The 115,343-nt window shown below is 43.8% G+C and carries 104 protein-coding genes, 1 tRNA gene and 2 pseudogenes (1 of these 107 running past the window's edge); 54 read left to right on the plus strand and 53 right to left on the minus strand.

Features of this window, described 5'->3' with window-relative positions:
* The coding region (locus BLR43_RS04855; protein ID WP_093069238.1) for an IS630 transposase-related protein at positions 1–282 on the minus strand (282 nt) is incomplete at its 3' end.
* A gap of 148 nt (positions 283–430) precedes the next feature.
* Here BLR43_RS04855 and rph point away from each other — a divergent pair.
* The 3 genes from rph to BLR43_RS04870 all read left to right on the plus strand — a co-directional run bounded on the left by rph (position 431) and on the right by BLR43_RS04870 (position 2,788).
* Positions 431–1,147 carry a ribonuclease PH gene (gene rph / locus BLR43_RS04860; RefSeq protein WP_093069240.1) on the plus strand — a complete coding sequence of 239 codons (717 nt, stop codon included), beginning with the start codon at positions 431–433 and terminating at the stop codon, positions 1,145–1,147.
* A gap of 119 nt (positions 1,148–1,266) precedes the next feature.
* A complete protein-coding gene (locus BLR43_RS04865; protein WP_093069242.1) occupies positions 1,267–1,758 on the plus strand; it encodes a hypothetical protein in 492 nt (163 codons plus the stop codon).
* Between the two features lie 265 nt (positions 1,759–2,023).
* Positions 2,024–2,788 carry a hypothetical protein gene (locus BLR43_RS04870; protein ID WP_071002946.1) on the plus strand — a complete coding sequence of 255 codons (765 nt, stop codon included), beginning with the start codon at positions 2,024–2,026 and terminating at the stop codon, positions 2,786–2,788.
* Positions 2,789–2,902: 114 nt separating this feature from the next.
* Here the strand turns inward: BLR43_RS04870 and hemJ are convergent, their stop codons facing one another.
* The 6 genes from hemJ to serB all read right to left on the minus strand — a co-directional run bounded on the left by hemJ (position 2,903) and on the right by serB (position 8,509).
* Positions 2,903–3,337: a protoporphyrinogen oxidase HemJ gene (hemJ, locus tag BLR43_RS04875; RefSeq protein ID WP_071002947.1), complete on the minus strand. Its 435-nt coding sequence runs from the start codon at positions 3,335–3,337 to the stop codon at positions 2,903–2,905.
* A gap of 75 nt (positions 3,338–3,412) precedes the next feature.
* On the minus strand, positions 3,413–4,525 hold the full coding sequence (gene bioB, locus BLR43_RS04880; protein ID WP_093069243.1) for a biotin synthase BioB: 1,113 nt from the start codon (positions 4,523–4,525) through the stop codon (positions 3,413–3,415).
* A 256-nt stretch (positions 4,526–4,781) separates the two neighbouring features.
* Entirely contained in the window at positions 4,782–5,288 is a 507-nt protein-coding gene (locus BLR43_RS04885; protein WP_093069244.1) for an SCP2 sterol-binding domain-containing protein, read from the minus strand.
* A gap of 188 nt (positions 5,289–5,476) precedes the next feature.
* Positions 5,477–5,869, minus strand: a complete 393-nt coding sequence (gene aciT, locus BLR43_RS04890; protein WP_227674118.1) for an AciT family ciprofloxacin tolerance protein — start codon at positions 5,867–5,869, stop codon at positions 5,477–5,479.
* 283 nt (positions 5,870–6,152) lie between these two features.
* Positions 6,153–7,160, minus strand: a complete 1,008-nt coding sequence (locus tag BLR43_RS04895) for a DUF368 domain-containing protein (protein WP_093069245.1) — start codon at positions 7,158–7,160, stop codon at positions 6,153–6,155.
* Positions 7,161–7,318: 158 nt separating this feature from the next.
* The gene (gene serB / locus BLR43_RS04900; RefSeq protein ID WP_093069246.1) at positions 7,319–8,509 is read right to left on the minus strand and encodes a phosphoserine phosphatase SerB; all 1,191 of its coding nucleotides are present in this window, start codon (positions 8,507–8,509) and stop codon (positions 7,319–7,321) included.
* Positions 8,510–8,987: 478 nt separating this feature from the next.
* Here serB and BLR43_RS04905 point away from each other — a divergent pair, with 478 nt between their 5' ends.
* The 6 genes from BLR43_RS04905 to BLR43_RS04930 all read left to right on the plus strand — a co-directional run bounded on the left by BLR43_RS04905 (position 8,988) and on the right by BLR43_RS04930 (position 14,077).
* Entirely contained in the window at positions 8,988–10,454 is a 1,467-nt protein-coding gene (locus tag BLR43_RS04905) for a hypothetical protein (RefSeq protein ID WP_093069247.1), read from the plus strand.
* A 185-nt stretch (positions 10,455–10,639) separates the two neighbouring features.
* Positions 10,640–10,876, plus strand: coding sequence for a PA3496 family putative envelope integrity protein (locus tag BLR43_RS04910; RefSeq protein ID WP_057761656.1), 237 nt, complete (start codon positions 10,640–10,642; stop codon positions 10,874–10,876).
* 248 nt (positions 10,877–11,124) lie between these two features.
* Positions 11,125–11,682 (plus strand): UPF0149 family protein, encoded by a 558-nt coding sequence (locus tag BLR43_RS04915; RefSeq protein WP_093069248.1) that lies wholly within the window; start codon positions 11,125–11,127, stop codon positions 11,680–11,682.
* Between the two features lie 109 nt (positions 11,683–11,791).
* A complete protein-coding gene (locus BLR43_RS04920) occupies positions 11,792–12,229 on the plus strand; it encodes a YbjQ family protein (RefSeq protein WP_093069252.1) in 438 nt (145 codons plus the stop codon).
* Between the two features lie 78 nt (positions 12,230–12,307).
* Entirely contained in the window at positions 12,308–12,841 is a 534-nt protein-coding gene (locus BLR43_RS04925) for a YbjQ family protein (protein WP_071002955.1), read from the plus strand.
* Between the two features lie 312 nt (positions 12,842–13,153).
* Entirely contained in the window at positions 13,154–14,077 is a 924-nt protein-coding gene (locus tag BLR43_RS04930) for a bile acid:sodium symporter family protein (protein ID WP_093069254.1), read from the plus strand.
* 166 nt (positions 14,078–14,243) lie between these two features.
* Here the strand turns inward: BLR43_RS04930 and BLR43_RS04935 are convergent, their stop codons facing one another.
* The gene (locus BLR43_RS04935) at positions 14,244–15,044 is read right to left on the minus strand and encodes a formate/nitrite transporter family protein (protein WP_227674151.1); all 801 of its coding nucleotides are present in this window, start codon (positions 15,042–15,044) and stop codon (positions 14,244–14,246) included.
* Positions 15,045–15,073: 29 nt separating this feature from the next.
* A complete protein-coding gene (locus BLR43_RS13840) occupies positions 15,074–15,394 on the minus strand; it encodes a hypothetical protein (RefSeq protein WP_227674120.1) in 321 nt (106 codons plus the stop codon).
* Between the two features lie 290 nt (positions 15,395–15,684).
* On the opposite strand from BLR43_RS13840, the gene BLR43_RS04940 reads away from it, so the two are divergent.
* The 3 genes from BLR43_RS04940 to BLR43_RS04950 all read left to right on the plus strand — a co-directional run bounded on the left by BLR43_RS04940 (position 15,685) and on the right by BLR43_RS04950 (position 20,671).
* The gene (locus BLR43_RS04940; RefSeq protein ID WP_093069257.1) at positions 15,685–18,618 is read left to right on the plus strand and encodes a valine--tRNA ligase; all 2,934 of its coding nucleotides are present in this window, start codon (positions 15,685–15,687) and stop codon (positions 18,616–18,618) included.
* Between the two features lie 105 nt (positions 18,619–18,723).
* On the plus strand, positions 18,724–20,100 hold the full coding sequence (locus BLR43_RS04945; protein ID WP_093069260.1) for an AAA family ATPase: 1,377 nt from the start codon (positions 18,724–18,726) through the stop codon (positions 20,098–20,100).
* Complete coding sequence (locus BLR43_RS04950; protein ID WP_093069262.1) at positions 20,093–20,671, plus strand: SET domain-containing protein; 579 nt, start codon at positions 20,093–20,095, stop codon at positions 20,669–20,671. Before BLR43_RS04945 ends, BLR43_RS04950 begins: the two co-directional genes overlap by 8 nt.
* 261 nt (positions 20,672–20,932) lie before the next feature.
* Here BLR43_RS04950 and BLR43_RS04955 read toward each other — a convergent pair whose 3' ends face one another.
* Positions 20,933–21,829, minus strand: coding sequence for an ABC transporter substrate-binding protein (locus tag BLR43_RS04955; RefSeq protein ID WP_093069264.1), 897 nt, complete (start codon positions 21,827–21,829; stop codon positions 20,933–20,935).
* Positions 21,830–22,656: 827 nt separating this feature from the next.
* Between BLR43_RS04955 and BLR43_RS04960 the strand changes: the two genes are divergently transcribed.
* Entirely contained in the window at positions 22,657–23,082 is a 426-nt protein-coding gene (locus BLR43_RS04960; protein ID WP_093069265.1) for a YbaN family protein, read from the plus strand.
* 235 nt (positions 23,083–23,317) lie between these two features.
* Positions 23,318–23,527, plus strand: coding sequence for a transcription antiterminator/RNA stability regulator CspE (gene cspE / locus BLR43_RS04965; protein ID WP_025644841.1), 210 nt, complete (start codon positions 23,318–23,320; stop codon positions 23,525–23,527).
* A gap of 318 nt (positions 23,528–23,845) precedes the next feature.
* Here the strand turns inward: cspE and BLR43_RS04970 are convergent, their stop codons facing one another.
* A complete protein-coding gene (locus BLR43_RS04970; RefSeq protein ID WP_093069266.1) occupies positions 23,846–24,970 on the minus strand; it encodes a YeiH family protein in 1,125 nt (374 codons plus the stop codon).
* A gap of 222 nt (positions 24,971–25,192) precedes the next feature.
* Between BLR43_RS04970 and BLR43_RS04975 the strand changes: the two genes are divergently transcribed.
* Entirely contained in the window at positions 25,193–26,128 is a 936-nt protein-coding gene (locus tag BLR43_RS04975) for a LysR substrate-binding domain-containing protein (protein WP_093069267.1), read from the plus strand.
* A gap of 99 nt (positions 26,129–26,227) precedes the next feature.
* Here BLR43_RS04975 and BLR43_RS04980 read toward each other — a convergent pair whose 3' ends face one another.
* Positions 26,228–26,689: a universal stress protein gene (locus BLR43_RS04980; protein ID WP_058025444.1), complete on the minus strand. Its 462-nt coding sequence runs from the start codon at positions 26,687–26,689 to the stop codon at positions 26,228–26,230.
* A 174-nt stretch (positions 26,690–26,863) separates the two neighbouring features.
* A complete protein-coding gene (locus BLR43_RS04985; RefSeq protein ID WP_093069268.1) occupies positions 26,864–27,325 on the minus strand; it encodes a universal stress protein in 462 nt (153 codons plus the stop codon).
* Between the two features lie 431 nt (positions 27,326–27,756).
* Here BLR43_RS04985 and BLR43_RS04990 point away from each other — a divergent pair, with 431 nt between their 5' ends.
* A complete protein-coding gene (locus tag BLR43_RS04990; protein ID WP_093069271.1) occupies positions 27,757–30,834 on the plus strand; it encodes an insulinase family protein in 3,078 nt (1,025 codons plus the stop codon).
* 81 nt (positions 30,835–30,915) lie between these two features.
* Here BLR43_RS04990 and BLR43_RS04995 read toward each other — a convergent pair whose 3' ends face one another.
* From BLR43_RS04995 to BLR43_RS05005, 3 genes are all read right to left on the minus strand, one after another.
* Positions 30,916–31,479, minus strand: a complete 564-nt coding sequence (locus tag BLR43_RS04995; RefSeq protein ID WP_093069273.1) for an NUDIX hydrolase — start codon at positions 31,477–31,479, stop codon at positions 30,916–30,918.
* Positions 31,480–31,746: 267 nt separating this feature from the next.
* Positions 31,747–33,030, minus strand: coding sequence for an AGE family epimerase/isomerase (locus BLR43_RS05000; RefSeq protein WP_227674122.1), 1,284 nt, complete (start codon positions 33,028–33,030; stop codon positions 31,747–31,749).
* The gene (locus tag BLR43_RS05005) at positions 33,023–33,838 is read right to left on the minus strand and encodes an SDR family oxidoreductase (RefSeq protein WP_093069274.1); all 816 of its coding nucleotides are present in this window, start codon (positions 33,836–33,838) and stop codon (positions 33,023–33,025) included. The genes BLR43_RS05000 and BLR43_RS05005 overlap by 8 nt, the downstream gene beginning before the upstream one ends.
* A gap of 765 nt (positions 33,839–34,603) precedes the next feature.
* On the opposite strand from BLR43_RS05005, the gene BLR43_RS05010 reads away from it, so the two are divergent.
* A complete protein-coding gene (locus BLR43_RS05010; RefSeq protein ID WP_071002967.1) occupies positions 34,604–35,338 on the plus strand; it encodes an NUDIX hydrolase in 735 nt (244 codons plus the stop codon).
* 10 nt (positions 35,339–35,348) lie between these two features.
* Here the strand turns inward: BLR43_RS05010 and BLR43_RS05015 are convergent, their stop codons facing one another.
* Together BLR43_RS05015 and nhaA are read right to left on the minus strand one after the other, a co-directional pair.
* Entirely contained in the window at positions 35,349–36,701 is a 1,353-nt protein-coding gene (locus tag BLR43_RS05015) for an oxygenase MpaB family protein (protein WP_093069275.1), read from the minus strand.
* A gap of 377 nt (positions 36,702–37,078) precedes the next feature.
* Positions 37,079–38,281: a Na+/H+ antiporter NhaA gene (nhaA, locus tag BLR43_RS05020; RefSeq protein ID WP_093069276.1), complete on the minus strand. Its 1,203-nt coding sequence runs from the start codon at positions 38,279–38,281 to the stop codon at positions 37,079–37,081.
* A gap of 499 nt (positions 38,282–38,780) precedes the next feature.
* Between nhaA and BLR43_RS05025 the strand changes: the two genes are divergently transcribed.
* Positions 38,781–39,536, plus strand: coding sequence for a TSUP family transporter (locus tag BLR43_RS05025; RefSeq protein WP_093069277.1), 756 nt, complete (start codon positions 38,781–38,783; stop codon positions 39,534–39,536).
* Positions 39,537–39,627: 91 nt separating this feature from the next.
* Here BLR43_RS05025 and BLR43_RS05030 read toward each other — a convergent pair whose 3' ends face one another.
* The 3 genes from BLR43_RS05030 to radC all read right to left on the minus strand — a co-directional run bounded on the left by BLR43_RS05030 (position 39,628) and on the right by radC (position 45,449).
* Positions 39,628–41,004: a dicarboxylate/amino acid:cation symporter gene (locus BLR43_RS05030; RefSeq protein ID WP_093069278.1), complete on the minus strand. Its 1,377-nt coding sequence runs from the start codon at positions 41,002–41,004 to the stop codon at positions 39,628–39,630.
* Positions 41,005–41,496: 492 nt separating this feature from the next.
* Positions 41,497–44,403: an acyl-CoA dehydrogenase gene (locus BLR43_RS05035; protein WP_093069279.1), complete on the minus strand. Its 2,907-nt coding sequence runs from the start codon at positions 44,401–44,403 to the stop codon at positions 41,497–41,499.
* Between the two features lie 362 nt (positions 44,404–44,765).
* Positions 44,766–45,449: a RadC family protein gene (gene radC, locus BLR43_RS05040; RefSeq protein ID WP_093069282.1), complete on the minus strand. Its 684-nt coding sequence runs from the start codon at positions 45,447–45,449 to the stop codon at positions 44,766–44,768.
* Positions 45,450–45,577: 128 nt separating this feature from the next.
* Between radC and coaBC the strand changes: the two genes are divergently transcribed.
* Both coaBC and BLR43_RS05050 read left to right on the plus strand, forming a co-directional pair.
* A complete protein-coding gene (gene coaBC / locus BLR43_RS05045) occupies positions 45,578–46,972 on the plus strand; it encodes a bifunctional phosphopantothenoylcysteine decarboxylase/phosphopantothenate--cysteine ligase CoaBC (RefSeq protein WP_093069285.1) in 1,395 nt (464 codons plus the stop codon).
* Between the two features lie 42 nt (positions 46,973–47,014).
* Entirely contained in the window at positions 47,015–47,797 is a 783-nt protein-coding gene (locus BLR43_RS05050; RefSeq protein WP_093069288.1) for a sulfite exporter TauE/SafE family protein, read from the plus strand.
* A 155-nt stretch (positions 47,798–47,952) separates the two neighbouring features.
* Here BLR43_RS05050 and BLR43_RS05055 read toward each other — a convergent pair whose 3' ends face one another.
* The 4 genes from BLR43_RS05055 to BLR43_RS05070 all read right to left on the minus strand — a co-directional run bounded on the left by BLR43_RS05055 (position 47,953) and on the right by BLR43_RS05070 (position 51,156).
* Positions 47,953–48,159 carry a DUF2905 domain-containing protein gene (locus tag BLR43_RS05055; RefSeq protein WP_071002974.1) on the minus strand — a complete coding sequence of 69 codons (207 nt, stop codon included), beginning with the start codon at positions 48,157–48,159 and terminating at the stop codon, positions 47,953–47,955.
* 56 nt (positions 48,160–48,215) lie between these two features.
* Positions 48,216–49,133: a histone deacetylase family protein gene (locus BLR43_RS05060; RefSeq protein ID WP_071002975.1), complete on the minus strand. Its 918-nt coding sequence runs from the start codon at positions 49,131–49,133 to the stop codon at positions 48,216–48,218.
* Between the two features lie 109 nt (positions 49,134–49,242).
* Positions 49,243–50,016 (minus strand): type III secretion system chaperone family protein, encoded by a 774-nt coding sequence (locus BLR43_RS05065; protein WP_093069291.1) that lies wholly within the window; start codon positions 50,014–50,016, stop codon positions 49,243–49,245.
* A 30-nt stretch (positions 50,017–50,046) separates the two neighbouring features.
* Entirely contained in the window at positions 50,047–51,156 is a 1,110-nt protein-coding gene (locus BLR43_RS05070) for a hypothetical protein (RefSeq protein ID WP_227674123.1), read from the minus strand.
* 162 nt (positions 51,157–51,318) lie between these two features.
* On the opposite strand from BLR43_RS05070, the gene ccmA reads away from it, so the two are divergent.
* The 5 genes from ccmA (at position 51,319) to ccmE (ending at position 54,729) form a co-directional block, all read left to right on the plus strand.
* Positions 51,319–51,948 carry a heme ABC exporter ATP-binding protein CcmA gene (gene ccmA, locus BLR43_RS05075; protein WP_093069294.1) on the plus strand — a complete coding sequence of 210 codons (630 nt, stop codon included), beginning with the start codon at positions 51,319–51,321 and terminating at the stop codon, positions 51,946–51,948.
* Positions 51,949–52,083: 135 nt separating this feature from the next.
* The gene (locus BLR43_RS05080; protein WP_093069425.1) at positions 52,084–52,740 is read left to right on the plus strand and encodes a heme exporter protein CcmB; all 657 of its coding nucleotides are present in this window, start codon (positions 52,084–52,086) and stop codon (positions 52,738–52,740) included.
* A 230-nt stretch (positions 52,741–52,970) separates the two neighbouring features.
* Positions 52,971–53,759: a heme ABC transporter permease gene (locus BLR43_RS05085; protein WP_093069296.1), complete on the plus strand. Its 789-nt coding sequence runs from the start codon at positions 52,971–52,973 to the stop codon at positions 53,757–53,759.
* Between the two features lie 16 nt (positions 53,760–53,775).
* The gene (ccmD, locus tag BLR43_RS05090; protein ID WP_058025464.1) at positions 53,776–53,997 is read left to right on the plus strand and encodes a heme exporter protein CcmD; all 222 of its coding nucleotides are present in this window, start codon (positions 53,776–53,778) and stop codon (positions 53,995–53,997) included.
* Between the two features lie 231 nt (positions 53,998–54,228).
* Positions 54,229–54,729: a cytochrome c maturation protein CcmE gene (gene ccmE / locus BLR43_RS05095; RefSeq protein ID WP_071002979.1), complete on the plus strand. Its 501-nt coding sequence runs from the start codon at positions 54,229–54,231 to the stop codon at positions 54,727–54,729.
* Positions 54,730–54,811: 82 nt separating this feature from the next.
* On the opposite strand, the gene BLR43_RS05100 is transcribed toward ccmE, so the two are convergent.
* The 7 genes from BLR43_RS05100 to BLR43_RS05130 all read right to left on the minus strand — a co-directional run bounded on the left by BLR43_RS05100 (position 54,812) and on the right by BLR43_RS05130 (position 63,427).
* Positions 54,812–55,660 carry an aldo/keto reductase gene (locus tag BLR43_RS05100; RefSeq protein ID WP_093069299.1) on the minus strand — a complete coding sequence of 283 codons (849 nt, stop codon included), beginning with the start codon at positions 55,658–55,660 and terminating at the stop codon, positions 54,812–54,814.
* 463 nt (positions 55,661–56,123) lie between these two features.
* Positions 56,124–57,104 carry a MetQ/NlpA family ABC transporter substrate-binding protein gene (locus BLR43_RS05105; RefSeq protein WP_093069302.1) on the minus strand — a complete coding sequence of 327 codons (981 nt, stop codon included), beginning with the start codon at positions 57,102–57,104 and terminating at the stop codon, positions 56,124–56,126.
* 169 nt (positions 57,105–57,273) lie between these two features.
* A complete protein-coding gene (locus BLR43_RS05110; RefSeq protein ID WP_071002982.1) occupies positions 57,274–57,960 on the minus strand; it encodes a methionine ABC transporter permease in 687 nt (228 codons plus the stop codon).
* 19 nt (positions 57,961–57,979) lie between these two features.
* Positions 57,980–58,750 carry a methionine ABC transporter ATP-binding protein gene (locus BLR43_RS05115; RefSeq protein WP_167669385.1) on the minus strand — a complete coding sequence of 257 codons (771 nt, stop codon included), beginning with the start codon at positions 58,748–58,750 and terminating at the stop codon, positions 57,980–57,982.
* Positions 58,751–59,004: 254 nt separating this feature from the next.
* Positions 59,005–61,056: a sensor histidine kinase gene (locus BLR43_RS05120; RefSeq protein WP_093069304.1), complete on the minus strand. Its 2,052-nt coding sequence runs from the start codon at positions 61,054–61,056 to the stop codon at positions 59,005–59,007.
* Between the two features lie 76 nt (positions 61,057–61,132).
* Complete coding sequence (locus BLR43_RS05125) at positions 61,133–61,855, minus strand: response regulator transcription factor (RefSeq protein WP_058025471.1); 723 nt, start codon at positions 61,853–61,855, stop codon at positions 61,133–61,135.
* Positions 61,856–62,170: 315 nt separating this feature from the next.
* On the minus strand, positions 62,171–63,427 hold the full coding sequence (locus tag BLR43_RS05130) for an efflux RND transporter periplasmic adaptor subunit (protein WP_071002985.1): 1,257 nt from the start codon (positions 63,425–63,427) through the stop codon (positions 62,171–62,173).
* Between the two features lie 679 nt (positions 63,428–64,106).
* Between BLR43_RS05130 and pilG the strand changes: the two genes are divergently transcribed.
* The 9 genes and pseudogenes from pilG to BLR43_RS05175 all read left to right on the plus strand — a co-directional run bounded on the left by pilG (position 64,107) and on the right by BLR43_RS05175 (position 77,310).
* Entirely contained in the window at positions 64,107–64,484 is a 378-nt protein-coding gene (pilG, locus tag BLR43_RS05135) for a twitching motility response regulator PilG (RefSeq protein ID WP_057761576.1), read from the plus strand.
* A 183-nt stretch (positions 64,485–64,667) separates the two neighbouring features.
* Positions 64,668–65,030, plus strand: a complete 363-nt coding sequence (locus BLR43_RS05140; RefSeq protein WP_071002986.1) for a response regulator — start codon at positions 64,668–64,670, stop codon at positions 65,028–65,030.
* A gap of 3 nt (positions 65,031–65,033) precedes the next feature.
* Positions 65,034–65,564, plus strand: coding sequence for a chemotaxis protein CheW (locus tag BLR43_RS05145; protein WP_071002987.1), 531 nt, complete (start codon positions 65,034–65,036; stop codon positions 65,562–65,564).
* Between the two features lie 516 nt (positions 65,565–66,080).
* Positions 66,081–67,154 (plus strand): annotated as a pseudogene (locus tag BLR43_RS05150) (methyl-accepting chemotaxis protein); the annotation flags it as partial.
* 109 nt (positions 67,155–67,263) lie between these two features.
* Positions 67,264–68,199, plus strand: coding sequence for a CheR family methyltransferase (locus BLR43_RS05155; protein ID WP_071002989.1), 936 nt, complete (start codon positions 67,264–67,266; stop codon positions 68,197–68,199).
* 30 nt (positions 68,200–68,229) lie between these two features.
* Positions 68,230–75,141, plus strand: a complete 6,912-nt coding sequence (locus BLR43_RS05160) for an Hpt domain-containing protein (RefSeq protein ID WP_093069306.1) — start codon at positions 68,230–68,232, stop codon at positions 75,139–75,141.
* On the plus strand, positions 75,131–76,132 hold the full coding sequence (locus BLR43_RS05165; RefSeq protein WP_093069309.1) for a chemotaxis protein CheB: 1,002 nt from the start codon (positions 75,131–75,133) through the stop codon (positions 76,130–76,132). The genes BLR43_RS05160 and BLR43_RS05165 overlap by 11 nt, the downstream gene beginning before the upstream one ends.
* Positions 76,133–76,149: 17 nt before the next feature.
* Positions 76,150–76,647, plus strand: coding sequence for a hypothetical protein (locus tag BLR43_RS05170; protein WP_058025479.1), 498 nt, complete (start codon positions 76,150–76,152; stop codon positions 76,645–76,647).
* Positions 76,648–76,788: 141 nt separating this feature from the next.
* On the plus strand, positions 76,789–77,310 hold the full coding sequence (locus BLR43_RS05175) for a cytochrome b (RefSeq protein ID WP_071002992.1): 522 nt from the start codon (positions 76,789–76,791) through the stop codon (positions 77,308–77,310).
* A 143-nt stretch (positions 77,311–77,453) separates the two neighbouring features.
* Here BLR43_RS05175 and minE read toward each other — a convergent pair whose 3' ends face one another.
* The 5 genes from minE to BLR43_RS05200 form a co-directional block, all read right to left on the minus strand.
* The gene (gene minE, locus BLR43_RS05180) at positions 77,454–77,744 is read right to left on the minus strand and encodes a cell division topological specificity factor MinE (RefSeq protein WP_071003763.1); all 291 of its coding nucleotides are present in this window, start codon (positions 77,742–77,744) and stop codon (positions 77,454–77,456) included.
* Between the two features lie 2 nt (positions 77,745–77,746).
* Positions 77,747–78,559 carry a septum site-determining protein MinD gene (minD, locus tag BLR43_RS05185; RefSeq protein ID WP_071002993.1) on the minus strand — a complete coding sequence of 271 codons (813 nt, stop codon included), beginning with the start codon at positions 78,557–78,559 and terminating at the stop codon, positions 77,747–77,749.
* Positions 78,560–78,973: 414 nt separating this feature from the next.
* The gene (gene minC, locus BLR43_RS05190) at positions 78,974–79,801 is read right to left on the minus strand and encodes a septum site-determining protein MinC (RefSeq protein WP_071002994.1); all 828 of its coding nucleotides are present in this window, start codon (positions 79,799–79,801) and stop codon (positions 78,974–78,976) included.
* 76 nt (positions 79,802–79,877) lie between these two features.
* Positions 79,878–80,969 (minus strand): hypothetical protein, encoded by a 1,092-nt coding sequence (locus BLR43_RS05195; RefSeq protein WP_227517143.1) that lies wholly within the window; start codon positions 80,967–80,969, stop codon positions 79,878–79,880.
* A gap of 342 nt (positions 80,970–81,311) precedes the next feature.
* Positions 81,312–82,277, minus strand: a complete 966-nt coding sequence (locus BLR43_RS05200) for an acyltransferase (protein WP_093069311.1) — start codon at positions 82,275–82,277, stop codon at positions 81,312–81,314.
* A 449-nt stretch (positions 82,278–82,726) separates the two neighbouring features.
* Between BLR43_RS05200 and BLR43_RS05205 the strand changes: the two genes are divergently transcribed.
* From BLR43_RS05205 to BLR43_RS05235, 7 genes are all read left to right on the plus strand, one after another.
* On the plus strand, positions 82,727–83,383 hold the full coding sequence (locus BLR43_RS05205) for a YiaD family glycine zipper/OmpA-like lipoprotein (RefSeq protein WP_093069313.1): 657 nt from the start codon (positions 82,727–82,729) through the stop codon (positions 83,381–83,383).
* Between the two features lie 430 nt (positions 83,384–83,813).
* Positions 83,814–85,271 carry an imelysin family protein gene (locus BLR43_RS05210; RefSeq protein ID WP_093069315.1) on the plus strand — a complete coding sequence of 486 codons (1,458 nt, stop codon included), beginning with the start codon at positions 83,814–83,816 and terminating at the stop codon, positions 85,269–85,271.
* Positions 85,272–85,497: 226 nt separating this feature from the next.
* Complete coding sequence (locus BLR43_RS05215; protein WP_227674125.1) at positions 85,498–87,147, plus strand: di-heme oxidoreductase family protein; 1,650 nt, start codon at positions 85,498–85,500, stop codon at positions 87,145–87,147.
* Positions 87,148–87,230: 83 nt separating this feature from the next.
* A complete protein-coding gene (locus BLR43_RS05220) occupies positions 87,231–88,382 on the plus strand; it encodes an imelysin family protein (protein ID WP_093069320.1) in 1,152 nt (383 codons plus the stop codon).
* A 3-nt stretch (positions 88,383–88,385) separates the two neighbouring features.
* Positions 88,386–89,921 (plus strand): DUF1513 domain-containing protein, encoded by a 1,536-nt coding sequence (locus tag BLR43_RS05225; RefSeq protein ID WP_093069322.1) that lies wholly within the window; start codon positions 88,386–88,388, stop codon positions 89,919–89,921.
* A 49-nt stretch (positions 89,922–89,970) separates the two neighbouring features.
* Complete coding sequence (locus BLR43_RS05230; protein ID WP_227674127.1) at positions 89,971–90,618, plus strand: M48 family metallopeptidase; 648 nt, start codon at positions 89,971–89,973, stop codon at positions 90,616–90,618.
* A gap of 193 nt (positions 90,619–90,811) precedes the next feature.
* A complete protein-coding gene (locus tag BLR43_RS05235; RefSeq protein ID WP_093069325.1) occupies positions 90,812–91,414 on the plus strand; it encodes a methyltransferase domain-containing protein in 603 nt (200 codons plus the stop codon).
* Here BLR43_RS05235 and BLR43_RS05240 read toward each other — a convergent pair.
* Together BLR43_RS05240 and BLR43_RS05245 are read right to left on the minus strand one after the other, a co-directional pair.
* Positions 91,392–92,063, minus strand: coding sequence for an HD domain-containing protein (locus BLR43_RS05240; RefSeq protein ID WP_093069328.1), 672 nt, complete (start codon positions 92,061–92,063; stop codon positions 91,392–91,394). The genes BLR43_RS05235 and BLR43_RS05240 overlap by 23 nt on opposite strands.
* 23 nt (positions 92,064–92,086) lie before the next feature.
* The gene (locus BLR43_RS05245) at positions 92,087–92,995 is read right to left on the minus strand and encodes a hydrogen peroxide-inducible genes activator (RefSeq protein ID WP_058025493.1); all 909 of its coding nucleotides are present in this window, start codon (positions 92,993–92,995) and stop codon (positions 92,087–92,089) included.
* A gap of 266 nt (positions 92,996–93,261) precedes the next feature.
* On the opposite strand from BLR43_RS05245, the gene ahpC reads away from it, so the two are divergent.
* Complete coding sequence (ahpC, locus tag BLR43_RS05250) at positions 93,262–93,828, plus strand: alkyl hydroperoxide reductase subunit C (protein WP_058025494.1); 567 nt, start codon at positions 93,262–93,264, stop codon at positions 93,826–93,828.
* A gap of 416 nt (positions 93,829–94,244) precedes the next feature.
* Here the strand turns inward: ahpC and BLR43_RS05255 are convergent, their stop codons facing one another.
* Positions 94,245–94,493: an HP1242/YdcH family protein gene (locus BLR43_RS05255; protein ID WP_093069331.1), complete on the minus strand. Its 249-nt coding sequence runs from the start codon at positions 94,491–94,493 to the stop codon at positions 94,245–94,247.
* Positions 94,494–94,869: 376 nt separating this feature from the next.
* Here BLR43_RS05255 and ahpF point away from each other — a divergent pair, with 376 nt between their 5' ends.
* Together ahpF and BLR43_RS05265 are read left to right on the plus strand one after the other, a co-directional pair.
* Positions 94,870–96,447 (plus strand): alkyl hydroperoxide reductase subunit F, encoded by a 1,578-nt coding sequence (ahpF, locus tag BLR43_RS05260; RefSeq protein WP_093069333.1) that lies wholly within the window; start codon positions 94,870–94,872, stop codon positions 96,445–96,447.
* Positions 96,448–96,711: 264 nt separating this feature from the next.
* Positions 96,712–98,160: an alanine/glycine:cation symporter family protein gene (locus BLR43_RS05265; protein ID WP_093069335.1), complete on the plus strand. Its 1,449-nt coding sequence runs from the start codon at positions 96,712–96,714 to the stop codon at positions 98,158–98,160.
* 73 nt (positions 98,161–98,233) lie between these two features.
* On the opposite strand, the gene BLR43_RS05270 is transcribed toward BLR43_RS05265, so the two are convergent.
* The 5 genes from BLR43_RS05270 to BLR43_RS05290 all read right to left on the minus strand — a co-directional run bounded on the left by BLR43_RS05270 (position 98,234) and on the right by BLR43_RS05290 (position 102,313).
* Complete coding sequence (locus BLR43_RS05270; RefSeq protein ID WP_093069338.1) at positions 98,234–98,983, minus strand: glutathione S-transferase family protein; 750 nt, start codon at positions 98,981–98,983, stop codon at positions 98,234–98,236.
* Positions 98,984–99,165: 182 nt separating this feature from the next.
* Positions 99,166–99,498, minus strand: a complete 333-nt coding sequence (locus tag BLR43_RS05275) for a protein tyrosine phosphatase family protein (RefSeq protein ID WP_071003008.1) — start codon at positions 99,496–99,498, stop codon at positions 99,166–99,168.
* Between the two features lie 73 nt (positions 99,499–99,571).
* The gene (locus tag BLR43_RS05280; RefSeq protein ID WP_093069340.1) at positions 99,572–99,898 is read right to left on the minus strand and encodes a protein tyrosine phosphatase family protein; all 327 of its coding nucleotides are present in this window, start codon (positions 99,896–99,898) and stop codon (positions 99,572–99,574) included.
* Positions 99,899–100,123: 225 nt separating this feature from the next.
* A complete protein-coding gene (locus BLR43_RS05285) occupies positions 100,124–101,833 on the minus strand; it encodes a SulP family inorganic anion transporter (protein ID WP_093069343.1) in 1,710 nt (569 codons plus the stop codon).
* A gap of 54 nt (positions 101,834–101,887) precedes the next feature.
* The gene (locus tag BLR43_RS05290) at positions 101,888–102,313 is read right to left on the minus strand and encodes an ArsR/SmtB family transcription factor (protein ID WP_228724536.1); all 426 of its coding nucleotides are present in this window, start codon (positions 102,311–102,313) and stop codon (positions 101,888–101,890) included.
* A 238-nt stretch (positions 102,314–102,551) separates the two neighbouring features.
* On the opposite strand from BLR43_RS05290, the gene BLR43_RS05295 reads away from it, so the two are divergent.
* The gene (locus tag BLR43_RS05295; protein ID WP_071003011.1) at positions 102,552–103,424 is read left to right on the plus strand and encodes an MBL fold metallo-hydrolase; all 873 of its coding nucleotides are present in this window, start codon (positions 102,552–102,554) and stop codon (positions 103,422–103,424) included.
* Positions 103,425–103,563: 139 nt separating this feature from the next.
* Positions 103,564–104,001, plus strand: a complete 438-nt coding sequence (gene trxC, locus BLR43_RS05300; protein WP_071003012.1) for a thioredoxin TrxC — start codon at positions 103,564–103,566, stop codon at positions 103,999–104,001.
* Positions 104,002–104,140: 139 nt separating this feature from the next.
* Here the strand turns inward: trxC and BLR43_RS05305 are convergent, their stop codons facing one another.
* The 4 genes from BLR43_RS05305 to BLR43_RS05320 form a co-directional block, all read right to left on the minus strand.
* Entirely contained in the window at positions 104,141–104,542 is a 402-nt protein-coding gene (locus BLR43_RS05305; protein ID WP_071003013.1) for a hypothetical protein, read from the minus strand.
* A gap of 185 nt (positions 104,543–104,727) precedes the next feature.
* On the minus strand, positions 104,728–105,087 hold the full coding sequence (locus BLR43_RS05310; protein ID WP_093069345.1) for a SirB2 family protein: 360 nt from the start codon (positions 105,085–105,087) through the stop codon (positions 104,728–104,730).
* A gap of 60 nt (positions 105,088–105,147) precedes the next feature.
* Positions 105,148–105,468 (minus strand): BolA family protein, encoded by a 321-nt coding sequence (locus BLR43_RS05315; protein ID WP_093069348.1) that lies wholly within the window; start codon positions 105,466–105,468, stop codon positions 105,148–105,150.
* A 228-nt stretch (positions 105,469–105,696) separates the two neighbouring features.
* Positions 105,697–106,509, minus strand: coding sequence for a M48 family metallopeptidase (locus BLR43_RS05320; RefSeq protein ID WP_093069350.1), 813 nt, complete (start codon positions 106,507–106,509; stop codon positions 105,697–105,699).
* Positions 106,510–107,076: 567 nt separating this feature from the next.
* Here BLR43_RS05320 and BLR43_RS05325 point away from each other — a divergent pair.
* Positions 107,077–107,151: transfer RNA gene (locus BLR43_RS05325), tRNA-Gly, on the plus strand.
* Between the two features lie 241 nt (positions 107,152–107,392).
* On the opposite strand, the gene BLR43_RS05330 is transcribed toward BLR43_RS05325, so the two are convergent.
* The 3 genes and pseudogenes from BLR43_RS05330 to BLR43_RS14015 all read right to left on the minus strand — a co-directional run.
* A complete protein-coding gene (locus tag BLR43_RS05330; protein ID WP_093069352.1) occupies positions 107,393–107,776 on the minus strand; it encodes an integrase core domain-containing protein in 384 nt (127 codons plus the stop codon).
* A 132-nt stretch (positions 107,777–107,908) separates the two neighbouring features.
* Entirely contained in the window at positions 107,909–108,226 is a 318-nt protein-coding gene (locus tag BLR43_RS05335) for an IS3 family transposase (protein WP_093069354.1), read from the minus strand.
* 142 nt (positions 108,227–108,368) lie between these two features.
* Positions 108,369–108,453, minus strand: a pseudogene (locus BLR43_RS14015) (transposase); the annotation flags it as partial.
* Between the two features lie 619 nt (positions 108,454–109,072).
* Here BLR43_RS14015 and BLR43_RS05340 point away from each other — a divergent pair.
* The 4 genes from BLR43_RS05340 to BLR43_RS05355 all read left to right on the plus strand — a co-directional run bounded on the left by BLR43_RS05340 (position 109,073) and on the right by BLR43_RS05355 (position 111,441).
* Entirely contained in the window at positions 109,073–109,432 is a 360-nt protein-coding gene (locus BLR43_RS05340) for a hypothetical protein (protein ID WP_071003016.1), read from the plus strand.
* 329 nt (positions 109,433–109,761) lie between these two features.
* Entirely contained in the window at positions 109,762–110,490 is a 729-nt protein-coding gene (locus tag BLR43_RS05345) for a BLUF domain-containing protein (RefSeq protein WP_093069357.1), read from the plus strand.
* Positions 110,491–110,494: 4 nt separating this feature from the next.
* Positions 110,495–111,028, plus strand: coding sequence for a GTP-binding protein (locus BLR43_RS05350; RefSeq protein WP_071003018.1), 534 nt, complete (start codon positions 110,495–110,497; stop codon positions 111,026–111,028).
* Positions 111,029–111,036: 8 nt separating this feature from the next.
* Positions 111,037–111,441: a roadblock/LC7 domain-containing protein gene (locus tag BLR43_RS05355; RefSeq protein ID WP_143007412.1), complete on the plus strand. Its 405-nt coding sequence runs from the start codon at positions 111,037–111,039 to the stop codon at positions 111,439–111,441.
* A gap of 362 nt (positions 111,442–111,803) precedes the next feature.
* On the opposite strand, the gene BLR43_RS05360 is transcribed toward BLR43_RS05355, so the two are convergent.
* A complete protein-coding gene (locus tag BLR43_RS05360; RefSeq protein WP_093069359.1) occupies positions 111,804–112,709 on the minus strand; it encodes a LysR family transcriptional regulator in 906 nt (301 codons plus the stop codon).
* A 159-nt stretch (positions 112,710–112,868) separates the two neighbouring features.
* Between BLR43_RS05360 and BLR43_RS05365 the strand changes: the two genes are divergently transcribed.
* The 3 genes from BLR43_RS05365 to BLR43_RS05375 form a co-directional block, all read left to right on the plus strand.
* Positions 112,869–113,582 (plus strand): pirin family protein, encoded by a 714-nt coding sequence (locus tag BLR43_RS05365; RefSeq protein WP_093069362.1) that lies wholly within the window; start codon positions 112,869–112,871, stop codon positions 113,580–113,582.
* Between the two features lie 67 nt (positions 113,583–113,649).
* Positions 113,650–114,588 (plus strand): pirin family protein, encoded by a 939-nt coding sequence (locus BLR43_RS05370; protein WP_093069364.1) that lies wholly within the window; start codon positions 113,650–113,652, stop codon positions 114,586–114,588.
* A gap of 208 nt (positions 114,589–114,796) precedes the next feature.
* Positions 114,797–115,343: the 5' portion of a nitroreductase family protein gene (locus BLR43_RS05375; protein WP_071003022.1), read on the plus strand. Its footprint extends 65 nt past the window's final position; 547 of the gene's 612 nt are visible here — the first part of the coding sequence; it begins with the start codon at positions 114,797–114,799; the stop codon falls past the right edge of the window.

Raw genomic sequence — 115,343 nt, forward strand, 5'->3', positions numbered from 1 at the left:
GCCTAGGCGCTTTAGGGCATGATGAATGCCTGTTTTACTACAGTTTAGACGACGAGCTCGCTCATACTGGTAATCATCGGGATACTCTTTGACATCATTAAGTAGCACATCATCTGGTATTTTATAGGGCTTGGTTTGCCTGGTTGTTTTACTATGAACACGCCGCTTCCAGTTCTGTATGGTGGTTGGGCTCAGATTATAAGACTCAGCCGCCTCGGCAAAGGTCATACCCTCGTCTAAGCTTTTTAGTACCTGTTTGCGAAAATCTAGTGAGTAAGTCATGGTCTTTATAATAACAATTGGATTTGATAATTAATTTATAACACTTTTAGGTGGAATTGACTATACCAGATACCTGTCGGTCTGCTTATTAGCCACTGATAGCGTACTTTTATGACACTGCTTTTATAATATTGTACTAGGAATTTTTATGCGTATTGACAATCGTGAACTTGACCAACTTCGTTCTATCAGCTTTGAGCGCCACTATACTAAGCATGCTGAAGGGTCAGTATTGGTCAGTTTTGGCGATACCAAAGTGCTATGTACGGCCAGTGTCGAATCTGGTGTACCGCGCTGGCTCAAAGGTAAAGGTAAAGGTTGGATAACCGCCGAATACGGTATGCTGCCACGCGCAACCAATACTCGCAATCAACGCGAAGCGGCTCGCGGCAAGCAGTCAGGCCGTACGCAGGAAATCCAGCGTCTGATCGGTCGTAGCTTGCGCGCCATGATTGATTTAAGTAAGCTTGGTGAAAACACCATCTATCTTGATTGTGATGTATTGCAAGCGGATGGCGGTACTCGTACGGCCAGTATCACTGGTGCGGCAGTTGCACTGATCGATGCGTTAGAAACTATCCAAAAGAGCAAAAAACTCAAAGCTGATCCGCTGATTGGATTGGTTGCTGCGGTTTCTGTTGGTATGAAAGGTGGTGAAGCTTATCTGGATCTGAACTACGAAGAAGACTCTAGCTGTGATACCGACCTAAACGTTGTTATGACTCAAAAAGGTGAGTTTATTGAGCTTCAAGGTACGGCTGAAGAAAAGCCGTTCACTCGCGCTCAAGCAGACGCTATGCTGTCATTGGCTGAAACAGGCATTGCTGAATTGATTAAAATGCAGCAGACTGCACTTGGTTGGTAGTCTGGTATTTAGATAAAACTTGCTGTCTTTATTTTTAGTTTTGATAACTGCCTGTTGGTTTCTGATAGGCAGTTTTTTCATAAAAAACACTTTTTACATTTCGCAATAGGTAACAATGCATGCTCAAGCTGACTGATGATGGCGCCAAAATCACCTTACAGGGTCAGCCGAATAATGCTGACAACGGTATGTTTTGGTTTGGATCTGCATTACTGATAGGGGCGGTGGCAGTTGCTATGGCAATGAGCTTATTGTCTGAGCGATTGGCTATCGGTGCGCTGGCACTGCTTATCGTCGGTAGTTTTATTTTTAACAAAAAACGTCAGCAGCATAAAAAAGCCATGAGTGGCATGATTAGTAGCGGTACATTATGGGTGCGAGCGGATGAGTTGGTACATGACAATCTAGGCAAACGTGAACACATTCATTTGACTGACGACGATAAAGTTGTGCTTATCGGTGATGGGCTGCAGATTGTCGATAGCAGTGAGGCACGCAAGTATCATATTACTGGTTTTGAGAGTGCCCAAGAGGCGAAAGTGACTAAAGCCATATTAGAAGGGCAAGCACTGACAAAACGCCACGTAAATATTAAAATGAGTAGTGATTAGTATTTTTACGCCTCAGTCGCTTGATTCATTAAAAGTCACTCCAGTCTCTATCCTATCTAACACCACCGCGCTTTGTCTTCTTTGACCCTTCTGAACGCTCTTCTTTATTATGACCATTCGTCATGATTTTTATACCGTCTATCGCCAATCTAAGGTGAATAGTTCTTGCAGATGCCTGTCTAAATGGTTTATAAGTAAGATTACAAAATTCAATCTTCACTATTATCCATACTGTCATTGATACTTTTTTGATCAGGAGTTAGTCATGTCGCGTTTGCCTATGTCGTCAGTCGCAGCATCGTGCAGTTTATTATTATTTACTTGTAGCATACAAGCCCATGCAGATAGTATGAGTGCCCTTATCGCTCAAAAGTCCGTCCAGTCTGACTCTAGTGCGCGCTATATGTCTTCTTATCCAGCAGTTCCCTCCGTCAAAGTCAGTACACAATCTACTATTCAACGCGCGCGCTCACCATCATATAGCAATGATAGCATGAGCAGTTATGGCAATCAGCCAGCGTTAAGTACTACTTACCGTTATCCTGAAATGCAGCGTCAGGCACCTACGGTGTTGCCAGCATTTTTATCAGGGAGTTATGACAATGTCGATAGCGAGTATTTACCGCTATTGAGTAGTGCGGAGACGCAAAGCAGTATGGCTGCCCGCGAAGTGGTCAGCACGGCACGTAAAATGGCACTGAATGAGCGGACGATTATCAAAGGCGGCTGCTGGGATTATTTGAATGCGGTGTTTAATCGAGCGGGAGTTTCGCGTAATACCATTCATAAAGGCACGTATGCGCAAGGCCCTTATGCCAATAGTAGCGACATTGAGACAGGTGACTGGCTTTACTATATCAATCATGGCTACAATGGCATTGAGCACAGTGGACTGTTCGTCGGTTGGGTCGATGAGCGTGCTAAGCAAGCATTGATATTAAGCTATGCTGGTGAAAACCGCCGTGAGCCGGCGCGTTATCGTGTTTATGATTTGAGCAATGTCTATCAAATCATGCGCCCTAGTGTTTGATCTATAATATTTGGTAGACAGTCCAAAAAACAAATAAAAAAGCGTCCGCCACTTCCATAAGTGACGGACGCTTTTTATTGGTAGGTCATCAGTTATAAGCATTTCGACTGGATTTTAGAATGGTTTAACGACCACTAAAATGACAATAATCACCAAGGCAAAAACAGGTACCTCATTAAACCAGCGCCAAAACTTATGGGATTTATAATGAGGGTTATCAATCAGTTTTTTGCGATAAAAGCCGCAAGCGCCATGATAGCCTGATAGCAACACGACGAGCAGTAGTTTGACGTGTAGCCAGCCTTGGGTTTTATAAACATCCCAGCCCAGTCCTAACATCCATAGACCGAATATCCATGTCGCTATCATCGAGGGCGTCATAATACCGCGATACAGCTTGCGCTCCATAATAGTAAAGCGCTCTTGGCTAATGCTATCGTCACTCATCGCATGATAGACAAACAGACGCGGCAAATAAAATATCGCTGCAAACCAGCAGACCACCGAGATGATGTGTGCAGCTTTAATCCAGTTAAAATAATCTGCCATTACTTAATCTCTTATTATCAGCCGTGTAATATCAGGCTTGTTTTCATACATTGTTGTTAGCCGCACACAGCCAAACTAATCGGCCAATACCATCTGCGATTGATGACCGCTCATCGCATCCATCACAGGCAACACTTTGGGCGATCTTGGTGCGGCAAACTGCTTGGTGAGACCAAGCTCACGCATGAGTCTGTCGTCGCCTGATTGACTGGCATTACCCGTCGTCAGTAACTTGTCGCCATAAAAGAAGGAGTTAGCACCCGCCATAAATGCCAAGGCTTGCTCTGAATCTGATAAGCTTTCACGGCCAGCAGACAAACGCACATAACTAGTCGGGCAGCAAATACGTGCCACGGCAATGGTACGAATCCACTCTAGCACTGATAACTGGCCTTCTGCCAATACTTTATCGCCAATCGGTGTGCCTTTAATCGGGACTAGCAGGTTAACAGGAATCGACTCAGGGGCTTTCGGCATTTTTAGGAGCTCATGCACCCAATCAATACGGTCATCCCGGCTCTCACCCATACCAACGATGTTACCACTACAAACATTGATACCAGAGTTGCGTACGTTTTCGATGGTATCTAAGCGCACATCATAGCTACGCGTGCTGACGACTTGCTCGTAATAGCTGCGCGAGGTATCTAGGTTATGATTGTAATAATCCAGTCCTGCATCCGCGAGTTGCGCCGCTTGATTGGTATCGAGCATACCTAACGTCATGCAAGTCTCAAGTCCTAACGCTTTCACTTCTTTGATGAGCTCGACCACATAAGGCATGTCTTTGGCGCTTGGGTGTTTCCATGCAGCACCCATACAGAAGCGAGATGAACCGGTTGCCTTGGCGCGTTTGGCCGCGGCGATGACTTTATCCACTTCTATGCGTTTTTCTGCCTGCAGTTTCGTCGTATCGCGATGATGACCTGATTGTGAGCAATAGCCACAATCCTCAGGACAGTTACCCGTCTTAATAGACAGTAGCGTACTGATTTGTATTTCGTTGGCGACAAAGTGCTCTCTATGAATGGTCTGGGCTTTTAACAACAAGTCCATCAAAGGCAAATCAAACAACTGAGCGATGTCGTCACGACTGTATGTGTGAGCGGCTTTGTGAGTATCAGGTTGGCTGAGTAGGTCAGTTGTGCTATCGGCGTTTGGTTCAGAGATGCTAAGCAGTCCTGCCATAAGGTAAATCCTTTTATAAAATTAAATGGTATCAGGTAATATCAATGTATGTGTCTATTGTCATTTATAAGGTAATAAAAAAGGTTGCCGTATAGTATACCGCAACCTTTTTAGAAAATCAGAACACTGCTAGAGAGCATGTATAATTGTCACAATAGCGCACATAAATAGCAACTATCTAGTTGATCCTATTTCAGCCATTTTACCAGTGAATATCATGCAATGCATTACTCATTTATAGGAAAGGATCAGCTATTTACTTGCCCAATTTATGCTTAGCAAAACCCACCCAGTGCTCAGCAAACTTCTGTGCTTTATACGCATAAGGCTTGGCTTTTTGGAGGTAAGGTTTACACTCTTCTGGAACAGCTGGCACGATATGCTTAGCAAGTTTGTTGAACCACATCATTAGGCTATAGTCACCCTCGATGCTTAGATTGCCTTCTTGCACGGCAGTCATAAATGCAGGCAAGCTACCTTTGGTCAATAGCTTGACGCCCGTCATAGAATCTTTGAAAGTAATGGTCAAATCTGCTGCTTTTGCATGACCACTTTGTTGACTAAATTGTCCATTATCAAAGCGAAAAGAACGCGCGATATCAGATTCGGTGCTGGCAAACTCAATCGTGACACTACGATCAGCAAAGAGTGCTTTGACGTCTTCGTTGTCGCTATCAGCGAGCATAGACAGACGATAGCCAACCACTGCTAGCAGCGCATCTAATGGGTCAGATTTGATATCTAATACAGGAATAGTAAACATAGTGGAACTCCTAAAGGTAGGGCATAAGAATAAAGCGTACTTTATACCAGTTTTTATGATAAACATATAACTAGATTATAACCTACTGAGTGATTTCAACTCTTTAGGAGTTAAGTAGAAAGCGTTAAGTATCTTGTAACATTAAATATCACTGTTATGGGTAGGGTATTCGTATCAGTATGGCAGTATCAATGAAAGCGTGGCTTATAATCATCATCGTAAACAGGCGTATGTTCGACATAGCGAGCCGCTTCTAACTCGCGTTGCCGACTGACTGCATGACTCACATCCTCGTAGCGTAGTGCTCGGTATAGTACCCAGCCGGCCAAAGGTAACCAGCTGATTCCCATCGCGATGACGTAACGGTGCCATTCCGAAAGCGCAGACAGCATCGGACGACCTACCAAGATATTCTGTATCATCTCAACAGCCAACCAGTAGACCATACCACCAAGTAGATATAACAACAGCCAACGCTGCGATGATAGAGCGAGCGCCACGATCATACCTGCCAGTAAGCTATAGCCTAGCCATGCTGAGCTGCTCCACATCTCTACGCCAATAAAAGAAAAAATAGTCATTGCCATCATTCATCTCGCTATTCATAAGGTGAACTCCAATGAGACTATTATGGAAGGTTGCTGAGCAAAGCTAAAGAGGCGCTAGGCGACTTTGCGACAACCGTTGACGTTTGATTTTTTAGATTAAGGTTGCTTTTTTTTGGATAGCTTGTACGATTTTTAATCGTTAGCTGGTAGGCTAAGCGCCGCAAAAAAGGGCGCTTATATTGGGGAGGGTAGGAGTCGTTGTAATGGTTCAAACAGAGGCTTTTTAATCAAATATTTACACAGGGAGGATCAACAGTTAAGCCTTATTGGTTCGTCTGCCCCACCAAGATAGTAACGACACCAAAATAGCACCGAGTAGCATAAGACCAACTGTGGTCAGCCAGTGGGGACCAGTAGGATACTGCCATGGCATAACGTTATTGATCGCCTCGCTGTTAAGAGCGCCTAATACATCTACTTTCCACGGCCATACCTTGACCAAAGAGCCGGCAATAAAACCGGTCAGCAATGCCAAGGTGGCTTGATAGTAGCGGGCTAATAACCATTTTAGAGCACGGGTAAATAATAACAATCCAGTTGCCATGCCCGCCATCACAGTTAATAGTACCGTAAAGTTAAGAGTATGCACGGCTTCCAATACCGTGTCATAAGCCCCTAGCAACAACAATATAAAAGACCCTGAGACCCCAGGCAATATCATGGCGCAAATCGCAATCGCGCCTGCAAAAAATAAGTATGGTAAGCTAGGTGTCGCCGCGAGTAATGGCAGACTACTAATGACCACAGCAGCAATGAGTCCGGCAGCAAACAGTGCCACACGTCCTATATTCCAGCGCTTAATCTCACTTAATAAGATAAATACCGTTGCGACCACCAATCCAAAAAAGAATGACCAAATAAGCAGTGGTTGATTGTCTAGCAAATATTTGATGATACCAGCCAAGGTAACAAAACTCGTCGCAATACCAAGTATCAAACACAATAAGAATGTCGCATCAACCTGTCGCCAAATCGCAATCAGTCCTTTGATTCCGCCGTTTTGTCGAAATATCTGCCAAAGGTTGGGGCCAATGCTACCGAGTGCATTAATCAGGCGCTCATAAATCCCTGCAATCAATGCAATAGTGCCACCAGAGACACCAGGAACGATATCAGCAGCACCCATCGCCATGCCTTTGACATAAACCCCTAGCAGCTCTTTTGGGTTATTCGTATGCACAGGGACAGAGACAGGGACCGTGCTTGCGTCTAATGGCTCTGCTACTGACGGCTGGTTTGGCCGTGGGGATTGTGGTGCCGTCATGAACAGTCCTTTATTATCTGAGAATAAATGTTATCTAAAAATAAATATCTGGCGTTATTACAACGAAACGTATTTAAAAATTAAAGCAACATCATTTAAAGCTGGCTTAATGAGACAGACATCAATCCCGTTTATCGGAAATCTAAGGGATGATGCGCTTATTTAGTAGAGGCAAATGCTGGATAACCAAGCGCATATAATGTCCCCTCAAGTCCTGTCACATTGATCGCGGCATCAGCACGTGCTTGCACGATGGGCTTGGCATGATAAGCCACTCCTAAATCGGCAAGCGCCATCATCGGCAAGTCATTAGCCCCATCACCGACACAGACCACTTGCGACATCTCCATACCTAAGCGCTCAGCCGTATGTTCGACTATAGCGGCTTTTTTGGCACCATTGACAATAGGAAGCTGCACCTGGCCGGTAACTTCTCCCTCGTCGATGTCTAAGACATTGGCATGGACCTCATCAATCCCTAATTGCTCAGCGATATAGCGGGCAAAGTAAGTAAAGCCACCAGACACCAGTACCGTATGGTAGCCCAAGGCTTTTAACGCACTGATGGTGGTACGGGCACCGACCGATAACGTCAAGCGGTTGCAAATATCATCAAGCACATCGGTAGAGATACCTTTTAATAAGGCCACGCGCTGAGCAAATGATTCATCAAAGTCAATTTCACCACGCATCGCCGCCTCAGTAATGGCTTCAACTTGCTCACCAATACCAGCCGTTTTTGCCAGCTCTACAATGACCTCTTGTTCAATCAACGTCGAATCCATGTCAAAACAGGCAAGCTTGTGAGTACGTAGCATATGACCGACCGATAGGATGTGACAATCGACGATGTCTAGATTGCCTGTACTATCCGCACTGCGTGTGCGGTTGTATTCTTCAGACAAGTCATGGCGCAGACGAGTGGTCAGCTGATCGTCAATGATGTGAGCGGCGGCGGTCTTTTTGCCAGGGTGCATCAGCGTATCGGTCACAGGTACCAACAAATAGCGGTATACTTGAGCATTGGTAAAGGGTAGACGCTGTGCATCGGCTGCCGTTGGCTCTGTATCAGAGACCGTAATATTAACAAAGCTCGCCTCAGTATCCTCAGCGACCGTCACCAAATGCCAACTTGGCTGCTCATCGACCCAAGACTGAACATATTGATGAATGTCCATCGCTGATACTTGAGTAGGCAGCACGACAATGAGCGCAAAAACAGGCAGCGACTGTAGCGCATCAAAATCTCGCAGATTGGTATCATCAGGTAATAATTCTGCAATAGAGTCGACGGCTTGTTGCCATGCTTTGCTGTCTTTTGGTAACGAATAAGATGTATTTTTTGGCATGGCTCAATTGTCCCTTGTATGCTCATATAAGATTGGGAATAATAACAGTTTTACTGAGCAGCGCCTATAGATGACATGCAAAGTATCATGGGTGTTCAAAAATGCTTATCAGCGCCTAAAATCTGCTGAAATGCAACAAAGTTATTATGATAAATTTATAAATCGACTAACGCTATAAGACTTATTATGGTGATATAGTAGATGACTTAAACTGACCCCTTGGTAACGATGCTGTGGCAAAAATAGCAGCGATAATCATGAGGCAGCGCGCGATAGTATCATCGTTCAAATTTAGCTCAATAAATAAGTGTCATTTTACATAGTAGCATTTTATATGATGACTGATTTCAATGAAATACTATCGATTTTCCATGAATATCGATCAATATTCGCGCATTACAATTGTTCAAAAATTAGCCAAAAAATGAGCAATAGACTCGTTTTTTAATTTCTTTTCTCCAAAAAAGTTTAACATATCATGACGTATTTAGCGCCGCGGCAAGGGTTGTTTGCCATTATTCTTCTGGTTAGTTTTTGTTTGCAGACGTTGTTATTGGTCATCAGTACCGATCAACAGCTGAGCAAAAGTCGTGCGTTAAAAGGCGAGCAAATGGTCGCCCAGCTGATTGATGAAGCAAGGTTGTCTTTAGAAAACAAAGACCGTGTCAGTCTCAGTGTGATTGCTAACCGCTATACCAGCGAGCAGGACGTAACAAGAATACTGATTAAAGACAATAAAGACGATATTTTGGTGCCTGTGGGCAACGCGCCGATGCAGCAAGGCGATACGATTCGCCAAATCGCCACCAACGGCGATGCAGTGATTGGTAGCGTTGCACTGACGTTAAAAGACGTTAGTAAAGGTGAAATCATCGCGATGCAGTGGCCGTTTGTGATTGGCACTATGTTGCTGCATTTATTACTGTGGTTAATCTATGGCTATCTTGCTCGTCCGACCAAAGAGCAAATCAGTGCGCTGAGCCGTAATATTCAGGACTTGTATCGCGAGCAGTACAATCAGGGCGATCAGCGCGGCTACAGCCGTGACCTTGAGCGCGGCACAGGCGGCAGTCTAGCTGATGGTACTCCAAGCGATAGTCAAATGGCTGGTTTGGCTGCCAAGAGCGAGACAGCTGGCAATGCAGCACAGGCGCGTCCGTTCAATGTACATAACGAAGTCAATGAGTACCTAAGAACACAGCAAAACCAAAGCAGCAGCGATGAAACTGGCAGTCTAACAGCTACGTCTGAAGGCGATATTGAAGACAAGGTTGTTAGCACCGCAAAGCGTCATAGTTCGCAATCTGGTGGTCAAACGTCTAAATTGTCTGCCACGCGTTCAGTCGATAGCGTGAGAGTACAAATCCTCTTTCATGATGAATTCAATATGCTTGAGCGCCTCGCACCGGCGCAGCGCCTGCCTTATCTAGCCCTATGTACGCAGCTGCTCAATCAAGCCGTGACCGAACTACTCAAACAGCCATTACTACTGGGTGTCAGTGCGACCAATGAGGCACACTTTGAGGACGATGGTGCAAGCGTGGTGCTAAAAGCGGACAACAGCCATGCCAAAGTAGCACTGGCTGGGGTCATGCTTGCCAAGCTGTACTTGATGCTCAACAAAATCATTCATGACAAGCATATCGAGCTGTCGCGCTTTGCACTACCAGCAAAAGCAGGCGTGAGCGATGACGCACAGTCAGAGCCCATGACCCATCTACTACAGAGCATCGGTAAAAAAGAGCAACTGCTGATATTGCTGCCAGCTGCTGGTCTCAAACAAATCAGTAACCATGTACAGGTCCATAGTATCATGCGCCCAACCACTGTCTACGAGCGCGAGTGTGCGATATTCGATGGCGGGAACGACGCGATGATTCAGCGTTTGGCTGATGTTCGTAATGCCGTGCTCATGATTGAAGACGAAGATGAGTCAGCGACATAGCAGTATTAACATGGGTCATTTATACTACAATTGTCCATTATATAACTGGTATCATAGTCTTGGTACTCAGGCTGAAATGTGACATATTAAGAAAAAGGATTGACAACTTTCAATAGAGACTTTATAAGGCATATATATATTGATGTATATTTAATACCCTTGCCTAAAAATGATAGGAGTTTGTCATGAGTGACGCTGATATTGACGACGATTTTGATGATGATTTTGTCGACGATGATGACGCAAAGATGGTTGAAGAAGCTGAGACAAGTGTACGTACGCGTTTAAGTAGTCTTGAGAAGCGTCGACTGATCGATAATTTGCTAGAAGAGAAGCGTTTGGCTAAAGAATTAAAAGATGATCTAGATGATATAGACAATTTTGATGAAGATGGTGATGATTGGGATGACGACGATTTTTAATTCATTGGCATCATTGTCTAAGCTGACTAAAGTCCTCTAATGATTGACCATCATCCAATCAGTCATATAGGTTGCCAGATGTTTATTACTTTTTATAAACGTGTGTAACCCGCTCTATTGAATGATATTTATGTTGTAAAGGCTGCTTGTTTTTCACTATTCAAGCAGCCTTTGTTTTAAAACCCTTTTGCCTTTAACCGATCGATCACTGTGATTGACGTTGGCTATCTCCCAAGGACTGTTAAGCCATGAATAACCAATTAAGTTTTGATGAACTGCTCGATTATTTAGACAACCAAGAGAGCCAGTTCGTGCTCGATAGTGTCGCTGCGCATGGTTTTTTGACAGCGACGGTCATTGGTCGCCCACTCCCTAACTGGATGGACGCGCTTTTTGAGGGTCATGTGAGTGAGATTCCAGAAAACGTCATCGATGGTATCAAGCGCTGGCGCGACTCGATCATGGCTGAGCTAAAAAACGAGACACCGATTGAGCTGCCATTTGGTGAAGATGCTGGTGACGAAGAAGTGGCGGTTGATTTTTCAGATGAGTCAGATATCGTGGCTTGGTCGATTGGTTTTGTCGATGCTATGTATGGCGATGAAGCAAGTGATTGGTTTGAAGACGAAGAGACAGCAGAAGACGTGGCTGTGTTGACCTTACCAATGATTGTATTAAGCGGCATTGATGATGAAGATCCAGAGCTAGAAGCAATGCGTCGCGATGAAGATAAGATGGTACAAATGGCCAATAGCATCGAAGGCAATTTGACCGAGCTGTTTTTGTTGTTTCATACCAATGACTAGTCATTCTAAAAGACAGTATGACTAATCGTACTGTCTTTTATTGGTGCTGCGTTAAGTCGCTCTGGTCATTCTTTTAGATACTTTAATAAGTTACCGATAAGGTCTTACTATGGCTGTGCAACTCTCCAATCTTGAACACCTACCCAATTATCAGATTACCGAACGCTTAGATGTGGTGTACGGCAGTACAGTGCGCTCAAAGCATGTGGGCAAAGACTTGTTTGCTGGGCTAAAAAACATCGTTGGCGGCGAGCTGACCGCTTATACCGAGCTGTTAGAAGAGTCACGCCAAGAAGCGATCGATCGTATGGTGGTCAAGGCAGAAGCGCTTGGTGCCGATGCTATCGTCGGCTTGCGTTTCTCTACCTCTAGTATCGCACAAGGGGCTTCTGAGCTGTTTGTTTATGGGACAGCGGTCAAAGCGGTACCAGTATCGCAGCAGCTCCAGAACTCAACAAGCGATAATCACTATCCGTCCGGTCAAACACCCAACCCTCAAGTCCAGACTGCGCCAGAGGATTTACCGCGTTTTAATCCTTTTGGTTGATCTTAGCGCTTTAAAAGCTGTAGCACTGAAAACCACAATGCTAAAAACCGTAATGATTTTTATAATGAGAAACGTCCCATGAATGACTCACTCACGCAAGTGCTTATCAATTATGGGCCGTTTATCTTTTTATTCGCCGCTGGTTGGTTTTTTGGGTCGCGTCACGAGCGTCAGCATTTGGCACAGCTAACGGTAGCAGAGCAGGCGCTAGGGGATATTACGGTTTCAAGCGAGCGTTTCTACCGTCCTGAGCTGGCTGTCGGTAGTGAGGGCGCGCTAGTTCTTGGCAGCGTCGTTATTGCTCAAGATTACTTTAAGATGATTATTGCTCGCGTGCTTAGTCTCTTTGGCAAAAACCTAACCACCTATGAGACCCTACTTGATCGCGCGCGCCGTGAGGCAATCGTCCGTATGCGTACACAAGCGAAAGCCAAAGGCTACACTCATATTTATGGTGTACGTCTAGAAGTCACTAACATAAACCAATTGGGCAGTATGGTAGAAGCCATTGCTTATGGCACGGCGGTCATCAGTACTGATCACACACCTATCGTTTCTGCTACACACACATCGCCTGCACGTGTACCTTCTGCACTTCCTAGCATCTCTTAATACCTCGTAGCACTGCTATTTAGATTCTCCTCTGTGGTTGTCGCAGCACAAAACCCAACGCTGACTGACCAGTAGTCAGAAAAATCAAATACATACACTTTTACAACGATATACTGACTTTCAATGTTTCGACATTTTTTGGGTGTATGTCAGTAGTGATGATTCCAAAAAGTGTTGTGTACAAAGTGTCGTATAAAAACGCTGACAATGTCGGTGCCTTTTACCCAAGATATCAGCAGGATTGGCTGATTGAGCATCATAACGTTGTCATAAACCTGCCCGTGTAAGGGTTATATCTACAAGGATGTAGTTATGGAAGGTGTGGAGTTAGTTACGTTTGTCAATTCAAAAGTCATTCCCATTAGTATTTTTTTGATTATGATGGGAATGGGGTTGTCCTTAGTTACCAATGACTTTAAAAGAGTCGTCAAATATCCCAAAGCAGTCGCAATCGGACTGACCAATCAGCTACTATTCTTACCATTGGTCGGTTTTGCCTTGGCAACTTTCATGTCACTCGAGCCTGAGTATGCCGTTGGCGTTATGCTGCTAGTACTGTGTCCTGGTGGCACGACATCTAACTTATTTACTTATTTGGCAAAAGGGGATGTCGCGCTTTCGGTCACGATGACGGCGATCGCCAGTGTTATCACCGTCTTTACCATTCCTATCGTGCTGAGTTTTTCGCTCGTGTACTTCATGGGTGCTGGTAGTGAGTTTCAGTTGCCAGTCGCCAAGACCATGATCAGCTTGATTACTCTGACGATACTGCCAGTTAGTATTGGTATGCTCATCAAACGCTATGCGGCAAGCTTCGCCGATAAGGCACAGGTGATGGTGTCTCGTTTTGGTGTGATATTTTTGAGCTTCTTGGTAATTTTCTTAGGATATGTGCAAAGAGATATTTTGGTCGAGGCCTTAGTTGCCACTGGCCCTGTGTCGCTTATATTGAACGTATCGACGATGGCGCTTGGTTATTACACCAGTAAATGGTTCGGTCTAAATCCTGCGCAGAGAAGATCCATCACGATGGAAGTGGGTCTACAAAACAGTACGCTGTCGATGTTTATGGCATTGACGCTGCTCGCTAACTATAAGATGTCGTTGACTCCAGCTATTTATACGCTAATCATGTTCTTAACCGCAGGTATCATGGTCAGAGTATTTACCGCGCAACACAATAAAGCGAATAGAGTAGACAGAGAAAATAGCGTATTGGCTGCAAGAAGAATGTAGTTTAATCAGAATGTAAGCCGCAGTGCATTGCTAAGTACGCAGTGCACGACCCAATAAAATAAGCCCACAATATACTTTTTATGATGAGAGTTATTGTGGGCTGTTATATTTATCATGGTTTCTTAAAGTGTGTGGGTTGATTCAATACGGATAGCATCGCTCAACGCTAAAATCTGCGCCTATCTACTTCTGCTCGTGCCTCAGCGGCCTGCTCTTTGACCCTTTCAATTTCAAACAAGAATGTGCGGTTTTTGAGTACCGCGACAAATACCACGCCGCCGACCGTATTGCCCACCAAGACCACGACTAAAAATATCAAATAGTGCCATAGGCTGACCGTATTGCCATACAGCAATGCTGAAAACACTTCAATATTGCCAACGATACTGTGATGCAGACCCAAAAACCCGATACTACCAGTGATAATGGAAACCAAAACAATACGGCTAAGGGTATCGCGTGCAGATGTGACTAGCCATGCCGCCACGCCCATCATCCAACCTGCCAGTACCGCACTACCAAAGATGACCCACCACTCAAACCCTAAGATATGCTCAGCGTAAGCATCGATAGCATGGTCGGTAAACAGATGCATATGCAGCCCCAAACCAATTATTAAAGCGGCAAACAAACAGCCACCGACGATGTTACCAGCGATAACGATGCCCCATAGACGCAGCAGCTTATGCAGTGGTTCAATCTTGTTTAGCACAGGTAGACTGAGTAGGGAGGTCTGCTCAGTGAATAATAACGACTGACCAATCACCACGATAATAAAGCCGATCGGATAGAGCAGGGAGGACAGTACCATCGCATAGCGACTCGGCAGCACATCATTAAGTAAGGCAAACGCCGATAAAATCACAAAAAAGCTGATACCAATCTCAAGCCCAGCTGTAAAGGCGCTGGTAAACAGCGAGCCAAGCGAGCGCTCAAAGGTTTCTTTGGCATGGATGACTTGCTCCACCAAAATACTGGCATAGCTTTTCGCTTGGCTTAAATTATCGTCACTGGCAACTTTTTAATGGTTTCTTTGTCTTCGTCGCTGATTTCTTCTGGCAGGTCATCATTGTCTAAATCTTCGGTGGCTTTTATATGATCATCTGCGTGGCTATGCGTATGAATATCTATATCGTTGTTTTCAGGAGTGTGACTGTGCTGTAGCGTATGACTGTGCGCCATATTGTCTTTTTTATGAGGATCGCTTACATCATCATCCTGAGATGAATGACTGGTGGTACTCACGCGCGCGCTATCTGGTAGGATATCCTGAGCATCCTGACGACGGCTTTGGTTAGGTCTGTTATTTTGGGACAAGGGTGATTCACTGTTGGTCGGCTGGTATATGGATAGAGCTGATACAACGCTATCGATGCTATTTTAGCGTATGACTGTGGTAGGTTCTGTTGAGTGTTTAACCAATTGCGGTTATTAATTGTTCGATAACGGCATGAAAAATGACCTTCAGGCTTTATAAATTGCCTTACCATCTAACAAAATCTGCCTATCTGCGTTAAAATCACTCTATTCATTATTTTCCTAATTTTTATATTCTCTTTAATTCAATTAACTTTGATCACATTCAATCAATAAAAGATAATGCCATTATGAGTAACCATAACCTAACTGCCTCTATTCAAGCGGCACTCAATCAATTAGAAAACGCCTATAACCCTGCACAAGTCGAGGCAGGTATGTATCAAGGCTGGGAAGAAAGCGGCTATTTTGCCCCAACATTTGATAAAGATGAATCGTTCTCTATCGCGCTGCCACCGCCAAATGTCACGGGCTCGCTGCATATGGGTCATGGGTTTAACAATGCAATCATGGATGCGCTCACACGTTATCACCGTATGAATGGCGACAACACGCTGTGGCAACCAGGTACGGATCATGCCGGTATTGCAACCCAAATGGTCGTTGAGCGTCGCTTGGAGGCGCAAGGCATCCGCCGCCGTGATATGACACGTGAAGATTTCATCGATAAAGTGTGGGAATGGAAAGAAGAGTCGGGCGGCAGTATCACTAGCCAAATTCGTCGTTTGGGTAGCTCGGTTGACTGGTCGCGTGAGCGCTTTACCATGGATGATGGTCTGTCTAACGCGGTAAAAGAAGTATTCGTACGCCTGTTTGATGATGGTCTTATCTATCGTGGTAAGCGTTTGGTCAACTGGGATCCAAAATTCCAAACTGCGCTGTCTGATCTTGAAGTAGAAAACCATGATGAAAAAGGCAGCTTGTGGCATTTCCGCTACCATTTCACTGATAAAGACCTAACCACTCAAGATGGCAAAAACTATCTGGTCGTCGCCACCACCCGTCCTGAGACACTCCTTGGTGATACGGCGGTCGCCGTCAATCCTAGCGATGAGCGTTATGCACATTTGGTCGGCAAAACCATTACTTTGCCAATCACGGGTCGTGTCGTGCCTATCGTCGCTGATGACTATGTCGAGAGTGACTTTGGGACGGGCTGTGTCAAAATCACCCCAGCGCATGATTTTAACGATTATGAGCTAGGGCGTCGTCATAGCTTGCCACTCATCAATATTCTCGATGAGCGCGCCAATATTTTGCCAGCGATGGAAGTCTATCCTGATTTGCAGACACGTGAGCCAGAGCTAGAGACTACGCCTAGCGAGTACGCCGGACTTGAGCGTTTTGCCGCGCGTAAGTTCTTGGTTGAGCAAGCAGGCGATCAGGGCTGGCTAGAAGACATTGAGGACTACGCACTCAAAGCCCCGCGTGCTGAGCGTGGCGGTACGATCGTTGAGCCATGGTTGACCGATCAGTGGTATGTTGCGGTCAAAGAGCTTGCCAAGCCTGCGATTGAAGCGGTAGAAGACGGCAGCATTGAGTTCGTCCCTGCCCAGTACAAAAACATGTATATGGCATGGATGACTGACCTGCAGGACTGGTGTATCAGCCGTCAGCTGTGGTGGGGTCACCGCATCCCAGCGTGGTACGACGATGCGGCAGGTGAGGTGTATGTCGCACGTAGCGAGGCGGAGGTTCGCACTAAGTACAATCTCAGCGATGATGTGGCATTGCGCCAAGAAGATGACGTCCTCGATACGTGGTTTAGCTCAGGTCTCTGGACCTTTAGTACACTAGGCTGGGCTGATCCGGCTGCGGATAAAAAGGTGCTAGAAACCTTCCACCCAACTAGCGTCTTGGTCACGGGCTTTGATATTATTTTCTTCTGGGTCGCGCGCATGATTATGCTGACCATGCATTTTGTCAAAAACGAAGACGGCACGCCGCAAGTGCCGTTTAAGACCGTCTATGTGCATGGTCTCGTCCGTGATGGCAACGGTCAAAAAATGTCAAAATCAAAAGGTAACGTCTTAGATCCGATCGATCTAATCGACGGTATCGATTTAGAAGCGCTGGTCGAAAAACGCACCAGCAATATGATGAATCCAAAAGACGCGGCTAAGATTGAAAAACAAACACGTAAAGAGTTCCCAGAGGGTATCCCAGCCTACGGTACCGATGCGCTGCGCTTTACCTTTACCTCATTAGCCAGTACCGGTCGCGATATCAACTTTGATCTGAAACGCGTTGAGGGCTATCGTAACTTCTGTAATAAAATCTGGAACGCCAGCCGTTTTGTCCTAATGAACTGTGTCGATGGTGACAGCAATGCCAAGCCTATCGACCAAACGGCGAACCCTGACGTATGGGAACTACCAGAAAAATGGATCATGAGTCGTCTGAACTCTAGTATCAAAGACATTCATCAGCATTTCGCCCAGTATCGTCTCGATATGGTCAGCCAAGATATCTATGAGTTTATCTGGAACGAGTACTGTGATTGGTACGTGGAGCTTGCCAAAGCCAGCCTAAATGATGACTCGGTGACGGATGCGCGTAAAGCGCAAATCCGCTACGTGCTGCTGCATGTGCTCGAGACGGCGCTGCGCTTTAGCCATCCGATCATGCCGTATCTGACCGAAGAGATTTGGCAGACTGTCGCGCCACTGCTGAGCCGTAAAGATACCGACAGCATCGTTGTCGCAGCTTATCCTCAAGCTGATAATGCGCAGATCAGTGAGCAGGTGGAGGCGGACATGGCATGGCTACAAGAGCTGATCGCCAGTATCCGCAATATTCGCGGTGAGATGAAGCTGGGTAACGCCGTACGCCTACCAGTATTGCTACAAAATATCGCAGATGAGGAAGAAGCGCGTCTATCACGTATCAAAAACCAGTTTAAAGCACTGGCCAAAGTCGAGAGCTTAGAGATCGTCAAAGAAGATGATGAGGTGCCATTGTCATCATCAAGTATGGTCGGTCAGCTACGCGTGCTGGTACCGATGAAAGGACTGATCGATCCAACGGCTGAGCTGGCACGTCTGGACAAAGCGCATGAAAAGCTACAAAAGCAAGCCGACGGTATCTCGCGTAAGCTGAGCAATGAAGGATTTGTCAGTAAAGCGCCAGCGCAAGTGGTTGATGCTGAAAAAGCGAAACTGGCTGAGCTAGAAGGGCAGCTTAAAACGATGACAGCGCAGATGGAGCAACTGAAGGCGTTGTAAAAAGTAGAATGCTTACTAAATTCTGAGAATAAAAGTCCATACTTACTTTAAGTACTATGGACTTAGTTACCACAGTAAATAGAAATTCTAAACAAGTAGAATATTATGAGATTTGATTTTAAGAATTTTGGCTATATTGATGATGGATCCATAGAGCTTTCAGACCTAACTATACTTTGCGGTCCCAATAGTTCTGGCAAGACTTACACTAGCTATAGTATTTATGGTTTTCTAAAGTATTTTAGGAATTTGACAGAATTTTCTGTGTCGGATGATCTACTTGATAAACTGAGAGAGGATGGTGGCTTAGATATAGATCTAAAAGACTATACTAAAGAAACTAAATATTATATAAAAAAAGCCTCAGAGAAATTTAGCAATACTCTGAATGATTATTTTAGTGTTCCTGAAGACGTGTTTGCACAATCGGAAATTAATTTTTCTATTGATGATCTTAAGATTGATTTAAGTAGAGAATTCAATAGAATCGCTAAGTTCGGTAATTCTAGAAGCCTAATATTTGATAAACCTCCTTCTGAAAGTTGTTTATCGATCGTACTTGAAACTACTGACGTAAAAGTTAGCAAACTGCCCAAAAGGATTTTAAGTCAAATAATAAGTGATGCAATAGCAGACTGCCTTCTAGAAAGCGCTCTTGTTAAACCTTTCGTGGTTACTTCAGAAAGAACTGGAATAGCTTTATTTTATAAGGAGTTAGATGTTAATAAAAATAGAATAATTGAGCACCTCACAGAAAGCGATGATTTAGATCCATTTCTGTTACTTGAGAGTATGCGCTCTAGATACGCTAAACCTATACAGGATAATATTAATGTTATTCGTGATTATGAAAACATCAATAAACAGAAAAGTTTCATTAAAAAGGACAAGAAATATAAGTATGTAACGGATGCATTGCAAGACTTACTTGGTGGTAGTTTTAAATCTATAGACAAACAAGTTGTTTATCAGCCTAAAAAGGTTAGAAATAGAGATAAGGTTAGCGTGCCAGTATATATAGCATCTTCCTCTATAAAATCATTGTTTTTGATAGATCTATACATTAACTATCTTGCTAAAGAGAAAGGATTATTAATTATTGATGAACCTGAATTAAACTTGCATCCAGATAATCAACGCAAGATGGCAGGGCTTCTAGCTAGGTTAATTAACGCTGGTATTAAAGTAATGGTCACAACTCATAGCGATTATTTAATACGAGAAATTAATAATAGAATAATGCTTAGTAATGAAATTCCTGATAAGAAAGAAATAATGTCTAAACAAAAATCTCCTAAGCTGGTCAAAGAAGATATATTGAAGCCTGAACAAGTTAAAGCATACACTATGAGCGATCATACTATAAAGGAAATTGATGTCGATAAATATGGTATTAAATTAGATATTTTCGACTCAATTATAGACTCATCCAACAACCTATCAGATGAAATATTTTTTTCCTTAGAGAATAGTAATGATTAGTACTCTTGAAGAAATAATAGATCCCAATTCTCGTGTAGATATTATTGGAGAACATTCAAATTATCTAATACTAAAAGAAAAAAGTAAAGAAAGTAAGATATCAAAGCTAGTTATAAAAAATATACCCAGTAATTGCTTTGCTTTTACGTTAGACTGTGCTGATAAAGTTAAGGGTAAGTCTTATTCTCAGCTATCTTCATATTTAAATGATTCTAATGATAAAGGTATCAATAAGAGCTGTGACTTAGTAATTATGTATTTTAAAGAAGATATGAAATTAGTTGAAGTTGATTTAATTGATTTAAAGTCTGATAAAATAAAGCCCCAGAGATGTGAAAGCCAGTTAAATAACTCTGAGTTATTTATTAGGTATTTATTAGATATAATTAGATTCCACTATTCTATAGATTTAACACCCAAGGTAAGAAAAACAATTATATTTACTGGAAGACCTAAAAAAGTACCTGTATATCGAGGTGGTGAGAAATATACTAAACCTTTAGTTTATTTGCCGTTAACTGAAAAAAATGGAAAGGCAGAAGTTTATTACAAAAAAATTGCAAGCTGTTAAGTTTTTTTTGATTAACATTATTATCTGCATAATGGGTTAATTCTAGAAATATTGTAAATATACTTTTTTCAAAATGTAATATAATTGGAAATTACAATTCCAAACTATTTTTATATTCAATAATAATTAAAATACCCATGTATATAATATACAACTAGCATTTCGAGTTAATTTCCTAGATAAGTTTGAACTATAAAAAACCGCCACAGTAAATACGATGACGGTTTTTTATAGTTCAAAATATATTCACTTCTAAAATGTCTACAACGCCCAAAGCGATTTATACTGCTCATCACTCAATGTCACGATATCGATTTCGGCTAGCATCTCGCGTAGGGCTTGCCATTTATTTGCATCAGGTGTGATTGGTGTGATCAATCTGCTAAGCGTATTATCAATAATCGCATCCATCAGCGTATCCGCCTCAGTTTTACTATAGTTGTAATACATATGGTGGGCAGTCTCTGGATCATTTTTACACAGTTCCGTCATCTGATTGGTAACTTGGATAAAGGTATCTATCGCGTCTTTCTTCGCACTATAGATCTCATCCGTCGTGAGGATTTCTAACGCCGAAAAATTCGGATAAGGGGACAGGTGCTGATCGATAAACGTAAAGTCCAACCCTTCATGAATCGCCTCAACCCCTTCAAAGTTATAAAAGCACAGCCATGCACCATCGAGACTTGGGTCTTCTTGCAGGTTTTTTATATGGTAAAAGTCTTTTTGTACAAAGCTCACATTGTCACGGCTGATAGTGAAGCCATTTTTTTTGGCATAGCGCGCTAATATCTCAAAGCCAATACGATTGGTTTTTTCTTCAGCAGCAGGGGTGCAAATGCGAATCGGTTGATTGTTTTTGAGCTTATCCATACTGGACTGCTGCATCAATATGCCGCCATCGGTCTCAAAAAAACAGCCAAGCGCACGCAGATTCGGCGCGTAATGCTCAAACAGATGAATCGGCTCATTCACATGCAGATCGATACTTTGGTTTTGCAATTCAGCAAAGCCATCATAGTGGTCATCAGGCTCGATAATAGTGATATCTAGCCCTGCCTGCTCATATGCGCCTGTGGTCATACCCGCGATAAAGGGCAGGTGATCAGGGTTTAAGAACCATTCGAGGGTAAGGGTCAATTTGGTGGTCGGCTGCATGGTTGTTTCCTTATTAATGATAGAAAACAATCAGACTGATGCTGTTTAAACAAAACAAAAAAGGCAAAACAAGAAAGGCAAAATCTCAACATGTAAGGCGCTATCAGATCAGCGCGTCAGGTAGAGATTTCTCTTATTTATAGACTGCTTAGGGTCTGTCATGCTTGTTTCCTACGTCAGTGCTAACTGCTTCAGGTTCACGGGTGTGTCTCAGCGATGGTTTTAACAATCGTTACAAGGTTAAAAGCAAAGCACCCCGACAAGGTTAAGTGGTGCTGCATTATTTTTGATCAGTACTGCTAATGGCTATTATCGATAGCTACTGCATCATCATATAGTGAAACCATTATAAAAATGGTATAGCAAGATTAAACGCTATTTTTCGCAGCCTCTGGAGACGCAGTCACAGCAAGCAAGAAAAGTAGCATTTAATCGAGCGCGTTTCCTATGCTGCATCAATTTTATTGAGGTTCTACTATAGACGACTTGTAAGCGGCGATGCAAGCGTACAAGGAATGACAATGAAAGGTGATGACTGACGCTCGTTAACCGCCCTTTATAACAGTTCACATTTGTGTTGGCTTTTTATAAGCGCTTTCAATCTTATAAGCGCTTCAATCGACGTGTTAATAGAAGAGCGCAGTATTTGTCATTGGTACTTACCCAATCACTAACCAACGATACTGATCGATAGCAAAAAGCTTGTATAAATGGACTTGTACAATTTTTGGTGATATTGCATGCTTGGTTATTCATACAAGTAGCTATGTAAATACTTTTGATGGCTACCAAAATCATTCACCGCACCGTCCATCGACATCACTTATATGACCCATAATAAAAAAGCGTTTTATCATAGGCCTAAGACCAACCAATCTAGAAGTCCAATGATACGCTGGACTTTTGTGACGCTTGGTTGGGTGTTTTTTGTCTTAGGGATTATCGGTATTTTATTGCCCGTCATGCCGACTGCGCCTTTTATACTACTTGCAGCAGGCTGCTGGGCGCGTAGCTCTAAGCGCTTTCATTTTTGGCTGATCAATCACAAATACTTTGGCAAATACGTCCGTGATTGGGAAGAAAATCATGCCGTGCCGCTTTATGCTAAGTGGCTTGCGACCATCATGATGGCGATATCGACTGCCATGTTGTTTTATCGTCTGCCCGCGGATATGACATGGGTGGCATGGCTGGTAGCACTGGTCTGCAGCGGGGTTGCCGTCTATTTGTTTCGTCTGCCAAATGCCAAATAAAGTCGCCAATATATAGGGCAATAGTTAAGTCCAGTTACATAAAACCTGAGATAAGGCTTGCGATACTAGGATGTTCCCCCTATAATACATCCAAGCTTAAGAGCAGTTCTGCACCAAATCATTACCTCGTAGTATTAGTTATAATCCTTCGTTTTAATATTTATCGTTCAGTAGCTATTTGCAAGCGTTATCGGTCTATTAGACCACAAATAAATTAAATATCAGGGTTATGACTATGTCAGACGTTCAAAAAGGTACAGTTAAGTGGTTCAACGAAGCTAAAGGTTTTGGTTTCATCGCTCCAGAAAACGGCGCAGACGTTTTCGCTCATTACAGCGAAATCTCAGGCTCAGGTTTCAAAACTTTGGCTGAAGGCCAAGAAGTTGAGTTCACTGTAACTCAAGGCCAAAAAGGCCCACAAGCACATAATATCGTTGCTATCTAATTTTTATTAGAGCAAGATGATCAAAAAACGAGCTTTCGGGTTCGTTTTTTTTTCGTCTATGATTTGGTATTAAATGAAACGACAGATATAAAAAAGCCTCCGACTATATGGATGGTTAGAGGCATTTTTGTACTGGGTACTGAGGTATAGTCAATCCTAAATAAAACAGATACATTATATATCAAGGTGGAACTGGTCTAAATTTTCCTTGCGTGCTGTGCCTACGCTGCTCGATGCTGCGAAAAATTTATCCCAGTCCCACTGTATCGTTTTTATACTGAATTCACTATAAGTGAATAAGCGTGAGCAATTGACTTATTATATAAAGCTAATACCGATATTGATCAGACCACCGCCCAGTATTAACCAGCCAAACATCACCGCTCCTAAAAACAAAGGTTTAGCGCCCGCTTGCTTAATCGCGCTTAGATGAGTAGTCAAACCTAGCGCAAACATCGCCATCGTCAGCATCACATCATCTAACATCACCATACTTTGCTCGATACTTTTAGACATTGGTATCCAAGTATGCAATAAGACAATAGCGATAAAAATAAACGCAAACCATGGCACTTTGACTTGCTTGACGCGGGTCATAAATGACGCTGCCTCGTTTTTACTGTCCTCATCGTCTATAACGGCATTATCTACGGGGCGATCTTTGGTTAGCGCAAATGAGAGCATAAGTAAGAAAGGCGCGAGCATCATAACGCGTATCATTTTGGTCACGACAGCGGTATCGCCAATCTCAGTATTGATTGCATTGCCTGCGACCACGACTTGCGCCACCTCATGTACGGTTGAGCCCGTGTACACGCCATACTGCTCGGCACTGAGCCAAGGCCGTAACCAACCAAGCTGATATAAAAAAGGGTAGAGCAGCATCGCAATAGTACCAAATACCACGACCGTTGCCACAGCGATGGTGACTTTGTGGGCTTGCGCGTTGACCACTGGCTCTGCGGCGATGACGGCAGCAGCACCGCAAATACTTGCGCCTGAGCCAATCAAAATCACCGTTTCTTTATCGACTTTTAACCATCTAGTACCTAGCCAATAGGTCAGTAGAAAGGTCGACGTCAATACGAGTGCATCGGTCATAATCGCTGGCATACCAACGCTCGCAACTTGCGTCATAGTCAGCTTAAATCCATAAAACATAATCGCGAGGCGTAAAATCTGACCCTTAGCAAAGCAAACACCGCCGTTTAGACGCTCAGTGAACTTGGGATAAATGGTATTACCCAATATCATACCCAGCAAGATGGCGAGCGTTAAAGAGGATAAGCCAACGATACGCCCGTTTGACCACATATTCAAACTCGTGTTTAACCATAAGCAAAACAAACCACCGATCAGTACCACAGCCAAACCAGCCAAGTGGCGTTGGCTTGGAATGTATTTACTCACTGAGCGACTGACTGATTTGGCTAGTGTATGCATAAGAGGCATATCCTATTACTGATATTAAAATAAGCATAAGCTTATGAGTAGACAGTATAAGCTGACTATATTTATAATAAAAACAGATTAATAAGATATAAACTATCGATATTTTAGGTTAGTGTTTACGGTAGAAATAGATATACCGCGCATGAGTAGCAAAAAAAGACATGTATAGCGAATAAGACAGGCTAAAAAATGACATAAGGCATCATCAATAACATGAAAAAATCTGTACAGACATTGCCAAAGATTACACTTAAGCAGCTCGCTGTTTTTGTCAGTATTTACCAGACAGGTAGCACCAGCCGTGCCAGTGAAGAGATGCATTTATCACAGTCGGCAGTCAGCAGTGCGCTGACAGAGCTTGAGTCTAGATTACAGATGCCATTGTTTGAGCGCGTCGGTCGCAGGCTTAATCAGCATCCCAATGCCCATCCTATTTATATACAGGCACAGGCTATCTTGGGGCAATCGCTCACGCTTGAACATTATCACCAATATCAGGCGGGGCAGATACATATCGGGGCGAGTACCACGATTGGCAATTACGTGCTGCCATCATTGCTTGGTAAGTTATATGAGGCGCTACCAGATGCCAATGTCGATATGTATATTGCCAATACTCAGGAGGTGGTGAGTGAGGTTGAGCAGCTCAATATCGATATTGCTTTAGTAGAAGGGATGCCGCGTCCGATAGACATGAAAGCCATTGAGCAGCGCGAATGGCGAACGGATACGCTGATGATATTTGCCAAACGTGATAGTAAATGGTTAAAGAACGTCGCTACCTATAGCCAAGATGAGGGCTGCTATCAGCTGACTATTAATCAGCTAGCACAGTTGCCGCTACTCGTACGTGAGGCAGGGTCGGGCACACGGCAGATTATCGATGAGCAGTTGCTAAAGTATCTACCTAATGCAGAAGTGGTAAAGGCCATACACCAATCAGAAGCCATCAAACATATGGTGAGTGCAGACATTGGTCTTGGCTGCCTATCACAGCACGTGATTGAGTCAGAGCTTGCAACAGATAAGCTGGTGCAAGTAAGCGTTGCAGGAATCGATCTATCGCGGACATGGTGGCTGGTCTGGCACAAAGCCCGTCATCAAAGCCCCATTTGGCAGACGTTTATAGATATTCTCCAACAAGATTAACTGAGGTAATGTCAAAACATGAGGAATAAAAAAGCGCCGTATCAATCATGATAGGGCGCTTTTTGTTAACTGATAATTCCATATAGCCAAAGCAAATTACTACGTCGAAACCGGTTTATCAAGCCTTACTACAAAGCTGTCGCAAGGTACGTTAGGCAAGATATTATCTGCTGTCGCGCCACTGATCCATGCGGCAATACCAGTGCGCTTATGGCGACCGATGACCAACAGATCGACGTCGTGTTTATGACAGTAGCTGACAATACCTTCACTGCTAGAGATAGCGGTAGTGACTTCTGACGTTGCCGCATTGAGCTGGTTGCGTTCAAGGAATTGCGCCAGTTTTGCCCGTGCTTCTTGGCAGCGTTCATCGTCAATTTCATCATATAGACTTGACGCAGGCACCAGCTCGTAGCCGAAGCCCACCATGGTATCTTTGACAATATGTAGTACAGACAACTTAGAACCGGGACGGTTTTCAACGATGCGCTTGGCCTTTTGCGCGACGATATCCGCATCAGAGAGTAAGTCGGTGACCAGTAAAATATGTTCGTAACTCATAACGTCTTCCTCATGTCAGATAGTATTTACTATAGCACTACTATAGAGCGCTGTTAAGTAATGCTTGTCTATCTTTGTGACATAGACTTTGATATAGAACAACACCCGAGTGCAGCGCTAACAAATAACAGGTTAACTCGAATACAGGTTAACTCGAATGTTGAGCTAGACCCCTTATTCTGATACTGGTTCATCAAGCTTGACGACTAGGCTGTCGCAAGGGACGTTTGGCAAGATACTATCGGCAGTTGCACCGACTAACAAAGCAGCGATACCGTGACGTTCATGACGCCCAATAATGAGTAAGTCGACCTTTTTTTCATGACAGTAGTCAACAATACCTTTACTGTTAGAAATGGCAGCTGTCACCTCAGAGTTGACTGCTTCTAGCTCGTTGCACTCCAGAAACTGCGCCAGCTTAGCACGCGCTTTTTGCCATTTTTCATTATGGACATCGCCTGATAGGCTAGAGGAAGGTACTAATTCATACCCAAAGCGCACCATATCGTCTTCCACAATATGCAGGACAGACAGTCTGGCCTTAGGAGAGCCTGCGAGTATACGTTTGGTTTTTAGAGCAACCTTGTCTGCATCGGATAATAAGTCAGTAACCAGTAAAACGTGTTGGTAGCTCATGAGGTGCTCCTATTGGTAGTGAACTTCATGGTAGCAGTGCAAACGGTCTCTGTTAAGCGATATGACCATCATTTGAATGTGGCTTTTGTTGGAATTATTTTGGGCTGTTTGAAAGAGTGGCGAGCACTTCACGATATATTATTGCCCATGTGCTGACTTGACTTATCAACGATCAAACCCCACTAATAGCGCTAAGCCAATTCTTTTTTAGCCAATATAGCCAATATAGCCAATATAAATACCTGCATAATTGAGTTCAAAAGCCAGTATTGGGTTTTAGCGTTCAGTTTTTTCAGAAGTTGTAAGTCAAAATGTTTTAATAGCCATTTTTACGACTGATATTTTACGACTGATAGTTCAATAATTTTTACCACTCTATTTACCCTGATAGTCAGGACACACGATACGCATTGTAAGCGATAAGGATAACTATGACTGATACCCCATTTACTGCTGATCTCACGTTGCATCCAGCATTTGAGCTGATTGAGCATCGCCATATTGAGGCGCTATCGATGGATGTGCTGATCAGTCAGCATGTGAAGACAGGCGCGATGCACTATCATTTAGCGCACCCAAGCGATGAAAATGCGTTTTTAGTAGGTTTTCGTACTCAGCCGATGGACTCAAAAGGCGAGGCGCATATTTTGGAGCACGTCGCATTGTGTGGCTCTAAGAAATTCCCAGTACGTGACCCATTCTTTTCAATGATCAAACGCTCATTAAACACGTTTATGAATGCGATGACCGCAGCCGATTGGACGGCGTATCCGTATGCCACGCAAAACAAAAACGACTATTTTAATTTGCTTGCTGTGTACCTTGATGCGTCGTTTTTTCCCAATATCCACCCGCTCGATTTTGCGCAAGAAGGCATCCGCGTAGAGCTGGACGAAAACGACAAGCCCCAGTTTAAAGGTATCGTCTTTAACGAGATGAAGGGCGCGATGAGTGGCGAGATTGATCAGCTTTATCATACGGTTGCGCATCATCTATTCCCAACGACGACTTATCACTACAATTCAGGTGGCGATCCTGCTCAGATTCCTGACTTAACGCATACTGAGCTGACAGCTTTTCATGAGAGTCACTATCACCCATCGAATAGTGTCATCATGAGTTTTGGTAATATTCCTGTTGCTGAGACGCAAGCGAAAATACACGAAGATGCTTTGATTCAATTCGAAGCAGGTAAAAAACACGTATCGCGTCCAGAGCAGCGTTTGTCTGCACCTATTAGTGCAGTTGACACGTACACTGCTGATGAAGCCGGTCCAGATCAGACCCATCACGTGGTCGCTTGGTTGTTGCCGTCGATCACTGATCCTAAGCAGCGTTTGGCGCTGCGTTTGCTCGAAGGCGTACTGATTGAGCATTCAGGCTCGCCACTACGTGCTTATTTGGACAGCCATCCACTGGGCAAAGCGCCAAGTCCGCTATTAGGGCTGGATGACAGTCATTATGAAATGGTCTTTTATACGGGTCTGCGCGGCTCTAACCCAGAGCATGCCGAAGCGGTCGAGCAGGGCATCATTGATCTGCTGACTGAGGTGGCAAGCGCGCCAGTCGACGACGAAACGATCGAGACCATTCTGCATCAGATTGAAATTGATCAGCGTCACATCGGCGGTGATAGCATTCCTTATGGTCTAAACCTGATGTTAGAAGGCTTTAGTACTGCCATTCATGATGGTAACCCTATCGATGTGTGGGAAGTGGATGAGCACCTACAGTGGTTGCGCGAGCAAGTGGTCGATCCGCAGTGGCTACCGAACTTAATCAAAACGCATCTGCTGGACAATCAGCACCGTGTGCGCGTGACCATGACGCCAGATAGCGAAAAATCAGCGCGCCTTGCTGCAGCAGAGCAAGTGCGTTTAGATACCATCGCGATGGACTTGAGCGCTGATGATAAAGATATCTTGCACAAGCAAGCATTAGATCTGGCCGCACGCCAAGCCGCGCCTGATGATTTGAGCTTATTGCCAAAGGTAGGTCTAGAAGACGTACCAACAGATATTAGCTTTAAAGAAGGCGTGCAAAAACAAGTACGTTTAAGCGGACAAGACAGTACGCTATTTGAATATGAAGCGGGCACCAATGGTATCTATTACTATCAAGTCATTGTGCCGTTGACTGAGGCAATTGGTAACAGCAGCGTCGCTGATCTGCCAGTCAATGATGTGATTAATCATCCATTGTTGCCTATCTATCTGAGCTTGCTGTCTGAGCTGGGCACAGACTCGCTCAGCGCCCATGAGATGCAGGCCAAGCAAGCCGCGCATTCTTCGGGTGTGACCGCGCGTATCAGCCAGCGTACCCACGTGGATGATAGTCAATCGATTAGCAGCTATTTTGTCGTGGCAACGCGCGCGCTCAACCGCAAACCTGAAGCGATTGATTTGCTCAAAGAAGTGATGGAACACAGCATCTTTACTGAGCATGATCGCATCAAAGAAATCTTGCAACAGCGTCAAGCCAGCTGGCAATCTAATTTGGCAGGTTCTGGTCACTCATATGCAATGCAAACAGCCAGTCGCGGTATGAGTCGTCAAGCGCAGCTAGAATATGTGCGCAGCGGTTTACCAGCACTAAACGCACTAAAAGCGTTCTTGGGTCATGCCAGTACTGATGATGCACAGTGGGATCAATTAGCGACCAGTTTGATGGACTTGCATCAACGTTTGATCAGCTTACCTAAGCATGCCATCATCATTTGTGAAGCCGAGCAAACCGAGCGCTTAAGCGACTTAATTGTCGAGAGCTGGAAAGACAGTCAAGCGCCAGTGCTTGCTGCGCAATTGGGTGCCTCTGATGCGACTATCGAAGACACTATCCCAAGTGAGTTTGCCGAGCTGCACCTTGCGGCAGCGTTAAATGGCGAGACAGACACCATCAAGGCACGAGAGAGCAGTAGCGCGCTCGATGCCGAGGACTTGGCATGGCTGGTACCGACCAACGTCTATCATAATGCCAGCGCTTATCGTGTGCCAGCGGCCGATCATCCTGATACCGCTGCTTTGATGGTATTAGCGCCGTATCTGCGCAATGGCTACTTGCACAGCGCCATTCGTGAGCGCGGCGGTGCCTATGGCGGCGGTGCGGGCTATGACGCCAATGCATGTGCGTTTAAATTCTTTAGTTACCGCGATCCGCAGTGCGCTGAAACCTTTGAGCATTTTGAGGCCAGTATCGAGTGGATCTTAAACGAGCCGCAAACCGATGAGCAATTAGAAGAAGCCATTTTGGGTATTATATCCGGTATGGATAAACCGGGCTCGCCTGCAGGAGAAGCGATTAAGGCGTGCTTTGCCAACTTGCATCATCGCGGTGCTGACTGGCAACGTAAAATGCGCGCCGCTATCCTAGCCGTGACTATCGATGACTTGCAGCGTGTTGCCAAGCAATATCTGCAAGGTCAAAACCATGTACGTGCCGTGTTAGCACCTTATGATAAAGAAGAGACGATGAAAGGTCTTGGTTTTGAAATATGGAGAATTAAGAGCTAAGACAATTAGGTTTGTTCTTTATTAAAAGTTAAATATAAAAAGCCAAGCATGATGCTTGGCTTTTTTGTATGTAGTATTTGCTTAGTACCGTTTGATACTCAAATCTTTGCCGATTTTGTCTTGATGGATCGGGAATTCTGACAACTCGTTATACTGCTTACGATCAGAAAAATAGTTTTTTAAGGTAAGGCGAATGGCCTCAAAGGCGAGCTTATCCCATGGAATATCTTCTTCACTAAATAGCGCACAATCAAGGCTTTCTGAGCCAATACCGTACGCACCATCTTTTAGATCGGCGAGATAAATAGAGTAGATCTGCCCAATATCTGGTAGGTCATAAATGCAGTATAGATGCGGATTCAGTACGATGGCATCAGCTTCTTCGTAGCTCTCGCGTGCGGCGCCTTCAGCCATGGTTTCGCCGTTTTCCATAAAACCTGCAGGTATCGTCCATAGCCCATATTGCGGCTCGATCGCTCGGCGGCACAGTAGGACTCTGTCTTCGTGTACGACTAGCGAACCACAGATAACCTTTGGGTTTTCGTAGTGGATATAGTGACAATTGGGGCACACCAAGCGCGGCATATTATCTGTAGGTGGGATTTTTCGTTCTGCTTTATGACCGCATTGGAGACAATAGCTCATACCAACTACCTTTATTAGTAAATATTGTATGTCCACTTATCTTAAAAGTTTTTTTGCCGTTCTGATGTTTGCTTTTGTATACAGCAGCGATAGTGACAAATACTTTTGAGGATATCCTTTTACTTTTAACGAAAAAGTTATTTTATTTAATTTTTATGATTACAACGAAAACGCTCTGACAGCGCATTTTAATTGCCATCAAAGCGTTCTTATATTATCGAGTATATCCTACATAGGAATTAGGTCATAAAAATTAGATCATAGCAATTAGGTTTTTATTTTGAGCATTTGTGTGCGTAGTCCACCAGCTACCGACGCAGAGATAGGAATCAATGGCGTCACCGTGGCTTGAAAGTCATGATAAAGATCTTCGCGCGTCGGATATATGACCGTACTTAAGTTGCCATCTGCATCTACCTCATGACGCCAGCCGCCGTGCTCAAGATCAATCAAAGTACTGGCAATATAATCCCAAGCTAAGCGGTAGTAATACTCAAAGCGCGGATCACCCGTACGGCGCGATAGCATCAGTGCGGTATTAGCCATTTCCGCCTGTACCCAGTAAGGACGGTTTGGTATTGAAATCTCATCATCCCAGCCAATGGTATAAACCATGCCGGGCTGACCGTCAGGTGCCCAGCCACGATCGATAGCGCTATCAAATAATGCGATGGCATCAGGTAGCAGCCAATCAGGTATGTCATAATCATGCGCGATACAAGCAGACTCAACCTTGAGCAGCAGTCCTGCCCATTCTGCAAAGTGACCAGGTGTGAGTCCCCAGGGACGCAGGTCATCAGAAGGCTCATTCGCATCGTAGTCGGGCAACAGATTCCACTCACTATCAAAATGTTCAGGTAGGCGACCATCGTAAGTACTAGGCATATCATGACCGAAGCGCTTGGCTAAGTGTAGTGCGCGGTCTAGCCAGCGCGTTTCACCCGTGGCATCTGCCAGTGCTAAGCAGGCTTCGGTCGTATGCATGTTGCAATTGGCGCCGCGATAATCTTCGGGATCAGACCAATCAGCGGCAAAAGAAGGTAGCATTGATTGCTCATCTTCTAACCAAAAATGCTGATCAATGATTGTTATTGCAGCCTCCATCAACTCTGCACCGCGCGGGCGACCAGCAATGCTAGCAGACGCGCCAGCAAGCGCGACAAACGCATGCAGATAGGCGTTTTTGCGTGATGGGTTTTCATGAGTTGAGGAAGCATCACTGAACCAACCGCCATGTACCGAGTCGCGCAATGGGCCATCAAGTAACGCATCTAGGCCATGGTCAGCAAGTGTTGCTGCACCTGGTATACCCATTAGTGCCGCTAGCGCATAGCAATGCACCATCCTCGCAGTGATGATGCTCTTTGCTGTGTCATCTACCATGCTCCCATCGTGACCCAAAGTAGCAAACCCTGATGGCACGCGCGCTTTGGCATAATGATCAAGTAGACGCTGTCCTTCAGCGAGCAACCAACGACGATGAGTACTGCTATCTGCCCAACAGACAGATAGCAAGTCAGAGGAGTCAGGAGAATCCATGATATCAGCCATTGGTAATCATCCCGCCATTGATATGTAGCGTCTGCCCAGTCACAAAGCTACTGTCTTGGCAAGCAAGAAATACATAGGCAGCGCCCATCTCGCGTGGCTGACCCATACGCCCCATTGGTGAGGACATCGATTCTAAAATATCTTTATCAAAGTCTTTAAATACCAATTGAATCTCGCTCACCACAGGACCTGGTGCTACTTGATTGACGCGAATACCGCGACTAAGTAGTTGTTGCGATAACGCGCGGGTGTAGCCAACGATAGCGCCTTTGGTTGCGGTGTACGGCACCAATACATCATTGCCGACATACGCATTAACAGATGTCGTATTAATGATGCTATCGCCTTCTTTCATATGCTCAAGGGCGGCGCGGGTTGCATAAAACATTCCTGCCATATTGACATCGAAATGCTGTTGCCAGTCTTTATCACTGACTTCAGACAAATCATGATACGGCTTTTGCATACCAGCGTTATTGACTAGCACATCAATGCCGCCCCATTGTGCCACGACCGCTTCGACTGCCTCTTTGCAACTACTGCTATCTGCCGTATCACCCTGCAGTACCAGCGCGTCTGTGCCTTCTGCTTCAATACCTTTACGCGTCTCATTTGCGCTCTCTTCATCAGAGTGATAAAGGATGGCAACTTTGGCGCCTTCACGTGCCATATGAAAAGCCACTGCGCGACCGATACCACTGTCTCCGCCAGTGATTAAAACGCGCTTATCAGCCAGTTTTCCTGAGCCTTTATAGTTATCATTGATATATTCAGCAGGTGGCATCATGTTGTCGATTTGGTCTGTCATAATCTGTATCCTTTGTTCTTTTGAGGTATTGTTTATTGTTATTACAGCAATCCTATGACGTTGGCCTCAGTATTTTTATAATGCTATTTTAGGATGTCCGCCTCATAGTCTTGCTAGCAGTTATCATAATACCCAAATGCATTTTTTGAAATATTACTCGGTTAATGTTTGGTAATTTAAAGCTGCAGTTATGATACTTATTATCATTGATAAGTACCAAGCAAAAAGGATATTGAGAAAATCTTAATTAATAAAACGATCACCGTTTGAGACAGACGGTATGAGATATTGAGTGATTTAGAAAGGTGTAAAGACGCGGCAAAAAAATAGACATTTAGTTGAAAGGCTCACTTGGATAGAGGCTCAGTCTATATAACAAAGCTTATACACAAGCGGTAAGCCGTTTTATATTTATCATAGTGACCACATATATAGTGAAACCATTATAAAAATGGTATAGCAAGATTAAACGCTATTTTTCGCAGCCTCTGGAGACGCAGTCACAGCAAGCAAGAAAAGTAGCATTTAATCGAGCGCGTTTCCTATGCTGCATCAATTTTATTGAGGTTCTACTGTATGTATAGCAGTCAGCTGATGCATCAATAAATCGCACTTTGTCGAAAATAACGTAAATATGAGATACATCTACAAAAGCGATAATCTGATTAATAAAAAAGGCTGCCATACTAGCGACAGGTTACACTGTTATGCTGGCACCGGTATTTTCATGAGTAATATGAAAATGACCACTCATAGGATTTGATAATGACCGTACCCGAAAATATTGATTTTTTTAATAAGTTTAGCGTCGCTGTCCCAAGCTTTATTCGTCATCCCACACTCAGAAAACTGGCCGAGCGAGTACAACACGAGACATTGAATGCGCTCACGAGTCCAGCGATGTACGAGAGTGGCAACACCTCACAAAGTACGCGTATTTTGGACAGCTTGTATCAGACACCGATTGCCGATGCCTCAATATTGGTGGCAATTACCAATGAGCGTCGACCCAAGCTTTTATTGACGCGCCGAGCCGCTCATATGAACAGCCATGCAGGAGAGGTCTCCTGTGCAGGCGGCAAACATGAGATAGGTGATGGCAACAACGTCGTGACCGCATTACGTGAAGCTTGTGAAGAGACGGCGCTGCCACCTAATAAAGTGCAATTACTGGGACAACTACCGATCCAAACGTCCAAAAGCGGTATGAGTGTACGTCCCATTGTCGCGCTCATCGCCCCAGGTCTGGTATTAGTTCCTGAAGTGGGAGAGATATCGCGTATCTTTTGGGCGGATTTAGAGTCGTTAGTCAACCAGCCAACGGTGGAGTATGCGGTAGAATATAAAATGCAAGAACAAACCGCGACCATACTGACGCCGAGTTGGCAAGTGGATGGTGAGACGGTGTGGGGACTGACAGGGCGCGTCATTGCCAGTTTGCTAGAAACTGGGTTTGATCGTCAGCTAGAATGGTATTACCGCGTAGAAAACAAACGCTGATAGATATCATCTACTTATAATAATCATCGTTCTTTTTAAGCCACCAATTCATATTGTCTTGGCGCTTGGCACGAAATGCTTCTAATTTTTGGGCAACCGTTGCATTGTGCTGCCGCGCAGTATCAAGCGCAAAAAGAATCGGCACTGAAGACAATACGCCAAAGCGTATTTTTGATTTTGGTAAAGCTAAGCCGTCACCAATGTCATCACCGACTAAGGTGCGTGTCACACTGGCATTGACCATCTCCACAAAGCGTCCACGTCGATTGTCTTCGCCCATCAACTGACGCGGTAGATCATGCAAGGCTTTTGCCAGTGGCTGCCCCGTCTTAAAGTCTAGCTGCTGTATTGATAAGTAGGTATACAGCCATTCCCAGCTAGCCGCTTCATCTTTTGGCAGACGCTCTAAATCAACGCCCATCCAGTAGCTGGCAAGATTCCATAAGTGCAAAATACCTTCCGCTTCCTCAGGGCTAATACGGGCGCCGAGCAGGCGTAGGCCACGCATAATTAACAACGAGAACTGTAAATGGGTGGCAATCATATCGGTTTGGTTAATCGGCACGCCCCAATAATCGGTATTCCAGCTACCATCAGGGTTATGATGTTGCTCGGCGTTTGGTATCACGCCTGTAGCAGCATTGCCCTTACCTTTGAGCAAGTTTTGCCGTACCAATGTATGAATCTGACGTACTTTGATGGATTGTCGCCAGCCCTCAGAGCCAATCGCCAATACTTGATCGATAGGTTGAGAGTGATTGCGCATGCCCATATCTGATTGTGGATGCTCAGACACCGCCAAGATATAGGCATAGGTACGCATGAGCCGTGGTAGCGCATCGTGCATCAACGCGCCCGTCTGAATGAGTGGTAGTGATAGGGCTGGGATGCTATAACCTGCCATCAGCGCGACATTACGCAGTAGCCAAATGAGCATCAGTGGATAGCGTCGATAGGCGACCGCACCGATTTGAGCGAGTTTGGGATCGAACCAATCAGGATGACTGCTAAATTGCTCGGTTAGTGCATTAAATGAGGCGTTGGTTGCGAGATCGCTATTTAGGTCTAGACCATCGCCGCTGCTGATAATCTGTTGTAGGGGCTTTGCAAAGCGGATATTGTTAGCGGCCAAATCATCTGCGAGTGGATCGCCAATATCGTAGCCGGCGACTATCTCCTCTAGTAGCGCAGGCGAGATAGCAAAGTCTTTTGGTAGTAGATATCGCTTAATCCGCTTTAACACTTGCAAATCACTATGGTCATCGATAGCAGTCGTACGCCCATGACGCAAATACAACGCTGTTGATGGATGCTGCGTCTTATTGGTGGGAATATTTGCAGTATTGCTGATTTTCTTATCCATATGATCAAACACCTTTATAAGTCAGCTATAAAACAACATTCGTATCGTAAGAGCGATCCATAACCATCACTTATAAGCGTTAATTGATGGACTCAATGACTCTCGTTGTCTTTGTATCGTACTGATACGAGATTTTAGGTCACATATTTCATCAGATAAGAACGGCAGTCTTACACGCGCGTCTTTCGCCCTAACGATACGGCAGGCACGATGTATTGGATATTCTCGTCTGCCGACATGACAATTATTGCTAATGCTACAGCGGGTTCATTAACAATAATCAACCTTGGCTGAATACACATTTTTCATTAAAAGTTTTTGCAGATAATAAAAAGCGACTTATAAGCTAATAGGCTCATAAGTCACTCGTTTTGCTATTAATGAGAGCGAGTCAAATCGACTGATGTGCCGCTGACATTATCTTTCAAGCTCACTTTGAGCATGATGTAACCTGCGATACCAGAAATGATAGAACCCATGATGATACCCAAGCGCTCATCAAACATAGTGGTGTCGCCAGCGAACGCCAAGCTACCAATGAATAAGCTCATGGTAAAACCAACACCGCACAATAGCGCTGCGCCGTAGATTTGCTTATAGTTCATACCTTTTGGCATGGTTGAGATACCAAGCTTAAAGATTAACCAGCACATAATCATGACGCCCAACTGCTTACCGATAAACAGACCTGCGGCAATACCTAGTGGTACTGAATGGAATAATTCAGCAAGACCTGCGCCTTCGAGTGAGATACCCGAGTTGGCAAAAGCGAATATTGGCAAAATACCAAAGGCGACGGTGTTATGTAGGTCATGCTCTAGCTCTTCAAGCGGAGAGTGCTCAGGATCAGTGCGGTCAAACATAGGAATAAATAGTGCTAAGACCACACCGGCCAATGTTGCATGGATACCCGATTTGAGCACTGCAATCCACATGATAATACCAATAAGTAGATAAGGCGTGATGCTAGTGACGTTACGACGATTAAGAAGGTACAAGAATGGCAGACATAGGCCAGCCAAAGCTAACGACTCTAGTGACAACTCACTGGTATAAAACAGAGCGATAATCAAAATCGCACCGATATCATCAAAAATAGCTATAGAGACCAAAAAGACTTTTAGAGAGTTGGGTACACGGTTGCCAAGAAGGCTCAAAATACCAAGCGCAAAAGCAATATCTGTTGCCGCAGGAATGGCCCAACCTTTCCAAAACTCAGGCTCATTGTAGTTAAAGAGTAGATAAACAATCGCAGGCATGATCATACCGCCCAGTGCTGCACCAGCTGGTAGGATAATCTGCTTGACGTTAGACAACTCACCAATCAATACTTCACGCTTGAGCTCAAGCCCGACCAAGAAAAAGAAAACGGCCATTAGACCATCATTGATCCAGTGGTGAGCATCTTTGGCAATGGCAAACTCACCAATTTGAATGGCAACTGGTGCGTGAATAAAACCTTCGTACCAAACATTAAGAGGGGAGTTGGCAATGATCATTGCAGCAACGGCAGCCAGTGCTAAGACGATACCGCCTGCTGCCTCAAATTCAAAAAATGCCTTAATCCTTCGTATTGCCATATTATCCTCATCTCCTAAGTACAATTTACTAAATAATCTCAAATATCCACGCTATTATTCATGACGATATAGCAAGCAGACAAAAACAGTTTCTCACACTCTTATTAATATAGACAATAAAATACGCTGAAATAACGCCATTAGCCCATTATATCGTCTCAATGATAGTGACATTATAAAGGCGCTGCGATGAGCAAAATAGTTGTAAGTCGTTAAATCTTTTTAACAAATTGTCCGTTATATGAGAGATTTGGAACGCTATTGGCTAAATCTAGCAGACTTTGTGACGTTTTTGGCTTTTTTTGCGGTTTTATATCTATAATGATCGACGCATTATGACGTTATCTCATGTCTTAAGAAGTTTTCAGGGAATTTATCGTCTCATCACTACTACTATCAACAATAGCTATTACCAACGATAGTAGTGTCATTAGTAAGTTTTTAGCCTAGTATCTGAGGCTTTCTTTTCTTTTATCACCATATTTTGTAGGTCAGTATTATGGACTTAACCTTCTCACTAGAGATTATTTTGATGCTTGCGGCTGTCGCAGCATTGGCAGGATTTATTGATGCGATTGCTGGCGGCGGCGGTCTGTTGACCATACCTGCCATGCTACTGGCCAATATCCCTCCAGTGCTCACGCTTGGCACCAATAAGCTACAAGCGGCGTCAGGTGCATTGGCTGCGTCTGTTACCATGATAAAAAAGGGCGTCGTCAAACCGCAGCGTATTAAAGTGGCTATTATTGCCGCGTTTATCGGTTCTGTCTTGGGTACCATTGCGGTGCAGATGTCACCACCTGATTTGCTTGAAAAACTGATCCCTTTTTTGATTGCCGCTATCGGTATTTATACCTTATTTGCCCCTAGGCTTGGTGAGGTAGAGGCCGCTCCCCGCATATCAGAGGGTAAGTGGCAAAAAGGGGTGGCCCCGTTGATTGGTTTTTATGATGGGTATATTGGACCCGGCACAGGGATGTTTTTTGCGCTGGGTAATGTGGCACTACGTGGTCGTCAGATTATTGAAGCGACAGGCACCGCAAAAGTGTTGAACCTATCGACCAATATCGGCTCACTGATATTTTTTATTTTGGGTGGCAATGTGTTGTGGAAAGTGGGATTGGCAATGATGGTTGGACAAACCATCGGTGCCTATTTTGGTTCACATATGGTCGTCAAGGGCGGTAGTAAGCTGATTCGTCCGATGATTGTGCTGGTGTGTTTGGCAATGTTGACCAAATACGTTTTTGGCTAAATGAGAGTAACCAAATACGTTATCCAACAAAAAACCTCAGCCAATGTGACTGAGGTTTTTTGTTTTATGAATGTCTATCTAGCAGAGATGATTAGTGGCGACGATCAACGTCATCGTACTCACTACCCATGATGCCATCATTCATGACTTTAGAGAATTCACGCTCGTTTTCTTCATCGATGTGACCATCGAACACGTCTTTAGCACCAGCGTTAGGATCGTTGTATAGCGCCAGATCCATTTTACCTTCTGATTTTGCTACGATAGTTGTCACGGCAGCATCACCGCCCACGTTGACAGCCGTACGTAACATATCAAGGATACGGTCCACACCCAAGATCAAGCCAATACCTTCGATTGGCAAGCCAACTTGCGCAAATACCATCGATAGCATGATCAAGCCGACACCAGGGACACCAGCCGTACCGATAGAGGCCAGTACTGACATCAAGATAACGGTTAGATATTCTGTCACGCCCAAATCAATCCCATAAATATTGGCAATAAAGATGGTCGCTGTCCCTTGCATGATGGCTGTACCATCCATGTTGATGGTGGCACCAAAAGGAACGGTAAACGAAGCAACTGAGTTATTCACACCCATACGCTTAGTAACGGTACGCAAGGTAATCGGAATAGTTGCGTTTGAGCTTGACGTACTAAACGCAAAGATTTGTACTTCGCGCATTTTTGCCAAAAAGGTCTTGATAGATAGACCTGAAGAGACTTTTAGTACAATCATCATAGTAACGAAGAAATGGAAGACCAAAGACCCAACCAATACTGCCATATAGCTTAGCAGTGACAAAATTAACTCAAAGCCTAGCTCAGACATCGCCTTGGCTAACAGTGCAAATACACCATAAGGGGCTAGGTTCATAATGATGGTCACCATCTTCAAGATGACTTCATTGATAAGCTCTAGACTCTGAACCAAGCCTTTGGCAGGTTTACCCACCATCAAAATACTGATACCGATTAGAATGGCAAAGAAAATAATCGATAGCATGTCGCCATTTGCCATCGCACTGATGGGATTTGAGGGGATAATGTTTGAGAATACATCAAGCAGTGGCGGCGCTGATGCAGCTTCAAACGTGGCTTCGGATTCGATATTCATGCCTTTACCGATACCAAATAGCACACCCAATCCAATCGCCGTTGCAATAGCAAGCGCGGTTGTCATCATATAGATCATAAATGTTTTGGTACCAATACGTCCTAGCAGACGGATATCACCAATGCCACACACACCGCAAATCAGTGAGATAAGTACTAAAGGTACGACCAACATTTTTAGCGAGTTAACAAATAGCTTGCCGATAATAGCAAAGACACCATTTGTGATATAAGTATTAACGAAGCTGCCTTCGCCATTCAATCCTGAGTAGTTTAAAAATAGACCCAGTATGATACCGAGCACCATGGCAACGATAATCTTGCCTGTCAGTCCCATATTTTTCCACATATCCATATCCTTTGTGTGCATAACAGCGCTATAGTCAGTGTCACCCAAATCTATGTGACCGTGTTTGCCAATCTAACTATAATGCGTGTTATGACTATTAAGTTCTTGTGATTGTCGCTTGATGTCACATTTTCGAGGACAATATAAAAGAATAGTTAAGGGCACTGCAAGATTTTTTTATCATTTTATTCCAAGAGAACAATCCCTGTCACAACTATGTGCCCATAAAATAGTGATTATTTATTGTAAACGGTTTGTTTCTGATATGAAACAATATATTCATGAAAGAGTTTTTAGGGTAAATGGATATATCAAACTATTGATATTAAGCCAGTGTTATCACTTTGATGTCATAAAATACGTTTACATTTTGGCAACTCCAAAAAAAAACCAAACTGTCGCGTGTGGACAGTCTGGCTTTTGAAGTTTTATATTTATCGTCATGAATAATCACGATACTCATGAGTTTACGCGTTTGAATTGACCTTTTAGTTATACCTTATCATCTTCTTCACGTTCGCGCGGCAGATGCGTCTGATCATCTAAGGTTTGGAGGTGTTTGTCACTTGCGCTTTCGTCGACCTCATCAGGTGGAGCAATGCGGCGACTGTGGTTGTTACTCATACGCTCATTGAGGTGAGACTCTGCATCACGGTAGCGATGATCAAGCGCTTCGGCTTCAGGATTTGATTTCTCAAAATTCGCCTGTGACTTGATTTCTTTCACAGTATCTTGCTCACTGACCATTTCTACATCACCATCGCTCTCATAGCCGTGATTAGGATTGGCATCACCAGTCTGTGGTTCTGTATTTGTCGTATCATTTAACTCATGCGTGACTGGCATCTCACTGTCAGTCGATACGCTACTTTTGTTTTTTACTTCTTTTTTTAGCGCTGCATAATTTGTTAGTTGATTGACAGCATTTTCGAGCGTATGTGGATTATCGCGCTCTTGAGCTTCTGATAGATGCTTATCAAATACATCGGTCAATAATGAATCAAAGCGCATGGCATTGTATTGAATCAGCACTTCTGCCTCTTCTTCAGTGATGCTATCGTTTTGGCTCGCATGTACCACATGGTCTTCGAAGGTTAGGCCTTCAAAGCTGTCCTGATGTTCTGCCTTTTTAAACTTCTGCCACAGTGGTTCGATCTCAACCAAGGTCTGATAAGCATGCTCCATACGGCCTGTCACATCATCTGGGTCGGTATTGTAGTACACCATGGTTTTGAGATAATCGCGGAATGGGTTGGCAGAAAAATCATCCATAAAGGTATCACCCAGCTGACGTTTTAGCTCATCGCTTGCTGGCGTAAAGATACGGCCACTTGGAAAAGTCACAAAGCTCACCACATTGGCGGCCATACGATTAGGGAAGTTGGCAAAGAAAGACACAAAAGCTTCTTGAATCGTATATAAGCTGTTTTGGAGTGCAACTTTGGCATGTAAACGCTCAGCTTCGGATTTACTACCATGCTCATAAAATTGCAAAATAGCCGTCGCGATAAATAAGTGGCTATGAATATCCGCTAAGCGACCAGACAGCATCTCTTTACGTTTGAGATCCCCTGCTAACAGTCCTAACGCCATATCTGCAGTTAGGGCAAAGCTTGCGCTTAGGCGGTTGATATGCTTGTAATAAGGACGAGTAAAGGCATCAGCAAAACGTGGCGCATTATCACTACCACCGACGTAACCTGCGATAAAGGCTTTTGCACCGCGATTAAAGGTATAGCCTAAATGCTTGAAGAACAGCGTATCGAACTTTTGGGTTGCCGCTTTTTTATCCTCACTCTGTAGCAGTTGCAGCTCATCGAATAGATAAGGATGACAACGCATCGCGCCTTGACCAAAAATCATCAGCGAGCGGGTCAAAATATTGGCACCCTCAACAGTGATAGATACAGGAATTGCTTGATAAGGTATCGCTAAGAAGTTACGTGGGCCCATCTGTACGGCACGACCACCAACGACATCCATACCATCATTGACCACACTACGCATGGTTTCGGTCGCATAATATTTTGCCATTGCAGTCATGACTGATGGCGTACCGCCTTGGTTTAACCCGCAAGTTACCAAATGACGGAACGCTTCTAACATATAAGTGTTACTTGCCATGCGACTGGTGGCGTCCTGTACACCTTCAAATTTACCGACTGATATTTTGAACTGTTCGCGAACTTTTGCAAATGCACCGACAGACAGATAGGTCATTTCACTGGCTGAGGTCGATAGAGCAGGCAAGGAGATACCACGACCCACGCCCAAGCACTCCATCAGCATACGCCAACCGCGACCAGCGTTTTCGACACCACCGATGATGTAATCTAAGGGGATAAAGACATCTTTGCCATCGACCGTACCATTCATAAATGGCGAGCCGATTGGGTTGTGACGTGGGCCCGTGACCACCCCTTCATGATTGGCAGGGATCAGTGCACAGGTGATACCATAATCGGTTTTGTTGGGATCTCCAAGCAGCCCTTCAGGATCATGCATCTTAAAAGCCAAACCCACGACAGTAGCGATAGGTGCTAATGTAATCCAGCGTTTGGAGAAGTTCATACGCAGACCAAGTACCTGCTCGCCCTCATGCGTGCCATAACAGACGACGCCTGTATCAGGGATCGCACCTGCATCAGAGCCTGCCTCAGGTCCAGTCAAACCAAAGCAAGGTACTTCATCACCTTTGGCGAGACCCGGTAGCCAGCGCTGTTTTTGCTCGTCCGTGCCATAGTGCATTAGTAGCTCACCAGGACCGAGCGAATTGGGTACCATACAGGTCACTGCCGCAGTCGGTGAGCGCGACGCGATTTTACTCATCACGCGGCTTTGCGCATAAGAGCTAAATTCTAGACCACCAAACTCTTTTGGAATAATTAAACCTAAAAAGCCATTACTTTTGATAAATTGCCACGCTTCAGGTGAAAGCTCTTTATCTTTGTGCTGGATTTGCCATTCATCGAGCATAGCGCATAGCGTTTCTACTTCGTTATCAATGAAGCTTTGCTCTTCCTCTGAGAGCTTTGGATAAGGGTAATTGGCAAAAGCCTCCCAATTTGGCGCTCCCATAAACAGCTCTTTTTCCCACCAACTGGTACCAGCATCCAGTGCTTCACGCTCCGTATCACTCATACTAGGCATTGCACCACCCAAAGCCTTATAGACAGGTTTGGTAATGAGTGATTGGCGCAGTGGAGTGATGAGTAAAACCAAACAAAGCAGCGCGATGGGCACCCCTAAGAGGAGCGACCATGGACTGATAATGGCAGTAACAATGACGGTGATCAAGGCAACAATACTGCCCGTGACTCGTGATAAGGACAGCAAAAAGATGGCCAAGACCACAGCTAATTGAATGATGACTGCCAAAATAAACAAGCCAATTGCCATGACTATCTCCTGTGGGATACTAAATAAAAAGTGTGAAATATAAGAAAATAAAAAGATATGAACCGTTATGATTATTGTTGTGTCTTATAACAAACAGTTCTATCCATATAATAGTTGGCAGCATAAGTAACCTTGGTGCTGCTAGCAGACTCTTATACTGTATACGGCTAAAACAAAAGCGTACTGCGTCAGCTGCCATAGAACAAGCTACTAATATGAAACAGATGTTGATGACTATCAATAGCCAAAGTGCTACGCTGTGTCGATAATATGTATCAGGTATCATACCCAATAGATTCTAATGAGTAGGGTTTGCCAAGTAGCTCAAATTTGCTGACCAGTTGAGTGGTCAGTGTCATGAACTAACCAAAAGGTATCAGATTGCTTTCGGCATAAGATAAGGTATCGTTACGTCCAACGATGATATGATCGACCAGTGAGATATCTAGTAGGTCACACGCTTTTTTTAGCTCATAGGTCAGTAGATTGTCAGCAGCTGAGGGCTTGGCATCGGTATGAGGATGGTTATGCGCAATGATGAGCTGGCTAGCCGCATGGCTTAGTGCGTGCCGGAGTACATGCTTGATACAGACGGAACACGATGAGATGCCACCTGTGAACAGTATCTCAAAGTTTAACAGGTTCAACGCATTGTCCAGACAGAGGACAGCAAATACTTCACGATGCTCACCGCGTAACTGGGTGCTGATATAATCTTTGACCACTTGCGAGCGCCCAAGTGCTTGCCCCGTTTTTAGCTTACTATCCAGATAACGTGTGCCCATCTCAAGCGATGCCAATATCTGAGCGTACTTGGCGGGACCGATCCCATGACAAGCAAGAACGGTTTTTTGCGGTGCGGCAAGCAGCTCAGCTAGGCTGCCAAACTGATCGATCAAATGACGCGCGAGCTCAATCGCTGACTGTGACTGCGTACCCGTACGTAAAAATATGGCCAGTATCTCCGCATCAGATAAGTGAGCGGCACCGAATTTCAATAATCTTTCGCGTGGTCTGTCATCCTCATGCCAGTCTTTAATCGCCATTGCCACTCCTTAAGAATAAATTGCTAATTGTTATCTGAGGTAAATACGGAAAATTTTACCCAATTTATCTCATAGTTGTTACTATAAGCGCAATTTTATCTTTTCACTTTTTTATTGATGCTACGCTTATGTCCAATATTGTGCTTGCTATTACTGGCGGTATCGCCGCTTATAAATCTGCTATATTTGCCCGCTTGTTGATTAAGGCAGGCTTTGATGTGCGCGTCATTATGACGATAGGCGCACAAGCATTTATCACACCGCTGACTCTGCAAGCGTTGACGGGTAACGAGGTGCATGTCTCATTACTCGATGAGCAGGCAGAAGCGGGGATGGGGCACATTGAGCTGGCTAAATGGGCGGACTTAATTGTCATTGCCCCTGCGTCCGCCAATACGCTCGCACGTCTGGCTATGGGAATGGCTGATGATTTGTTGACCACAGTGTGCCTTGCCACAACCGCACCAGTCATTATCGCTCCTGCCATGAATCAGCAGATGTGGGCGCATCCTGCGGTAAATCTGAATGTACAAACCCTACGTGATATGAACTATCAGATTATCCAGCCAGCCAGCGGTGAACAAGCGTGTGGTGACGTGGGCGCAGGGCGGCTGCCTGAGCCTGAGCAGTTGTTAGCTGAGGTACTCTTGTTCAAAGCAATGAACACGACGCCGCAATTATTAGCAGGCAAAAGAGTGGTCATTACCGCAGGACCTACAGTAGAAGCAATTGATCCTGTGCGCTATTTGTCCAATCATTCTTCAGGAAAAATGGGCTTTGCGTTGGCACGAGCTTGCGTGGCGGCTGGCGCAGAGGTGATCCTAATCGCTGGTGGTAAAGTGGCATTGCCCACGCCACTTAATGTCACACGAATTGATGTGCTGTCTGCCAAAGATATGCTGATCGCTGCCCAGCAATGTGTGGATGGTACGCATAGCGAGCTTCAATTGGATCTTGAAGATGAGCATGACCATTCTCATGAGCACGCACATGAACACGCACATGAACATAGTCATTCTCACACCCATGACCATCATGGCGATTGTGGTTGCGGTGATGAGCATGAACTACCGCAGGCTTATACTGAACACCAATTCGTAAAGGCAGATATCTTTATCGCGACCGCCGCAGTAGCAGATTATCGTACTGAAGAAGCCGCACCGCAAAAAATTAAAAAGACACAAGATGCTATGAATCTCAGCTTGGTTAAAAACCCTGATATTTTAGCGACGATTTCTCTTGCTCATCCAGAACTGTTTGTCGTTGGTTTTGCCGCAGAAACACAGGATGTCGAGCGTTATGCGCGTGGTAAGCTAGCTGCAAAAGCGCTAGATATGATTGCCTGTAACGATGTCTCACGGGCAGATATTGGTTTTGCTAGTGACGATAATGCCATGCAGGTATTTTTCTCTGAGCGCTATGAGCGTGATGCGATAACGTTAGACAAAGCCAGCAAAGACAAGATCGCTGAGCAGTTAGCCAGTATTATTGGTGAAACAATCGCTCAATGTCAAAACAGCTAGTGGTATAAATATAGGCGCTGAGCCTCAAATGGTATAAACAATATGACTAATATAGCTGGTGACGATAGCACTCAGATGCTAGTGCTGACGCTCATTTTTGCGCTGGCATCGCTGCTACACGGTATTAGCGGACTTGGTGCGACGCTCGTCACGACTACCGCGCTTGCTAGCATGTACCCATTGCCATATGCCATTGTATTGGTGATTTTCCCCTCGCTAGTGGTTAATATCATGACTTGGCTAGCAGGTGGTGAGCGCAGTGTTTGGCAAAACTTCATTTATTATGGCAGACGCTATTGGCTGTTGGCGCTTACCAGCTTGCTAGGCAGTATTCTAGGTGCGAAGCTACTGCTATGGGTCGATAGCGCTTATATCCTTTTATTGTTGGCGGCGGTCATTGGTTTTTATGTCACCAGTAGCGTGCTGGGCAAACAAATCCGCTTAGCAGATACGAAGCCCATGTTGATTGCTGTTGGTTTTGGTGCAGGCGTCATTGGCGGCTCGACCAATGCGATGTCGACCATACTGATGATGTATCTGCTCTCTGCCAGTGATGATAAAAACACCATCGCCAAAGTCGGCAACATGTGTTATTTCTTAGGCAAAGTGGCACAAATTATCGTGTTGCGTGAGCCTATCATGGCATTGAGTAGCGATGAGTGGCAGCTGATTGCCTTGCTCAGTGTGATATCTATTGTTACGCTTTTAGTCGGAATTCGTCTACGTCGTTATTTGCCACAAGCGCGTTTTCGTCAGCTTATTTTATTGATTCTAGTCGTGCTTGGAATACGCGTGGGCTGGCAAGGCGTGATGGCGTTTTTGTAGTATGGTCAGTAATAAACAGAATCAAACCATCAACTATTACAGGCTACTGGTATAAATCTTGCTTACGTGCTGCTATCGTTCGATGCGGCACAAACAACCTCCCAGTAGCACTGACTCGGTTTAAAGTAAGTTGACTATAGGGAGTGTTTTTCAGGTTAACGATTGAATAAATTTAACACGATGGTCGCGATAACACTGATAACTACCATAGTGACCACTGGAAAATAAACCCGTGTATTGCCTGAGGTGTGTTTGATATCGCCTGGCAGATTGCCGAACCACGAAAAGGCATTGGGAAAAACCAGCCAAATGACCCCGACAACCACTAACACGATGCCAATTACAATCAGTATTTTTGCCATATAAGCCTCGCTAATCTTATTTTACTCTTTTGTCTCCACCATACATGCGCTGAACCTTAACCAGCTATTTCACCAAAATACAGCTGCTGTGCCACTCGAAAGGTATTGCAGTGCGCCTCGACCACATCTTCAATATTTTCAGAATAACCCCCACCCATGACGATAGCAACTGGAATGCTAGCGGCTTTTGCTTGCTCAAGCACATATTCATCACGAGCTTTGCAGCCTGCTTGCGTTAAGCCAAGTTTACCCAGTTTATCGGTCGCCAGTACATCAACTGCAGACTGATAAAAAATCATATCTGGTGCAACTTCAGTAATCAAGCATGGTAGGGTGTCTTTTAATAACCTAAGATAGGTCGCATCGTCTGTATTATTATCGAGCTCAATGTCTAGGTCAGAGACTTGTTTGCGAAACGGGTAGTTCTTAGCGCCATGCATGCTAAAGACAAAAACGCGTGGCTCATCCGCCATGATGCTGGCATTGCCATTGCCTTGATGGACATCCAAATCCACAATCAAAATTTTCTTCGCTTGTCCGCGATTTAATAATAAATTGCTGGCGATACAGACATCGTTAAACACACAAAACCCCTCGCCATGATCGGCAAATGCATGATGGGTGCCGCCCGCGACATTCATCGCCACACCGTATTGCTGAGCATATAGCGCGCACTCATAAGTTGCATGGGCGATATAGCGACCGCGCTCCACCAACTGCGGTGTCATCTCAAACCCAATTGCTCGTGCCGCCTTTCGCGGTAACGTTTGGGTTTTGAGCTGATACCAGTACTCTGCTGTATGAGTGGTCAAAATCTCCTCTTCGCTTAAGCAGGCAGGGGCAAAGAAGTTATCTTGACTGACCGTGCCCTCACTCAATAAGCGCTCCGGAATCAAGATGTATTTTTGCATGGGGAAGCGGTGCTTTTCGGGCACAGAGTAGCGAAAGACGTCAGAGTAGGCAATTTTTAGCATAAGAATTCTAGCTTAATATTGATGGTTTTTTGGATATGCAAATAGATAGATGAGCGACCGCTAAGTGCAGCCTCATTGCGTAAACTATATGAGTGAATAAACTGACGCATTACTGAACAAACTGCGTCGGTAAAAAGAATGTGCGTGCATCTGATTGCTGGCGCAGCTCTGTCAGTAATGTCTGCATATCTTCAGCAGGGTTCTGATTATTAATCAAGTCGCCAAATAGCTCGCTTGCAACCGTGGCCATCGCAACGACGCTTTGTAGTGAGTGCTCAATGATCTCAGTATCGATACCAACCGCTTCGACATCGATCGCATTTTTGTAGCGTATTTCTCCATCATTGACATCCATCTCTAGGTTGCCAATCAGCATGTCATAGTTAATTTGAGTGATGAGTAGTAGGGCAGCGCTCTGATGACTCTCTGGTATCAAAAATGGCAAAATGCCATAGATTGCTAACAGTTTATTTTTTTCCTGAACACGAAACAGGTAACCACAGTCTATTTTTTTATGACGCATTCTTAGGGATAAATGATGCGATTGCTGGCTGTCGCCGGTTTTGGGGCGATAGTGCGTATAGTGCCATTGCTTATCATTGAAGTATTGCTTTAGACAGTCAACAATGGGCGTGTCACTATGATTTTGTGTCTCTGAACTTGGGTTGTCAGTTTTGAGGTGAGACGCATTTGCTTGCGCTTTCTCGTTGCTTTGAATAGTATCATCTTTGGGTGCAGTTTTAGAGGCAGTATTATCAATATCGCTGTCAGCAAGTGATGACTGTACTGGCTCGCTTATACCATCGATTACTGGCTGCGGGGCAGAAGCCGTCAATAATCGTTTGATTTTTTGCCATAAGCTGAGTTTATTGGGTTGACTCATAATAGTATGCTAACAAATAAAAGTTATAAATTAATCGTGATTGAGAGCCAAACCTTCTTTAATAGTAGGCTGTGCATAGAATGCTTCTAGCATGTCACGAATATGAGCCGTTAACCAAGGCGTTTCAATGGCGTCGTATACGATAGGTAATAGAGCGCTGCTACATTGCGCCATAGCCTCTTCATTGATATGCAAACTCGCCGCAATGGTCGCTATCGTGTCGGATTGATGATTGGCATACCAAGTATCAATACTCGCTGATACCAAACTGTGTAGATAGGGTGACAGTCGCAGGCGGTTGTAGCTTTGCTGGATACCCGCTTCGATATGGTCGATACTGCTGTTATTAGGCTCATCGCTTAAGTAAGTTTGTAGCTCACTGATTGGTTGGTCTTTGATACGATCCCAGCCCATGACCATCAGACGCGCCACTTCTTGATTTGACAAATGCGCTTGTGCATTGGCTTCAGCTTTGCGCGTCAAGTCTTTGATATTGCGATGCAAGTACGTTTGTAGTTTTTCATCGAGGTTTCTATTGGTCGCTTTCTCAAACGAGCTGCGCCCAAGCTTCATCAGTTTACCAACACCGCCCGCTTTATCAAGCGTGGTCTCCATAAAATCATTGATAGCGTGATAGAGCGTTTGGGTCAATAGATCCGCAAAGGTTTCGTTACCCACCAGCGTATGAATGAGGACGTTACGCTGCTGCTCATGGCTACCAATATAGTTAGCAAGGGTCTGAATTTGGGTGTCATCGACCAGCTCAGACAAAGGCACGTTGTCATTGACTGGATGATAGATAATGGTATGCAAAATGTCACGAATATCTTTGCGCATTACATCAGTCATTGGCTGATTTAACAGCCAGTCTTTCATTAAATGCTGTAAATGGTCACAGGTGATGTAGTTGCTTAAGGGCTGAGCACCAAACCAGCGCCAAGCTTCCATCGATAAAGGCTCGGCCTGCTTGTGCAACCACTGCTGCATAAAATCAACTTGCGCGTCAATCAAGCTGTCTATCGTCAAGCGGCTGGTTAATGGTGCTTTTGACAAGTTGGTGTCTACATTGACACTGTTAGTCTCCGCATCTGGCATTTGATTTTGGCTATCTTGTGAAGTCTGCATAGGTTTTGAAGTCATATTTTGAGGTCGTATTTTTTTGAGTTCGTACTTTTTGAAGTAAGAGTAATCGACAATTTGTTATACTGTGTGTTTGTGGTGAGCATAGGGTATTATGCCACGAACATTACCTTTGTTTGTGATGAATATTGACTGCTGCTTGATAAATAACCAGAGGTTTTGATGACGGTTTTGGGTACGCCTGTACTAACGCTTGATGAGATGACGGTTCAGCGCGGCGAGACACCGCTCTGTGAAGGGGTGACGCTGCACTTGTCAGCGGGTAGTATTTGTCATCTGATTGGCGCAAATGGAACTGGAAAAACCACGTTGCTTATGCAGCTGGCAGGATTATTACCGGTTTTAACAGGTGAGATTTCTTATCAAGGTCTATCAGGTCTACCTATTCAACCGTTATATGTTTCGCACCAGCTTGGTATTCATCCAAATCTAACCGTAGCACAAAACCTGACATTTTTATTAAACTTATATGGCATCACGCCTAGCGCTACTGATATTGACGATGCACTCACTTGGGTTGGGCTACAAGGGTTTGAAACGATCAGCTCGAGTCATCTATCCGCTGGTCAGACACGGCGCATCACGCTGGCAAGATTGTATTTATTGACGCCAGCTATCACACCGCTGTGGTTACTTGATGAGCCGTTTACCGCGCTAGATGTCGATATGGTGGCACGTATGGAAGCACGGTTATGCGACTTTGCGCAGGCTGGCGGCTCGATACTCATGACCAGTCATCAGGCAGTAGGTGTCGCCAATCAAATGCTCGATTTGTCAGATTACATGGTCTAAATGTGACTGCTATCAGTACCATCAGTATCGGTAAAAGGATAAATAATGACAGACAGTCCAATGCAAGTGAGCACAACCATAACCGCGAATAAAAAATCAAATGTTATTGTCACAACGCCGCGCAGTATTGGGTTTATGCAGTTGTGGCGCCGTGAATGGCAAGTCAAGCAGCAAGGAGCGGTACAATGGTTGTACCCATTGGTACTGTTTTTAGTGATTATCACCTTGTTTCCACTAGCGGTCGGTAGTGAGCCTGCGCTTTTGCAGCGTCTTGGCGTATCAGCCGTGTGGATTGCTGCATTGCTGTCCTTGGTGATGGGTGTTGATGGCTTGTTCAAGCCTGCGCTTGATAATGGTACGCTTGCGCAATTGGTCGTCGCCAACGCATCACTACCGTTATGGGTATTGATTAGACTGGTCATTCATTGGATTTTTAGCAGTGGTATTGTGGCATTGCTTAGTCTGCTTGCTGTGCCGCTATTTCAGCTGAGTTGGTTTGAAGCGTGGATATTGATGGCGTCTATCGTGACAGGCAGTCCGATGCTTTTGATGCTATCCGCAGTCGCCAGTAGTTTAACGCTGTCATTGAAGAATGGCGCGGTGCTAGTGCCTTTAATTGCTTTGCCGATGCAGCTGCCTGTATTAATTTTTGCTACAGGCGCGGTTGATTTATTTGCGACTGGTTTAAATGGTTTACCCATCTTGGCGCTATTGCTGGCAGGAAGTATTATATCCGTCCTAGTGATGCCATGGGTCATTGCGCTGACCCTAAAAATGTCATGGCTCAATTGATCAATACATTTGCCAGATATTAAAAAACCCAGTCGTCTAAATCCAGTTATCTAAACGCCATGTATTAACATCGTGTTGAAAACGGGCAATTTTGCTATAATAGTCAATTGAATACGTAAATAGCTCTTTGTAGATTCTATCCAGTGTTTAACGCCAGCAGGTGAGCTGATAGTGTGCTTTTGTAGGCCACATCGGTCATGACCAGTAAGCTGTGTAATAGGTTTATTCCCATGCCCAACCTGAATAACGTCTCGTCTCCTAGCCTATGGCAGCGCATTTGGCAGGGCTTCTTGACCACCGTAGGCACCAAGCAGTTCTTTCAGATTTTTAGTCCTTGGGTCAAGTGGCTCGCGATATTAGCCAGTATATGTTTGCTCATTGGAAGTATTTGGGGGCTTGCTTTTGCACCGCCTGATTATTTGCAGGGCAATAGCTACCGTATTATTTTTATCCATGTTCCAGCAGCCAGTCTTGCTATCTCTATCTATTTCTCCCTTGCCGTCTTGGGGGTGATTTATTTGGTGTGGAAGATTAAGACAGCCAGTCTGGTCGCGCAGGCACTTGCTCCGATGGGGTTTTTGCTTTGTGTGATCAGTTTGCTCACAGGGTCTATTTGGGCCAAGCCAACATGGGGGACCTACTGGGTATGGGATGCGCGTCTTACTTCAATGCTGATATTAGCGTTTCTGTATGCAGGGGTGATGGCGCTGTTTGCTGCTTTTGAGCACACGGCCAATCGTGGCAAAGCGGCTGCTATTTTATCTATTGTTGGTGCGGTGAATCTACCGATTATCAAGTACTCCGTAGAATGGTGGAATACCTTACATCAAGGGGCCACTTTTAGTCTGACCGAAGCACCGAAGATGTCAGCTGACATGTGGATGCCACTGTTGCTCATGATTATCGGTAGTTATTTGTTGGTTGCGACCATGGCGATTTATCGTACCAATACGCTGATCTTACATCGTGACCAAGGCAAAGCGTGGGTCAAAGAATACATTCGTGCTCAACACAAATAACGGCTAGGAACCTACTATGCAGCCTTACTTTTATAGCATATCTGAGTTTGTCGCCATGGGTAAGCATGGGGTCTTTGTATGGTCATGTTGGGCGATTACCATCGGTGTGATGCTGGCCTTTATTATTTATAGTCGCAGACAAAGACAAGCGCTTATCAAGCAGCTGACGATTCAACAAGCGCGTCAGGCACAGCGCACGACCAAAAAATCCACACCGATCACCAAGCAATCTGACTGAGAAAATATATGAATATCAGGGTTTTAGCGTAAGAAACTATATGCTTTTATTGACAAAAATATGACCTCGCGAGTAGCTATAGGGCTTATTGATTTGTCCGAAAAATGCTATCATATAGCTATTATATCGGGAGGGCTGGTTGACTTATAGATCTCGCCATTTTCCCTCAAATATTGTCTATTTGATAATTTTATCGTTTATAAAGTAGCGACTCATCAATGAGGTAGTGGTATGAATGCAGTTCGTCGGAAAAAGCTGATGTGGGTGATGTTTACGCTGGCAGGTGCAGCTGTAGCAGTCATATTGGTTATTTATGCTATCGGGCAGCAAACCGACTATTATTTTGATGCGACCGCTATCGCTCAAGGTGAGGCGCCTCAAGACAAGCGTATTCGTGCTGGTGGTATGGTGGTTGCAGGTAGTGTGCAGCGTGCAGCAGACAATCCATTGAATGTTGAGTTTGCGATTACTGACTTTCAATCAACCGTACCTGTGACTTATCAAGGTATTTTGCCAGACTTATTTGCCGAAAACTCAGGTGTGGTAGCCACCGGTAAAATGCAAGGCGATACCTTTGTCGCTGGTGAAGTATTGGCAAAGCATGACGAAAACTATATGCCACCAGAAGTCGCTAAATCCATGAAAGAAAACAATCGTAGCGGGGCAGTGCCTTCTTCTGAACAATATAATCCTGCCGAAAGAATCCATGAAACGGAAACGTTACAACAGTAATTATCATAAGTATCAACCATATATAAAAAAGGCCACCGATTATCGGTGGCCTTTTTTTGAGCTGAGACTATTCAATCAATGATTAGTCATCCCATTCAGGGCTATAATCAGGATGCTCAATCTTGCGACCATTCGAGCTTGCTAAGCTGCCAATTTTCTCTAACTCTTCTGCACTTAGCTCGACGCCTACTGCATCTAAATTGCCTTGCAGGTGATCAGGGTTAGACGTTTTTGGGATGGCAACGCGGTGTTTGTCTGATAAGATCCATGCCAATGAGATTTGTGCTGGCGTGACGTTGTGCTTATCTGCAATCTCTTTGATGATATCGTTATCGAATACATCGCCACGTGCCAGTGGTGAGTAGGCTTCAAGCAAAATATGATGATTGTTCAAAAATGCCTGCAAGGTATCTTGCTTGATAAACGGATGGAATTCTACTTGGTTTACGACAATAGGTACATCCGCATATTTTTTGGCTTCGATGATGTGATCAATATTAAAATTAGACACACCGATATGGCGGGTCAACCCTTGCTTTTGCAGCTCACACAAGGCAGGGATGGTCTCAGATAATGGTACACGATCATCTGGCCAATGCAGTAGTAACAAATCAACGTACTCTACATCCAAATCTTTTAGAGACTTTTTAGCTGCAGCTTTGAGCTTTTCTGGCTCAAATTTCATGTCATCTGGAAAAATTTTGGTCGTCAAAAAGAATTTATCGCGCGCCACGCCGGATTGCTTGATACCTTCACCCACTTCTTTTTCGTTGCCATAAGCTTGGGCAGTATCGATATGCTCGTAGCCCATTTCTAGGGCTTTTTTAACCACGTCTACGCAGTCTTGACCAGTTGATTGCCAAGTACCCAGTCCTAAAACGGGAATATTTGCTTGTCCTGCGGTACGAATATTATAGTTTTTAGTCCTCATATTTTTATCCTTATAGTCAATCCACTAAAAAAGCGTTACAGCGTTAACCTCGCTTGAAGTATGACGTATACATCTGCACTCGGTTGCCTTGTACCACTCTTAAATTGGATCAACTATATTTTATTTATAATTTATAGTATGTCTTGAGTTAAAAATGATTTTAAACAAAACATTTAATACAGTTGATGTTAGTAGGAAAACTTAGCAGTTGTTTAGCTCATCTAATAATCAAGTTTGTCTACTATAAGAAAAACTAGAGCAAAGTGGAAGAGCGTGTGACGCATCCCTACAAAGGACAAACAGGCTGTAACGTGAACTCGATAACCTGTTAGGATGATAGAAAGCTTAAAAAGAGGTAAGATCAGCAAAACGAAAACATTAAAAAACGCCCACCACGGTTAAGTGATGAGCGCCTATAATCATTGAGGTACCCGTATGGCTGGGCACTGATGATGTTAGTGTCTTACTGAGCCGCGGCTTCTGTTTCTACCGTTTCAGTACTGTCAGTTTTAGCTGCGGTATCAGTGCTTGCACTAGTGTCAGAACCCCAGATTTTTGGGTACTTGTAGCCAGGGAAGGTTTCATGCGCGTACTTTTTGAAAGCCTCTGAGTTATAGGCGTTGGTGACATCTTCAACCCATTTCTTACCAGTATCAGCAGATTTGATCGCTGACCAGTTCACATAAGCAAAGCTTGGCTCTTGGAACAATGCTTCGGTCAGCTTGATGCCAGAGTCAGTTGCATAGTTACCGTTGATTACTGCAAAGTCAACTTCATCACGCGCGCGTGGTAATTGAGCCGCTTCTAGCTCAACGATATCGATATCGTATTTGCTGTTGTCAGCGATGTCAGCTTTTGATGCAGTCAATGGGTCGATACCGTCTTTTAGTTTAATCCAGCCAAGATCGTCCATCATGACCAACGCACGAGCAAAGTTACTTGGATCGTTCGGTGCAGAAACACTCATGCCTTTGAATGCTTCATCTAGGCTAGACTTTTTGCCTGAGTAGATACCAAGTGGTGCGGTTGGTACTTGGAATACTTCAACGAGATCAAGGTTGTTCTCTTTTTTGAAGGTGTCAAGATATGGCTTGTGCTGGAAGATGTTGATGTCCAAGTCGCCTTCTGCCAAGGCAAGGTTGGGACGAACATAATCAGTAAATGCAACTAACTCAACCTCATAACCCTGAGCTTCAAGTGTGCCTTTTACTTGGTTACGAACCATATCAGCAAAATCACCTTCAGTCGTACCGATAACAATTTTGGTGTGTTCAGGATCGATGTCACTAGTACTCGCAGTCGTTTCTGCAGTGGCACCTTCGGTAACAGGCTCTTGGTTCGCTTCTGGCGCTGATGAGTTGCTGCAACCAACTAAGACCAAACCTGATACGCCAACCGCGGCAAATGCGGTGGCTAACTGACGGCTGATATCTGTTAGTTTCATAATATGTCCTTAATAATGAATAAAATTGAGTGAAACATTTATCGTCTGAACATTAAAAAAGCAACATTATAAATAGTAATGCTGCTTTTTTGTGAGAGCTGAGATAAGGGTTGAGTGTTGCCAAAAATAAACCTAGTCGCTCGTAATGTCAAGTATTCTCTAAAGCGGTTTAACGTTTGTCTAAACGATTGGCGAGCCAGTTGCCAGACGCTTGAATCGATATCACCATCACTGACAACACCAGCACGATAAAAATCATCACCTCGGTCTGATAGCGATAATAGCCATAACGGATGGCCAAATCACCCAAACCACCACCGCCGATCATACCAGCCGCTGCTGAGTAAGAGAGTAAGCTGATACAAAGAATAGTGACCGAGAGTACCAATCCTGAGCGCGCTTCATTGAGCAGTACTTTGATGATTGTAAAAGGTCTGGCGCCCATCGATTCAGTTGCTTCAATAATACCGCGCGGTACTTCACGCAAATTTTGCTCAACCAAACGCGCAAAATAAAACGAACCTGCAATCGCAAGGACGAGAGAGGCGGCGATAGGACCGATACCAGTACCGACGATAGCTTTGGTAAACGGACTCATCGCAATCATCAAAATCACAAAAGGGAAGGCGCGCATAAAGTTGGTAATGGCGCCAAGTACGCCATACAGTGTTTTGTTTTGCAAAAATTGTCGGTCACTAGACAAAAACAAGAATACGCCAAATAGCCCGCCGATAAGAATAGCGACCGTGGTTGAAATACCAAGCATGATAAACGTATCAACAAACGCACTCATAATCTCTTTGCGTAGGGCAAGCAGCTTGTCTATAGAGGCGGATAATTCAGTACCAGTTAACATATTTATTTCTCCTGCCTCATTAGTCCTCAATGACTAAACCTTTGCCAATCGGGGTAGTTGCCTGAATCAGACCATCTCGTACATCTGCCACTTCTAATAGCTGACCTTGATGCAATAATGCTGCGCGATCACAGAGTCTGCGAATGACGCTCATCTCATGGGTTACGATGACGATGGTCACACCAAGTTGCTCATTGATATCGCACAAACAAGTCAGCAAACTGCGAGTCGTTGCAGGGTCAAGCGCACTGGTTGGCTCATCGGCCAGCAACACTTTTGGACTCGGGGCAATCGCGCGGGCAATACCGACACGTTGCTTTTGACCGCCGGATAGCTGCGCAGGATAATGTCCAGCGCGATCAGTTAAATCGACAATCTCAAGACATTCCATAACGCGTTTATGAATATCGCGGCTAGGATAGCCTGACACTTTTAAATTAAATGCTACGTTGTCAAAAACCGTTTGATTAGACATGAGATTGAACTGCTGAAAAATCATACCGATATTATGACGAGCAATACGCAGTTCACTGGCAGATAGCGTGGTCAAGTCAGTACCGTCTATCACCACTTGGCCTGAATCTGGGCGCTCAAGCATGTTAATCAAGCGCAACAAGGTCGATTTACCTGCGCCTGAATAGCCCATTAGACCAAAAATCTCGCCTTGTTTGATAGACAGAGAGGTTGGCTCAACAGCAGTAAACCAATGTGGTTTGCCGTCTTTGTCTTTGATTGATCGGTCGCTTAAAAACCTTTTGGTCACATCGTTTAAGACAATCATGTCATTCATGGAGGGCTCAAAATTCAATAAATTTTTTAATGGTCATCGTGTGTCGTTATGCTTCTATTACTAGATAAGAAGCCCATCAAAACGACAATAGTCAATAACCGTATAATAAGGGGCGGTAATATAGCATATTATCAGTCACTTTGGATATGCACATCCGTGACTGACTTATGATGAATAGCTATTAAGGAAGGAATGTTTGAGGGGTATCAGTGGGAGTAATATCAACAAAGTAACGTATTTTCAAATATAGCTGACTACTCATGCTGATTGTAATGAGGGTTATGTTCAACGGGTATGGCGACTAAAAAGCGAGTATGACCGTTTACCGTATCAGTAGTGATCCGCCCTTGATGCGCGGTGACAATCTGAGAAACCAAAGAAAGCCCCAACCCTGACCCTTTATTCTTTTGCTGTAACCGTACGAAGGGACTAAACACTTCTTCGCGTTTCTCTTCAGGAATACCTGTGCCTTCATCAATCACCGCTAGCACCGCATATTTTGGTAGGGGACGTACAGGCTCAGTTTTTGCCTTTTTGAGATGCTTAGCAAATAAGCCTTCTTTGCGCGGTGTGGCTGCGGCTTCGTTATTATTTTGGGTGTTGGCTTTAGCACTGTTTTTCGCTTTATCTTTGCTGCCATTTTTGTGGATAGTTGTATCAGTTGCTACTTTGTCAGTTTTTCTATTGCTATCGTTTTCAAGAGCATGCGCACGATTGTCAATTTTTTCGTCTGTAGATTCGATAAGATTATCGTGTACGCCTTTATTAGAGTCTAAAGTGTCTGTAGAATCAGGAACGGCCTTCCAAATCACTTTATCTAAATCGGTGCTAGCAATATGAGCATTAGGTTTTACAGAGCTTGGGGTGTTTTTAATAAGGTTAAGAGCTGTATTTACATCTTCATCGACTGTTAGATTTTCGCCATTCTTGTAGATTGGCGGTGCTGGCAAGACAGCTATTGGCTCGACTGAATCAATTTTGTCTTTATTGCTCAGAGTAGAGTCGGCATTTTCGAGTGAAGCAGACTCCTGCTCATCACTATTGGTATCAAGCGACCCTTCATAAGAGTCAAAATCCAACAAGCTATTATAATCGGTGAAACTGCTAGAGAGCACGGTCTGCAATAGGTAATCAGGAACAGTGCCAGCATCTTCGATAGTCTGCACGCCGTACAGTAACACGGTAACGGGCGGCTTGCCATGAAGCATGGCATTGGTCAGTAGATTGCGAATGAGATGAGTCAACATTGATGATTGACCATCAATCATGATGTGCTCACCAATCAACGTGGCTTCAGGATAGTGCTGACGTTCTTGATTGACCAAATCGTATAAATCCAAGTTTTCAATTTGCTGCAAGGCATGACCTGCGTCTAGACGGCTGACCAACAATATACTTTCGACCAAATCATTGAGACCTGACAGATCGCGAGTGATGGCATGAGCGCGTTTATCAAACTTGGCTTTGGTGTCAGATGGTAGCGCACCAGCCAACATATCCATCATTTCAATCTGCAAGCGAATGCGCGTGATAGGCGTACGCAGCTCGTGAGAAGCATGCGCCAATAATAAATTGTTGGCATCAACGAGGTGCTCAATCTTTTGCGCTGCTTGGTTGAACCCACGCGCCAATGAGGCAATTTCGTCATTACCACGCGCGTTCACTCGAACCGTAAAATCCCCATCCCCTAACTGAGCCATCTGCTGACTTAACTGATCAATACGCCATGTCATGGTACGGGCAATCAGCCACAGAACACCTGCCATAATAATGAGCAGCAACAACGTACCTGTAAACAGATTCAGCGCTGCAGAAAGCACGGGCTTTTTAGGAGGTAAACGTGACTCATACAGCAGAGTATAGCCAGTGCTGCTATAGACTTGAGCCTGCTTAGTAGGGGATGTATCTGCAAACGAAGGAAAAACACGTGAAAATAAAGATGGCGTAGGTGGTAGCTCTAGCGGCAAATCGCTATTATCGGTTTGCATGAGCAACCGACCTTCGCTGTCGTACAAGCCCATTTTGGCCTGTAGTGACTCATCAAAAATATCAAAGCTTTTTTTGACAACAGCTAGCATAAATCGTGATTGTAGGCGATTGTCCTTACTGATAGAGATATTTAACTCATGCAGAAAGGGATCAATTTGACCCAAAATTTGCGTGGCCAATATTTCTGAGCGGATTCCTGCGTCCTTGTCACGCACCAGTTGGGTCAATAGCACCATAGCAACTGCAAATAAAGTAAGTGCCAGCATAACGCTGGCAAATAGTTTGACAAATACGGAACGAAAACCCAATTGCTGCATTAAACAATCTCTGTTATTGGACACTAATATCGACTGAGCTTAATATGCTCTCTATCGATTAATCCGTCTTTTATGATCAAACCTGATCAGTGGCAAATTGATAACCAACGCCGCGCACCGTGATAATGCGTTTTGGTTGACGTGGGTTGTCTTCGATCAAAGCACGCAGACGTGAAATATGCACATCAATGGCACGATCGATGTTGTCTGAGCTGTCGTCGTTTGGCATTGCCTGCCAAAGCTGCTCGCGATTTAGCACTTTGCCAGAATGGGTAGCAAAATAGTGTAGTAATTGGAACTGATGTGTCGTTAAACGTACAGGCTCATCATCGATAGTAACTTCGTGACTGTCAGGGAACACACTCAAACGACCAAAAGTTAAGCTATCTGACTGGCTATCTGCTTGGTTTGGCTGCTCGTGACGACGGATAACAGCACGGATACGGGCAAGAAGCTCACGCGGCTCGAAAGGCTTTGCGATATAGTCATCAGCACCCATCTCCAAACCTAACACGCGATCAGTTGTATCCCCTTTTGCGGTCAGCATAATAATAGGCACTTTATTGGTCATATTATTCTTGTTGCCACGAATTTTTTGACATACTTGCATACCATCCATGTCAGGCAGCATCAAATCAAGTACGACCAAATCGATATCACGCTCTTTGGTATCTAATAGATCAAGGCCTTCTTGACCCAAACCTGCATGATGGACGTCATAGTAATTCATGGTCAAATAATCACTGATCAGCTCTGCTAAATCTGGATCATCTTCAATCAATAAAATCTGCTTGCTCATGGGATATCCTCTAATTGTTCTTATAATTTGCCAAAGGTCTAATGTGTGCTAGTCGCTTAACTATGCTAGTCGCTTAACTATGATAGAAGTATCAGTAGTTTTTACATTCTATGCCATTAAACCTCTGAGCCTCTAAGTTTTCAGGTGTTTTAGAGTACTGAACTATCATGATGATAAAAATACGTAGTGATAAAAATAGTCCTAAATACTCGGATAGTGCTATATATAGTACGACTATATTGCCTAATGATGCTGTTACAAAACAAGATAGGCTTTGTTAATGTTTCTACCAAATGTAACTGTCAGCGTGAATGGCTATGACACGATGACTTTTTTGCCTTCAGAGTCAATAGGTAAGTCAGCCAAGCAAATTAAACTATCGTTACTCACACCAGCAATCAAATATTGTTGCGTGGTCGGATCATACTCAACAACCTCAATAGGCTGGCGTGTCAAACGCTGGTCTTGGCCAATAATCCAGACATTGGCAGTCAACGGTTTAAGCGGCATATATGGCGGTTTTTGTAACTCTGTTAAGTCAACATCATGCAAGGCGCGCTTAGGCACGATAGTACCTACGTCTATTTGTCCATAATTGACTCGCCCCGTGACCTTCATTTCTGGTTGTAGCTTGTCACGGCTGGCTTCATTGTCAATGACGTTAACATACACCAACAGTTTTTTTGGCTGGCTGGTAGGCACAAGCTTACTGACCTGACCTGTAAACTTGTCAGTGATACCTTCGGTCGTAAAATTGACAGTCTGACCAACTGAAAGCTGAGGCTCCGCTTGAATGGGTAGTGTCGCCGCAAAGTGCAATTTGGTCTCGTCACTAATTTCTAATAGGGGCGTGCGCGCCGCCATTTTTTCACCAGTTGTGGCATATAGGTTTTCTACACGACCTGAAAAGCTAGCAGCTATCGTCACCAAATTATATTGTGGGTTCGGTTTTTTAGTAGCAGCTTTTATACCATTACCATCGGTGTTGTCACTATTATCTGTGACAAGGTTTGCTGCTGACGACTCTTTTTTATCATTGTTAGTATTATTTACATTAGCATCATTATCAACAGATAAAGCCTTAGTAGAGCTAGAGTCAGAATTGTCGTCGATACTTGGTGTACTCTCTGGTTTCTTATTATTGGTAGTGCTTGTCACTATCTCTTCTTTAGAAGAGTTGGCTTCTGTAGATGTGTCTGATTTTACGGTAGGATCACTCACCGCCGCCAAACGCCTGACAACTAGTAAAGGCGTACCTTTTTCTACCCATTGACCTTCGCTAACGAACGTTTTTTCTATATTGACGGGATGTACTGCAACAAATTTGGTTTGTTTGATAGGCTCGATGCTACCTTGCAGCCCTAGACTTGGCTGATAACGGGAAGACTTTATACTGAGTATGTGTTCTGGTGTGATCGTGACACTATCACTGGTAATGACAACGGGGGAGTCTGCCGTTGCCGTGTTTTCGGGAGCGACTGATTCATTCTCAGATGGTGAGGGTTGACAAGCAGCAAGCAATAAAACGCTGAGCAAGTAGAGGCTTTTTTTGGAATGTTTAAAGGCTGTCATAGCAGTCACCGTTATAGTCGTCGTTTCATTATATAGTGAATAGATACGCGGTGGAACAATTGCGCCACACTTACTAATCTTAGATAGCGTAAGCGTTTGTCATAAGAAAATAGATGAGGTTGCCGACTTATTAAATAAGAACAGCGGTTTATGATACTCATTAGTTAGAACATTAATTCGCTAATGACTGGAAAAGCATCAATAACTGTGCTAAAACAAACATAACGAAATACTGTGATACATTTTTATCACAAAAGAAAATTATTCAGCAATGTGGTTATTGATTCTATATAATGCAGGGATATCATAAAGTTGGTTGCCTCGTTGTTTAAATGACGTTGTCACTGACAGTAAATGAGTTCAAAAACTTTTGAGTGTTTTAAGAGATAATACGACTTTGCTTGATGGTTATAGAAGTAAAATATTAGGCCTAAAAAGCTAAAAATCGCACTCAATTTTATGAGCTTATTACGAGCAAAGTGCGTATAGTAACTCATGTTGACGCTGTGTTTGATGGGCAGACACTGATAAAAGGTATTCACTGTCATAAAAGGTCTAATGAAGTCTCAGTCTTTTGTATTGGTCTCATATTGACTGATATCATGACTTAAGATGAGTGTTAGAGCTTTATATAGACAGAGAGCGTTACGAATAAATAGTCGTTCATAGGATAATGATAATGGAAAATAATTTTGAAGGTTTGAAAGTAATGGTGATTGATGATTCAAAAACCATTCGCCGTACCGCAGAAACCTTGCTACAAAAAGCGGGTTGTGAAGTCGTAACCGCTATAGATGGCTTCGATGCCTTAGCAAAAATTGTTGATAACAACCCAGATATTATTTTTGTCGACATCATGATGCCGCGCTTAGATGGCTATCAGACTTGTGCACTCATAAAAAATAACCCTGATTATGCTAATAAACCCGTGATTATGTTGTCATCTAAAGATGGCTTATTTGATAAAGCCCGTGGCCGCATCGTCGGATCTGATGAGTATTTGACCAAACCATTTAGTAAAGATGAGCTTTTTGATGCGATTAACCAGTACCGTTAATCAGCTCTATAGACTCAAATATAGTGATTGCTAAGATTAAAAATAATGACTCACTATTTAAGTGACTAACATACTAAGTGACTAGCATAAAAATAAATCACGAATAAGTTGTTGGCCATTATTTTCAGTCGTTTTATCAACAATATATCCTCATAGATATTTTAGAAAATAAAGGAAAATCCTATGGCTACCGTTTTAGTCATTGACGACTCACCATCAGAAATGGCGAAATTTCGCGACATGCTTTCTAAAAATAACTTTCAAGTACTAGAAGCATCAAATGGCGAGCAGGGCTGTCAGATGGCAGCTGATCATCTGCCAGATGTCATTTTAATGGATGTAGTAATGCCAGAAATGAACGGTTTTCAGGCTACGCGGAAAATCACTCGCGGCAAAACCACCGCTCATATACCTGTCATTATGATCAGTACCAAAAATCAAGAAACCGATAGAGTGTGGGGCAAGCGTCAAGGTGCCAAAGAGTATATGAATAAGCCAGTCGATGAAAACGTATTGGTCAATATGATTCGCAAAGTGATGGAGTAACTTGTGGCCTCTAGAGGATTCATTGAGCTTCTGCGTCTAGCAGATTTGGCACGTGCGCGCAAAAGCGGTCGCCGCGGTGGTCAAGAGTTTGATTGGCAAGGGGTGGTATTTGAGATTGGTGGTCAGCGCTTAGTTGCTCCTATGGGTCAGGTATCAGAGGTGTTATCCATGCCAGAATACACTAGCTTACCTCTAGTAAAGCCTTGGATGCTAGGTATTGCCAATATTCGCGGACGACTACTACCTCTGACGGATTTGTCACGCTTTTTACAAGTGCCAAGCCGCTTGCCACAGCTAAGCCAGCGCAAAGTTATTGTGATCGATCACGATAATAACTTTTCAGGGCTACTGGTCGATCAAGTGCTTGGTATCGAACAGTTCACTCAGGAACATTACCGCCCAGAAGCGATTGATTCCAATTCACCATTTGCACCTTATAACCATGGTAAGTTTTTGAAAGACGAGCAGGAGTGGTACGTTTTCATGCCAAGCTTGCTGGCACAAGATCTGCAGTATTCAGATGCTGCGATATAGTAATCGACAATAAAATATCTATTTATTCGGTAACGACAGATTAATAGCGGCTGACACGATACAGTGGAATGTCAGTATTTATACAGGCTTTGCTAATCATTGTTTTGATAACAACAAGATTGTCAAAGTCAGTCACGATAAGACTTTGACGATTGTTTGAAAGGGATACGCAAGATGAGTGATGTTAAAAGAAAACCTGTAGCTGGTACAGGCAACACAACTGTAGAAGGCAAAGAGACCAATAATACGTGGAATCTATTATTAGGATTTTTTATTCTGCTGAGTGTGGTCTGTGTCGTTTGGTTGGCTAACGCGGTGTTATCGGTGAGTCAAGACTTTACTAACTTTAATCAAACAATTGTTTTACCAGCACTTGTCTTTGCTATTGGTGCTTTGGGTATTATGTTTGCCTCGTATCAATTGCTTAAGCAACGTGGGGGATCGGAGCGTTTGCTGATTGAAAAAGAAACCTTACGCCGCCGTCAAGAAGCAGAAGCAGAGTCTGAACGAGCTCGTCAAATTCAAGAAGAAAATGAACGTAACCAGATCGCTATTCTACGCCTACTTGATGAGTTAGGGGATTTGGCAGAAGGTGATTTGACGGTCAATGCTACCGTGTCAGAAGACTTTACAGGGGCAATTGCTGATTCAGTCAACTTCGCAATTGACCAATTACGTCAATTGGTCTTGGTTATTAACAGTACTGCCGACCGAGTTGCACAGTCTTCAGATCAAACGCAGATGAACGCTGTTGAGCTTGCTGAAGCTTCTGAACATCAAGCGCAAGAAATTGCTGGTGTATCAGCCGCTATTAATGAGATGACCGTGTCAATTGACCAAGTTTCGAATAATGCGTCAGAGTCTGCGACGGTTGCTCAGCGTTCAGTTGCCATTGCCTATAATGGGGCAGAAGTTGTACAGCGTTCGATTGAAGGTATGAACGTTATTCGTGATCAGATTCAAGAGACATCGAAACGTATCAAGCGCCTTGGTGAGTCTTCTCAAGAGATTGGTGATATCGTTGGCTTGATTAACGATATTGCAGACCAAACCAACGTTCTGGCATTGAACGCCGCCATTCAGGCATCGATGGCAGGTGAGGCTGGTCGAGGCTTTGCAGTTGTTGCTGATGAGGTTCAGCGTCTGGCTGAGCGTTCAGCGAATGCGACCAAACAGATTGAAACGTTGGTAAAAACCATTCAGGCGGATACTAATGAGGCTGTTATGTCGATGGAATCGACGACATCTGAAGTAGTACGTGGTGCTCGTTTGGCAAAAGATGCTGGTGAAGCACTAGAAGAGGTACAGAGCGTTTCTAACACGTTGGCTGACTTGATTCAGAACATCTCAAATGCTGCATTACAGCAGGCTGAATCTGCTGGCCATATTTCTCATACTATGAATATCATTCAAGATATTACTTCACAAACCTCATCTGGTACGTTGGCCACAGCACGTTCTATTGGTGAGTTGAGTGAAATGGCTGCCGCACTACAAGAGTCGGTTACTGGCTTTAAAGTATCGAACGATGATGAATTGTTAGATGATGAAATGATTAACTCTGAACAAACCTTATCAGAAATTGTCTAACCTTTTAGCTTGAATATTGAATCGGTATTGATACGTCTTTTTGTATAAGATTTTAATTAAAATGCTGTATAGGTTCTGACGCCGTGCAGCATTAATAATAGCAGGCGACGTGAACAATCATATACAAGCAGAAAAGGCTCTATCTAATACATTTGAACCTGTATGGGGTGATGAGATGATACAGGGCGATAGTGCTAATTTACAGCAATGGCAGAGATATATAGAACAAGAGATTGGCTTTATATTGCCAAATACGCAGCTGCAGTGGTTGACCAATGCCATTGACCACACAGCAACATTAAATGGACTCACTACTCAGCAGCTCTGGTATCAATTACCAAAGAATAATGAGATTCGTCAGCAGCTATTAGACAAAGTGCTCATTCATGAGAGTCGCTTTTTTCGTCATAAACCTTCTATCGATTTCATCACACGATATGCAATAGACAAGTGTGCAGATGACAGGAGTAAGCCCTTTCGCATTTGGAGCGTTGGTTGTGCAAGTGGGCACGAGACTTGGTCACTGGCCATGAGTCTGACAGCAGCGCAGTTATCCAATCATGTGATACTGGGAACAGATGTGAGCGAGCAAGCGATTACAAACGCGCGATTAGGACAATATGATCAACGGCAGTATTCATTAATTCCTCAAAATTGTCAGCAGTTTGTTTACCCTTTGATCACCAAAAATGCAGGTAATGAGCTGAGTATGGCTGATACTTCTAGTAAAGTAGAAAGGTCTATCAATACTCAGTTTGACTGGCAAGTAGCGCCAGCTTTACGACCTTATGTTAGCTTTGCTCTACACAATGTTATTGAACAAAAATCACCCACTTCGCATCTTCAAAATGTGATTATCTGCCAAAACATGCTGCTGTATTTTCGCAAGTTTGATCAGCGTGATATTTTGGCATGGCTATCAGAGCAGTGTGCGGTAGAGGGATATATTATATTGGCTCCAGGTGAGGCGTTGTTTTGGCGCCCTTCGAATATGCGCCGTATTGCGCACCCACAAGTGAATGTGTGGCAAAAAATTAGTGCCTAAATTAGTGCCTAGACGAGTTAGGATAAACCTATGAAAAAGCAGCCCAATGACATAGTGACGCTTGAGTGGTTGTCGCCACTGCTCAATCAGCAATTATCACAGATATCTGATGGCTGGCAATCAGGTGCTGATATCGACAGTTATCAACAGATGACATCGCACTACTATCAAGTTAGTGGTGCGCTGACTATGATTCGCTTGCCTCTACTAGCAGATCTTGCCAATAAGTTGAGTTTTATGGCGAGCTTGGGGGCTAGTCACAATCTGTCTGCTAGAGACTGTCAAATAGGCAAGTTTTCTCATAAGTTATTGCAACATGCGCTCAATCAATATACGCATCTAGGCAAATACAACCGTGCTCTAATAAATAAGGCTACTAATGAGCTTGCTCAGATACTATCGCAACGAGGTGTGGAAGCAGATGCATTTATAGATGCTACTGATACCCAGCATGCGCATCTAAACAATGATGATACTCATGAAGATATGGTTCATGAAGATATTGTCAATAGCATTCAGATCGCAGTACCCACGAGTAATGTTACGACCAATTTAGAAGATCAACACTATCAGCAGATGTTACTGGTGTGGCGACAGCAAGTACAAAAATTGCTGGTTGCCAATATCAATCAGGCACCTGTTCTACAAATTTTAGAAAAAGTTAGTCAATATCTATGGCAGAATACTCAAGACAATGATTTACAGCGTCTATGGTATTTGAGCGAGTTGTGGCTGAGTGATCTTGCCCATAATGAAGCGCCATCACCTGAATATTATGCGCCACTATTAGGTCAGCTTGATCGCGTCATAGAATCTGCTACTCAGCCCACGCACTTATCTTCGAGCCTTGTTAAAGGCTTGATCAACAGTGTCTATATTCAGCTCATCTACCTAGAGAATAGTAGCGAGCGAACTCAATCTACCCTTAATGAGATATCACAGCGTGAGCCTGCGACCTTACGTTTTTTAACGCGATTGCTCAGTGAGATTGAGACTCTTATCTTCAATCTAGATAAGCCAGATACGCTAATAAATCCTCTACGATATATAAAGAGCCAGCTTGAGAGTCGAGGTTGGGTGCAATATGCGTCGCAAGTTGAATCGATCCTTACAGATTTAGAGCAAGCACGCTTATCAGAGACAGAGTTTACGCAGCAGCAATGGCACATAGAGCGCAAGTTACAAGAGCTATATAGTGCTATTTACGATACCGAGCAGGCAATATCACTCAAAATTGGCGCTTCTTCTTTTGCTATTATACCTGAAGCGTTTGATAGCAGTGATGTAAAGGATGAAGATAGACATGAGTCAGTTTCTACTGACAGTGACTTACGTGAGCTACGTATTGCCGTTGAAGAGATCAAGGAAAGCTTTAACGAGTATATACAACGTCAAGATATCCAGTCTTTACCAGTCATTGCTGACTTTGACAAGATTGCCCATGCTTTTGATGATATGGGACTGCCAGTCATTAGTGAGACGATAGAAAATATAGGCAGTATATTCACACAACTGCTCACTCATGAGGTTGCTGTACTTAGCTGGGATGTGACCCAAGCCTTGGCGGAGAGTCTGACCTCGATTGAATTGTTACTCGACTATCTTGCGCAGCAAGTCTTTGATCAAAACTTATTGACGCAGGCAAATGAGTATGCAGCGAAAGCATCACAGCTTCTTAATGCGTATGCGAAATCACCAGAAACAACTAACGATACATGGCTGACGCAAAAGCCAGTCGCGATGAATGTGCTTCGTTATGATGATAGTGGTGAGATCGCACCTGTGACCAGCTCAGATAATGAAACGGTGATAGCAACGCAAGATACCACTGATACTAATCCTAATGTAGAGAGTGATGCATTGCTGCGTGCTCGTGAACAACTCAAGCCTGACAACTTTGAAGTTGATGAAGAGATTCGTGATATTTTTATCGAAGAAGTGAACGACGTCATTACTGATTTAGAAGATTTTCTTCCTATTTGGCAGCAGGATTCACAAAATCTAACACCCTTGACCGAAGTCCGTAGAAGCTTTCATACCTTAAAAGGCTCAGGCCGCATGGTTGGTGCCTTTAGCATCAGTGAGATGGCGTGGTCAATAGAAAACCTACTTAACCGTCTGTTGGATAAGACACTCCCTGTAACAGACGATGTCGTACGTCTGGTAATAGAGACGGCGGAACGTTTGCCAGTGCTACTGACAGATTTTGCCGCACAACAATTACCGAGCTCTGATCCTGCTATTACTATTCTGAAAAGTCGTAACCTAATGACGCAGCAGCCTGTCAATGCTGGTTTAGATACGTTTGAGACTGGAATCACTGAAACATCAGCTGAAGTAGCGTTAGGTATCGATGACTCTGATTCAATGGATGATGTATCGTTAGAAACATTACTTTCGAGCGTTGATGGTGCTGAAGGAGCAGATTCTGAAAGCAATAATACAAATATACCAGAATCGCTATCTGGTTTAGAGATTCCAGCAGTACTTATCCCGTTTATGCAAGAAACCGAGCAATTAGCAGCCGATGCGAATGATTCAGATCCTGATATTAAAGAGATATTTATAGAAGAGGCCGAGGAAGTACTTGCCGAAATCGTACCTTTATATGAAGGTTGGCAGCTAGCATCGACTGACCTTGCCGCTCTAAAAGATATCCGTCGCGGTTTTCATACTCTAAAAGGCTCTGGTCGCATGGTGGGCGCTAATTACACCGCCGAGCTAGCATGGGCGATAGAGAATATGCTTAATCGCGTATTGGATCATAGTGTTATTGTCTCAAATGATATGTGTCAGCTGATGTCAGATGTATTGGCCGCTTATCCTGAAATGTTAGTAGCATTTGAAAATAACAGCCAAGATTACCCAGCTTTAGTGCCCTTATGGATTGCCTGCGCCAATGCCTATAGTAAGCAACAGGGTGATGCGTTTAGTTACTCTCGCTTATATGAGCAAGCAACAAGCCATTCTGAAGCTGAAGCTGACGCCGCGCAAGAGCCTGTATTGATAACTAGCATAGACGAAGACAATCCTACCTATGATGAGACTAATGAAGCGATAGACATGACGCTACAGACCTTCCATTCTGTCAACGAAAAAATGGCAGAGGCAACTGTTGTTTTAGCGCCTCAAAGCGAAGAAGAAAAAGCATTTTGTAAGATATTTATTGATGAAGCAGAAGAGTTACTTCATCACATTGATCAATTTGTCAGCGACAATCAAGATCAGCAACTGATTGAGATAACGGATGAAATAGTACGTGCATTTCACACATTACGAGCCGCATCTGGCTCCAGTGCTTTGGCTGCTATCAGCGAAGTTAGCGCAGCGATAGAGCACAGTTTGGAGCTATTGCATCAGCAAGATATAGCGATGAGTGCCCAACATCTAGAGGCTTTAGCGCAATCTGCCAAGCTGATAAATGGTTATTTAAGCAGCTACAAACAAAATATTCAGCAGCGTAGTGTCATAGTAGAAGATTCACACAGTCAGCAAGAGCAAGACATAGCGTCATTGCAAGCAATGCTGGCTGAGCAGTATGTCATTAGTGATGCTGATGCGACCGTTGTTACTAATAGCAAACCAACGATAGAAGAGCTATTAGATAATAATATCGACACGTTATTAGATGCTGAGTGGGAGTTAGAGGAGGCGCTTGGTCATGCTGAAAAAGAACACAGTCAAGACTATATCGCGCAGCAAATTTCACAAATCACCTGTTTAATAGATAAAGCTCAAGCATTTCCAAAATTCATTACCGTTCTGAATGAGCTAGGTAATGCCTATAGTTACCTGAGTGATAATATTGATAAAGCGAGAGATAGAGATATTCAATCTATTCTGCTATCAGGTCATGCCCAGTTGATTGGGCTATTCGATGCCCTAGCTGGTAGTACGTCATTGAAAATAGACCAGCAGGTAATGAGTGAGCTACAAGGTATCTATCAAAATGATAACCTTGACGATAACGACGAAGGCTTTGTCGTTCGAGCTATTTCAGCACCTGAAATCCAATTTGAAACGATTGATACGGATATTGAGCTATTAGAGATTTTCTTAGAAGAAGCTCAAGAACTTGATAACGCCCTAGATGAGAGTTTCAATAAATGGCGTGACGATATTACTAATATCAACTCGCTAAAAGTATTACAGCGTCATTTGCACACCATTAAAGGTGGCGCACGGATGGCTGGCATTCGTAGTATTGGTGATCTAACTCACGAAGCAGAAAGTGTTTATGAGTCTTTTGTAGAAAACAGACGAGAGCCGACGACACAGTGGCTTGAGATTATGCAAATGGTGCAAGACACGATGTCGCAACAAGTGATGCATATCGTGAATCATAAAAAATCCTTTTTCACCTCAGAGCTGATTGAGCAACTAAGAACGTTTGAAAAAGAAAAAACCTTACCAGAAACGGTAGAGCTGATCATACCAGTACCGAAAAACTATTTTGAACCAGACATTCAAAACGTAGTGGCGGATGAGGCCATTAGCAATACCGAAACATCAGAATTGCTCAGCCTAGATACTATGATTAAGCAATCATGGGCTAATGGGTTGCCTGATCCAGACATATTATCGGTGTTCTTAGAAGAGGCGGAGGAGCTTACCAATCGTAATAAATACCTGCATTTGTTCTTGAACGACACAAATAATACCACAGCATTACAAGCACTTCAGCGAGATCTGCATACGATTAAGGGCGGTGCCCGAATGGTGACTGCGTCCGGTATCGCTGATTTGGCGCATGAGATGGAGTCGGTTTATACGGATTTTGTGAGTAACCGTCGTCCCCCTACTCAGAAAGTATTAGAGTTGCTAGTTGCCAGTCATGATTGGCTTGCTGATGCCGTATTTATTCTTCAGCAACATGTCAATCCACCAACGCCTGCACTATTGATCGAGGCGTTAGAGCAGTTTGGGAGAAATCCTGATAGTCTCAAACAAGTTCCTAAAGAATCCCTACAGTCTCAGCGCGAAGCAATTTTGATTGCCAAAGAAAACCAAGACTCTCACTATCTTGCAAAAGATATTAGCGAGATGCCATCTATGTTCAGTAATACCAATAAGGAGGACGACAGCACTAGTAGTAATGAAATGATTCGTATCTCAGGTGGTCTGATTGAGCATATGATTAATCTATCTGGTGAGTCAGCGATTAACCGCGCCCGTATTGATATGGGTATTAGTAGCTTGACCAACAGTATCGAAGAGATGGGTACAACGGTACAGCGACTGGCAGATCAGTTACGCCGTATGGAGATTGAGCTTGAAGCTCAGATTTTGTCACAAATAGATGATGAGCTGATTGATAATGAGGATTTCGATCCTCTCGAGATGGATCAGTATTCTTCACTGAATCAATTATCAAAATCATTGACAGAATCTGCCTCGGATTTGGTGGATATTAACCATACTCTATTAGAAAAGACTCGTGATAGTGAAAGCCTGTTGCTACAGCTATCGCGGACACAGACTGAGTTGCAAGATGGGCTGATGAATTCGCGTATGGTACCATTCACGCGTCTGACACCGCGTCTTGAGCGTATTGTTCGGCAGACGGCTAATGAGTTGAATAAATCGGTTGAGCTGACCATCATCAACGCTGATGATGAGATGGACAGAACCATCCTAGAGCGGATTACCTCACCGCTTGAGCATATGCTACGAAATGCTGTCGATCACGGTATCGAAACCACATCAGCACGTCTAAAAGCAGGTAAAGAGCGCAGTGGTAATATTACGCTTGAGGTACATCGCGAAGGTAGTGAGATTGTCATCCAACTATCAGATGATGGCCGTGGTATCGATGTAGAAGCGGTAAGAAATAAAGCGATCTCTCAAGGTCTTATTGATGCAGACGATGACAGTCTCTCTGATCTTGATATTATGCAATATATCTTTAATGCTGGGCTGAGTACTAGTAAGCAGGTGACACAGATTTCTGGACGCGGCGTTGGCATGGACGTTGTTATTAGTGAAATTCGTCAGTTAGGCGGTGCGGTCTCTGTTGTCTCCGAGCTTGGCAAAGGCTCTAAATTTACGATGCGCTTGCCATTGACTGTTGCTGTTTCTGATGCGCTGGTTGTGCGCGCCGCAGATCGTTACTATGCAATACCATTGGTACAGATTGAGCGCGTGGTACGGGTTAACCCAGAAAAGCTCTATGACTATTATCATTCAGATGATGCTACATTGAACTTTGAAGACACGGAATATCGTGTACGCTATCTCAACGAGATCTTATCTGGTAATAAACTGAACGAGCTGGTGGTTAATACCAACACCAGTCTGCCGCTGATTATTATTAAAAACCGCACAGGGCAAAATATTGCACTGCAGGTTGATCAGATTGCAGGATCACGTATCGAAGTGGTTGTTAAGCCTCTAGGCCAGCAACTATCAAATATACCAGGTATCTCAGCGGCTACTATCATGGGTGATGGCTCGGTAATGCTCATCCTAGACTTAATTGCATTAATGCGTAACGCACAGCTGGTCAAAAACCTCTCAAAATCTGCGAGTACCAAGCGAGGACGTATCGCCACCAAATCAACGATACTGGTAGTCGACGACTCAGTGACTGTACGTAAGGTAACGTCTCGCTTCTTGGAGCGTCAAGGATTCAATGTGGCGGTTGCAAAAGATGGCATCGATGCAATCGAGATACTACAAGATACAACACCAGATATGATCTTGTTAGATATCGAAATGCCGCGTATGGATGGATTCGAGGTGGCGACTCAGGTCAGATTCAATAGTCGATTACAGCATATCCCAATTATTATGATTACCTCACGTACTGGAGAAAAACATCGTGAGCGTGCTCTAGAGATTGGGGTGAACGACTATATGGGTAAACCATTCCAAGAAAAAGAGCTTCTTGAAAAAATTCAAAGACTACTAGGTGAAGAGGTTAGCCTAACTAATGACGGATAATGCACGTGTTTTAGCACTGCGGCAAAAAAGCAATCATGATATCAAAGTGCTGGTGATGGCAGAGGATCATCGCCAGCGCTTGGCTTTTTCAGATACCGTACGTAGTTGCGGCTTTACCCTTGTAGGTTGTGTGTCAAGAGCACAGTGGCAAGAAAAAAGTGAGCTGTCTAATGCAGATATTGATATTTGGCTGATAGACAGTGATTACGACGACAGTGTAGCAACCGCAACAATCGCGTCAAAATCAGCGGCTGTCTTGGTGGGCTTTAGCCAAGCACCGTATCTCAATGAGGCACAGCAATATGGTAAATGGCAGCGTAAGTTAAAACGTAAACTTGCAAAGCTTTTAGCACTACCAGCCCTGATCGATACTCCCGAATACAAGGGCGATGACACTGAAAGAAGCTGGCAGTATGTCGTGTTTCTGGGCGCGTCTATGGGCGGCCCTAGTGCGGTAAAAGAATTTTTAGACAATGTGCCAGCGACACTGCCAGTGTGTATTTTATTGGCGCATCATTTCAATCAGACCATGATTGGTACGTTACCACGGATACTCAATCGCCATAATGATTGGCGCTGTGAGGTTATCGCGTCCTCGCAGCGTTTGCGAGCAGGGCATTGCCTCATAGCCCCTATTGATAAGCAAATAGTCTGTGATTCAGCTGGTAGGGTCATCTTGTTAGATCAAGCATGGAGCGGTGAATATAAGCCTGCTATTGGTCAGATTCTAAAAAACACCAGTGATGTCTATGGTAGCGATCTAATCAATATTATATTTTCGGGTATGGGCAATGATGGCTCTCAGTATTTGGATATGGTTCAAGACAACAACAGCCAGTTGTGGGCGCAAGACCCTAGTCTGAGTGCATGTCCGAGTCAACCTCAGGCTATTATTGACTCAGGGTATTGTGGTTTCGTTGGTAGTCCGACAGATTTGGCAAAAAAACTGACTGATTATATTGGTGAAAGGGCAGCAAGCCATTCACGCTAACTGATTGTGAGCGACGTATGAAACAAATTTTGAAACACTCATTTGAAGCGGTAAGTTTACTGACCACGAACAATGGTATGCTCGATGTGACTATCGTGCCAGCATCTAACCAACCCGATTGGATTATTCCGAGCAGTTTGATTTTGAGCGTCGACGATTATCAAGAGCGTATATCCAAGTATCAGTGGCAAGAGCAAAATCTTGCTGTCTTTCACTTGTTACCGCAAGATAGAACACCAGAGAAAGTCATCATACTAGAGGGTAATACCACCGAGCATCGATTTGCTTTGCAAACGGCAGGTGAGTTGCGCCAATTACAAGCCCGTATTTCTGACGTCAAAGATACAGAGCTTCCCGAGCAGTTTGCGGATACTAGCGTTGATAAAATAGAAGGGCAGTCTGACGAAAACGTTGTGCTCTCTTATCTGTATCAAACCGTTATGATTGACGATAATGTTTATTTGGTACCAGACTTGGACAAAATTGCGCATCATTTGGTGAATTTAGATGACTAGATTCTCGTCTAAGTTTCAGTTATGCTTCACCTCATAGGTAGTACCCGAGCAATGCTGATTACTTTTTGTTATTGAATGAGTTGCTGCCCTATATATAATATCAATTATAAATAACGTTTAATAAAAACTATAGAGCCGCTCATGAATAATTCTAACGTATCAAAATGGTCGCTCAGCAGTCGTATATTTCATTGGATCAGCGCAGTTTTATTATTGATCACATGGGTGATGATACTGCTGCATGAAAATCTCGATAGCAATCTATATATCGGATTTCACAAAGCGTTTGGGATAAGCTTGTTGTTTTGGATGATTGCGCGAGTTATCAACCGCATCTTTACCAAAGCGCCACCGTCTATACCAATGCCAAAATGGCAATCGATGGTCTCTAAGCTATCGCATTTTGCGCTCTATGCCATTCTGATCGCTATGCCGCTTGCTGGTTTATTGATGACTGTATATGGTGGTCGTCCTGTCGATATCTTTGGTTTATTCCAAATACCCGTGTTTGTGACTCCTGATAGGAGTTTGGCCCGCTTTTATAATGATTTACATACCGATATTATTTGGCCAATGATCATCGGTTTTACAGCGCTGCATATTGGTGCTGCCTTGTATCATCAGTTTATTAAAAAAGACAATTTAATATCACGTATGAAATGATCTGCTATTGATCAATGCTCGAATGCTGTATACAGCATGCCGTACCAATAAACTTAAAGATGCAAAAAAGCCCTAAGTGCATTACTTAAGGCTTTTTAAGTGATAAATGAAAGTGCTTACGGTCTAAAGGTCTGGTTACAAATTTATTTTTTGTGTTCCGGTAAATTAATGTTCATCTCTAACACATCTAAGCTGTCTTCTGAGCGATGATTGATATTGACATCATCAATCTGCACGCCATTCACATATTTGTTGACCACTTCTAAGATTTCACGTTTCATTTTTTCGATACGATCAACCGTTAGGCGGTTATTTAGACGATTTTCGCTAGCAACGATAACCTTGAGGCGTTCGGTAGCTAGATTGGCACTGCCTGCACTACTGCCATCGTCAGTACCGAATAGGCTACTCCAAAATCCTTTTTTCTTAGTCATCATTAACCCCCAAACCAGCGCTGTAGTAAACTCTTTTTCTTCACATCAATATGACGTAGTGGACGCTCTTCGCCTAAGAAACGGGCGACGATATCATCATAACATTGACCAGCAACAGAGTCGGTATAATGAATAACAGGCTCACCGTGGTTCGATGCTTCGAGCACAGAATGGCTCTCAGGCACAACGCCGAGCAATGGTACTTTTAAGATGTCATTTGAGATAGTGTCGATGTCCATCATCTCGTTCGCAGCAGCACGTTCTGCATTGTAACGAGTGATAACCAAGTGCTCACGTACAGAGCCTAGGTTTTCTTCAACCTTTTTCGTTTGACTTTGCAAAATACCGATGATGCGATCCGAGTCACGTACTGAAGAGATCTCAGGGTTGGTAACAATGATGGCTTCGTCAGCGTGATACATGGCCAACTGTGCACCGCGCTCGATACCAGCAGGTGAGTCACAGATGATATAGTCAAACTGTTTAGACAGCTCATTCATGACCTCTGCGACACCTTCGTCCGTCAATGCGTCTTTGTCACGCGTCTGACTAGCAGGAAGGATATACAGGTTTTCAAGCTGTTTGTCTTTGACAAGTGCTTGCGACAAGCGTGCGCTACCGGTAATGACATCAACGAAATCATAAACAATTCGGTTTTCACAACCCATGATCAAGTCTAGATTACGTAGACCTACATCAAAATCAATTACAACCGTTTTATAGCCACGCAATGCTAAACCAGCGGCAAAAGAGGCGCTAGTCGTGGTTTTGCCTACACCGCCTTTACCTGAAGTGATTACAACTATCTTCGCCACAATGGCACACTCCTATGAATCAATGGGATATCTTTTATATAAATAGCACAATTGCATGGTATTTATCTACTAACTATATATGTACTATCTGCGAAGATAGCCTAGCATAAATATACAAGGATTTATAGCAAGTCTATATTAAAGCAGAAAAACAACTGAGATATGAGCTATAAAGGGCTTTTGCTTATAAATTTTACAGTTAATGGCGATAATTTTTAGCCGTTTGATAGCTATTTAAATATACGGCAAATAACGTTAGAACCAACACTTAATAATAGCCCAATTGTAACGATTAATTTAATATATCTTGTTTTATTTATCTGACACAGCAGCTTATATAATTACAGCTTACCTTACCCAGTTTACTTTACTAGACAATCACCTAACCGTTTATTATTTTTAACTGAGCAATAATTAAGCTTCATCCATTACGATAAATACTAGGCCTTCACCTTCCACAAACTTTACTTGCACAGGTTTGTCTATCACGTGCTCAGGTAGGTTGTCCCGTAAACAGTAAGTTCCAGCTACAGACACGAGGGAGGGGTTAAAGACTTGGCAAAAAATGCGGGCATCTTTGTCACCCGTTGCGCCTGCCACCAAGCGACCTTGCGCACGTCCATAGACATGTAAGCTGTTGTCAGTGATGGCTTCAGCACCGCTATTCACACTGTTTGTCAAAATCAAATCGCCGCCGACATGGTTTAAGCTTTGGCCTGAGCGTAGCATCTGGTCGTAGATGAGGCTGGTAATATGCTGAGCACTTAACAATGTCTCATCTGGAAGACTGGAGATGGTGGTTTCAGTGGCAGATATATTTGCCGCACTCTCGGTGCTAGTAGCGTTGACTGATTCTGTGCGATTATCTTCTTTAGGTTTATTGGACGGTGTAGGGGCTGTTTTGCTAGGTACGATACGTTCAATGCGTTTACCATCTGCAGGAAAGATGGCCAAGCGCTGCTCACGCGCTTGATCATCAAGTAGGCCTGTCACCACACCGATCGGCTGTAGTCCCCATGACCATAATAGCTCTACTAAGGCAGATAAATCTTGCTCGACGTCGCTATCGAGCAAGATAGGAATGTTGCTTGATTTATTGCTCAGTGTCTCAGTAAGCTGGGCTTCAATAGCGCCCAGATCGCTGGTACTAAACTGTAAACGCGAAAAGGTCAGCATCTTGCCATATAGGGCTAAGGCTGGTGCTGCGCTTGCAGTCTGATTATTATTGTCTGAAACTGTCATATATAAACCCTTAAAAATAATTCTGTCGCTGTATTCACGGTGTCATTTTTATTATCGTGTCATGTTAGTAGGCATACTATAGATTGAGCATGTCTTGGTGTTTCCATTGTTGTACTTTTACTTGTGCTTCAAATGCAGTCAAACTGTCATCAATGATACTCGAAATCAGAGTATCAAGTGCACTATTATCGGTGTCTATTTGCGCAATACCACTGGCAATCGCCACCATCAATGCGTCAAGCCGCGCTGGATCAAGCAGGCGCTTATTTAAGGCATAAACAACGTTTTCACCGATGTTGTGTCCGACATGCTGCAGTTGTGATTCGATCAGGCTACCCGCGATAGGAATCATGCGCAAATAGCGTCGCAGCTCAGGAGTATTGGCTAGACCTTCTTCAATAGCGTTGCCCATTTCGCTGGCTAATAGACTGCCACCACCTGATGAGGCAGTCAGCTCCTGTAGTTTTGGTGCAAGCTCTGAGCGCAGAATAGATAATACAGCCGCTTCAATCTCAGCACGGTTGCGCGTGATGGCTGACTCGATAAAAGATTTGTGCGTTTCAGGGTTGGTCAATTCCTGCCTAAAATTTTGGATGGTCGTCAGGATGACACGATCAGAGAGCTCTTCTAATAATAGGTCAATATAGAACTTAATACGATTGATCCATGGCTGCGGGAGTACTTGGTAGCCAAGCTGGTACAATCGGCGTCCGATAACAACGGCTCTAAATAACCGTAACAAACGTAGCTGCGGAAAACAGCCTAAGACTTCGTACCAGTGGACAAAAGGGAAGAAAAACCAGCGATAATAGACTTTTTCTTTGATTGCGATTGCCCAGCGTAATAATAATTCAGCAACCAAAAATATGGTAAAAAACCCACCAGCGGTACGCAACGGCTTATGCAACGTCGCCTGATACCAACTTAGTCCTTCGCTGACTGACAGCCATTGTGCAGCATTGACACTAAAGTCGCTCATCAATACAGCATCCAGACTGATCAGCAGAAGATCAATACTGATAGCGATAAGCATCACGATATCATAAGTGAGCTTTAAACGACTGGGTTTTGGACGGTTTGGCCTTGGTGGCTCACTATTTGCAAGATGAGGCGACACCGGTGCAGTTGCAATAGGCGGGCTGGTAGTAGGAGAGGCGGGCACAGTCATACCTTAATAAATGATAAATGGCACAAAGAAATGAGTAAATTTTTGACGGCTATTAAAAATAACCATCAAAAATCGATGCGTACATGATTAATCACATTATCAATGAATAAGGCCAAAAAACAACCCATCTATGATTAAAAATCATGCATAGCCACTTATAAAGTAATAATGATCATTTGCAACGCGACTATCATCAGTACAGTGCTCACATATCATCATTAACCCCTGCGTTATTGATTACTCAAGCGCTTATGGCAGTATGACTAGATTTTGTCCGTTATCGGACTATGAGTGCTGCGTCTTTTAAAAGGTATGTGATGACTTACGGCGTAAGTGAGTCATTTATTGAGCCGCTTGAGTTTTAGGGGCTGTCTCAAAATCAGCCAGCATGTCGGTGATGCGCTGATCTTTTTGACGCCAGATGTGTTCAACCCAATCAAACATCTGCGCCTTTATTTCTTCATCATTTTCATAGCCGCCTTGCTTAATTCCCTCAAACAACGCATCTGGTATATCGATATATCTTAGATCCACGCCCAAACGTTTGATATTGCCTTTCCATAAATCACTATAGCTTGGCACACCATCAGGATAGACGATGGTCACATCCAGTATGCCATCGATATCCTCGCCTAGGGCGTTAATCGCAAGGGATAAGCCGCCTGCTCGTGGTTTTAGCAAGTGCGTATAAGGAGACTGCTGTTTGGCATGTTTGGCCTTGGTAAAGCGCGTACCTTCTAGATAGTTTAGCAAGGTGAACGGCTTGTCTTTTAAAAGGGCACAGGCACGCTTGGCCTCTTCGATATCCTTACCTTTAAGTGCTGGGTTTTTGGCGATGGCTTCTTTAGAGTGTCTGCGCATCATGGGGAAATCTAAAAAGTAAAAAGCTTGCCCAACGATGGGAATATAGATCAGCTCAAATTTAGTAAAAAAGCGCGTCAATGGCAGGCGCTTTTCGCCAATGTATTGCACGATGCTGGTATCGACCCAAGATTGGTGGTTGCTGACCAGAAGGTATTTACCATCGATGCGAATATCATCTGGTAGGCTGATACGCCAATCTTTGCGAGGCAGCATGTCATCGATTAGTGCACTGTTGCTGCTGATCCAGTAAGTCGCGATTTTGATGACCGCTTTATCTGCAATAGGTGCACCGGTGATGACTTTGCCGACACCCATCAACCACAAAGGAATACTACCACCAAAGCTATTGGCAGTGATAACGCTTGCTGCTGTCGCTAATGAAACCGCCTTACCCAGTTTGGGCGTGCGTTTGTGCAGTTTTCGAATGGTAGATGTCAGTCGCATGCTTAATCCTCTTGGTTCAGTTCAATTAATAAGTAAGCCATATATTTCACAAGTCGATGTTTTAAATATTGCCAAAACTGCTCATATGATTGATGACCAATAATCCAGTGGACTAAGCGCTAATCATAGAAGCGTTGCTGATTAATTCCTGATACAGCGGTCATTTGACGATGAGAAATTTGGCCACATAATTTTAGCAGAAACATTTCGCAGTGTACGAGTGTAAACGTGACTAGCGATAACAAGGAACAGGTATTGGATAGTTTAGATGCTAAGAAATACCGTAAAGTTAATCTGCACTTCTCATACATAGGTGTGACAAAATATTACACAGAGTTAGATTGTAATTGCCATAATAATGACGAAAGTAAATAAGTACTTAATAAGATTAACGGACAATCTTGATAAAGCACGATTTATAATATTTTTAAACTTATAGAGGAAATATCATGCGTAATACATTATTAATTGCAGCAGTAGCATCAGGTCTAGCACTTAGCGGTTGTACGACTGATCCAAACACTGGGCAGCAACGTTTGAATAAAACTGCATTGGGCGGCCTAGTTGGTGCAGCAGGTGGCGCAACTATCTCAAAAGCAACAGGCGGCGAAAAGACTGGTCGTGATGCTGCTATCGGTGCAGCGCTGGGTGCTGGCGTTGGTTACTACATGGAGCGTCAGGCTCGTCAGCTTGAGCAGCAAATGGCTGGTACAGGCGTGACTGTTAACCAAGACCCAACCACCGGTAACATTGATCTTGTTATGCCAGGTAGCATCACTTTCTCATTTGATGATGCAACACTTAACTCATCATTCAAGCCAACGCTAGACAAGCTTGCTTCAACCATGAACCAGTATAACCAGAACACAATCACGATCGCTGGTCACACTGATAGCCAAGGTTCAGCATCTTATAACATGGGTCTGTCACGCGACCGTGCTTACTCAGTTGCCAACTATCTAACGGCACGCGGTGTTGCTTCTAACCGTATCAATGTAGTTGCTTATGGCGAGTCACGTCCAGTTGCTACCAACAACACTGAATCTGGTCGTCAGCAAAACCGCCGTGTTGAGCTAACGGTTAATGCACCACAAAGCGTAAACTAATTGACAGTTCTGTATAGCTATTTGGTAGGTGCAAATGATTTTCACGCACTTATCTAGCAAAAAGAGTCAGCAATATGCTGGCTCTTTTTTATGCGCTAAATTTTGGTTCATTAAACTCGATAGTTAGGATAGCGCAGGTATAATGTAATGTCTGCTGTCCAAAATAGAATAGTGCTCGTTTAGTATTTGATAACATTTTATAAAAGGATCATAAAGATTAATGATTATTAACATAAAATTAAGTATTGATAACGATTATCAATAACACTATAATTTGTTAGTGTTTTATTACTGAATAGTTACAAGCTTGATAATATGCGATAAGCATAAATATACGAGATCAAATCAGCTGATTAAGGCGTGATTTGATAATCGATATGATGGAAGCCATTTAACCAAAACGAATTTTGCTATCTCTTTGAGGATTTGTATGACGATTACCACAGAAACACGCCGTAAGATTTTACCAACTACTTTAGCTGTTGCACTTGCAGGATTGTTAATGGTATCGGGCTGTACCAAAAAAACCGAAGAAGACTCTGCTGCTACTGAGACGCAGACAGAGGTTGTAAGCACAGAAACAGGCGACAATACAGAAATATCAGCTGCCGAAAAAGCACATATTGATAGGTTAGTCATCAGCTACGCAAATATGGCCCATGCAGCCTACAAGGATTCGCTAGAGACAGCCAAAAAACTCCAGACAGCGGTAAATACGTTTGTGGCAACACCGACACAAGCCAACCTTGATGCTGCCAAAGCTGCGTACAAAGCGGCTCGTCAGCCGTATTCGCAGACGGAAATTTTCCGTTTTGATGAAGGGTTTGTGACGGCAAATGATAAGCGCGCGATCAAAAGCGTCGATAGCTGGGAAGGTCAAATCAACGCTTGGCCGCTAGATGAGGCGCTGATCGATTATGTCAGTGATGACTATGAAGGTGAGTACAACAGTCAAGAAAATATCATCAATAGCGATAGCATTACGGTCGGTAGTACCAAGCAAGATACCAGTACAATTACACCTGAGCTGCTTGCCGACATGAACGAGATCGGTGGTAGCGAAGCCAATGTAACGACTGGCTATCATGCGATTGAGTTTATGCTATGGGGTCAAGACACCAATGGCGTAAAAGAGGGCGCGGGTAATCGCCCAGTCACTGATTATGTGACGGAAGCTGGACAATGTACCAGCGGTGATACGGTTAATGAAGATGCCAGTATTTGTGAGCGCCGCGGTGAGTTCTTAAAAGCCGCTACTCAACTACTGGTGGATGATTTGACGGCGATGGAAGCCCAGTGGCAGCCTGATACCGAGAATACGCTACGTAGTGATTTGATGGCGCGTAAATACGACAATGGCCTGCGTCAGATTATGTACCAAATGGGTAGTTTAGCATTAGGTGAGTTGGCCTCTGAGCGTATGCAGGTCGCTTTTGTCACAGGGTCTACCGAAGATGAGCATGAGTGCTTTAGTGATTTGACGCATCTGAGCTATGCCAATAATGTCCGCGGTATCCAAAATGTCTTTAATGGTAGCTACCAGACAGTCGCTGGTAAAACAGTCGGTGGCTATGGTGTTAAAGACTATCTCGTTGACAGCAGTCATGTAGAGGAAGCTGATAAATTGGCCGCTGACTTTAGTAAAGTCGAAGGTGCATTCAACGTCATGGTTGAAAAGGGCGAGAAAGAAGGCATCAAAATTGACCAAATGATTGCAACGGTTGGTCAGGCAAGTCAAGAAGGCGTTTCTGCTGAAGAGCAGAATATCCGTCGCGGCTGGGTAGAAGCGGGTATTAATAGCTTGCAAGAGCTGACCGCTGGTATCGAAAATGCCGCAAAAGCTGTTGGTATTGATAATCTTGATGCAGATGCAGGGTCACAGTTTTAAGCAGACACCAAGTAGCTAAAAGGTGCTTATTATCTGTATAAGACGTACCTTGATAAAATGATCAGTTGGGTAAATAGACGTTATCAACGATGGTTGGCAACGTCTATTTATCCGTTTCAAAATAGGCCAATAAGGCTATATTCTGAACCAGACTATCGATACCAATGACAACGTGATCGATATCGACTTGATGATTCTACTCTCAAAACTAAGGCGCTTGATGTTTATGAAAGCCATCTATCCAAAGTCTTCTGTTTTTCTTCTTGCTTCTGCCATAATACAAAATTTGCCATCCAAGCTTGCACTGCTCATGATGGGTGCAGCGGCGCTAAGCGCATGTCAACCAGCTGATAGCGTTTCGAATAAGACCTCGGATAATGAGGGCAGCGCAAGCACCAGTGAAACAACTCAACCGCTCACCTTTGAACGTGCCGAAAATATCGAAGCACTGGCTGGCGTGCCGATGCAGCAATTGATCAGCTTTGATCCTCAAGAGATCAAGCAAGGCGGTGATACGGGTATCAGTATTACCAGTGCTGAAAGCTACTCTAAGCCTTCATCGAACCTGACAGCGTCGCGTAAGGGTTCGTTTTTTATCGGTAATGCATTCTTTAAGCAGCCTTGGGTCGTCGCTCCTGCCAGTACCGACAGTCGAGATGGGCTTGGTGCGCTATTCAATGTGGCGGCTTGTCAGTCTTGCCATATCAAAGACGGCCGCGGTCATGCGCCCATGACTGCCGATGATGATGCGGACAGTTTATTGCTTCGTCTCTCTATGCCAGCAACAACGGATGAGCAGCGACAACAGTTACAGGACTCGCTGATTGAAAAGGTCGTCCACCCTATGTATGGTGGGCAATTGCAAGATCGGGGTATCCAAGGTGTCCCTGCTGAAGCCAGAATTGCGGTGCAGTGGACAGATAAGCCAGTCACTTTCGCTGATGGGCATATTGAGACGCTACGTGCGCCAACCTTTAATCTGACCAACCCTGGTTATGGCGCTTTTGATGAGGCGATGATGGTATCACCACGAGTGGCACTGCCTATGATTGGGCTTGGGCTGCTAGAGCAAATACCTGAGGATGATATTAAAAAACAAGCAAACGATAATAGCAATAGCGACATCAGTGGTAAGTTCAATTGGGTGATGGATCCACAGACTGGCAAACGTGCGCTTGGACGTTTTGGCTGGAAAGCCGGTCAAACCAAACTGATTACCCAGAATCAAAGTGCCTTTAACGAAGACATGGGTTTGACGTCAAACATTCGTCCTCATGAGTCCTGCATGCCGACACAGACCGCCTGCTTCAATGCGACAACAGGTGCTGATGAGCAAGGCAATGGCAAACCGCCTGTGGAAGTGAACGATGATGTTGCCAAGTTTGTGGAGTTTTATACCCGTAATTTGGCAGTGCCGCACCGCCGTAATGCGGATGATGCGCTGGTACTGGCGGGTAAAAAGCGTTTTTATGACATGGGCTGTCAAAGCTGCCATACACCAAGATATCAGTTGCCAAAAACTGACGATGATCATCTTGAGCAGCATGGACAAGTGATTTATCCTTACACCGATTTATTGCTGCACGACATGGGAGATGCTCTCGCTGATCGTACCATCGCAGGTAAGCTTCCACCAAAAGATGCTCAAGTTGAGTTTTTAGCCAATTCTTATGAATGGCGCACGCCCGCACTTTGGGGTGTGGGACTTGCGCAAACGGTTGATCCACAAGCGACGTTTTTGCATGATGGACGCGCTCGTACACTGATGGAAGCGGTTCTTTGGCACGGCGGAGAAGCCGAAAAGCAACAGCAACAAGTATTGAAATTAGACAAGCAAGGTCGCGCCGAGCTAAATGCGTTCTTAAAGTCGCTATAATAAGGTCACTGTAATACAGTCACTATTATAAAATCAGCACAAAAACGCTATAAATTACTACCTATAACATTACCGAGAAATCTATGAAAATAAATCACGCTTTGGCGATGGCGCTATCTGCATTGAGTGCCGGTCTGCTGATCAGCTGTGTTAAACCTGCCGACGACAACAAATCTGCAGAAGTGGATAGTCAAGAAGTTGCAAAAGACAATACAGCTACTGACAGCTCAGCAGAAAGCAGCAAGGAAAGCACTGAGCAGATCGTTGCGGTAGATATCAGCCCTGAGACTCAAAAAACGTATTTGACGCATGTGGCAGAGGACATTGTGATTCCTGTGTATGCTGATGCCGCAAAGCAAAGTGATCTATTAAATGAATTGGCGCAGAAACATTGTCAGCAAGCACCCGTCAGCGGCGCTGAGCTACAGGCATTACGCGCGCAGTGGTTAGTATTGGCACAAGCGTGGTCGGGTGCTGAGATGATTAATTTTGGTCCTGCGACTGCCAGCATGAGCAATTTGTACATCAACTATTATCCTGATGAGCGCGGCTTGGTACATAGCGGTGTGTCTGATTTGATTGCTGCCAATCCAACACTCACGCCAGAGCAGCTCGCGGGCGAGAGCGCTATCGTACAGGGTGTACCAGGACTAGAAGAAGCCTTGTTTGCCAATGAGAGCTTAAATGCTGGTCAATGCGCTTACGTGATTAGTGCGAGTAGTGCCTTGAGCACACGCCTAAAAGACATCGAGAAAAACTGGCAGCAAAACGCGACTGAGTTATTGGCGATAGAGCAAACAGCAGAGAGCGATCAAGGCTTGAACCAATGGTTTAACTCGCTATTGTCATTGGTTGAAACGATGAAGTCTAACGCCATTGACCAGCCGCTCGGTCTGACGGGTAAAGCAAAAGGTCATTTGCCAGCGGCTACGGCTGGTCAAAGCCGTGCTATTATCAATGCAAAACTAGACGCCATCAATAAAGCCATGACAGATCCCGTATTGACGGCGATACTTAATAGCAATGATGAGAGCACAGTCGCTAATAATCTATCGACGGCATTGGCTGACACGACCACTTTATTGGCACAAATGCCAGAAGATTTATCAGCCGCAGACAAAGACGATCAGCAGGCGCTATATGACCATCTCACTACCGTCACTCGCTTGATTAAACGCGAGCTAATTCCAGCACTCGGTATCCGCGTAGGCTTTAATAGCACCGATGGCGATTAAGGGATGTCTACTACTAAAGGCAATACGATGTCAGAAGATGAGCGCCATGACAGATTAGATGAGCCAAAAGCCAGTTCAATAAGCCGTGAGCTTTTGACGACGTCAATGCTCACGGCAGTCGGCACCGCGGCTCTGATTGGTATTCACCATCATTATCGTAAGCAGCAGCATCCAAATGCCAGTTTACAAGATTATGTGGCGGGTATGCGAGCGCAGTTACAAGTATTACAGTCGGGCGCTGGCTTAACGCCAAACCTTAAAAGCTTTCGCTATGCTTGTCAGCAAGCAGCGGTGTCATGGCAGCAGGCTTATCATCAAGCGATAGATGTTAAGAGTAACGTGCTTGATCTTACTGCTGTGCATACGACGACCATGCTCGTACGGCCTGTTCGCTGGGTCAGCGGCGTTGCCTCTATGCCAAAAAATAACGCGTCATTGAATCAAAATGAGCATGACTTTGGCGTGGTAGGTATTGATGCCGATAGACAAATCGTTTGGCAGACGACCATGCCTGAGCGTGTCCATGACATCGTTGTTCAGCCTACAAATGTATCTGAATCTCAAGTTCAGGATAGCAATGTCGACCAAAGGCGCGATGTCGTCGTCATGGGTCGTCGTCCAAGTGAAAAATTCTGGGTGCTTGATGCCTCAAATGGACAAGTACAACATGCGATCAAAGCGGATTTACATCGTCACTTTTATGGTCATGCTTGCTATAGCTTAGATGGTGAGCTGCTGTATGTGACTGAAAATGACACCGTCAGTCTGGCAGGTAAAATCGGTGTTTATGATACTAACGACGCTTATAAAAAAGTAGCAGAATTTAACTCTTATGGCATCGGCCCGCATGAGCTGATTATGCATCCCGATGGAGAGACATTAGTCATTGCAAACGGTGGCATTAAGACTGAGCAGGCCTCACGTGAAGAGCTAAATTTAGATACTATGCGACCATCGCTAGTCTACCTCAATCGTCATGATGGCACACTGCTTGAGCAAGTGGTGCCTGAGCACAATCAGATGAGCATACGTCATTTAGCGATGCACAATGATGGCACTGTCATGATCGGTATTCAGTTCCAAGGCGAAAAGCATATCAATGTACCGTTAGTACTGACTCACCAGCGCGGTGATGTTAGCTTTACGCCACTGACTATGCCAAACAATCAATGGCAACGCTTTCATCAATATATTGCGAGCGTCGCCGTTGATAGCGACCGTAATTTGCTTTGTGTGACCACTCCGATTGGTGGCTGTGCGGCAATTTATGACTTACATACTCGAAAGTTGATTGATGATGTGAGCTTGCCAGATTGTGCAGGGGCATCCGTCTTATCCAGTGCCAATAGATCAACGAACAAAGTCGACGATCCTATCGAGTCATCAGGATTTATTGTGAGTGATGGGCAAGGGCAATTGACCGCGTTAAGAGTGAGTGTTTCGTCAGATTCAAAATTGAATGGTAAAGATGATAAGCATATTAGTACAGACAGCCAGTTGCATATGATGTCCTTTGATAACCATTTGCAAGCGTTATAATACGTAGCCATTGGCACAGTTACTGTCATTGAGGAGATAAAACATTAGCTTGGAAATCCGTTTAGATACTATTAGACAGCAGCTCGCACAGGCAGATATTGAGCTACATATCAGCAAAAAGCGTGTCAAAAACATCAATTTTCGTTTAAAGCCGCATGTCTTGATGGTTTCTGTACCACTGCATATTAGTGATTCACAAGCTGCTGACGCGGTGGCGCGGCGAGTGTCTTGGGCGATTAACCACCATCCACAAGTACTAGAGCAACACCAGCGTAAACAAAGCGCGCCATCAGGTCTTACAACTTCTAAGAACCCTGTCTATCTATGGGGCACTGAGCAGACCTTTATGTTAAGCCATGATGAAAAAATGGCCTACTATCGCCAGCAGCTCTCCGATGTCATGCCGTCGCTATTTGAGAAATGGCAGCCAATCGTTGGTGTGCACGCCAATGAGATACGAGTAAAAAAAATGCACACGCGTTGGGGCAGCTGCAACACGCGCGCGAAGCGAATCTGGCTGTCCGTTTATCTTCCTGCCTATCCTATCGAATGCACCGAGTATGTGATCGTCCATGAACTGTGCCATTTGCATCATGCCAATCATAGCCCAGCATTCTGGCAAACGGTGGCGAGTGCCATGCCAGATTATCGGCAATGGCATAATATACTGGCAGGCAAGAGAGGGCAGTTGGATTGAGAGATCCATACATTGAGTCCATTAATTCTTTGAGCGACTTTCCCATCTAAATGACTTTCACTGTGTGAGAGTAATTTGTCTCCCTTTTTTCATCCTATTTAAAACGGCGACACATGTTGATAAGACTGATATGATAAGAAATAACGGTACAAATCGTGTCGTTTAAATGCAATTTTATATACAAGGATGTCAGATGGAAAACGTCAATCAAGCTGAGTTTTGGCAGGAGCGCTATGAGAAAAACAGTACTGGCTGGGATATGGGACAAGTATCACCACCGCTCAAAGCTTATATTGACCAGCTGCCTGAAAATGCTAAGGATAAGGCAATACTCGTACCAGGTGCTGGTAACGCTTACGAGGTAGGCTATCTATATGAGCAAGGATTTACCAATGTCACGTTGGTCGATTTTGCGCCAGCGCCGATTGAAGCCTTTGCGGCGCGTTATCCCGACTTCCCGTCTGAGCAGTTAATTTGTGCGGACTTTTTTAACTTATTAGCTGAGCAGTACCAATTTGATTGGATACTGGAGCAGACGTTTTTTTGTGCGATTAATCCAGTGCGCCGTGATGAGTATTTGCAGCAGATGGCAAGGTTACTAAAACCACAAGGCAAACTGGTTGGTTTGTTATTTGATACTGACTTTGGACGAGAGGAACCACCATTTGGTGGCACTAAAGAAGAGTACCAGCAGCGTTTTCAAAGCCATTTTGATATTGATATTATGGAACCTAGCTATAATTCACATCCAGCACGGCAAGGTAGTGAGTTATTTATAAAGCTGCGAGCGAAATGAGCTCGCGCTTGATATTGTCCCGAGCTTGCGCTTCTAATTGGCTATAGTAATAATCAGTCAAATAGAGTTTGGGATGCGCTAGTAATCCTTGTAATACCGCAGTGCGCCCATCACGGTAGTTGTCATCTGCGACGTGTGCATACTCTTGACGTATCGCTTGTGCATACTGCTGATAGGTAGACCAAGGCGCACCCAAAATACTCAAATCCATATCTAGCAGATATGCCGCATCACTGTATTCAACACTATATATCGACTCATCTATCTGATGATTGGCCGTCATCATGATGAGTGCGTAGATGTCTTGGCATTGCTCCGGACGTAGATAAGAACTCAGTGCGTCTACGGCATATTCAGCGCTTTTTTGCTCATTATCTACGCGTGTTGGGTCGTATATCACATCATGATAATACAGTGCCAACGCCACGATATATGGCTCAAACAGATGGTGTTTAATGCTTTCAAACTGTACCAATAACTGCTCAATATGACTCAGGGTATGATAAGCCCTCTGCGGTTCACCGTAGCGCACAGAGATATCTTGCCAGAGGGTTTGTACGTCGTCTGGTGTCACATCACTATTGAGAGCAGACAAGCATAAGTAAAAATGATTGCCCAGCTCCATATTTATAGGTGGCAATTCATTCATAATTAACCTTTGTCACTTTGCATTTATTTTGTATTAGCCGCATCTTTAAATGCCTTATTAAATACTTCTCCGAGCAAGCTGATATCATCGACACGCGCATAGTTCAGACGGGTGACAAAAGCAATATGGCGGTGTGGTCCTTCTTCAGCTAGAGGTACAGCGACGGCATTTTGGTTTTGCAGATGCAACTGATCGAGTGCCATTTCAGGCACTAGCGTCGTACCCATGTTGGCAAGCGCCATTTGAATCAGCGTGTTTAGACTGGCATCCGAGAAGCTTGATTTCATCTGTGCACGGTCAAAATGACAGACAGATAGCGTCTGATCGGTTAGGCAGTGGCCTTCACCAAGGAGCATAAGATTGGCAGTAGCTAGCTCGTCAGCGCTGATGGTATCAAGCTTGGCATGTACATCGTCTTTTGGGAAGACGGCAAAGAAGTCTTCACTCCAAAACTCAAAACTGTGCAGGCCATCTACAGCATATGGCAGCGCAATGATAGCCGTATCGATATGACCGTAGCGCACTTGCTCAAGCAACCGCTCGGTTTGCTGCTCAACGATCGTCATGCGAAACTCTGGATACTGAGCACGCAGGGCTGGTAGAACCTTTGGTAGCAAGTAAGGCGCAATCGTGGGAATGATACCGACGGTCATCGGATACGCTAGCGGCGTCTGATGGCTATGGGCGCGTGTGGTCAAATCACTCACTTCAGAGAACACGCGCTGTGCCCTTGTGAGGATTTCTTGACCGATAGGCGTAATCAGTACTTGCTTGTTATTGCGCTCAAAAATCTGTGTATCTAGCTGTTTTTCTAATTCTGCGATACCCAAGCTCAGGGCAGACTGCGAAATATTACAATCTTCGGCAGCACGTTTGAAGTGACGATGTTTGGCGACGGCTAGGGCAAACTCAAGTTGTCGTAAAGTAATCATAAAACCTCTCTTTTAATGGGTTTTTAATGTAATTTATCCTGTCAGTAAGCCTCTATAAGGCAGCAAATTACCAGTTATGTACCAATGATAGGATATAGAAAGCATAGTTTAACAAGTTTAATAAAACAAAACATCACATTAAAAACTTTTAACTGGATTAACCGTAGAATTCGCGTATAGTTTGTCGGGTAGCCCAGAAAGCTAAAGGGCTAGTTAAAAAATCCCTATAAATAATTTTAATTTACTTAACAAGAGAGGAGCCAATCATGGCGTCTATTATCAATCAAGCAATCCCAGAATTTTCAGCCGATGCCTATGTAAACGGTGAGTTCAAAACCATCACCTCAGAAGACGTAAAAGGCAATTGGGCGATCTTCCTATTTTACCCAGCTGATTTTACCTTTGTTTGCCCAACTGAACTAGAAGACATGGCCGCTCATTACGACGAGCTAAAAGGTTTGGGTGTTGAAGTATACTCAGTATCAACTGACACGCATTTCACGCACAAAGCATGGCATGATTCTTCAGAAGCGATCGGCAAAGTACAGTATCCAATGATCGGCGATCCTACTGGTAAAATCACTCGCGGCTTCAATGTCATGATTGAAGAAGCAGGTTTAGCAGAGCGTGGTACGTTCCTAGTAGATCCTGATGGTCTGATCCAAGTAGCAGAAATTCATGCTGGCGGTATCGGCCGTAGCGCAAAAGATATGCTACGTAAAGTAAAAGCCGCTCAGTACGTTCGTGAGAACGATGGCGAAGTTTGCCCAGCAGCTTGGGAGCAAGGCGGCGATACACTTAAGCCAAGTCTTGACCTAGTCGGTAAAATCTAAATAGCTATTTCATCCCTTAGATAAAGTAGCGCTGACTTTTATACTTTTAGTGTGAATCAGTTCTACAAATAAAGACCCCATTAACTGATGTTGATGGGGTTTTTTTATGACGCTAGCTACAATCTTATGAGTCTTATTTATTGATCATAAGCGTAGTAGGCGTAGTATATTCGAACCACTATTAAAGTGTTACAGCGTTAGACTCGTTTAGCCTACTACTGTAGTACTTGCACTCGTCTGCCTCGTACCACTTTTAATATTGATTGACTATATAGTGAATTCAGTATAAAAACGATACAGTGGGACTGGGATAAATTTTTCGCAGCATCGAGCAGCATAGCCACAGCACGCAAGGAAAATTTAGACCAGTTCGACCTTGATATATAATGTATTTGTTTTATTTAAGATTGACTATATCAGGCGCGAGATCGTTCTTTATTTTTATCAATAATCTTATAAATCTCGTCTTTGAGATGTAATTTACGCCGTTTCATTTGTTCTATTTCTTCTTCACGGCTGGCATGCTTGACTAGATCTTTTTCGAGATAATTGATTTTTTGATCAAGCTCGGCATGCTCATCAAAAATACTCGCAAAATGACTGTCTTTGAGCTTCAGTTCGGCAACAATATCTCTATTATCGTGGAAAGTATGTGTTTTTCTCATGTGTTCATCCTTGTCATGAAACGCAAGCTTGTCATAAGCAATCGCGTATGGTGTTAAAAAGACGGCTTAACTTAAGAACTATTCTCGATTGTAGCGTCTCGATTGTAGCGAAAAAATAGCCTAGATACTATGGCTATTATCTACCAGTATATTTGTATTTAATTAATTAAACCTATTAACGATTGATTTTATAAAACGTAAAGTTTGAGTTTCTCAGCTTGCCCAAATACTGCGAACACCTGATAATAGGGTCATTCAAGAGCGAAAGCTCGATATATACAAGGTTTTTTATAAAATTATTAAGTGTAAGAATTTCATATTTAGGCGTGCAGCATGACAGTTGCCGTTACATATTCAGTCATAATGAGGAACTAACATGATAGATCAAAATTTATTAGACGCAGTTAAGACATATAGCGAAAACATGACGCGCCCGATTACTTTTGTATTGGGTAGCGGTGAGCACGATAAGCGCGCTGAATTGATCGACTTTTTGAGCAAGATTGCGGGTACGACTGACAAAATCAATTTCGATGAGCAGGTTATCGATGACAGTTTGCCAAGCGCGATTAGTTTTAAAGTAGTCAGTCATGTTGATGGAGAGACTGCTGATACAGGTATCGTATTTAGTGGTATTCCTGGTGGTCATGAGTTTACCTCATTGATCCTAGCCATTTTGCAAGCGGGTGGTCATACGCTGAAATTGGATGAAGGTATCCAAAAGCTAATCAAACGCTTCAACAAGCCGCTACAGTTTCAGACCTACGTGTCACTATCATGCCATAACTGCCCAGAAGTGGTTCAGGCGTTGAATCAATTTGCGCTACTAAACGATGGTATCAGCAATGAGATGATCGATGGTGCGCTCTTCCAAGAGCAAGTAGAAGCAAACAAAATTCAAGGTGTACCGGCCGTATTCTTGAACGGTAAACCATTTGCCAATGGTCTGATTGACACTGCCAAACTGATTGGAAAATTACAAGAGCAGTTTCCTGATCTGTTGTCAGATGTGGAAGATGATGCTGAGCAACTAGAGCAGCAAGATGTCACTGTCATTGGTGCAGGTCCTGCAGGCGTTGCAGCAGCTATTTATACCGCGCGTAAAGGCTTAAAAGTCACCATTGTCGCTGATCGTATCGGTGGACAGGTCAAAGACACGCAAGATATCGAAAACTTGATCTCTGTACCTTTAACCAATGGTACTGATTTGTCGACTAATTTCGTTAAGCACTTGGCTGAGTACAATATCACGCTAAGAGAGCATGTCAGTGTGAAAGATATCGGCGAGACAGAAGAAGAAAACTACAGTATCAATCTAAATACAGGCGAGACGTTTGAAACTCGTAGTATTATCTTGGCGACAGGTGCCCAATGGCGTAAGCTTGGCGTACCGGGCGAAGAAGAAAATATCGGTAAAGGCGTGGCGTTTTGTGCCCACTGTGATGGTCCATTCTTCAAAGGTAAAGACATCTCAGTGATCGGCGGTGGTAACTCAGGCGTTGAGGCTGCGTTAGATCTGGCAGGCATTGTTAAGCACGTCACTGTATTAGAGTTCGCTGATGAGTTAAAAGCAGACCAGGTATTGATCAATAAAGCCAAAGAAAAATCCAATATTGAATTCATCACTGGTGCTGCAACCCAAGAGATCAAGGCGACTGATGGCAAAGTATCGTCCATCGTCTATCAAGATCGCAGCACAGGCGAGACACATGAGCGTGATTTATCAGGTGTGTTTGTACAAATCGGTCTCGTACCAAACACTGAATTTGTCAAAGGCTTTGTCGATTTAAACCGCTTTGGTGAGATTGAGATTGATGAGCGCTGCCGCACCGATCGCAAAGGTATTTTTGCTTGCGGTGATGTGACCACCGTACCATTTAAGCAGATTAATATTGCAATGGGTGAGGGTAGTAAAGCAGCATTGGCAGCATTTGAATATTTGGTTATGCAGTAAGTTTTAGTATCAGAATTAGTCTTAGAAGAAAAAGCCACCTTAATTGAGGTGGCTTTTTTTTGCGTTTTTATAGGAATTTTTCTATAGAATAGCGCCTAAAGTTTAAAAACCAGTCATTTTGATGAGTGAATAAAGCAATTTCTCTTGAAAAATGTCATCATCTACGTTACAAATGCGCCATTTTCGTTACAAATACGGGTCTTAGATGCGATAATAAGCCCAATAAAACCTATCATAGCGTCACGAACTATAAGGAAAATAGGCATGGAATATATAGAATCTTTTTTTGCCCTAGTCGGGGATCTAACATGGGGCTGGGCACTCGTGCCTATGTTAATTATTTTTGGTTTATTATTTACCATTGTGGGCAGGTTCGCTCAGTTTACATATTTTAAACGTATGTTCCGTGTATTTAAGACGGACGAAGTAGGAGACGACGGCATTTCTGCCCGTCAGGCGTTGCTCGTGTCGATCGGCGGACGTGTTGGCGGTGGTAACATTGCTGGTGTTGCCGTTGCAATCTCTTTAGGTGGTCCCGGTGCAGTTTTTTGGATGTGGGTTGTGGCACTCATCGGCATGATGACCAGTATTGTTGAATGTAGCTTGGCTCAGCTTTACAAGCGCAGAGACATTGATGGTAACTTTCGCGGTGGCCCTGCAACTTATATTTTACACGGTTTAGGTAAAGATTATCGTTGGCTCGCTGTCATTTATGCTATTGCTTTACTACTGTCTTTTTCCATTGGATTTATCGCATTCCAAGGTAATACGGTAGCAGGTTCTGCGCTTGAGAGTTTCGGGATTGATCGCTGGATATCAGGTACGGTACTGGTGGTTGCGGGTGGATTTATCGTCTTTGGTGGTATCCAGCGTATTGCAAAAGTCGCTGACGTTGTGATTCCTGTGATGGCGTTGATTTACATTGGGATGGCACTAATTATCATCGTGTTGAATATCGCCGATCTGCCTGCACTGATGGCAATGATTGTCAAAAATGCATTTGGTATTGAATCCGTCGTTGGTGGCGGTATCGGTGTGGCGATTGAGCAAGGCATGAAGCGCGGCCTGTTCTCTAATGAGGCAGGTTTGGGTTCTGCGCCTAACATTGCCGCCACTGCTTATGCCACGCATCCAGTCAGTCAAGGTATCTCGCAGTCACTATCAGTATTTATCGATACCATCGTTGTCTGTAGTGCCACGGCATTTATGATTTTGCTCAGCGGCGTTTATCAGCCAGGTGCCGAAGTTGATGGTATCGTACTCGCGCAGCAAGCGCTCACCGCGCAGCTTGGTGATTGGTCACAGTACGTGTTAACCATCTCGCTACTATTGTTTGCATTAAGCTCGATCATGTATAACTACTACATGGGCGAAAATGCGATTAACTTCTTGGTTAAGAAGAATACTAAAACGGCAACCTTCGTGTTGCGTGTTGTGGTGATTGCGATCTTGTTCTTGGGCGCAGTCGCTCCAGCAGCTACCACCGTGTTCTTCTTCGCCGATCCATTGATGGGCGTACTGGCACTTGCCAACTTATTGGCCTTGATTATGCTGTTCCCGCGTGCCAAGCGCTTACTTGACGACTTTGCCCGTCAATTAAAATCAGGCGTCAAAGAGCCGTTATTCGATGCGCAAGAGTATGAGAAATTAGATCTCGATCTGAGTGCATGGGGCAAAAAAGCAGTAAAAGAGGCATTAGAGCAAAAACAGTAAAACGTTATGCTTGAAGTCTTATCAAATAAAAAACCACTTTAGCTTGGCTAAAGTGGTTTTTTTGTGGAAAGTGTTATTTAGCCGACAATATACCCGATAACGAGACAACCTCACCCGCTTCATCTTCTTCGATAATCCGTGTCTCTTGCAGTGCTGCTTGAATCCAAGCCTTGATATGCGGGTTATTCAGCATGGTCTGGCAATACTGCTTAGTCAGTGGTTGCAAAGTGATATTAGACGTATCAGCATAGGTCTGTAATCGCAACACCACTGGGGCAAAAAAGACATCAGCTGCTGTGAAATGTCCAAACAAATAACTGTTCGTCGAACGTCCTTTTAAGCAATCGGCAAAGATAGCCTCAATACGAGCAATATCAGATAAGCACGCACTGCTCGGTTGTATTTTAGCAGTTGCTCTGATATTCATCGGCATCTCATTACGAATACCTGATAATCCTGAATGCATCTCAGCAATGATGCTTTGGCAATAGGCGCTGTTGATTCTATTTTGATGGTCAGTTTGAGCGTTAGTGTCAGGCTTATTGATGCCTGTCCAAATATTGATATCCGTAAAGTACTCATCAATATGTATCGCAATGGCTAACGTATCCCAAACAGTGACTTTTTCATTGCCTTCACCGTAGACCAATACAGGGACTTTTCCTGTTGGTGAATGCGCCTCAAGTATTGGGCGTGCTGAGGGATCAAACAATTCAATCAGCTGCTCGTCAAAGTCAACATTGAACGCTTTTAAGAGTAACCATGCCCGTAGCGACCAAGAGGAGTAGTTTTTATTGCCGATAATCAGTAGTGGTTTTTGCATTTTTAAATCCTATTCAACGATCACAGTGACTTCTGATTGTGTACTCAATGTCAAAAATTAACCAGTCTATAACTTGCGTGATATCTCTATCATTCAAATGATATCCCAAAAAATGCCCATCCAAAATCTGGATGGGCATTTTTATTTTTAGCGCTAGCAAGTTTTATTAGCTTAATAACAGGCTAGTCGTCTAACAAATCCATTTGCTTGGCGGCTTCATAGATACCGTTTGAGCGGTTACCCGTACGGCAAAAGATAAGCATTGGCTGCTCAGCTTGGTTAAAGAAATCTGCAAATGCTTCGACATGCTGCTGAGTCAAGCCATTACCTGAGAATGAAATCTCTTTATAAGCAAGTCCTGCTTCCTTAGCAGCGGCTTCAATCTCTGCGCTGGTTGGCTGATTTGGTTCTTCACCGTCAGGACGGTTGTTGATAATGGTTTTAAAGCCATTTTCGGCAATCATAGGGACTTGGTCAGGGGTGATCTGTCCGGTAAAGCTAACTTCATGGCTCATAGGAGCTCCTTTTTTATTGGTTGAGTTGGTGGTGTAAAATACATTTATGATTGAGCCAAAGCGAGCAATATGACTATAGCAAGCCCTGCATCAATGCGCTTTGATACAGCAGTTTGGCGCGTGCGCCCGTACCGCAAAACATCAATATGGGCTTTGGCATCGCATGATAAAACTCAGCAAACTGCTCTACGGTCAGCATACTCAAGCGCTCATCATCGAATGGTAGATGATGATAGGTTAAGTTTGCTTCTTTTGTAGCAGTTGCCAAATCACAGCTGTTAGGCTGTGTTTCGATCTCAGCGTCTGGACGTATATTGAGTACTGAGCGATAGCCAAGCTCGGCAATTTTGATACATTGGCTTGGATAAATTTGCTTATAAATCGTTAGGTCATTGGTCATAAATAGCTTCAGTTATCGTTATTAATATATATTTATTATTGAGCTCGTGGCAGAGATGATAAAAATAAGGTCATGCATTGTTGAGACTGAAACGACGGGTGATATGTGTTTATGTACCATTAGCCTATGTTCAGTCAATCTAGCATAACACAGGCTCTATCATAGCGATATTGTACGATAGACGACAGTAGCGATTAAAAGCGCGGTACAAAAATAATGACGCAGCTAAATGTCTTTCAAGGCATCGACGGCATCTAACGTACTGAGATATACCTGCCCTGACAGCTCACTAATGAGCGGGGTCTGCCCGATGATATCCATGACAGGGCCCTTAATAAAACTAAAATGTAAGCGCTTGTTTTGCAGCGCAAGCTCTTTATTTAAGGTACTGAGCATCTCTTGTGCTGTCAGATCAATATGATTGACCGCGGCCATGATCAAAATAATTTCCTGCGCTGCTGGATATTGCTGCATTGCATTTAGAATACGGCGGTGTACCGATTCACTATTGCCAAAAAACAGACTCTCATCGATACGCAGCATCAATAAATTGTCAAAAGTCACCACATCGTGACGATTGATATTGCGAAAGTGTCCGGTACCGCCCAGCTGTCCCACGATGGCGACATGTGGCTTACTTGATTGCCAGATGAGACTGGCGAATGACACCATTAGCCCAATAACCAAACCCGTATTTAGCCCAAATATGAGCACACCGACGAACGCTGCCAAAAAGCTAGCTCCATCCAAGCGATCGCGTTGCCAAGCAGACTTTAAAGTCGCAATATCTATCAGACCAATGATAGAGGCCATGATGGTTGCACCGAGTAACGCATAAGGCAAGGGTGCAAGTGCATTACTAAAGGCAATCAGCGCGGCAATCATTACCAGCACCGTCACAAGGCTGGCAAGGGGTGTCTTTGCTCCAGAATCTGCATTGATCGCCGTGCGTGAAAAGCCACCTGCGACCGCAAAGCTCTGGAACAGTCCGCCAGATAGATTGGCAAGACCAAGACCCGTCAGCTCATGGTTGGCATCGAAGCTCTCACCGCGCAAGCGTGCGTAAGTACTGGCAACGGAACTGCTAGAGACAAAAACAATTAGTGCCATCAATCCTGCGGTCGGCAAGAGTTTGAGCGCTTCTTGTAGGTCGGTCATATGCGGTAGTGTAAAGCTGGGTAGACCATGCGGGATACGACCAATGGTCGCAACCCCTAACGAATTCCAGTGCAATAGCATACTTAGAACGATAGCAATACCCAGTAAAACCAATGGAAATAAACGTTCGGCCCATTTGGCATACGATGATGACAGCCATGTTCGCCATACCCATTGACTCGCGTAGCGGTTAGCGACCAAAAGTACAAACGCGATAATACCAATCACTAAGGTCAGCGGATGCACCTGACTGGCATAGCGCTGCATGGTAGATAAATAGCCAACCAAGCTGCTACCAGCGATAGGTATCGCCATCAGATACTTCAGCTGACTGACAAAGATAAGCACTGCCGCGCCGCTCACAAACCCTGCTGAGACGCCGCGACTGATAAACTGCATAATCCAGCCAAGCTTTAGCCGCCCTGCAATCCACAGTAATGCCCCTACCATTAATGCCAATAAACTCGCCATCAGGGCATACTGCTCTGTGCCTTGCTCAGCATAAGGCAGTAGACCACTGGCCGTCATGATGGCAGTGATCGCGACGGGCCCAACAGCTTGTACGTTGCTAGAACCAAGCCAAGCATAGACGAGTACAGGCACGATCGCAGAATACAGACCATACACGGGCGGCAGACCAGCAAGTACCGCATAACCTAGGCTTTGTGGTATCACCAGTACGCCCACCACCAGTCCTGCGACCAGATCAGTCGGTAATGCTGTGAGCTGGTATTGGCGCAGCCAAGTAGGAATCAGACGTGCAGCGATAGAAGACATATCAATACATCACCAAGATAGAAAGCAGTATAAAACAGTCAGGCGAGTACGGCATTATTCGGTTTTGGCACAAAATCTCTGATAAAGCAGATCTAATACGGCTAAAGCATCATCACTTGCGATACGATAGTAAATTTGCTTGCCCTCACGGCGAGTGGCAACCAGCTCATCCTTACGCAAGATACCCAGTTGCTGCGACAAGCTTGGCTGTCCAACACCAACCAACCCCTCAAGCTCACCGACGCAGTACTCACCTTGTGTCAACTGACAAAGTAAAAGTAGGCGATCAGGATGAGAGAGCGACTTTAGTAATTGGCTGGCCTGCATCGATGCTTGTTGCATTTGTTTGGCAAGATCAATAGATGAAAAGTCGGCGCTATCAGAGGACGTATCATGGTTAGCGCTATGAGTAGATGTACTCATTGATGAAATAGAAGTAGCCAGAATAAGCTCCTTATATAATAGGGCAGTCACTGCCATATTATTTTCAATAACATAGGGTTCATTATCAATGATATCGCGCCACATAGCAAGATATAATTATTTACATTATATAAATTGATAAAATGTATTGCAGTTGCTATATTAGTAATAACAAAAAAATCGTAATGATAAGCAATCATTATATACGACTCAATATCATACTTAAGCGTTAATTGAATATAAAAACCACATTGCCATAACACTCAAACACTCATAAATAGACAAAGAGGCAGCCATGCAAGTTCATTCTTTCTTAGATAGAGACACAGAAACCTACACACATGTACTGGCTGATGTCGAGCAGCAGCTATGTGCCATGATTGATCCAGTATTAAACTTTGATGCAAAATCAGGTAGGACGAGCACAAGCAGCGTTGACGAGGTCATTGAGTTCGTACGTGAGCGCGGTTGGGCGCTGAAATACATTATTGAGACGCACGCTCATGCGGATCATTTATCGGCGGCGATCCATGTCAAAGAAAGCCTGGGTGGACAATTGGTCATCGGTCAGCACATCACTGAAGTACAAAAAATATTTAAGCAAATCTTTAACTTTGATACCAGTTTCCGCACCGATGCCAGTCAGTTTGATATTTTGACAGACGATGGTGAGACGTTAGCGCTCGGCAGTATTACAATCACAGCCATGTATGTGCCAGGTCATACTCGTGCTGATATGGCCTATGTGGCGGCTGATAATGAGAAAACAGTGGTGTTCGTCGGCGATACGTTATTTGCCCCTGATGTGGGCACGGCTCGCTGTGATTTCCCAGGTGGTGACGCAAAGACGCTTTATCGCTCTATCCAAAAACTGCTCGCACTCCCTGAAGATACTGTGATGTATCTGTGCCATGACTATCCGCGTGAGAGTCGCCAGCACTGCCCAACGACTACCGTTGCTGCCCAAAAATTAGAAAATATCCATGTCAAAGACAGTATCAACGAAGCAGAGTTTGTGCAAATGCGTGAGCGCCGCGATGCGACCTTGGACATGCCGCGTCTGATTATACCAGCGGTACAAGTGAATATTGATGCGGGGAACTTTCCCGCGCCAGAGGACAACGGTACGCGCTATCTAAAAGTACCTATCAATGTCCTTGGTGAATAAATCAAAGCGTGTCATGACTAAAAAATATGATATATCGTATCGCGCTGTAGGGTAGGCACTTATCTATAAATGACTATGCTAAAATTATTGATACAAACCGATCGAGACACTCCAGAACAATTAAAATAGGACACAGATAATGAGTGAATACAGTTTTCATTTAGTATGCCTGCATTGCCAGGCCACCAACCGTGTTCCGGCTGCACGGCTAAGCGCTGCACCGAAGTGTGGCAAGTGTGGTCAGGCATTGTTGACCGCAAGCCCGCATGAGCTTAATGCACAGACGGCCAATAAGGTTATCCAAAAAAACGACGTATTGACCATCGTAGATTTTTGGGCGAGCTGGTGCCAGCCGTGCATTATGATGGCACCAGAGTTCAAGACGGCTGCTGGTCAATTGCCGCAGGTAGTGTTTGCCAAAGTACAGACGGATAAATATGAGCAAGCGGCAGCCCCTTATAATATCCGAAGCTTACCGACGATGGTTGCCTTTAGAAATGGTAAGGAAGTCGCGCGTCAGTCAGGCGCACTACCAAGCAATCAAATCATCCAGTGGGTGCAAAGCCTGCAGGCGTAAGGCTTAGTAAAGTAGTATTACTCAGATTAGATTATGACTCATCAAAGTTATAGCTATAAAAAAGCCAATATGCTGAGCGCGTATTGGCTTTTTTGTTATGTCACGATTCTATCTTAACGAGAGTGCAGATCGCTAAATCTTATTCACCATAAATCTTGATGCCATTGGCAAAACTACAACGTTGAATACGGGCAGATTGGACAATCGCATCGCGCTCACCATAGAGCCGCGATAACTTTGCGTCACGCGCTTTGGTATTATTGCTTTTGCCAACCCCAAAGCTAATATTGGGAGAGATACCCCAGCGTCCTGCAGAAATCCCCACGCCCACGCCGGACGCTGCAAAAGTAGATTGCTCATTGCGCGCCGCTTCGACATAACGGTTGACGCGATTGTATTCTTGGCTCAATGCTTGGCAATCATAGTTTTGATAAGTGCTGGGCGGCACATATTGCGGCGTGACATTGCCCGTAGAGGCACAGCCTGAGAGCGCAAAAACGCCAACTGTTGCCAGTAGTGTCGCCTTGGTAAACGTTTTCATAGTGGCTCCATTAAGCTAAGTAATTGTATTTATATCTATTTAAGATAGCAAAAATAGCATGTTTAAGATATTGAAAAAATATAAATGGTTAAATATTTTACGGTCTTATCAATACGTCTGCTTGTGCGATAGCAATACAATATTTACTCAAAATATTAAAGCGCTGCTACAACGACAATTGCTTATCAAAATAGGTTGGCGGGTTTGACAAAGGCGAGTATTACAATGCCAACATATGCGATAGCTGAAATCAGGATACCTGTTTTGCTCTGAGTGGGTGTCGCATGGGTATTAAAGGCTTTGATACTTGAGCTGATCGCTGCGATAAGTAAGATGATTTTGGCAAATACCCACTGTACAGGCGCATTAACACTCATCAGTTGCATGAGCATGATCGCACCTGATACGATCAGTAATGCATAGATAATATGAGTGGCGATCTTGACCACACGTGGCGCGCGTCTATTTGCGCTGAGCACTAAGTAGCTCTGATATAAGAACAGCACAATGGTCAGTACTGCCATCAGCATGTGTAGATGTTTCATCGAATATTGCTCCTGCTAGAACTGCATTATATGGGCTTATTTAAAACATTTTATTGTCAGCTATTTATTTTGACCCGCACATAATGGACTGTCAGGGCTTTGACCTTGCCACTCTGTCGGTGTATAAGCATGAATGGCTAAAGCATGTACTTGACCGTCTTGTGACGTCAATAAAGGCGTAACCAATCCATATATTAGCTGATGACGCCCGACCAGTCGCTTGCCCTCGAATGCCTCACTGACAATAGTGAGCTTAAAGTGGCTTTCTTTGCCTTCGAAATAGCCAGCATGGGCCATTGACTCATTGATTAGTTCAATGTGCTGCGGCTCTAGAGCCTGTAGCTTGGCATGAAGTGCATCGGCGGTAGGTGTAGTGCTCATAACAATCCTTCAATGTATATTGCGCAATTCTATTAGGCAATCTGCAAATGATATCTATCGGTATTATAGCAGACATAGAAACCAGTACAGCGCGCGTTTTAAGACCTCTTAAATTGTGACAACCATAAATAGTAAAAGTAAAAAAGCAAAGCGCAGCTCAGAGTCTGTACTTTGCTTTTTGGTATTTGCGCACTTCATGAGTCGTAGCTTAATACGCTAAGTCACGTGTTAACGACGCGCCTTTTGATACAGTGGCATTACTTTTGGCATTAATGATTGTAGCTCCGCGATACGGCTGCTGCTCGTTGGGTGAGTGCTTAGGAATTGAGGCGGCTCGCCTTGGCTTGCACGCTGCATTTTTTGCCATAAAGTAATAGCGGCCTGTGGGTTATAACCTGCGCGCGCCATTAACTCAAGACCAATTTGATCGGCTTCGCTCTCTTGGGTACGACTGTGCGGACGGCTCAAGCCTAGATCGCCAGCAACGCTTGCTAGCTGCGCTTGACCTTGTGATAGACCAAAGATACTAGCAGCAACACCGATACCTGTTTGGGTCGCGTATTCGCGTGAGATGCGTTCACGTGAGTGCTCACGTAATGCGTGAGAGATTTCATGACCCATGATCGCAGCAATCTCATCATCAGTTAAGTTCAGACGGTCAATGATGCCTGAGTAAAACATAACCTTACCACCTGGCATAACAAAAGCATTCAACTGATCAGATTTGATCGTGTGTACTTCCCATTTCCATCTTGCTGCATCTGCACGATAAACACCCACTTGACCAACCAAACGATTAGCAATTTTTTTCAAGCGATTCAATTGGGCGGTATTGGTATCTAATACACCTTTTGATCTTGCATCTTGCAGTGTCTTCGCGTAGCTCTGTGCAGATAACTGCAGTACTTGCTCGCTAGAAACCAACAATAACTGCTGACGATCGACGCCGACGGCACCAGTATTGGTCGTACTGGTACAGCCTGTCAATGTTAGCGCGGACAATGAAGCCGCCATCACACCAGTGGTCAATAGTTTTTTCATAAAAAGCATCCTCTCGATAAATGGTAAAAAGAAAAATCAAACAAAGTAAATCGCGTTGCAGCAAGTAATGGCACTATTTTTTATGGCTCTTTATCGACGCCCAATCACCTACTAATAGAGCTATCATTGTAAATAAGTATAATAATGTTAACCAAGTAAAACCAAGATAGGAAAAGTAACAATAGAGCGTATGATTGTAAGTGAAATAGACATTGTTCATAATGAAGTAACGTTTTGCTTTTAGTGATAGCAAAAAAATTTATAATATTTTACAAACGTGACGTAAGGTAAACTGTGGACCGATAGGGTTTAACCGAAGTAGTAGGTATCAATGTCAGAGGATAAACCTCAAAGTGCTATTATTAATATGAAATAATTTATATTTTTCTAAAAGCAATTCCTTTTTTAAATCAATTGCTTATGTGGTATTTTCTCAAAAACGAAGGTCTGGACTGGAAATATCAGCCATAATTTTTAAAAAAGGTGTTGACACCCACAGAATATTTGCTAAAATAGCCAGCCTATCGAGACGGAGTAGTTGTTAACAACACGATGATTCGATAATAAGCGGGAATAGCTCAGTGGTAGAGCATAACCTTGCCAAGGTTGGGGTCGAGAGTTCGAATCTCTTTTCCCGCTCCAAATATGGCTTGAAAAAGCACAAAAAGCCTCACTTTATAGTGAGGCTTTTTTTTATGCGTAAAATCCGACTTAGCGCTACTTTTTAGATAAATAACCGAAGACAAAGAACAGATCGACGCTCTATGGAAAGAAGAGAATATAGCAATAGCTGTCATGGGTGCTATACACTAGACGTATCAACTTAAATACTTGAGTACTTTTGTAAATACCCCATTCTTAACACAACATCATCGTAGAATAATTAAGCCACCTGCCTGTACTCGGTAGGTGTCATATCATTAAGTGAATCATGGGGTCTTTCGTTGTTATAAACCTTGATCCAGTCTTCAGTCAGCATATTGACCTCGTTTAAATTGTTGAAAAGGTAGCAATCTAAAACCTCATTGCGATAACTGCGATTAAACCGTTCAATATAAGCGTTCTGATAAGGACAGCCAGGCTCGATATAATCAATATAGATGCCATGAGCTGATGCCCAATCAGTGAATACGCTAGATGTAAACTCACTGCCGTTATCCACACGAATTTGCTTAGGATAACCATGCCACTCAGCCAGCTGATCAAGGTAGCGAATCACTCGGAGTGAGGGAATACTGGTACCAATATCAATGCCTAATATAGTCAATCCACTATAAAAGCGTTACAGCGTTAACCTTGCTGGAAGTATGACAGATACATCTGCACTCGGCTGCCTTGTACCACTCTCAAATTGGATCAACTATACTTCACGGTTGTAATCATCAATCACATTAAAGGTTCAAAAGTGAATAGTGTTGTGTAGTCTGTCGCTCATAAAGTCCATTGACCATGTATGACCCAATGCGTTTGGCACACTTAACGGCTGAGGATGACGTGCTGGTAGCCGTCTTTTAGACTTACGGCGTAGGTTTAAGTTTAACGCGGTATAAACACGATGTACGCGCTTGTGATTCCATTGATAGCCAAGCTTACGTATGCGTTTAAAGCACTTTGGGAAACCCCAACGATTGTGCTTGTCAGTAAGCTTGTTTAAGACATCAATAATCTCACTGTCATCAGATAGCTTAGGCTTATAGTAGTAAGCGGTTCGACTCATGCAGACCACCTGACAACTCACTGCAATGCTGACATCATACTGCGCCTGTAATTCTTGCGCCCAGACTTTGCGCTCGGGTACAGGCGCTATAGCTTTTTTATGATCTCTTCCGGCATTTGCGCTTTAAGGCTTAAATCAGCATACATCTGTTTGAGCCTACGGTTTTCTTCTTCAAGCTCTTTTAATCGCTTAACATCAGAGGCTTCCATACCACCATACTTGGATCTAACTTCGCTATCGCTTCGTCTTGCGTCACTAAAACAGTCTCCCAGACTGTTTCTTAACGTTCCTCATTATAAAAGTCGAGCTAGCTACCCCGTATTTACGGCACAGCTTTTTAGCAGGTATCCCAGCGTCTTCTTCTTTTAATATCGATACGATTTGGGTCTCAGTCATTCGTTTGCTCATATCAAAACGCCTGCTGGTATTTTAGCAGTTAGCTTCTACTTTTAAGTGTTATTATTTTTTTGGGGTGATTACCATTTAACGTCAAAAACATAGTTTCTAGGCTCTAAAATATAATCATTATCAATTAGTATGATTTTTCCTACCCAGTGGTCGTTATTTCTCCTTGAATGGTCGAGTAGAAACATGACCTGACTCCGTATATAGAATATAATAACAGTCACTACGGAAATTTGTTTACGATTACGCTATAGTTTCTGTACCTAAAAATACATTTAATTATTCGTATTCAATTATCATAATTCCTTAAGTGTAAGTAAGCATATTTAAGTTATACTAATGTTTATATAGTCAATTCAGCTTAACATAATTTGATATTGCTCGATTGTGCAAGTGTCTCTAATCGAGAATTATCTCAACACAAAAAAATAGGAAAAAAGTATGTCAAATATCAATGAGTCTTTACAAGAGTTAATGGATCTTGATGGTGCGATGGGTGCCTGCATTGTGGATTATATGTCAGGTATGGTGTTAGGCACGATTGGTGGCGGTGTCGATCTTGAGCTGGCTGCTGCCGGTAACTCACAAGTTGTAAAGGCAAAAGTAGCAACGATGAAATCACTCGACATCAAAGGTGAAATCGAAGATATGTTGATCACACTAGAGTCTCAGCTACACATCATTCGTCCGACAGCCAGTCATGAAGATTTATTTATCTACTTAGTACTTGATAAATCAAAAGCGAACCTTGCATTGGCACGCCGTAAAGTACAGTCAATCGAAAGCAAACTAGAAATATAATTTGGCCAAAATCAATTGAGCCAGTCACTATAGTAAAACCATTATAAAATGGTATAGCAAGATTAAACGCTATTTTTCGCAGCCTTTGGAGACGCAGTCACAGCAAGCAAGAAAAGTAGCGTTTAATCGAGCGGGTTTCCTATGCTGTATCAATTTTATTGAGGTTCTACTATAGTTTATTGATTCTGCCTTATTACATCTGATGTATTACCTAGGATACACAATAAGGTCAAATTCGTTATATACAGTATGTATATAACGAATTATTAATTTATATATAATTATAAGAACTTAATTAAGTTTTAGATGTTCTATCAAATGGTGGCAAAATGAAATGTATTGCATACGTCAGCAGAGTGCCTATCAAAGATCGCAGTATTCGTATGCCTAGTGGGTTATCAGACATCATTAGCGTCTCTAGTAAGAATAATCCACAGTCACACATCACAGGCATCATATCCTATCGTGAAGGGCAGTATCTTCAGGTGCTGGAAGGTCCTGATATTGAAGTAGATAGACTGATGGCTAAGATATCATCTGATACTAGGCATGAAAATATCTGGGTTTTTCTGAATAAAAGTGTAACTGAACGTAGCTTTCGTAATTGGGGCATCAGCGTGTTCGACTTTGTGGATCAAGGCACTTTTTTTGATGATTTTATTGAAAAAAATAGCGTTGTCTTAAACAGTTTCGATGAGCAGCAAACAAAACGTATTCAGCCATTTTTTGATATACACAAGTCTAATACCGCCTCCCAAAAGGATTATAAAGGTAAAAGTCTCAAATTATTGGCTTGGCCTGACCTAAATCATGTCAGTAATCCTCAAATGATTATGGATTTATGTGTCAAACTGACAAAAAAACCTTATCCGTTTGATACATTGGTCGCTAGTGGTGAGTTTGGTTCGTCTCCTCAAGTCACAGAAATAATCAATGGGTTTGATCAATCAGGTATACTGAGCGTGACAGAGACACAGCCGTTAGACGAGCCAAAGGTTAATGGAAAAAAGCCTAATAAGTTTTATGGCGCGATCAAGAAATTCTTAGGAATGAGGTAAAAAATTGAATTATCAGAAGTTAGCTATCATTGGTGAAGTAGGTGCTGGAAAAACTCGAATGGTTAAGACGTTGAGTGAAATCAGCCCTTTTGAGACAGAGGCAAGATCGAGTATCGATATTGGTAAAGAGTACACGACTGTCGGTATTGATTATGGCAGAATTACTTTATCTGATGATATGGCACTAGGTATCTATGGAGTTCCAGGTCAAGAGCGTTTTTCTTTTTTGTGGGAATTTGTCAACCACTCTTTATGGGGCTTGCTCATCTTAATCAAGCATGGCGAGACGCCTGATTATGCAAATTTAGATAAACTGCTACACTTTTTTGCACCAGCAAAAAAGCAGACGACCTGTATCGTTGGTATTACTCACTGCGAAGATGCCGATAAACAAAGCGTGGCTGTGCTCGGACAAGAGATCAGAGTCATGCTGATGGAACACGATATAGTCGCGCCTGTGATCAATGTAGATCCAAGAAACAAAGAGTCCGCTGTGTCTCTATTATCATTATTTAATACCCTGAACAATCAAGGTTGATGTTAGATATGACTACACAAAACGAAAAATCACCTGCAAAAATAGCACTTTTGGGTCACATGAAAGCGTTGTGTGAGGCCAATAGAGAAATCGTATTGGTCAGCTTATGCACCACAGATGGTTTTCCTATTAGCTGCTTCTCGATCAAAGAGTTGAGCAACCAATCTGACAAGTTTGCGGCGATGAGCAGTACGCTATCAGCGCTCAGCGACTCATCAGCTGCCCAGATGAAACAAGGTAAGTGCGATATCACAATCGTTGAAGCCACGTCTGGCAATATGCTATTTGTCAAAACAGACTATATCGGCAAACCATGTGTATTGACCGTTGTGGCACAAGACAAGATGGCATTAGCAGAAGCAAGATATAAGACTAAGAAGCTGATTGGCGAAATCTCATCTATTACCGAGTAACGTGAAATTATTGCTAGTAGATCGCTTCTTAGAGCTACAACGCTATACTTTGTAAAAGATTAGGGCGTGTTGAACATTCGCAAATAGGCACTGCTGATCGCTAAAATTGTTCCAGACAAGGCACAAAGCGACGATAATGCAGATGCCTTAGCGAGATTTGTAACGCAGTATGGGGCAATTTTAGCATCAGCCCCAACGATAAAAGCAGGGGACAGGACTCTTTTTTGCCGCTTCATCGTTAAAAATAAGCGCTTAGAGTGACTAAACTTATTATTTTTAACATCGAATCGCCTAAAAAATAGTCGCTGTCAGTGCCATGGTCGAATGTTCAACACGCCCTAACCTTGCTTAATCAAATCTTATCAAAAATCATCCCAATACGGATGATTACCAAAGCGCTCAGCAATGAAGTCAATCAAATAACGACAACGCTGCGATAAAAACCGATTTTTTGGATAGACGGCATAAGCGTTTAGTATTGGCAATTGATACTGCTGCAAAATCGGTACAAGCTCGCCACGCGCCAGCTTTTTATAAGCGATGAAAGTTGGAATGACGGTAATGCCATGTCCTTTTACTGCCAAATCCGTTAAAAACTCACCATTGGTGGCTTTAATTTTGGCGTTCATCGCGTGATAATGCTTTTTTCCTTGGGCGTCAATCAGCTCTATATTGTTTGTTTGACCAAGACTGTATTGCAAAAACTCATGCTCCTCCAAATCTTCTAATGTATGAGGTGTGCCCATTTTTTTTAAATAGTCGGGGCTGGCGCAGATGACGCAACGAATCCGTGCCAGTGGCTTTGCTTGATAACTAGAATCTCGTAGCTCTCTGATTCGAATAGCCAGCTCATATCCTTCTTCAATCAGATCAACATGCCGATCAGAAAAATCCAATTCAAACTTCAGGTTTGGGTGCTGATTGGCATATTCATCAATCACATCAGTCAGATGCATAAGACCAAACGATAATGGCGCGGTCATCTTTAGCGTACCCCCAATGCGCGTTGGCGTATCATTGGTAGTCTCGTTCAAGGCATCAACCGCGTTTAAGATACTGTTGACCTGCTGATAATACTGCTCACCTGCTTGTGTCAAGTGAGAGTGGCGCGTCGTACGGCTGATCAACTGAGTGCCTAGGCGCGCCTCCAAGTCTTTTAGGCGGCGGCTGACGGCTGACTTTGCAATATTTAATTGTTCGGCGGCTTTAGTGATGCTGCCTGCCTCGACAATGCGTACAAATATCGCCATGTCTTCTAACTGTCCCATTATCGATGCCTCATTATTGTTCTAATAAAAAGAATAGTTATTTGCACTTATGTCTGTTTATCTCTATATAGTCAACAATTATAATAGATACATTGTTCAATCACGTGAATTAATAACAAATATATAGAGAATAAACGTGTTGATAATTAAGGATAAATAATGAAAACGATCTATCATGCAGCAGACTCACGCGGTAATGCCAATCACGGCTGGCTCAAAAGCCGTCATACCTTTAGTTTTGCCAATTACTATAATCCTGAGCGTATGGGCTTTGGTGTTTTACGTGTCATCAATGATGATTTTGTCATTGGTGGTCAAGGGTTCGGCAAGCACTCACACCGTGATATGGAAATTATCAGCATTCCTCTAGCTGGCAAACTTGCGCATGGCGATAGCATCGGTAATGAGGGCATGATTGAGACAGGTGAGATCCAAGTCATGTCAGCGGGCACAGGCATCACTCATAGTGAAATGAATGGCAGTCGTGAAGAAGCTGTGAGATTTTTACAGATCTGGGTCATGCCAAATAAAATGAGTGTTGCTCCTCGCTATCAGCAAGTGCACATGGGAACCATCATGACGCCCAATGAATTCAATCAGGTGCTATCACCAAATGCAGATGATGCAGGGGTTTGGATTCATCAAGATGCTTGGTTCAGTATGGGAGAGTTTGATGAAGGCGTGACGCAGACCTACCAACTAAACAATCCTAATAATGGTGTTTATATTTTTGTGATTGCAGGAACAGTCGTGATAGACGGTAACATTTTGTCTACTCGAGACGGCCTTGGGGTTTGGGATACTAAGCACTTCACTATGGAAGTGAAAGAGGCGGCAACAGTATTAGTGATGGAAGTGCCGCTTTCTATGTAGATCACGGATGAGCGCCGTAGCATCGTTCGTTCGCTCGACTAACCGCATACAGATCAAGAGGTGCCACATGACGATTAGAACTCTAAAGCCACGATCAACGGAGGTTGGTGGTGTTCCTATCGCACGGTTATTACCCAATAAAGGCAAACAACCGATTGGCGCATGGTGCTTTTTGGATCACGCAGGGCCAGCTGAGTTTGCTCAAGATGATTTAGGGGTTCAAGTTGGTCGCCACCCCCATACCAATCTACAAACTTTTAGCTGGATGATTGATGGTGAGATTTTACATAAGGACAGCTTGGGTAGCGAGCAAGTCATTGCCAAAAACCAAGTCAACCTCATGACCGCAGGTACAGGATTGAATCAAGGTATTAGCCATACAGAGCAAAGCGTTTTTTTGGACAATGCTGACTCAAGCGCTGCTCATCGCCACATCAATATGATACAGCTATGGATAGCTTTACCCACTGACCAGCAGATTGAACGCAGTTTTCATCATTACCCAGAGCTGCCAACATGGACTGAAGGCAATGTCGAGCTGATTTTGACCACGGGCAATTATCAATCAGTATCTGGCAAGCTTTATCAAGCACCAACGCTGCAATACTCTAAGCTGGTCGGGATTGATGTGCATTTTTTAGAAGATGGAGATATCACGCTAAATTTGGAGTCGAGCTTTGAGCATGGCATTTTGGTCGTCGCCGGAGAGCTGGAGTCTGAAGGTCAAGTATACAAGAAAGACCAGTTATTGCGTTTTGACCATGATGACATGATCGGCAAGACCTCTATAAAGCTGGTAGCAAACAAGGGCACACGTTTGATGTTCATTGGTGGGGAGCCTCTAAACAACCAAGTATTACTGTGGTGGAATTTTGTCGCTGACAACAAAGAGGAGCTCAAGCAATCAGTCATTGATTGGAACAATGGTCATGAGCGTTTTGGTGAAGTGGATTCTGATATGCAGCGTCTGGTGGCACCAGAACTACCCAAAGGCTTCAAAGGTTAACCACTAATACGCAAAATTTATTAACCTATTTTTCAAAGGTAATCATCATTGTTAAGTTTTTTTTACAAAAAATACATGGGGTTTTAGGTAAATTGTTCCGATAATAGCCCACATAAATAAACTGTTTTATAACGACTTGTTGATCACAAGATCGACAAGGTCTATCAACCCAGAGCAAATCATTCCTACAACAATATGGAGAAGTACGATGTCAGAACTAAAAGACTTACAACAATTAGCAGAAAAGCGCCGTTCTATATACGCACTCAGCGACCAGCTGCCAGTATCTAACGATGAAGTCGTAAAAGTAGTTGAGCATGCTGTCTTGCATACACCATCATCATTTAACTCGCAATCAACGCGTGTCGTTGTGTTATTCGGCGATGATCATCACAAACTATGGGATATGACTGAAGAGACCTTACGCGCTATCGTCGGTGACGAAGAAGCGTTTAAATCTACCAAAGATAAAATTGCTGGCTTTAGATCGGGTGCTGGCACCGTACTATTCTTTGAAGACCAAGCAGTGGTAAGAGGCATGCAAGAAGCAGCGCCTTTATACGCTGAAAATTTCCCAATTTGGTCAACTCAAACCAACGCAATGCATCAATACGTCATCTGGACGGCACTAGCAAGCATTGATGTCGGTGCAAACTTGCAGCATTACAATCCAGTGATCGATCAGAAAGTCGCGAGCACTTGGAATGTTGATGCAGATTGGGAGCTAAAAGCACAGCTGGTATTTGGTAAGATTG

It is taken from the genome of Psychrobacter pacificensis (assembly GCF_900101915.1).
Classification (GTDB): domain Bacteria; phylum Pseudomonadota; class Gammaproteobacteria; order Pseudomonadales; family Moraxellaceae; genus Psychrobacter; species Psychrobacter pacificensis.

Coding starts and splice junctions, on each gene's coding strand:
- rph (WP_093069240.1), top strand. CDS start 431: ATGCGTATTGACAATCGTGAACTTGACCAACTTCGTTCTATCAGCTTT.
- BLR43_RS04865 (WP_093069242.1), top strand. CDS start 1,267: ATGCTCAAGCTGACTGATGATGGCGCCAAAATCACCTTACAGGGTCAG.
- BLR43_RS04870 (WP_071002946.1), top strand. CDS start 2,024: ATGTCGCGTTTGCCTATGTCGTCAGTCGCAGCATCGTGCAGTTTATTA.
- hemJ (WP_071002947.1), bottom strand. CDS start 3,337: ATGGCAGATTATTTTAACTGGATTAAAGCTGCACACATCATCTCGGTG.
- bioB (WP_093069243.1), bottom strand. CDS start 4,525: ATGGCAGGACTGCTTAGCATCTCTGAACCAAACGCCGATAGCACAACT.
- BLR43_RS04885 (WP_093069244.1), bottom strand. CDS start 5,288: ATGTTTACTATTCCTGTATTAGATATCAAATCTGACCCATTAGATGCG.
- aciT (WP_227674118.1), bottom strand. CDS start 5,869: ATGACTATTTTTTCTTTTATTGGCGTAGAGATGTGGAGCAGCTCAGCA.
- BLR43_RS04895 (WP_093069245.1), bottom strand. CDS start 7,160: ATGACGGCACCACAATCCCCACGGCCAAACCAGCCGTCAGTAGCAGAG.
- serB (WP_093069246.1), bottom strand. CDS start 8,509: ATGCCAAAAAATACATCTTATTCGTTACCAAAAGACAGCAAAGCATGG.
- BLR43_RS04905 (WP_093069247.1), top strand. CDS start 8,988: ATGACGTATTTAGCGCCGCGGCAAGGGTTGTTTGCCATTATTCTTCTG.
- BLR43_RS04910 (WP_057761656.1), top strand. CDS start 10,640: ATGAGTGACGCTGATATTGACGACGATTTTGATGATGATTTTGTCGAC.
- BLR43_RS04915 (WP_093069248.1), top strand. CDS start 11,125: ATGAATAACCAATTAAGTTTTGATGAACTGCTCGATTATTTAGACAAC.
- BLR43_RS04920 (WP_093069252.1), top strand. CDS start 11,792: ATGGCTGTGCAACTCTCCAATCTTGAACACCTACCCAATTATCAGATT.
- BLR43_RS04925 (WP_071002955.1), top strand. CDS start 12,308: ATGAATGACTCACTCACGCAAGTGCTTATCAATTATGGGCCGTTTATC.
- BLR43_RS04930 (WP_093069254.1), top strand. CDS start 13,154: ATGGAAGGTGTGGAGTTAGTTACGTTTGTCAATTCAAAAGTCATTCCC.
- BLR43_RS04940 (WP_093069257.1), top strand. CDS start 15,685: ATGAGTAACCATAACCTAACTGCCTCTATTCAAGCGGCACTCAATCAA.
- BLR43_RS04945 (WP_093069260.1), top strand. CDS start 18,724: ATGAGATTTGATTTTAAGAATTTTGGCTATATTGATGATGGATCCATA.
- BLR43_RS04950 (WP_093069262.1), top strand. CDS start 20,093: ATGATTAGTACTCTTGAAGAAATAATAGATCCCAATTCTCGTGTAGAT.
- BLR43_RS04955 (WP_093069264.1), bottom strand. CDS start 21,829: ATGCAGCCGACCACCAAATTGACCCTTACCCTCGAATGGTTCTTAAAC.
- BLR43_RS04960 (WP_093069265.1), top strand. CDS start 22,657: ATGACCCATAATAAAAAAGCGTTTTATCATAGGCCTAAGACCAACCAA.
- cspE (WP_025644841.1), top strand. CDS start 23,318: ATGTCAGACGTTCAAAAAGGTACAGTTAAGTGGTTCAACGAAGCTAAA.
- BLR43_RS04970 (WP_093069266.1), bottom strand. CDS start 24,970: ATGCATACACTAGCCAAATCAGTCAGTCGCTCAGTGAGTAAATACATT.
- BLR43_RS04975 (WP_093069267.1), top strand. CDS start 25,193: ATGAAAAAATCTGTACAGACATTGCCAAAGATTACACTTAAGCAGCTC.
- BLR43_RS04980 (WP_058025444.1), bottom strand. CDS start 26,689: ATGAGTTACGAACATATTTTACTGGTCACCGACTTACTCTCTGATGCG.
- BLR43_RS04985 (WP_093069268.1), bottom strand. CDS start 27,325: ATGAGCTACCAACACGTTTTACTGGTTACTGACTTATTATCCGATGCA.
- BLR43_RS04990 (WP_093069271.1), top strand. CDS start 27,757: ATGACTGATACCCCATTTACTGCTGATCTCACGTTGCATCCAGCATTT.
- BLR43_RS04995 (WP_093069273.1), bottom strand. CDS start 31,479: ATGAGCTATTGTCTCCAATGCGGTCATAAAGCAGAACGAAAAATCCCA.
- BLR43_RS05000 (WP_227674122.1), bottom strand. CDS start 33,030: ATGGCTGATATCATGGATTCTCCTGACTCCTCTGACTTGCTATCTGTC.
- BLR43_RS05005 (WP_093069274.1), bottom strand. CDS start 33,838: ATGACAGACCAAATCGACAACATGATGCCACCTGCTGAATATATCAAT.
- BLR43_RS05010 (WP_071002967.1), top strand. CDS start 34,604: ATGACCGTACCCGAAAATATTGATTTTTTTAATAAGTTTAGCGTCGCT.
- BLR43_RS05015 (WP_093069275.1), bottom strand. CDS start 36,701: ATGGATAAGAAAATCAGCAATACTGCAAATATTCCCACCAATAAGACG.
- nhaA (WP_093069276.1), bottom strand. CDS start 38,281: ATGGCAATACGAAGGATTAAGGCATTTTTTGAATTTGAGGCAGCAGGC.
- BLR43_RS05025 (WP_093069277.1), top strand. CDS start 38,781: ATGGACTTAACCTTCTCACTAGAGATTATTTTGATGCTTGCGGCTGTC.
- BLR43_RS05030 (WP_093069278.1), bottom strand. CDS start 41,004: ATGTGGAAAAATATGGGACTGACAGGCAAGATTATCGTTGCCATGGTG.
- BLR43_RS05035 (WP_093069279.1), bottom strand. CDS start 44,403: ATGGCAATTGGCTTGTTTATTTTGGCAGTCATCATTCAATTAGCTGTG.
- radC (WP_093069282.1), bottom strand. CDS start 45,449: ATGGCGATTAAAGACTGGCATGAGGATGACAGACCACGCGAAAGATTA.
- coaBC (WP_093069285.1), top strand. CDS start 45,578: ATGTCCAATATTGTGCTTGCTATTACTGGCGGTATCGCCGCTTATAAA.
- BLR43_RS05050 (WP_093069288.1), top strand. CDS start 47,015: ATGACTAATATAGCTGGTGACGATAGCACTCAGATGCTAGTGCTGACG.
- BLR43_RS05055 (WP_071002974.1), bottom strand. CDS start 48,159: ATGGCAAAAATACTGATTGTAATTGGCATCGTGTTAGTGGTTGTCGGG.
- BLR43_RS05060 (WP_071002975.1), bottom strand. CDS start 49,133: ATGCTAAAAATTGCCTACTCTGACGTCTTTCGCTACTCTGTGCCCGAA.
- BLR43_RS05065 (WP_093069291.1), bottom strand. CDS start 50,016: ATGAGTCAACCCAATAAACTCAGCTTATGGCAAAAAATCAAACGATTA.
- BLR43_RS05070 (WP_227674123.1), bottom strand. CDS start 51,156: ATGACTTCAAAACCTATGCAGACTTCACAAGATAGCCAAAATCAAATG.
- ccmA (WP_093069294.1), top strand. CDS start 51,319: ATGACGGTTTTGGGTACGCCTGTACTAACGCTTGATGAGATGACGGTT.
- BLR43_RS05080 (WP_093069425.1), top strand. CDS start 52,084: ATGCAGTTGTGGCGCCGTGAATGGCAAGTCAAGCAGCAAGGAGCGGTA.
- BLR43_RS05085 (WP_093069296.1), top strand. CDS start 52,971: ATGCCCAACCTGAATAACGTCTCGTCTCCTAGCCTATGGCAGCGCATT.
- ccmD (WP_058025464.1), top strand. CDS start 53,776: ATGCAGCCTTACTTTTATAGCATATCTGAGTTTGTCGCCATGGGTAAG.
- ccmE (WP_071002979.1), top strand. CDS start 54,229: ATGAATGCAGTTCGTCGGAAAAAGCTGATGTGGGTGATGTTTACGCTG.
- BLR43_RS05100 (WP_093069299.1), bottom strand. CDS start 55,660: ATGAGGACTAAAAACTATAATATTCGTACCGCAGGACAAGCAAATATT.
- BLR43_RS05105 (WP_093069302.1), bottom strand. CDS start 57,104: ATGAAACTAACAGATATCAGCCGTCAGTTAGCCACCGCATTTGCCGCG.
- BLR43_RS05110 (WP_071002982.1), bottom strand. CDS start 57,960: ATGTTAACTGGTACTGAATTATCCGCCTCTATAGACAAGCTGCTTGCC.
- BLR43_RS05115 (WP_167669385.1), bottom strand. CDS start 58,750: ATGAATGACATGATTGTCTTAAACGATGTGACCAAAAGGTTTTTAAGC.
- BLR43_RS05120 (WP_093069304.1), bottom strand. CDS start 61,056: ATGCAGCAATTGGGTTTTCGTTCCGTATTTGTCAAACTATTTGCCAGC.
- BLR43_RS05125 (WP_058025471.1), bottom strand. CDS start 61,855: ATGAGCAAGCAGATTTTATTGATTGAAGATGATCCAGATTTAGCAGAG.
- BLR43_RS05130 (WP_071002985.1), bottom strand. CDS start 63,427: ATGACAGCCTTTAAACATTCCAAAAAAAGCCTCTACTTGCTCAGCGTT.
- pilG (WP_057761576.1), top strand. CDS start 64,107: ATGGAAAATAATTTTGAAGGTTTGAAAGTAATGGTGATTGATGATTCA.
- BLR43_RS05140 (WP_071002986.1), top strand. CDS start 64,668: ATGGCTACCGTTTTAGTCATTGACGACTCACCATCAGAAATGGCGAAA.
- BLR43_RS05160 (WP_093069306.1), top strand. CDS start 68,230: ATGAAAAAGCAGCCCAATGACATAGTGACGCTTGAGTGGTTGTCGCCA.
- BLR43_RS05165 (WP_093069309.1), top strand. CDS start 75,131: ATGACGGATAATGCACGTGTTTTAGCACTGCGGCAAAAAAGCAATCAT.
- BLR43_RS05170 (WP_058025479.1), top strand. CDS start 76,150: ATGAAACAAATTTTGAAACACTCATTTGAAGCGGTAAGTTTACTGACC.
- BLR43_RS05175 (WP_071002992.1), top strand. CDS start 76,789: ATGAATAATTCTAACGTATCAAAATGGTCGCTCAGCAGTCGTATATTT.
- minE (WP_071003763.1), bottom strand. CDS start 77,744: ATGACTAAGAAAAAAGGATTTTGGAGTAGCCTATTCGGTACTGACGAT.
- minC (WP_071002994.1), bottom strand. CDS start 79,801: ATGACAGTTTCAGACAATAATAATCAGACTGCAAGCGCAGCACCAGCC.
- BLR43_RS05195 (WP_227517143.1), bottom strand. CDS start 80,969: ATGACTGTGCCCGCCTCTCCTACTACCAGCCCGCCTATTGCAACTGCA.
- BLR43_RS05200 (WP_093069311.1), bottom strand. CDS start 82,277: ATGCGACTGACATCTACCATTCGAAAACTGCACAAACGCACGCCCAAA.
- BLR43_RS05205 (WP_093069313.1), top strand. CDS start 82,727: ATGCGTAATACATTATTAATTGCAGCAGTAGCATCAGGTCTAGCACTT.
- BLR43_RS05210 (WP_093069315.1), top strand. CDS start 83,814: ATGACGATTACCACAGAAACACGCCGTAAGATTTTACCAACTACTTTA.
- BLR43_RS05215 (WP_227674125.1), top strand. CDS start 85,498: ATGAAAGCCATCTATCCAAAGTCTTCTGTTTTTCTTCTTGCTTCTGCC.
- BLR43_RS05220 (WP_093069320.1), top strand. CDS start 87,231: ATGAAAATAAATCACGCTTTGGCGATGGCGCTATCTGCATTGAGTGCC.
- BLR43_RS05225 (WP_093069322.1), top strand. CDS start 88,386: ATGTCTACTACTAAAGGCAATACGATGTCAGAAGATGAGCGCCATGAC.
- BLR43_RS05235 (WP_093069325.1), top strand. CDS start 90,812: ATGGAAAACGTCAATCAAGCTGAGTTTTGGCAGGAGCGCTATGAGAAA.
- BLR43_RS05240 (WP_093069328.1), bottom strand. CDS start 92,063: ATGAATGAATTGCCACCTATAAATATGGAGCTGGGCAATCATTTTTAC.
- BLR43_RS05245 (WP_058025493.1), bottom strand. CDS start 92,995: ATGATTACTTTACGACAACTTGAGTTTGCCCTAGCCGTCGCCAAACAT.
- ahpC (WP_058025494.1), top strand. CDS start 93,262: ATGGCGTCTATTATCAATCAAGCAATCCCAGAATTTTCAGCCGATGCC.
- BLR43_RS05255 (WP_093069331.1), bottom strand. CDS start 94,493: ATGAGAAAAACACATACTTTCCACGATAATAGAGATATTGTTGCCGAA.
- ahpF (WP_093069333.1), top strand. CDS start 94,870: ATGATAGATCAAAATTTATTAGACGCAGTTAAGACATATAGCGAAAAC.
- BLR43_RS05265 (WP_093069335.1), top strand. CDS start 96,712: ATGGAATATATAGAATCTTTTTTTGCCCTAGTCGGGGATCTAACATGG.
- BLR43_RS05270 (WP_093069338.1), bottom strand. CDS start 98,983: ATGCAAAAACCACTACTGATTATCGGCAATAAAAACTACTCCTCTTGG.
- BLR43_RS05275 (WP_071003008.1), bottom strand. CDS start 99,498: ATGAGCCATGAAGTTAGCTTTACCGGACAGATCACCCCTGACCAAGTC.
- BLR43_RS05280 (WP_093069340.1), bottom strand. CDS start 99,898: ATGACCAATGACCTAACGATTTATAAGCAAATTTATCCAAGCCAATGT.
- BLR43_RS05285 (WP_093069343.1), bottom strand. CDS start 101,833: ATGTCTTCTATCGCTGCACGTCTGATTCCTACTTGGCTGCGCCAATAC.
- BLR43_RS05290 (WP_228724536.1), bottom strand. CDS start 102,313: ATGGCAGTGACTGCCCTATTATATAAGGAGCTTATTCTGGCTACTTCT.
- BLR43_RS05295 (WP_071003011.1), top strand. CDS start 102,552: ATGCAAGTTCATTCTTTCTTAGATAGAGACACAGAAACCTACACACAT.
- trxC (WP_071003012.1), top strand. CDS start 103,564: ATGAGTGAATACAGTTTTCATTTAGTATGCCTGCATTGCCAGGCCACC.
- BLR43_RS05305 (WP_071003013.1), bottom strand. CDS start 104,542: ATGAAAACGTTTACCAAGGCGACACTACTGGCAACAGTTGGCGTTTTT.
- BLR43_RS05310 (WP_093069345.1), bottom strand. CDS start 105,087: ATGAAACATCTACACATGCTGATGGCAGTACTGACCATTGTGCTGTTC.
- BLR43_RS05315 (WP_093069348.1), bottom strand. CDS start 105,468: ATGAGCACTACACCTACCGCCGATGCACTTCATGCCAAGCTACAGGCT.
- BLR43_RS05320 (WP_093069350.1), bottom strand. CDS start 106,509: ATGAAAAAACTATTGACCACTGGTGTGATGGCGGCTTCATTGTCCGCG.
- BLR43_RS05335 (WP_093069354.1), bottom strand. CDS start 108,226: ATGAGTCGAACCGCTTACTACTATAAGCCTAAGCTATCTGATGACAGT.
- BLR43_RS05340 (WP_071003016.1), top strand. CDS start 109,073: ATGTCAAATATCAATGAGTCTTTACAAGAGTTAATGGATCTTGATGGT.
- BLR43_RS05345 (WP_093069357.1), top strand. CDS start 109,762: ATGAAATGTATTGCATACGTCAGCAGAGTGCCTATCAAAGATCGCAGT.
- BLR43_RS05355 (WP_143007412.1), top strand. CDS start 111,037: ATGACTACACAAAACGAAAAATCACCTGCAAAAATAGCACTTTTGGGT.
- BLR43_RS05360 (WP_093069359.1), bottom strand. CDS start 112,709: ATGGGACAGTTAGAAGACATGGCGATATTTGTACGCATTGTCGAGGCA.
- BLR43_RS05365 (WP_093069362.1), top strand. CDS start 112,869: ATGAAAACGATCTATCATGCAGCAGACTCACGCGGTAATGCCAATCAC.
- BLR43_RS05370 (WP_093069364.1), top strand. CDS start 113,650: ATGACGATTAGAACTCTAAAGCCACGATCAACGGAGGTTGGTGGTGTT.